100 protein-coding genes and 1 pseudogene (2 of these 101 running past the window's edge) are annotated in these 115,109 nt (G+C 73.5%); 57 read left to right on the forward strand and 44 right to left on the reverse strand.

Annotated features, from left to right (window positions below):
- The 13 genes from ACFYZY_RS14570 to leuA form a co-directional block, all read right to left on the reverse strand.
- Positions 1-237: the 5' portion of an amino acid adenylation domain-containing protein gene (locus ACFYZY_RS14570; protein WP_388693413.1), read on the reverse strand. 8,082 nt of this gene lie to the left of the window's left edge; 237 of the gene's 8,319 nt are visible here — the first part of the coding sequence; its start codon is at positions 235-237; the stop codon falls past the left edge of the window.
- Positions 234-464, reverse strand: coding sequence for an MbtH family protein (locus ACFYZY_RS14575; RefSeq protein WP_388693414.1), 231 nt, complete (start codon positions 462-464; stop codon positions 234-236). The genes ACFYZY_RS14570 and ACFYZY_RS14575 overlap by 4 nt, the downstream gene beginning before the upstream one ends.
- 5 nt (positions 465-469) lie before the next feature.
- On the reverse strand, positions 470-1,546 hold the full coding sequence (locus tag ACFYZY_RS14580) for a phosphopantetheine-binding protein (RefSeq protein ID WP_388693416.1): 1,077 nt from the start codon (positions 1,544-1,546) through the stop codon (positions 470-472).
- A 149-nt stretch (positions 1,547-1,695) separates the two neighbouring features.
- Positions 1,696-2,694, reverse strand: a complete 999-nt coding sequence (locus ACFYZY_RS14585) for a TauD/TfdA family dioxygenase (RefSeq protein WP_388693418.1) — start codon at positions 2,692-2,694, stop codon at positions 1,696-1,698.
- A gap of 94 nt (positions 2,695-2,788) precedes the next feature.
- Complete coding sequence (locus ACFYZY_RS14590) at positions 2,789-3,526, reverse strand: thioesterase II family protein (protein ID WP_388693420.1); 738 nt, start codon at positions 3,524-3,526, stop codon at positions 2,789-2,791.
- Positions 3,523-4,752: a cytochrome P450 gene (locus tag ACFYZY_RS14595; protein ID WP_388693422.1), complete on the reverse strand. Its 1,230-nt coding sequence runs from the start codon at positions 4,750-4,752 to the stop codon at positions 3,523-3,525. Before ACFYZY_RS14595 ends, ACFYZY_RS14590 begins: the two co-directional genes overlap by 4 nt.
- A complete protein-coding gene (locus ACFYZY_RS14600; protein ID WP_388693424.1) occupies positions 4,749-6,569 on the reverse strand; it encodes a non-ribosomal peptide synthetase in 1,821 nt (606 codons plus the stop codon). The genes ACFYZY_RS14595 and ACFYZY_RS14600 overlap by 4 nt, the downstream gene beginning before the upstream one ends.
- 32 nt (positions 6,570-6,601) lie before the next feature.
- Positions 6,602-7,381 (reverse strand): thioesterase II family protein, encoded by a 780-nt coding sequence (locus tag ACFYZY_RS14605; protein WP_388693426.1) that lies wholly within the window; start codon positions 7,379-7,381, stop codon positions 6,602-6,604.
- Entirely contained in the window at positions 7,378-7,590 is a 213-nt protein-coding gene (locus ACFYZY_RS14610) for an MbtH family NRPS accessory protein (RefSeq protein ID WP_388693428.1), read from the reverse strand. The genes ACFYZY_RS14605 and ACFYZY_RS14610 overlap by 4 nt, the downstream gene beginning before the upstream one ends.
- A 74-nt stretch (positions 7,591-7,664) precedes the next feature.
- Positions 7,665-9,065: a cytochrome P450 gene (locus ACFYZY_RS14615; RefSeq protein WP_388693430.1), complete on the reverse strand. Its 1,401-nt coding sequence runs from the start codon at positions 9,063-9,065 to the stop codon at positions 7,665-7,667.
- Positions 9,062-9,376 (reverse strand): phosphopantetheine-binding protein, encoded by a 315-nt coding sequence (locus ACFYZY_RS14620; protein WP_388693432.1) that lies wholly within the window; start codon positions 9,374-9,376, stop codon positions 9,062-9,064. The genes ACFYZY_RS14615 and ACFYZY_RS14620 overlap by 4 nt, the downstream gene beginning before the upstream one ends.
- A gap of 54 nt (positions 9,377-9,430) precedes the next feature.
- Positions 9,431-10,201, reverse strand: coding sequence for a thioesterase II family protein (locus tag ACFYZY_RS14625; protein ID WP_388693434.1), 771 nt, complete (start codon positions 10,199-10,201; stop codon positions 9,431-9,433).
- A gap of 86 nt (positions 10,202-10,287) precedes the next feature.
- Positions 10,288-12,033 carry a 2-isopropylmalate synthase gene (gene leuA, locus ACFYZY_RS14630; protein ID WP_388693436.1) on the reverse strand — a complete coding sequence of 582 codons (1,746 nt, stop codon included), beginning with the start codon at positions 12,031-12,033 and terminating at the stop codon, positions 10,288-10,290.
- A gap of 406 nt (positions 12,034-12,439) precedes the next feature.
- On the opposite strand from leuA, the gene ACFYZY_RS14635 reads away from it, so the two are divergent.
- A complete protein-coding gene (locus tag ACFYZY_RS14635) occupies positions 12,440-12,769 on the forward strand; it encodes a hypothetical protein (protein ID WP_388693438.1) in 330 nt (109 codons plus the stop codon).
- Here ACFYZY_RS14635 and ACFYZY_RS14640 read toward each other — a convergent pair.
- The 4 genes from ACFYZY_RS14640 to ACFYZY_RS14655 all read right to left on the reverse strand — a co-directional run bounded on the left by ACFYZY_RS14640 (position 12,733) and on the right by ACFYZY_RS14655 (position 16,548).
- Entirely contained in the window at positions 12,733-13,554 is an 822-nt protein-coding gene (locus ACFYZY_RS14640; protein ID WP_388693439.1) for a 4'-phosphopantetheinyl transferase, read from the reverse strand. The genes ACFYZY_RS14635 and ACFYZY_RS14640 overlap by 37 nt on opposite strands.
- 42 nt (positions 13,555-13,596) lie before the next feature.
- Positions 13,597-14,994, reverse strand: coding sequence for a helix-turn-helix domain-containing protein (locus ACFYZY_RS14645; protein ID WP_388693441.1), 1,398 nt, complete (start codon positions 14,992-14,994; stop codon positions 13,597-13,599).
- A gap of 157 nt (positions 14,995-15,151) precedes the next feature.
- A complete protein-coding gene (locus ACFYZY_RS14650) occupies positions 15,152-15,757 on the reverse strand; it encodes a hypothetical protein (RefSeq protein ID WP_388693443.1) in 606 nt (201 codons plus the stop codon).
- 620 nt (positions 15,758-16,377) lie between these two features.
- On the reverse strand, positions 16,378-16,548 hold the full coding sequence (locus ACFYZY_RS14655) for a hypothetical protein (protein ID WP_388693445.1): 171 nt from the start codon (positions 16,546-16,548) through the stop codon (positions 16,378-16,380).
- Positions 16,549-16,705: 157 nt separating this feature from the next.
- Between ACFYZY_RS14655 and ACFYZY_RS14660 the strand changes: the two genes are divergently transcribed.
- Complete coding sequence (locus ACFYZY_RS14660) at positions 16,706-17,704, forward strand: LuxR C-terminal-related transcriptional regulator (RefSeq protein WP_388693447.1); 999 nt, start codon at positions 16,706-16,708, stop codon at positions 17,702-17,704.
- An 82-nt stretch (positions 17,705-17,786) separates the two neighbouring features.
- On the opposite strand, the gene ACFYZY_RS14665 is transcribed toward ACFYZY_RS14660, so the two are convergent.
- Positions 17,787-18,293, reverse strand: a complete 507-nt coding sequence (locus tag ACFYZY_RS14665; protein ID WP_388693449.1) for a DinB family protein — start codon at positions 18,291-18,293, stop codon at positions 17,787-17,789.
- Positions 18,294-18,446: 153 nt separating this feature from the next.
- On the opposite strand from ACFYZY_RS14665, the pseudogene ACFYZY_RS14670 reads away from it, so the two are divergent.
- Positions 18,447-18,885 (forward strand): annotated as a pseudogene (locus tag ACFYZY_RS14670) (SNF2-related protein); the annotation flags it as partial.
- A gap of 225 nt (positions 18,886-19,110) precedes the next feature.
- Here the strand turns inward: ACFYZY_RS14670 and ACFYZY_RS14675 are convergent.
- The 4 genes from ACFYZY_RS14675 to ACFYZY_RS14690 all read right to left on the reverse strand — a co-directional run bounded on the left by ACFYZY_RS14675 (position 19,111) and on the right by ACFYZY_RS14690 (position 24,817).
- Positions 19,111-20,463, reverse strand: coding sequence for a hypothetical protein (locus ACFYZY_RS14675; RefSeq protein WP_388693450.1), 1,353 nt, complete (start codon positions 20,461-20,463; stop codon positions 19,111-19,113).
- Entirely contained in the window at positions 20,460-22,451 is a 1,992-nt protein-coding gene (locus ACFYZY_RS14680) for a hypothetical protein (RefSeq protein ID WP_388693452.1), read from the reverse strand. The genes ACFYZY_RS14675 and ACFYZY_RS14680 overlap by 4 nt, the downstream gene beginning before the upstream one ends.
- On the reverse strand, positions 22,448-23,242 hold the full coding sequence (locus ACFYZY_RS14685; protein WP_388693454.1) for a toll/interleukin-1 receptor domain-containing protein: 795 nt from the start codon (positions 23,240-23,242) through the stop codon (positions 22,448-22,450). The genes ACFYZY_RS14680 and ACFYZY_RS14685 overlap by 4 nt, the downstream gene beginning before the upstream one ends.
- A 330-nt stretch (positions 23,243-23,572) precedes the next feature.
- Positions 23,573-24,817 carry a helix-turn-helix domain-containing protein gene (locus ACFYZY_RS14690; RefSeq protein ID WP_388693456.1) on the reverse strand — a complete coding sequence of 415 codons (1,245 nt, stop codon included), beginning with the start codon at positions 24,815-24,817 and terminating at the stop codon, positions 23,573-23,575.
- Positions 24,818-25,364: 547 nt separating this feature from the next.
- Here ACFYZY_RS14690 and ACFYZY_RS14695 point away from each other — a divergent pair.
- The 8 genes from ACFYZY_RS14695 (at position 25,365) to ACFYZY_RS14730 (ending at position 36,627) form a co-directional block, all read left to right on the forward strand.
- Positions 25,365-28,010: a BTAD domain-containing putative transcriptional regulator gene (locus ACFYZY_RS14695; RefSeq protein WP_388693607.1), complete on the forward strand. Its 2,646-nt coding sequence runs from the start codon at positions 25,365-25,367 to the stop codon at positions 28,008-28,010.
- 144 nt (positions 28,011-28,154) lie between these two features.
- On the forward strand, positions 28,155-28,946 hold the full coding sequence (locus ACFYZY_RS14700) for a DUF4232 domain-containing protein (protein WP_388693458.1): 792 nt from the start codon (positions 28,155-28,157) through the stop codon (positions 28,944-28,946).
- Positions 28,947-29,690: 744 nt separating this feature from the next.
- On the forward strand, positions 29,691-31,268 hold the full coding sequence (locus ACFYZY_RS14705; RefSeq protein ID WP_388693460.1) for a S8 family serine peptidase: 1,578 nt from the start codon (positions 29,691-29,693) through the stop codon (positions 31,266-31,268).
- Positions 31,269-31,496: 228 nt separating this feature from the next.
- Positions 31,497-32,249 (forward strand): GntR family transcriptional regulator, encoded by a 753-nt coding sequence (locus ACFYZY_RS14710; protein WP_388693462.1) that lies wholly within the window; start codon positions 31,497-31,499, stop codon positions 32,247-32,249.
- A 380-nt stretch (positions 32,250-32,629) separates the two neighbouring features.
- A complete protein-coding gene (locus tag ACFYZY_RS14715) occupies positions 32,630-32,809 on the forward strand; it encodes an SPOR domain-containing protein (RefSeq protein WP_388693464.1) in 180 nt (59 codons plus the stop codon).
- A 57-nt stretch (positions 32,810-32,866) separates the two neighbouring features.
- Positions 32,867-33,352, forward strand: a complete 486-nt coding sequence (locus tag ACFYZY_RS14720) for a (deoxy)nucleoside triphosphate pyrophosphohydrolase (RefSeq protein ID WP_388693466.1) — start codon at positions 32,867-32,869, stop codon at positions 33,350-33,352.
- 143 nt (positions 33,353-33,495) lie between these two features.
- The gene (locus ACFYZY_RS14725; protein WP_388693467.1) at positions 33,496-33,918 is read left to right on the forward strand and encodes an ATP-binding protein; all 423 of its coding nucleotides are present in this window, start codon (positions 33,496-33,498) and stop codon (positions 33,916-33,918) included.
- 144 nt (positions 33,919-34,062) lie between these two features.
- Positions 34,063-36,627 carry a SpoIIE family protein phosphatase gene (locus tag ACFYZY_RS14730; protein ID WP_388693469.1) on the forward strand — a complete coding sequence of 855 codons (2,565 nt, stop codon included), beginning with the start codon at positions 34,063-34,065 and terminating at the stop codon, positions 36,625-36,627.
- Positions 36,628-36,752: 125 nt separating this feature from the next.
- Here ACFYZY_RS14730 and ACFYZY_RS14735 read toward each other — a convergent pair whose 3' ends face one another.
- Positions 36,753-37,457 carry a hypothetical protein gene (locus ACFYZY_RS14735; protein ID WP_388693471.1) on the reverse strand — a complete coding sequence of 235 codons (705 nt, stop codon included), beginning with the start codon at positions 37,455-37,457 and terminating at the stop codon, positions 36,753-36,755.
- A 345-nt stretch (positions 37,458-37,802) separates the two neighbouring features.
- Here ACFYZY_RS14735 and ACFYZY_RS14740 point away from each other — a divergent pair, with 345 nt between their 5' ends.
- From ACFYZY_RS14740 to ACFYZY_RS14820, 17 genes are all read left to right on the forward strand, one after another.
- On the forward strand, positions 37,803-40,247 hold the full coding sequence (locus ACFYZY_RS14740; RefSeq protein ID WP_388693472.1) for an ABC transporter family substrate-binding protein: 2,445 nt from the start codon (positions 37,803-37,805) through the stop codon (positions 40,245-40,247).
- Between the two features lie 294 nt (positions 40,248-40,541).
- Entirely contained in the window at positions 40,542-42,443 is a 1,902-nt protein-coding gene (typA, locus tag ACFYZY_RS14745) for a translational GTPase TypA (protein WP_388693474.1), read from the forward strand.
- 514 nt (positions 42,444-42,957) lie between these two features.
- Positions 42,958-44,598 (forward strand): ABC transporter substrate-binding protein, encoded by a 1,641-nt coding sequence (locus ACFYZY_RS14750; protein WP_388693476.1) that lies wholly within the window; start codon positions 42,958-42,960, stop codon positions 44,596-44,598.
- A 170-nt stretch (positions 44,599-44,768) separates the two neighbouring features.
- Positions 44,769-45,701 carry an ABC transporter permease gene (locus ACFYZY_RS14755; RefSeq protein WP_388693609.1) on the forward strand — a complete coding sequence of 311 codons (933 nt, stop codon included), beginning with the start codon at positions 44,769-44,771 and terminating at the stop codon, positions 45,699-45,701.
- Positions 45,694-46,650, forward strand: a complete 957-nt coding sequence (locus tag ACFYZY_RS14760; RefSeq protein ID WP_388693478.1) for an ABC transporter permease — start codon at positions 45,694-45,696, stop codon at positions 46,648-46,650. Before ACFYZY_RS14755 ends, ACFYZY_RS14760 begins: the two co-directional genes overlap by 8 nt.
- 14 nt (positions 46,651-46,664) lie before the next feature.
- Complete coding sequence (locus ACFYZY_RS14765; protein ID WP_388693480.1) at positions 46,665-47,723, forward strand: ABC transporter ATP-binding protein; 1,059 nt, start codon at positions 46,665-46,667, stop codon at positions 47,721-47,723.
- Positions 47,716-48,828 carry an ABC transporter ATP-binding protein gene (locus tag ACFYZY_RS14770; protein ID WP_388693482.1) on the forward strand — a complete coding sequence of 371 codons (1,113 nt, stop codon included), beginning with the start codon at positions 47,716-47,718 and terminating at the stop codon, positions 48,826-48,828. Before ACFYZY_RS14765 ends, ACFYZY_RS14770 begins: the two co-directional genes overlap by 8 nt.
- Positions 48,829-49,024: 196 nt before the next feature.
- Positions 49,025-50,650 (forward strand): ABC transporter substrate-binding protein, encoded by a 1,626-nt coding sequence (locus tag ACFYZY_RS14775; protein ID WP_388693484.1) that lies wholly within the window; start codon positions 49,025-49,027, stop codon positions 50,648-50,650.
- Positions 50,651-50,773: 123 nt separating this feature from the next.
- Positions 50,774-51,697 carry an ABC transporter permease gene (locus ACFYZY_RS14780; RefSeq protein ID WP_388693486.1) on the forward strand — a complete coding sequence of 308 codons (924 nt, stop codon included), beginning with the start codon at positions 50,774-50,776 and terminating at the stop codon, positions 51,695-51,697.
- The gene (locus ACFYZY_RS14785) at positions 51,690-52,676 is read left to right on the forward strand and encodes an ABC transporter permease (protein ID WP_388693488.1); all 987 of its coding nucleotides are present in this window, start codon (positions 51,690-51,692) and stop codon (positions 52,674-52,676) included. Before ACFYZY_RS14780 ends, ACFYZY_RS14785 begins: the two co-directional genes overlap by 8 nt.
- Before the next feature lie 6 nt (positions 52,677-52,682).
- Positions 52,683-53,666 (forward strand): ABC transporter ATP-binding protein, encoded by a 984-nt coding sequence (locus ACFYZY_RS14790; protein ID WP_388693490.1) that lies wholly within the window; start codon positions 52,683-52,685, stop codon positions 53,664-53,666.
- Positions 53,659-55,083 (forward strand): dipeptide ABC transporter ATP-binding protein, encoded by a 1,425-nt coding sequence (locus ACFYZY_RS14795; protein WP_388693492.1) that lies wholly within the window; start codon positions 53,659-53,661, stop codon positions 55,081-55,083. Before ACFYZY_RS14790 ends, ACFYZY_RS14795 begins: the two co-directional genes overlap by 8 nt.
- 319 nt (positions 55,084-55,402) lie before the next feature.
- The gene (locus ACFYZY_RS14800; RefSeq protein ID WP_388693493.1) at positions 55,403-56,335 is read left to right on the forward strand and encodes a hypothetical protein; all 933 of its coding nucleotides are present in this window, start codon (positions 55,403-55,405) and stop codon (positions 56,333-56,335) included.
- Between the two features lie 470 nt (positions 56,336-56,805).
- Positions 56,806-57,000 (forward strand): hypothetical protein, encoded by a 195-nt coding sequence (locus ACFYZY_RS14805; protein WP_053640878.1) that lies wholly within the window; start codon positions 56,806-56,808, stop codon positions 56,998-57,000.
- An 83-nt stretch (positions 57,001-57,083) separates the two neighbouring features.
- Positions 57,084-57,974 carry an N-acetyl-1-D-myo-inositol-2-amino-2-deoxy-alpha-D-glucopyranoside deacetylase gene (gene mshB / locus ACFYZY_RS14810; protein ID WP_388693495.1) on the forward strand — a complete coding sequence of 297 codons (891 nt, stop codon included), beginning with the start codon at positions 57,084-57,086 and terminating at the stop codon, positions 57,972-57,974.
- Positions 57,971-58,402 (forward strand): DUF6113 family protein, encoded by a 432-nt coding sequence (locus ACFYZY_RS14815; protein WP_388693497.1) that lies wholly within the window; start codon positions 57,971-57,973, stop codon positions 58,400-58,402. The genes mshB and ACFYZY_RS14815 overlap by 4 nt, the downstream gene beginning before the upstream one ends.
- A 176-nt stretch (positions 58,403-58,578) precedes the next feature.
- Positions 58,579-60,867, forward strand: coding sequence for a hypothetical protein (locus ACFYZY_RS14820; protein WP_388693499.1), 2,289 nt, complete (start codon positions 58,579-58,581; stop codon positions 60,865-60,867).
- 118 nt (positions 60,868-60,985) lie between these two features.
- On the opposite strand, the gene ACFYZY_RS14825 is transcribed toward ACFYZY_RS14820, so the two are convergent.
- Positions 60,986-61,897, reverse strand: a complete 912-nt coding sequence (locus ACFYZY_RS14825) for a tetratricopeptide repeat protein (RefSeq protein ID WP_388693500.1) — start codon at positions 61,895-61,897, stop codon at positions 60,986-60,988.
- Complete coding sequence (locus tag ACFYZY_RS14830) at positions 61,894-62,895, reverse strand: GNAT family N-acetyltransferase (RefSeq protein WP_388693502.1); 1,002 nt, start codon at positions 62,893-62,895, stop codon at positions 61,894-61,896. Before ACFYZY_RS14830 ends, ACFYZY_RS14825 begins: the two co-directional genes overlap by 4 nt.
- Positions 62,896-63,007: 112 nt before the next feature.
- On the opposite strand from ACFYZY_RS14830, the gene fdxA reads away from it, so the two are divergent.
- Together fdxA and dapC are read left to right on the forward strand one after the other, a co-directional pair.
- Positions 63,008-63,328 carry a ferredoxin gene (gene fdxA / locus ACFYZY_RS14835; RefSeq protein WP_366308635.1) on the forward strand — a complete coding sequence of 107 codons (321 nt, stop codon included), beginning with the start codon at positions 63,008-63,010 and terminating at the stop codon, positions 63,326-63,328.
- A gap of 117 nt (positions 63,329-63,445) precedes the next feature.
- On the forward strand, positions 63,446-64,540 hold the full coding sequence (dapC, locus tag ACFYZY_RS14840) for a succinyldiaminopimelate transaminase (protein ID WP_388693504.1): 1,095 nt from the start codon (positions 63,446-63,448) through the stop codon (positions 64,538-64,540).
- Positions 64,541-64,605: 65 nt separating this feature from the next.
- Here dapC and ACFYZY_RS14845 read toward each other — a convergent pair whose 3' ends face one another.
- The gene (locus tag ACFYZY_RS14845; RefSeq protein WP_388693506.1) at positions 64,606-64,989 is read right to left on the reverse strand and encodes an ATP-binding protein; all 384 of its coding nucleotides are present in this window, start codon (positions 64,987-64,989) and stop codon (positions 64,606-64,608) included.
- A gap of 572 nt (positions 64,990-65,561) precedes the next feature.
- Positions 65,562-66,488, reverse strand: coding sequence for a hypothetical protein (locus ACFYZY_RS14850; protein WP_388693508.1), 927 nt, complete (start codon positions 66,486-66,488; stop codon positions 65,562-65,564).
- A gap of 37 nt (positions 66,489-66,525) precedes the next feature.
- Here ACFYZY_RS14850 and dapE point away from each other — a divergent pair, with 37 nt between their 5' ends.
- Both dapE and ACFYZY_RS14860 read left to right on the forward strand, forming a co-directional pair.
- The gene (gene dapE / locus ACFYZY_RS14855) at positions 66,526-67,629 is read left to right on the forward strand and encodes a succinyl-diaminopimelate desuccinylase (protein WP_388693510.1); all 1,104 of its coding nucleotides are present in this window, start codon (positions 66,526-66,528) and stop codon (positions 67,627-67,629) included.
- A 95-nt stretch (positions 67,630-67,724) separates the two neighbouring features.
- Positions 67,725-68,474 (forward strand): TIGR00730 family Rossman fold protein, encoded by a 750-nt coding sequence (locus ACFYZY_RS14860; protein ID WP_388693512.1) that lies wholly within the window; start codon positions 67,725-67,727, stop codon positions 68,472-68,474.
- A 48-nt stretch (positions 68,475-68,522) separates the two neighbouring features.
- On the opposite strand, the gene folP is transcribed toward ACFYZY_RS14860, so the two are convergent.
- Positions 68,523-69,383: a dihydropteroate synthase gene (gene folP / locus ACFYZY_RS14865; RefSeq protein WP_388693514.1), complete on the reverse strand. Its 861-nt coding sequence runs from the start codon at positions 69,381-69,383 to the stop codon at positions 68,523-68,525.
- Positions 69,384-69,486: 103 nt separating this feature from the next.
- Here folP and ACFYZY_RS14870 point away from each other — a divergent pair, with 103 nt between their 5' ends.
- Complete coding sequence (locus ACFYZY_RS14870) at positions 69,487-69,900, forward strand: hypothetical protein (protein ID WP_388693515.1); 414 nt, start codon at positions 69,487-69,489, stop codon at positions 69,898-69,900.
- Entirely contained in the window at positions 69,897-70,517 is a 621-nt protein-coding gene (locus tag ACFYZY_RS14875; protein ID WP_388693516.1) for a DNA-3-methyladenine glycosylase I, read from the forward strand. The genes ACFYZY_RS14870 and ACFYZY_RS14875 overlap by 4 nt, the downstream gene beginning before the upstream one ends.
- Here ACFYZY_RS14875 and ACFYZY_RS14880 read toward each other — a convergent pair.
- Complete coding sequence (locus tag ACFYZY_RS14880; protein WP_388693518.1) at positions 70,502-71,305, reverse strand: enoyl-CoA hydratase/isomerase family protein; 804 nt, start codon at positions 71,303-71,305, stop codon at positions 70,502-70,504. The two genes, ACFYZY_RS14875 and ACFYZY_RS14880, sit on opposite strands and share 16 nt — an antisense overlap.
- Before the next feature lie 321 nt (positions 71,306-71,626).
- On the opposite strand from ACFYZY_RS14880, the gene ACFYZY_RS14885 reads away from it, so the two are divergent.
- Positions 71,627-71,794, forward strand: coding sequence for a DUF3117 domain-containing protein (locus ACFYZY_RS14885; RefSeq protein WP_009997451.1), 168 nt, complete (start codon positions 71,627-71,629; stop codon positions 71,792-71,794).
- 166 nt (positions 71,795-71,960) lie between these two features.
- Here ACFYZY_RS14885 and ACFYZY_RS14890 read toward each other — a convergent pair whose 3' ends face one another.
- Positions 71,961-72,626 (reverse strand): O-methyltransferase, encoded by a 666-nt coding sequence (locus ACFYZY_RS14890; protein WP_388693520.1) that lies wholly within the window; start codon positions 72,624-72,626, stop codon positions 71,961-71,963.
- 141 nt (positions 72,627-72,767) lie between these two features.
- Here ACFYZY_RS14890 and sigE point away from each other — a divergent pair, with 141 nt between their 5' ends.
- The 5 genes from sigE (at position 72,768) to ACFYZY_RS14915 (ending at position 77,739) form a co-directional block, all read left to right on the forward strand.
- Positions 72,768-73,526, forward strand: coding sequence for an RNA polymerase sigma factor SigE (sigE, locus tag ACFYZY_RS14895; RefSeq protein ID WP_388693522.1), 759 nt, complete (start codon positions 72,768-72,770; stop codon positions 73,524-73,526).
- Positions 73,523-74,470 (forward strand): anti-sigma factor family protein, encoded by a 948-nt coding sequence (locus ACFYZY_RS14900; RefSeq protein WP_388693523.1) that lies wholly within the window; start codon positions 73,523-73,525, stop codon positions 74,468-74,470. Before sigE ends, ACFYZY_RS14900 begins: the two co-directional genes overlap by 4 nt.
- A 240-nt stretch (positions 74,471-74,710) precedes the next feature.
- The gene (locus ACFYZY_RS14905; RefSeq protein ID WP_388693611.1) at positions 74,711-76,501 is read left to right on the forward strand and encodes a trypsin-like peptidase domain-containing protein; all 1,791 of its coding nucleotides are present in this window, start codon (positions 74,711-74,713) and stop codon (positions 76,499-76,501) included.
- Positions 76,502-76,591: 90 nt separating this feature from the next.
- On the forward strand, positions 76,592-77,038 hold the full coding sequence (locus ACFYZY_RS14910) for a sec-independent translocase (protein ID WP_388693525.1): 447 nt from the start codon (positions 76,592-76,594) through the stop codon (positions 77,036-77,038).
- A 74-nt stretch (positions 77,039-77,112) separates the two neighbouring features.
- Positions 77,113-77,739 carry a hypothetical protein gene (locus ACFYZY_RS14915; protein WP_388693526.1) on the forward strand — a complete coding sequence of 209 codons (627 nt, stop codon included), beginning with the start codon at positions 77,113-77,115 and terminating at the stop codon, positions 77,737-77,739.
- 63 nt (positions 77,740-77,802) lie between these two features.
- Here ACFYZY_RS14915 and ACFYZY_RS14920 read toward each other — a convergent pair whose 3' ends face one another.
- From ACFYZY_RS14920 to ACFYZY_RS14930, 3 genes are read right to left on the reverse strand one after another with little or no spacing between them, the layout of a single operon-like run.
- Positions 77,803-78,936, reverse strand: coding sequence for an Mrp/NBP35 family ATP-binding protein (locus tag ACFYZY_RS14920; RefSeq protein ID WP_388693528.1), 1,134 nt, complete (start codon positions 78,934-78,936; stop codon positions 77,803-77,805).
- 44 nt (positions 78,937-78,980) lie between these two features.
- On the reverse strand, positions 78,981-79,538 hold the full coding sequence (locus ACFYZY_RS14925) for a DUF1003 domain-containing protein (protein WP_388693529.1): 558 nt from the start codon (positions 79,536-79,538) through the stop codon (positions 78,981-78,983).
- Positions 79,528-80,814: a magnesium transporter MgtE N-terminal domain-containing protein gene (locus ACFYZY_RS14930; RefSeq protein ID WP_388693531.1), complete on the reverse strand. Its 1,287-nt coding sequence runs from the start codon at positions 80,812-80,814 to the stop codon at positions 79,528-79,530. The genes ACFYZY_RS14925 and ACFYZY_RS14930 overlap by 11 nt, the downstream gene beginning before the upstream one ends.
- 303 nt (positions 80,815-81,117) lie before the next feature.
- Between ACFYZY_RS14930 and ACFYZY_RS14935 the strand changes: the two genes are divergently transcribed.
- The gene (locus ACFYZY_RS14935) at positions 81,118-81,879 is read left to right on the forward strand and encodes a hypothetical protein (RefSeq protein WP_388693533.1); all 762 of its coding nucleotides are present in this window, start codon (positions 81,118-81,120) and stop codon (positions 81,877-81,879) included.
- Positions 81,880-81,893: 14 nt separating this feature from the next.
- Here the strand turns inward: ACFYZY_RS14935 and ACFYZY_RS14940 are convergent, their stop codons facing one another.
- Both ACFYZY_RS14940 and ACFYZY_RS14945 read right to left on the reverse strand, forming a co-directional pair.
- A complete protein-coding gene (locus ACFYZY_RS14940; protein ID WP_388693534.1) occupies positions 81,894-82,403 on the reverse strand; it encodes a hypothetical protein in 510 nt (169 codons plus the stop codon).
- Positions 82,404-82,431: 28 nt separating this feature from the next.
- Positions 82,432-83,559 (reverse strand): magnesium and cobalt transport protein CorA, encoded by a 1,128-nt coding sequence (locus ACFYZY_RS14945; RefSeq protein ID WP_388693536.1) that lies wholly within the window; start codon positions 83,557-83,559, stop codon positions 82,432-82,434.
- A gap of 483 nt (positions 83,560-84,042) precedes the next feature.
- Here ACFYZY_RS14945 and ACFYZY_RS14950 point away from each other — a divergent pair, with 483 nt between their 5' ends.
- From ACFYZY_RS14950 to ACFYZY_RS14965, 4 genes are all read left to right on the forward strand, one after another.
- Positions 84,043-84,627, forward strand: a complete 585-nt coding sequence (locus tag ACFYZY_RS14950; protein WP_388693537.1) for a suppressor of fused domain protein — start codon at positions 84,043-84,045, stop codon at positions 84,625-84,627.
- Positions 84,628-84,807: 180 nt separating this feature from the next.
- Positions 84,808-85,446 (forward strand): DUF6758 family protein, encoded by a 639-nt coding sequence (locus tag ACFYZY_RS14955; protein WP_388693539.1) that lies wholly within the window; start codon positions 84,808-84,810, stop codon positions 85,444-85,446.
- A gap of 148 nt (positions 85,447-85,594) precedes the next feature.
- Entirely contained in the window at positions 85,595-86,461 is an 867-nt protein-coding gene (locus tag ACFYZY_RS14960) for a PHP domain-containing protein (RefSeq protein ID WP_388693541.1), read from the forward strand.
- A 338-nt stretch (positions 86,462-86,799) separates the two neighbouring features.
- Positions 86,800-87,405 carry a MarC family protein gene (locus ACFYZY_RS14965; RefSeq protein ID WP_388693543.1) on the forward strand — a complete coding sequence of 202 codons (606 nt, stop codon included), beginning with the start codon at positions 86,800-86,802 and terminating at the stop codon, positions 87,403-87,405.
- Positions 87,406-87,525: 120 nt separating this feature from the next.
- Here the strand turns inward: ACFYZY_RS14965 and ACFYZY_RS14970 are convergent, their stop codons facing one another.
- A complete protein-coding gene (locus ACFYZY_RS14970; RefSeq protein ID WP_388693545.1) occupies positions 87,526-87,678 on the reverse strand; it encodes a hypothetical protein in 153 nt (50 codons plus the stop codon).
- Positions 87,679-87,852: 174 nt separating this feature from the next.
- Between ACFYZY_RS14970 and ACFYZY_RS14975 the strand changes: the two genes are divergently transcribed.
- Entirely contained in the window at positions 87,853-88,782 is a 930-nt protein-coding gene (locus ACFYZY_RS14975; RefSeq protein WP_388693547.1) for an NYN domain-containing protein, read from the forward strand.
- On the opposite strand, the gene ACFYZY_RS14980 is transcribed toward ACFYZY_RS14975, so the two are convergent.
- Complete coding sequence (locus tag ACFYZY_RS14980; RefSeq protein ID WP_388693549.1) at positions 88,766-89,653, reverse strand: alpha/beta hydrolase; 888 nt, start codon at positions 89,651-89,653, stop codon at positions 88,766-88,768. The genes ACFYZY_RS14975 and ACFYZY_RS14980 overlap by 17 nt on opposite strands.
- A gap of 172 nt (positions 89,654-89,825) precedes the next feature.
- A complete protein-coding gene (locus ACFYZY_RS14985) occupies positions 89,826-92,678 on the reverse strand; it encodes a DEAD/DEAH box helicase (protein WP_388693613.1) in 2,853 nt (950 codons plus the stop codon).
- Positions 92,679-93,165: 487 nt separating this feature from the next.
- On the opposite strand from ACFYZY_RS14985, the gene ACFYZY_RS14990 reads away from it, so the two are divergent.
- On the forward strand, positions 93,166-93,888 hold the full coding sequence (locus ACFYZY_RS14990) for a ferritin-like fold-containing protein (RefSeq protein WP_388693550.1): 723 nt from the start codon (positions 93,166-93,168) through the stop codon (positions 93,886-93,888).
- Positions 93,889-94,013: 125 nt separating this feature from the next.
- On the opposite strand, the gene ACFYZY_RS14995 is transcribed toward ACFYZY_RS14990, so the two are convergent.
- The 4 genes from ACFYZY_RS14995 to ACFYZY_RS15010 all read right to left on the reverse strand — a co-directional run bounded on the left by ACFYZY_RS14995 (position 94,014) and on the right by ACFYZY_RS15010 (position 95,866).
- On the reverse strand, positions 94,014-94,283 hold the full coding sequence (locus tag ACFYZY_RS14995; protein ID WP_388693552.1) for a hypothetical protein: 270 nt from the start codon (positions 94,281-94,283) through the stop codon (positions 94,014-94,016).
- A gap of 172 nt (positions 94,284-94,455) precedes the next feature.
- A complete protein-coding gene (locus tag ACFYZY_RS15000) occupies positions 94,456-94,683 on the reverse strand; it encodes a DUF3107 domain-containing protein (RefSeq protein WP_388693553.1) in 228 nt (75 codons plus the stop codon).
- Positions 94,684-94,822: 139 nt separating this feature from the next.
- A complete protein-coding gene (locus tag ACFYZY_RS15005) occupies positions 94,823-95,482 on the reverse strand; it encodes a TetR/AcrR family transcriptional regulator (protein ID WP_388693555.1) in 660 nt (219 codons plus the stop codon).
- Positions 95,483-95,647: 165 nt separating this feature from the next.
- On the reverse strand, positions 95,648-95,866 hold the full coding sequence (locus ACFYZY_RS15010; protein WP_388693557.1) for a hypothetical protein: 219 nt from the start codon (positions 95,864-95,866) through the stop codon (positions 95,648-95,650).
- A gap of 152 nt (positions 95,867-96,018) precedes the next feature.
- Between ACFYZY_RS15010 and ACFYZY_RS15015 the strand changes: the two genes are divergently transcribed.
- The 7 genes from ACFYZY_RS15015 to moeZ all read left to right on the forward strand — a co-directional run bounded on the left by ACFYZY_RS15015 (position 96,019) and on the right by moeZ (position 105,153).
- The gene (locus tag ACFYZY_RS15015; protein WP_388693559.1) at positions 96,019-96,984 is read left to right on the forward strand and encodes an alpha/beta fold hydrolase; all 966 of its coding nucleotides are present in this window, start codon (positions 96,019-96,021) and stop codon (positions 96,982-96,984) included.
- An 8-nt stretch (positions 96,985-96,992) separates the two neighbouring features.
- Positions 96,993-98,369 carry a DUF3152 domain-containing protein gene (locus ACFYZY_RS15020; RefSeq protein ID WP_388693561.1) on the forward strand — a complete coding sequence of 459 codons (1,377 nt, stop codon included), beginning with the start codon at positions 96,993-96,995 and terminating at the stop codon, positions 98,367-98,369.
- A 429-nt stretch (positions 98,370-98,798) separates the two neighbouring features.
- On the forward strand, positions 98,799-100,523 hold the full coding sequence (locus ACFYZY_RS15025; RefSeq protein WP_388693563.1) for a glycosyltransferase: 1,725 nt from the start codon (positions 98,799-98,801) through the stop codon (positions 100,521-100,523).
- Positions 100,516-102,078: a hypothetical protein gene (locus ACFYZY_RS15030; RefSeq protein WP_388693565.1), complete on the forward strand. Its 1,563-nt coding sequence runs from the start codon at positions 100,516-100,518 to the stop codon at positions 102,076-102,078. Before ACFYZY_RS15025 ends, ACFYZY_RS15030 begins: the two co-directional genes overlap by 8 nt.
- A gap of 130 nt (positions 102,079-102,208) precedes the next feature.
- Positions 102,209-103,180, forward strand: coding sequence for an NAD-dependent epimerase/dehydratase family protein (locus ACFYZY_RS15035; protein WP_388693567.1), 972 nt, complete (start codon positions 102,209-102,211; stop codon positions 103,178-103,180).
- Positions 103,168-103,911, forward strand: coding sequence for a spherulation-specific family 4 protein (locus tag ACFYZY_RS15040; RefSeq protein ID WP_388693569.1), 744 nt, complete (start codon positions 103,168-103,170; stop codon positions 103,909-103,911). Before ACFYZY_RS15035 ends, ACFYZY_RS15040 begins: the two co-directional genes overlap by 13 nt.
- 63 nt (positions 103,912-103,974) lie before the next feature.
- Entirely contained in the window at positions 103,975-105,153 is a 1,179-nt protein-coding gene (gene moeZ / locus ACFYZY_RS15045) for an adenylyltransferase/sulfurtransferase MoeZ (protein WP_388693571.1), read from the forward strand.
- A 48-nt stretch (positions 105,154-105,201) separates the two neighbouring features.
- On the opposite strand, the gene ACFYZY_RS15050 is transcribed toward moeZ, so the two are convergent.
- A complete protein-coding gene (locus ACFYZY_RS15050; protein WP_388693573.1) occupies positions 105,202-106,779 on the reverse strand; it encodes an alpha/beta hydrolase in 1,578 nt (525 codons plus the stop codon).
- Between the two features lie 97 nt (positions 106,780-106,876).
- Entirely contained in the window at positions 106,877-109,528 is a 2,652-nt protein-coding gene (locus ACFYZY_RS15055) for a YbhN family protein (RefSeq protein WP_388693575.1), read from the reverse strand.
- 183 nt (positions 109,529-109,711) lie between these two features.
- On the opposite strand from ACFYZY_RS15055, the gene ACFYZY_RS15060 reads away from it, so the two are divergent.
- The 3 genes from ACFYZY_RS15060 to ACFYZY_RS15070 all read left to right on the forward strand — a co-directional run.
- Positions 109,712-110,167, forward strand: coding sequence for an MGMT family protein (locus tag ACFYZY_RS15060; RefSeq protein ID WP_388693577.1), 456 nt, complete (start codon positions 109,712-109,714; stop codon positions 110,165-110,167).
- A gap of 185 nt (positions 110,168-110,352) precedes the next feature.
- Positions 110,353-113,766 (forward strand): ATP-dependent helicase, encoded by a 3,414-nt coding sequence (locus ACFYZY_RS15065; RefSeq protein ID WP_388693579.1) that lies wholly within the window; start codon positions 110,353-110,355, stop codon positions 113,764-113,766.
- A 293-nt stretch (positions 113,767-114,059) separates the two neighbouring features.
- On the forward strand, positions 114,060-115,109 hold the start of the coding sequence (locus ACFYZY_RS15070) for an ATP-dependent helicase (RefSeq protein WP_388693580.1). The gene runs 2,493 nt beyond the window's last position; 1,050 of the gene's 3,543 nt are visible here — the first part of the coding sequence; the start codon lies at positions 114,060-114,062; its stop codon lies off the right edge, out of view.

The following is a 115,109-nucleotide window of genomic DNA, read 5'->3' on the forward strand; positions in this document are numbered from 1 at the left end:
GGAGGTGGGCAGGAGGATCCCGACGATGTCCTCCGCCCCGATGCCCCGGTCGGTCAGCCGGCGCGCCACCCCGTCGGCCCGGGCGTCGAGCTCGCCGTACGTCACGACGGTGTCCCCGGCGACCAGCGCCGGTGCCCCGGGGGCACGGGCGACCTGCTCCGCGAACCGGCCGAGGAGACCGGTCGCCGGTGCCGCTCCCCGGACGAGGGCGTCGAAGCGTTCGAGTTGTTCGGTCATGAGGCCAGTTCTCCCGCCACGGCGCCCGGGTGAACGGGGCCCAGGTCTGTCCAGTTCTTCTCGATGTGCTCGGCGCAGGCCGTCCGTGCTCCGGGGCCGAAGTCGGTGTGCCATCCGGCGGGCACGGCGGCGGACGCCGGCCACAGGGAGTACTGACCGGCGGCGTTGCGCAGCACGAGGTACACGCCGGTGGCGTCCTCGAACGGGTTGGTGGCTGTGCTGTCCATGCTGATCAGTTCTCGCCCAGGTAGTTGAGGGTGCGGGCCACGAGGTACGGGGCCTCTTCGATGCAGAGCCGCTGGCCGTAGAAGTCGGAATCCAGCACTTCCGCGGTCAGCTCGCCCTTGACGACCGAACTCCAGTCCTCGAGCGTGTGGTTGTCGCGCGCGAGGAGCAGGAGCAGATCGACGTCGGCGGGCTCGGGGCGGTACGACTCCCACGCCCGCGCGGTGCTGACGAAGGAGGTGTAGAGGCGGCGGCAGAACGCCTCGGCCCGCTCGTCGAAGCCCAGGCCCGTGCCGAACATGGCGGCGGCCGAGTTGCGCAACGCCAGTTCGAGGTCGGCGTCCCGCGGGTCCATCGCCGGAAACTGTTCCGTGGTGCCCGACATGCGCAGGAGGCCCTCGTAGAAGTCCACGATCAGCTCGTCCTCGGTCATCACACCGGCGGAATCCCGCTCGATGTAACCGTCGACCACGATCGTCCGGCCGACGGCGAGCCCGCGGTCGGCGGCGATGCGGTTGATCTCCAGGCAGAGCGCTCCGCCCGCGCAGGAGCCGAAGAGGTGGAACTCGTCCTCGCCGAACTCGTCCTGCAGCGCGTCCGCGTAGAGCCCGGCGAGCCCCTGGATGTCGTCCGGCACGCTCCCGGCGCCCTCGACCAGCAGGGGCGACTGCAGCCCGTAGCAGGCCCGGTCCGTGCCCAGCTCCCGGACGAGCCGGCCGTAGCCGTCGACCATGCCGTGCCCGGCGTGGACGAAGACGATCGGGGTGCGCGCACCCTGGTTGCTCATCCGGATCAGCGCGATCTCGGCGTTGGCGGCCTGCGGCTGCGCCTTCTCCGCGCTCAGTTCGGCGATGGTCTGGAACCGCATCAGGTCGCCCATGTTGAGCCGCCAGCCGAGGCGCTGGTTGATCTGCTCGATGGTGACGAGGGCCGTCAGCGAATCGCCGCCGGCCTGGAAGAAGTTGTCGTGCACGGTCACGTCGTGCTTGAGCGTGGTGCTCCAGATGTCCAGGAGCATCTGTCGCACCAGGCTCGGTGCCACCGGTTCGGCCGGCGGGATGACAGCCGTCTGGGCTGCGGTCATGTGCTGTGTCCTTTTCGGGAATCTCGCGGGCGGTCGGCCGGGAACTGTCCGCCGGATCGGGCCGTGGGCCGGATCCGGCCCCGGTGCAGTGCGGCTCCTGGGGCGTGTGTGCCGGGCTCCGTCGGCAGACGGGACCTTCGGCACACGCCCTAGGCCAGAACGGGCCCCGGGCCGGTCCGGTGCGACAGGCCGGGCCGCCCGTCCAGGTGGACGTAGACCCGGTGCAGCCAGCGGTCGTTGCCGTCGTAGCGGGGGGTGAACTCGGTACGGCCGTGCACCACGAGGCGGTTGTCCAGGAACGCCATGTCGCCCGGCCGCAGCACCAGCTCCGACGCCACCTCGGCCAGGGCGGCGCCGAGCCGGCGCAGCGCCTCGCCGGCCTCGCCGTCGAGCGCCCTGGTCGCGTTGAAGTCGACCTGGATGTCCGGGTCGTCGAACGATCCGTTCAGGACGCCGTGCGCGGTGGCCGCGTCGCCCGCGTGGAACGACGGCGGCGCCTCGGTGACGAAGCGGGGCTGGCGCAGGATCGCCACGTCGCCGTCGTCGAGCAGCACCCGCGCCCGCCGTATGGAGGAGAACAGGGTGCCCGCCGTGCCCTCGTGGTCGCTGCGCAGGCACAGCAGTCCGATGAGGTCCGGCCGGTGCGGGTGGAAGGCGTTCTCGTTGTGCAGTTCGAGCTCGACGGAACCGCCGTTGCTCTGCGAGGCCGCCAGCACCGGGACCGGTACGACGTTGTGCACCAGCGCGCCGTGCTTCTCGTCGCGGAAGGCGAACACGTCGCCGAGCTGCTGGCCGAGGAGCATGGCCGTCGAGGCGGGCACCGTGGCTCCGCGCTCCACCGAGTCCGGCACCGACGGAGTGGCGGGCAGCCTCTCCGCGTCGACGGGGAGGTTCCTGACCAGCAGGGTTCCGCCGGGGCCGGGCGCGGAGCGGAAGTCGCGCAGGGCTTCGAGCAGCCGGACCGGCAGCCGGCAGCTGTGCCGCCGCGCCTGCGCCAGCCAGCGGGGATCGTCGATCCGCCCGGCGGCCGGGAACCGGTGCAGTTCCTCCGCCAGGGCGCGCACCTCGGTGCGCTCCCGGTCGGTCAGCGTCACGCCCGACCGGTCGGTGTCCTCGGGGATTCGATGGCTCAACACGTGCAGGGGCATGTCTGGTCCTCTGAGCGTCTGCGCAGCCTTGATGCTGCATGGCACGCCGCGTCCGTTCGCGCGGTGTCTGGCAGTCACGAGCCGCATCGGCCGTCTACGCGCCGATCGCGGCGGTCATCTCGCGCTCGACGAGGTCGCGCAGTTCCCGGGGGAAGCGGAGGAATTCCCAGTGGTCCCCTTCGAGGACGTGGTACGTGGCCGAGGCGCACTCGTCCCACCCGGGCCACACCTCCGACTGGGGGACGACGGCGTCCTCGGTCCAGCCGATCACCGAGACGGGGACGTTCCGGCTGGGCAGCGCCTCGGCCCGGTAGCCGCGCTGCAGCCGCACGTCGGCGAGCAGGATCTCCGCGGCCATCTCGAGGTATTCCGGGGGCAGCCGGTAGCCCAGGGCCGCGCACCGCTCCTCGATCTCGGCGACCATGTCGACCTCGTCGAGGTCGACGAAGTTCAGCTTGCCGTAGAGCCCCTTGTGCGGAGCGCCCCACCCGGAGGCGAACAGCCGCCGGGGAGCCGGCAGGCCCCGCTCCTCCAGGTGCGCCGCGATCTGCAGCAGGAAGGGCACCGCACCGCAGTGCCCGATCAGCGCGTACGGCCGGTCCAGCCGGTCGGCGATCTCCGCCACCAGGCCCTCCGCGAACTCCTGGTGGCTGCTGACGTGGGCTTCGCCGAACCGGTTCTCGCGGCCCGGCGGCTGCACGGCGCAGAACCGGCCCGCGCCGAGCTCTCGCGGCCACGCCTTGAACGAGGCGGCTCCGGTGCCCGCGTACGGCACGCCGAAGACCAGGTAGTCGCCGTCGGCCGGAACGGGCTGCAGGGTCCAGACGGTCATACCGCGGTCACCTCGACGGGAACGCTCTTGTACTCGAGCATGAAGTTCGACCGGAGCCGGACGGCCGGGCCGGCCGGGACCAGCCGGCCGGGCCGCTCGCGCAGGCCCTGGAGCAGGGCGGCGAGCGCGGTGCGGCCCATCGCGGCGCCGATGCAGTGGTGCGGTCCGCTGGCGAAGCCGACGTGGCGGTTGGGGGTGCGGCCGAGGTCGAACCGGTCCGGGTCGGGGAACTGGTCCTCGTCGCGGTTGGCGGACGCCGTCCACAGCGTGACCGAGTCGCCCTCGGCCAGTGGCACGCCGCGCACCACGACGGGCCTGGTGACCTGCCGCTGCACGTACGAGGCGGTGGACGTCCAGCGGACGAACTCCTCGAGGCCGGTGCCGACCAGCTTCGGGTCCGCCCGCAGCCCCTCCCACTGCGCCGGGTCGTCCATCAGCGCGAGCAGACCGCCACTGGCGCTGTGCTGGGTCGTCTCGTTGCCGCCGATGGCCAGGTTCATGAGGTTGAACAGGAGCGTGTCCTCGTCGAGTTCGCGCTCGCCCGGCTCGGGCCGGAGCAGGATGCTCACCGCGTCGTCGCCCGGCGTGGCCCGGCGCTCGGCGATCAGGTCCAGGAAGAAGTCGAAGACGTCCGCCTGGGCGGTCGCGAGCCGCAGCCCCTCGTGCGCGATGCCGAGGGTGTGGTCCTCGTCCCGGTACCCGATCATGGCCTGGGTGAGGCGCAGCAGGTGCAGGGCGTCGGCGTGCCCGATGTTCAGCTGGGCCATCAGGCCCCCCGCCGGCAGCTCGCGGGCCACGTCGGTGGCGAAGTCGCCGCCGCCGTCGGCCCACATCCTGTCCAGCACGACGGCGACCCGCTCGCGGACCGTCTCCGTCACCCGCTCGATCATCTTCGCGGAGAACACCCGGTGCATCCGGCGGCGCAGCTGCCGGTGGCGCTGTGCGTCGGAGGTGACGAGCATGCGTCCGGAGGCGGTGTCGACCTCGTTGCGGAACGAGCCGCCGATGACGGTCCCGTGTTCCGAGCTGAACGTCTCGGTGTCCCGGAAGGCCATCAGCACGTCGTCGAACTTGGTCAGGGCCCAGAACCCGCCCTCGGGCGTGGGGTTCCAGTGGACCGGGTCCTCCGCGCGCAGCCGCGACCACAACGCGTGGGGGTCGCCGGTGACGAACGCCTCGGTGTCGTTGAGGTCGATGTCGGCGGCCGACATCAGGAGCTGTGTCATTCGTCCTCTCCCTTGCTCCGCGACGCGTCGAGGGCGAGCGCCATGTCGGACAGCACGGTGTTGCCGAGGACCTCTTCCAGGCCGAGGCCCGCCGCCTGGTCCCGGTTGATCCGGCGGCTCATGCGGAAGGCCAGCATCGAGTTGCCGCCGAGCTCGAAGAAGTCGTCGTCGACGCTGATCCGCTCGGTGCCGAGCAGCTCCTCCCAGACCTTGACGAGGTAGCGCTCGCTGTCCGTGCGCGGAGCCACGTAGTCGCTGCGGCGCCGGTCCCGGTCGCCCAGGAACTGCAGGAGCGCCGCCGTGTCGCGCTTGCCGTGCGGGGTGGACTGGATCTCCGGCACCTGGAGGAACTCGGAGGGCACCTGGTAGTCGGGGACGGTCGCCTCGGCGTACGCGCGCACCTCGGGCATGGTGGTCCGGCCCTGGGGCACGACGAACGCGACGAGCCGCTTGTCCTGGCCCTCGCCCCGCGCCAGCACGGCGACGTCGAGGACGCCGGAGCAGGCCAGCAGCGAACGCTCCACCTCGCGCGGCTCGACCCGGTAGCCGCGGATCTTCACCTGGTCGTCGTTCCGGCCGAGGTAGTCCAGTACGCCGTCGGGGCGCTCGCTGACGAGGTCGCCGGTCGCGTACATCACGGACCCGGGGGTGCCGAACGGGTCGGGCAGGAACCGCTCCGCCGTTCGCGCGGGGTCCCGCAGATAGCCGCGGGTCACGCCGGCTCCGCCGATGTGCAGCTCGCCCGGCGTGCCCTTCGGGACCGGGCGCAGCCGCGCGTCGAGGACGTGCAGTCGCACGCCCGCGAGACCGGCGCCGATGGGCACGCTCGTCGCGTCCGGCGCGACGTCGGTGATGGTGAACGCGGTGGCCGCGGTGGTTCCCTCGGTGGGCCCGTACAGGTTGACCAGTTGGCCCGAGAACTTGCTCGCGAGCACGTCGCGGCAGGCGGCGGGACGGACCACGTCGCCACCGGTCTGCAGCACGCGGAGCGAGGAGAACACGTCGGCGTCCTCGGCCGCGATGTGGTTGAAGGCCATGGTCGGCGAGAGCAGCGCGGTGATCCGGCGGCGGCGCAGCTCGCGGCCGGGGTCGCCCTTCACCAGGTCGGGCACCGAGGGCATCATGACGATCTCGGCGCCGGCCCAGAACGAACTCCACAGCTCCCAGTGGAAGGTGTCGAAGGAGATGTTCGCGATCTGGGCCACGCGGTCGGCGGGGCTGAGCTCCGGCAGCAGCGGATTCACCGCGAAGTGCACGAGGTTGTGGTGCTCGACCACGACGCCCTTGGGGGTACCGGTGGAACCGGAGGTGAACAGCACGCACGCGGCGTCCCGCGGGGCGGGCTCGGGCAGGGCGTCCTTCGGCGCGTCGGTCCGGGCGCGTTCGGCGTCGTACTCCCAGACCAGGGTGCGCACCTGCTCGCCGAGCTGTTCCCGCTCGCCCGGACCGACCAGGGTCAGGCGGCCGTCGGCCGCGCGGAGCATGAGCTCGCGCCGGGCCTTCGGGTACCGCAGGTCCACGGCCACGTAGGCCGCGCCGGCCCGCAGGACGCCGAGGATGCTGATGACGAGGTCGACGTCGCGCTCGCGGTGGATGCCCACCCGGTCCTCGCGGCGTACGCCCTCCTCGACGAGGCGCTGGGCCAGCTCCGCCGACGCGCGGTCGAGCTCGGCGTAGGTGAGCCGGCGGCCGGAGTCGTCCGACACCGCCGGGGAGTCGCCGTGCGCGGCGGCCGACCGGGCGAAGAGTTCGGTGAGGGTGGGGGGCGCGTCCGGGCCGGTGCGGCCGTCGGTGTGCACGTCAATCACGTCAATCACGTCATTCACGGTGTTCACGGTGTTCACGGTGTTCACGGTGTGAGCACTCCTGTTCCTTCGGGGAGACCGTCCGCGATGACCTGGAGCAGGTCCGCCGGTGCCGATCGGTGGGTGAAGTCGTCTCCGGTCAGCAGGACGTGCCGCACGTTTCCGTAGGCCGACCACTCGTCCATCTCCTCGGGACGCATGTGCGTGTCCCCGGTCCAGGAGATGGTGGTGACGTCCAAGGGGGTGCCGCCCGGACCCGAGGGCTGGTAGGCGCAGGTCAGCGCGATGTCGGCGCGCAGCACCTGGATGGACAGGGCGAGCAGTTCGTCCGGGGGCGTGGGCTCGCCGCGCTGCTCGCAGCCGTGGCGCAGCTCCTCCCTGTACTCCTCGTCCGTGGTCTCCGGCGTGAAGGGGCCGGAGCGCCCGCCGCCGAAGTAGCCGCCGCGGTGGGGAGCCAGGCAGGAGGAGGCGAAGATCTGCCGGGGCACCGGACCGCCACGGTCGGCGAGCTCGACCGAGAGGCCGTAGGCCAGGCGCGCTCCGAAGCAGTGGCCGAAGAAGGCGAAGGGCTTGTCCAGGTAGGGCTGGAGCGCGTCGGCCGCGTCCTTGGCGAACACGTCCATGGACGTGTGGGCGGGGGACCTGAACCGGTTCTCGCGGCCCGGGAGCTGGACGGGGCAGATCTCGATGTCACCTGTTCGCACGGGCCAGCCGCGGTAGGCGGAAGCGCCCATCCCGGCCACCGGGAAGCAGAACACCCGGGCCCGCGCGTCGGGATCGGTATCGCGGACGAGCCATTGCCGGCCGCCTTCTCGTGAGCTCACGTCCGCACCCGCCCCACACCGGCCGGACGCGAATCCGTCCAGTTCTCGGATATCCATTCCAGGCAACCGGGCTTGTCGCCGCGGTAGCCGGCCTCGCTCCATCCGGGGGGTACGGAAAGGCCGACGGGCCAGATGCTGTGCCGTCCTTCCTCGTTGCGCACGGCCAGCCATGCGGCATTTTCCGCTGCTTCCCATGAGGTGTTGCTCATCATTGCTCCGGTCGGGATGTGGGTGGGTGATTTCAAAGACGGTGGCCCTGCCAAATGAAGCTCGGAAAACCAGGCTAGAACCCGGAATCGACCGTCACCGGCACCTGCTGAGGCAGAACGGAGGCGACTGCCGGGCACCCGGCTTCCGGTGTTTCGGCAGGTCGTACGGAGGAATCGGATCCGGCTGGTGCCGCACCGGCATCCCGCTGCCCCTCGCAGGGGCGGCCGGCGTGCCGCCTCTTCCGAATGGTGACGGGAAAATGGGTCATTCCCGCGATGAAGATCGACCGCAGATGCTGCGGCTCTCCATCGGGTTCGATCGACGCGCACCGCTGGAGGAGTTCCTCGAAGAAGATGCGCAGGGTCATCCGGGCCAGTGGTGCCCCGATGCAGAAGTGCGGCCCGAAGCCGAAGGCGACCTGGCGCTTCGCATTGCCGCGCGTGATGTCGAACCGGTGCGGGTCGGGGAATTGGGACTCGTCCCGGTTGGCCGATCCGATCCACGCGACGACCGCTCCACCGGCGGGGATCGTGCCCCCGCCGATCTCGACGTCGTGCACCGCGTACCGCATGAAGTTGCACGCGGACGACGTCCAGCGCAGCCCTTCCTCGACGAGGTTGGGCACCAGGGACAGGTCGGCGGCGGCCCGCGCGTACTGCTCGGGGTGTTCGACGAGCGCCTGCACCGTGCCCGAGATGGTGTACGGAGTCGTGATGTTGGCGCCCAGGAGGATGCTGTAGCCGTCGAGGGCGATCTCCTCGTCGGTCAGCGGCGCGTCCCCCGCGCGGACGCTCATCAGGTGGTCGAGCAGACTGCCGTCCTCGCCGCCGTCCGACCGCCGCCGTTTGACCCACTGGGTCACGTAGTCGACGAGTTCGTGGTGGGCGATGGCCAGGGTCGCCGCTTCGCTGCCGAGCTTGAAGTGCGGGTCCGAGGGGGCCATCACCATCGACGTCAGCTGGACGAGTTCGTTCCAGTCCTTCTCCGGGATGCCCAGGAGCGGACCCGTGACGATCGCGGGCAGGCGCTGCACCTGCTCGCCCAGGTCGAAGGGGGAGCCGTCGAGGGCCGGTTCGAGGAACCGCACGACCGCCCGCCGGATGCCGTCCTCCCAGGACCTCACCGCCCGTGCGGTGAGCTTGGGGGCGATCGGCCTGCGGACCTCGGTGTGCCGGGGCGGGTCGGTGGACGTCAGCAGCACGCCGGCCGCGACGTCGTCCTCCCCGAGGTGCGTGATCACCGTGCCGCGTTCCGAGGTGAATTCCCGGTGGTCGCCGAGCACGCGGCAGACGTCGTCGTAGCGGGTCACCGACCAGAACTCCCGGCCGTCCGCGAGGGTCTGGTGGTGCAGGGGCGCCTCCGCCCGCATCACGTCCCAGACGCGGTGGGGATCGCCCGACGTGTAGAGGTCCAGGTCGAGCAGATCGACGTCGGCGAGGTCGATGCCGCGGCCGGCGCCCGGTGTCAGCCTCACGCCCGGACCCTGCCCGGTTCGATCAGCTCGGCGACCCGGGCCGGGGTCTGCGCCAGGTAGAAGTCACGTACGGACAGCTGGACTCCGTAATCCTGCGACAGCCGTTCGAGGATCCGGATGCCGATCAGCGAATTCCCGCCGATCTCGAAGAAGTTGTCGTCCGCCCCGACCTCGCGGTCGTCGAGGAACGATGCCCACAGCGCCGCGACCTCCCGCACGAGGGGGGCGGGCGGGCCGGGGTGTGTGGGGGGCTGTTCCGCTGTCCCGTCCTGTTCGTCCTGCTGACGGACGGCCTTCGATGACGATTCCATTGCCTGTCGTTCCTTCTCGGTCGGGGTCGATCTCGTACTTCGGGTGGACGGGGGTCACAGCGGTGCCGTCTGCCGGACCCTCGTGATGTCCTCGGCCATGTGCCGAGCCAGGTTCTCCGCCTGCTCGAACAGGTAGAAGTGGCCGCCGGGCAGGTGGTGGAACCGCACGGGCCGGGCGCAGTACGACTGCCAGTCGTCGATCAGCTCGGGCGTGGACAGCTCGTCCTCGACGCCCATGAAGACCGACATCGGCACCGTGACGGGCGGTCCCGCCGCGTACGCGTAGGTGTCCACCAGGTGCAGGTCGCCCCGCAGGACGCCGACCATCCAGTCCGCCGTGTCGGGGTCGCTCAGCAGCTCCTCCGGGGTGCCGCCCAGCCTCCGCATGAAGCTGATCAATCGCTCCGACGACCACAGGTCGCGGCGTTCCGAGAAGCGGGCGCACGCCAGTTCGGGCGCGGGCATCGAGGACACCCCGAGCCAGACCGGCGGGAGGCCGGCCCGCTCCAGCTCCCGGACGAGCTCGTATCCGATCAGGGCGCCCATGCTGTGCCCGAACACGGCGTACGGGCCGTTCGCCTCGGCCAGGAAGGCCGGCTTGAGCAGCTCCACGGCCTCCGCCGCGTCACGGCAGTGCGGCCGGTGGGAGGCCGCGCCACGGCCCGGGAGGTCGACGGCGCGCAGTCGCCAGCCGGGCGGGAAAGCCTGGGCCAGCGGCATGTAACCAGCGGCGGAACCGCCCGCGTGGTGAAGGAAATAGCAGGTCAGCTCCTCGGCGGACCCGTCGGATGACGTCCTGGGACGCTTCCGGAGATCTCTGAACATCGTTGTCTCGCCTCTCTCATGGGCCCGGTCACCGAGCCGGCGGTGCCGTGGCGGGGTGCCCCGGTCCGAAGCGGCGTGCCGCGGTGTTACCGGGCGGCCCGGTTGACCGCGGAGGCTATGGCGCGCACGGCCGCGCCGGCCTCGTCGGAGTGGAGGCCGACGCCCCAGACGCTCTCCCCGCCGACCGCGCACTCGGCGTAGACGACCACCGAGGAGTTCCCGGCGCCGGGCGGCTGGACGGTGAGGGACTGCGCCACCACGTCCGCCCCGGCATCCCGCAGCGCCTCGGCGAACGCCTCGCCGCCGTCGGCCCGGAAGGAACGGGTGGTTCCGTCGAGTTCCGCCTCGACCGCGCCGTCCGCCGTGCCGGCCACCCGCAGCCGCGGACCCCCGGCCAGGAACTCCCGGGTGAAGAGCTGCCACACCTGCGCGGCCCCGACCTCGGTGGCGCATTCCTCGCTGTGTCGCTGGACCAGGCGGGAGAACTCCACCTGGAGGCGGCGCGGGAGGTCGAAGCCGTGCCCCGTCTTGAGCAGGTAGGCGACCCCGCCCTTGCCCGACTGGCTGTTGACGCGAATGATCGCCTCGTACGAACGGCCGACGTCCATCGGGTCGATCGGCAGGTAGGGAACGCCCCAGGGGGTCTCGCCGACGAGGGTCCCGGCGCTCCGCGCCGTTCGCTCCATCGAGTCGAACCCCTTCTTGATCGCGTCCTGGTGGGAACCGGAGAACGCGGTGTACACCAGATCGCCCGCGTACGGGTGACGCGGATGGGTCGGCAGCTGCGTGCACTCCTCGGCGACCCGCCGGATCGTGGCGATGTCCGAGAAGTCGATCATCGGGTCGACGCCCTGGGAGAAGAGGTTCATGCCGAGCGTCAGCAGGTCCACGTTGCCGGTGCGCTCGCCGTTGCCGAAGAGGCAGCCCTCCACGCGGTCGGCCCCGGCCAGGACCGCGAGTTCGGCCGCGGCCACTCCCGTGCCCCGGTCGTTGTGCGGGTGCACGGACAGGCTGATGTGCTCGCGACGGCTCAGGTTGCGGTCCATCCACTCGACCTGATCGGCGTACTCGTTGGGCAGGGTGCACTCGACGGTCGCGGGCAGGTTGATGATGATCGGACGCCCCGGACCCGGCTGCCAGACGTCCATGACGGCCTCGCAGATTTCCAGCGCGTAGTCGGACTCGGTCGCGGTGAACGACTCCGGCGAGTACTCGAACAGGATCTCGCCGCCGACGTGCCGCGCCGCGAGCTCGGTGATCAGCCGGACCGCCCGCACCGTCATGCGGAGGATGTCCTCGCGGTCCGCGTCGAACACCACCCGGCGCTGGAGCGGAGAGACGGAGTTGTACAGGTGGACCACGGCGCGCGGGGCGCCCCGCAGCGCCTCGAAGGTGCGCTCGATCAGTTCGGGGCGCGCCTGCATGATGACCTGGATCGTCACGTCGCGCGGGATCAGGTCCTGCTCGATCAGCTCGCGCACGAAGTCGAAGTCGACCTGGCTCGCCGACGGGAAACCGACCTCGATCTCCTTGAAGCCCATGGCGACGAGCTGCCGGAACAGCCGGTGCTTGCGCGCCAGGTCCATGGGCTCGGGCAGCGCCTGGTTGCCGTCGCGGAGGTCCACCGAACACCACAGGGGAGCCTTGCGGAGCTTGCGCGCCGGCCACCGGCGGTCCGGCAGGTCCGGGGCGTCGAAGGGCTTGTAGCGGTGCACCGGCATGCCGCTCGGCTGCTGGACGCTACCGGTCAGGGAGGTGCCGGCCGGGGAGGTGGCGGTCACGGAGGTGGCGGCCCCGGAGACGGGCCGTTCCACGAGGGTGCTTGACATCATTGGTCCTCTGCTCGAATCGGAAAGGAATGTCCGTGTACTGAGGGGCGCGCTCACCCCGGGAACCGGCCGGTACGGGCGCCTGCCGCGCCGAAGGCCCGCCCGATGGGGAGGCGCACGGCGGGAAGCGGCGGTCACGGGCCCGGTGCGCCTTCGGGAAAGGACGCCCGCCGATTCCCCGGCCCGCTTGCACGGCGAACCGGTCGCCGTGCGCGATGGGTCAAGACCTTAGGAGCGCCGACGCCCCGGAACCGGAAACAACAGAGGCGACCGGGCGGCGACTTCGGCCCCGTACCGCCGGTCGGATCCGCCTCCGGTTCCCGAGGCGAGGACCAGGACGCCGAATCGCCTCTCCGAAGGTGGTGCGCGCCATTCCCGGGGACTCCGGGCTGCACGTAACCTGAGCCGCATGACAGCCCGTTTGGACGATGACGACGACGGCGACCGTGAGGGCGTCCCCTCTCCCGGGGAGGAGGTGGCCGGCCAGGAGCGCGACTACTGGGAGAACCGGCGACTCACCCAGGAACTGGACGACGACGAGGCCGGACGGCGGGAACGGCGCCGGCTGAGGGTGCGGGAACGGAAGATGCACCTGCGGGTCCGCATGCACCGCTACGCGCGTCAGCAGGACCAGGGACCGCTGCCAGGAGCCCTGGTGTTCCCGCCGTCGCCCGGGGACGACGACCCCTACCCCTACGACCGTCACGACGACACGAGGTCCGACGACGACCGGTACTGACGGCCTGCTCCCTCGGCCCCCGCCTCCCGGCTCCGGAGCGGGGGGAGACCGGACCGGATCCCGGGTGAGGCCCGCGACTCGTCGCCGGCGCCCCCTTCACCCGTACGCCGCAGCGGCACGGCGATGGCGGTCAGGAGGAGGCCGTCCCGGTGCAGCCAGGTGCCGCTGAAGCCGTCCAGGACTTCCCCGTCCAGCGTGGGCCCCTCGACGAGCAGTCGTGCTTCGAAGGTTCCCGCGGGGTCGATCCTCACGATCGCCTCTTCGAATCCGAGCCAGCGCCCGGTCAGGGGGAACCAGGTTTTGTAGACGCATTCCTTCGCGCTGAACAGCAACCGGTCCCACGCGGTTCCGCAGGCGGGCAGGATCGCCAGGAGGTCGGTCTCCTCGCGGCGCGCGAGCACGCTCAGCAGGCTGTCGCCGTCGGGCAGCGGGGCGTTCGGTTCCGCGTCGATGCCCAGCGCGGCGATGTCGCGGTCGTGCGCGACCGCCGCACCCCGGTAACCCGTGCAGTGGGTCATGCTCCCCACGATCCCGGCCGGCCAGCGGGGTTCCCGGTTCGCACCGGGAACCAGGGCCACGGGAGGCTGCCCGAGCTCGGTGAGCGCGTCACGCGCGCAGGCACGTACGGTCGCGTACTCCGCCCGGCGGGAGGCGACGGCCGCGGCGACGGCGGGCCGCTCCTCGGGGAACAGCACGGCCTCGGCGCCGGCACGGTCGCTCAGCGAGTGAGCGGTCCGGACCGTGGGGGGAAGGATGTGCTCCAGCACGTGCTCTCGATTCTCCATCTGTTCCGTGGACCCGCTCGGCGATCGGGCCCGTGCACGGACTCAAGCCGCGTAGGACGGGGACTCCACGCCCGCGGGGGACTGCCAGCGCAGGGACCCCCTGGATTCGAGCGCGGGAACCGCCGGCGCGGCGCTCTCCGCCAGCAGGTGGCGGACCAGATTCAGCACGGTGAACCTGGGGGTGCCGCCCGCGTCCCAGCCGGCCGGGCGCACCAGGCCCCGGGTGCACAGCAGGTGGACGGCGCCCAGCGCCGGGTCGCCGACCTGCTCCGGCGAGGCGAAGGCCTGGGCCATGGTCCAGGGGAGCGCATGGGCGGCGAGCCGGCGCAGGACGTCGGCGTCGCGCGGGCGCAGTGACGTGACGGACGCCCCGAGCACCGCCCGCAGACCGGCGGTGTCGTTGCCGGGCGGGGTGGCGAGCTTGAACGGGTCGCGTCCGGCCAGGCTCAGGAGCTGGTCCGGGCTGTAGAGGAGGAGCCAGGCGGCGGCGGCCTCGATCGCTCGGGGGATGCCGTCGAGGCTCCGGCAGATGCCGGCGAGCGCGGCCATGACCCGGCTGTCGGCCAGCGCCTCGCGTTCGAGGGAACCGCAGCGCGACAGCATCAGCCGCAGAGCGGGGCTGACGGCCGATTCACGGCCTGCGGGACCGGCCGAACGGTCTGCCGCGGACAGCGGGAAGACGGGGTAGTCGGTGCCCGCGCCCCCCTTCGAGCCCTCGCGGGCCTCGTACAGGACGTGCAGTCCCCGGCACTGCACCAGCAGGCGGCGGAGCGCCGCCTCCGCGCCGGGGCCCATGGTGGCGTCGGGCACCACCAGCAGGATGTGGTGGGAGCCGAAGGCGGTGGCCAGACGGTCGGGTTCGGCATCGGCGTCGCCGCGGAGCAGGGCGGCGACATGGGCCTGCAGGCGGTCCGCGGGCCTGCCGGCGGGCTCGCCCTCCGGCTCCGCCCAGACGACCGGCATCTGGGCGGAGGCGTCCATCGCCCCGGCGACCTCCTGGATCAGCCGGGACTTGCCGACTCCGGCCATGCCGACCACCCGGATCAGGCGATGTCCGCCGAACTTGATCAGGCTCATGAGGGCTTCGATGTCGCGCTCGCGGCCGATGGTCGGTTCGAGGACGGCGGGCGGCGGGGTGAGGGAGTCGGCCGGTATGCCGCGGGTGGACGGCCCGGCGGCCGCTTCCTCGATCCTCGCCCGCTGGACTCCGGTCAGCCGCAGACCGTCCAGCAGCAGTCGGAGGGTTTCCCGCCGGGGGTTCTGGGTGAGGTCGAGTTCGAGATCGCGAATCGTCCGGACGCTGACGGACGACAGGTCGGCGAGCTGGGTCTGGGTGACGCCGATGCGTCTGCGCGCCGCCTTGAGCTCGGCCCCGAGGCTCGGAGACGCCTGAGGGTCCGGCGTCACGGTGTGCTCGTCGCGGTTCTGGGTCGAATTCACAACATCCTCGCCACTGTGTCTCGTGCTGCGGACAGCAAACTGGTTCTGGTCGCGCTCCGTCGCCGCGTCCCTCCCGAAAGCGGTGCCGGTCCGGTCACCGGCACGCGTGATGTCCCACCCCCGGCGCCGTCCGGAAGGAGCCGCGGTCAGGGAGCGTTCAGCCGGCTGACGCCCACGGCTCTTCCCCGTACCGCTCCACCGAGGACAAGGCCGCGGCGTAGTCGCGCTCCACGGTCCGTTCGTCGGCGTGGAGGAGCTGGACCCGGGTCAGCGGCGGAGCTCCGCCCACCACCGCGCCGCGGTAACTCTCCAGTGCCTCCAGTTCCCGCACGAGGCTGCCGAACCTCGCGGAACCGGACGGCGGGGTGGGCAGGGCGACCCAGGCCGCGTGCCGCAGCCGCCGGTAGGGCCTGGCGGCACGCAGCCGGAACCATTCCGGGGCGAGATAGGCGAAGACGGTCCAGTCGGCCTGTCCTTCGCCGATCGCCGTGCGCGTGAGCAGCGGCTCGTCGGTCGCGCAGATGCCCGGGCTCGGGGCGATCCGGACCGGACCGTGCGCGGTGTGCTCGAACTCCGTGCAGGCCGGGCCGTTGCGCAGCCCCGCCGCGTCGAGTCCTGTCAGGGTCAGGTCCACCAAGCGGTCCTGCCGCGCGCCCCGGCGGGCGAGCAGCCTCGCACCGTGCGGCCGTCCGTCCGCTCGCGGCGAGCCGGTCTGCCGCGTCTCCCAGATGTCGCAGATGTAGTGGACCCCGTCCAGGCTCACGGAATGCACCTTGAACCCCGTCGGCCCGGCTGTTTCCGCGGCGTTCCGCCGGGCCGCGCTCCGTCGCACGCCACTGCTGCGCAGGCCCAGGCCCGCGCTCAGAGCCGCGGCGAGCCCGACGCCCGTGCCGAGTCCGGGCAGTACGGCCACCGGTCGGTAGGAGGAGACGCGGTCCAGCGTGTCCGTGAATTGATCGCAGTGCACCACGAGGTCACGGAAGTCATCGCGGTGCGAGGACGACGCGCACCCTTCGGGTATCGCCGCGGTGCTCTTCACATGGACAATTTCATAACCTCGTTCCCGGATCGGGGAAACGAGCAGTCGCGCGCTGGAGTAAGCATCGACCAGGGCCACCACGGGCCGATCGGCCATCCCGGCTCCTCCTTCTTTGTGCCAGGCATTTCATTCGGACACCGCCACATCTTTCGGGGATCCGCGGAAGGGCTCGACCCTCGGTGGCGTGTGCCACGTGCGGCTCCGGTCGCGGGACGGCGCTCGAGGGGAGTCGCGAAGGCGAATCCCGGCGCTCGCCCCGGGGTACCCGGTGCCGTGACCGGCCCGCGTTTCCGCATCCGTTCGGACCGTGTCCCGTCCGGACGGCTGCGGGAGCGTGGTGGGAATTAACCCCACGCGGAGTCGGACGGCGTGGCGGTTTCGGAGCCCTGCGAAGCGGATGCCGCGTATTCGACATTCGCCGGCGTCGCGCTGCCCACAAGGAGATTGACGGCGCCGAAGGCCAGCAGGGCGGCCGTTCCGTGCGCGACAAGGATGATGCGAATGCGGTTAATCATGATTCCCCCTCGACTCAAAAACTGAGTTCACCGTTGCGGTGTTAAGAATCATCCACCGCCGTTCGCCACGAGTGAAGGCTCGAATGGCATCATGAGTGGGCAGTGCAAGAACGTGAAGGGTGGACAAATGTGTACAGAACATGATCAGGTGGGGGTGATGAAGCTCCCTGAGCTGTGCGAGGCAGGCCTGAAGCGCTACCGCGAGGCGCTGGCGGCGGATGGTGCCACGGCGGACCGGATACCCGACTGCCTGATCGAGCTGGGGTTGCTCCGGTTCCTGCCGGACAACCCGGACTCCCTCACTCCGGTCCCCCCGGACCTTGCCGCTGCCTCACTTTCCCGGCCGATCAAGCGGGCCATCGCGGAGCACCAGGACACCCTGATGGCGATCCGCGCCACGATGGCCCGGGCGGAGGCCGTCTACACGGAGGTTCAGCAGGACGGCGACACCTCGATCCAGGTGCTCTCCGGCGAAAGCGTGATCGCGGCCGTCCTGGAAGAGGCGGTGCAGTCCTGCCGCGAGGAGCTGCTGACAGCCCAGCCCAACGGCGGCCGTTCGCCCGAACTCCTCGCCGAGGCCCTGCCGCGCGATCTCGCCCTGGCCGCCCGCGGCGTCAAACAGCGCACGTTGTACCAGCACACGGTACGGGGACACGGCCCCACGCTCTCCTACATCGAGCGGGTGGTGGCCGCGGGCGCGGAGGTCAGGACGATCGACGAGGTGTTCGAGCGGCTGATCGTGTGCGACGGCAAGACGGCCTTCATGCCCGGCCCGCACGACCGCCGCCAGTCCGCGCTGGTCATCCGGCACCCCAGCATCATCGACTATCTGGTGAAGGGCTTCGAGCTGGCCTGGAGCCGTGCGGCGGTCGTGGGCGAGGCCCCTTCCCGGCTGCGCCCGCCGCCCCTCACCAACGAGACCCGAAGGGCCGTGCTGAGGCTCATGGTCGAGGGCTACACCGACGAGGCGATCGCGGGACGCCTGGGCATCAGCAGGCGGACGGTGGGCACCCACGTCCAGAAGACCTCGGAAGTCCTCGGCAGCCGCAGCCGCGCGCAGCTCGCCTACCTCATCGCGCAGACCGACCTCCTGGACCACTCCGACCTGGGCGTCGTGGAGGAGGGAGAGGAGGCTTCGGCCGAGACGGCGATGTGAGGAGCGCCGGCGGCCGGGGCGTCGCCCGCCGGAGGCCGTGACCGCCCCGCCCGGACGTCGGACCGGGCGGCTTCCGCGCCCGTCAGTAGCCGGTCGTGCCGTCGAGCATCTCGCGCAGGATGTCCAGGTGGCCGTTGTGGCGGGCGGTCTCCTCCACGAGGTGGAGCAGGATCCAGCGCAGATCGACGCGGAGACCGTCGCGGATGGTTCGCTCGGCCCGCTCGTCCAGGTCGGTCCCGGCGACCAGTTCGCGGTGGCGGGCGCTCTGTTCGGCGTACTCGTCGAGCAACCGCGCGAGCGGGAAGTCGACGGCGATCCGCATCTCGCGGTCCGGGTCCTCGTCCGTCATCGGGGCCCGGTCCTCCTCGCCGAGGAAGACCACCTGGAACCAGTAGTACTCGACCCAGCGGAGGTGGTTGATCACTCCGCTCACGGTCATCAGCGGTGAGCCCGGCAGGAGCGCCCTGCGGGCGTTCTCCGCGGAGACGCCCTCGCACTTGGCGCGGGCGGTGTCCCGCGCGTAGTCGAGGAACGTGGTGAGCTGGGTGCGCTCGTCCCACGCGGGCGGTGTGTCGTCGATTCTTGTCATCGCGCGAAGCGTCCCCGATCACCGCGTCCGATGTCGAGGCATTTACGAAGATCCTCACTCGCTCCCCTCCGCTCCTTCTCCGGCGGACGCCGACGGCACGCCGAAACGCCCCCCCCGCACTCGCCGGGGCACCCCTCCGCCTCGACCGGGCCGGCGGCCGGCGTCCTCGCCCCCCCGGCCGCCGGGGGACGGAGCCACTTCGTGGTCGTCCGCCCGGCGAGCGTCCTCGTGAACTGGACACGGGAGATCGAGGCCCCCAGCACCTTGCGCGTCATGGGTGCTCCACGGTCCCGACAGGCACGACGCGTTCGCCGACTGGAAGGAGCGGGGCGGCGTCGGGGTGACCACGCTCGACGCGCTGCGCGGCTTCCCCGCGCCGGGCGACGGGGAGGTCGGGCTGCTGGTGGTCGACGAAGCGCACTTCGTGAAGAACCCGAAGACCAAGCGGTCCTGGGCGGTCGGATCGGTCGCCTTCCGCAAGGCCGTGGCCCCGGTCTATCTGCGGCGCCATCAGGAGGACGTGCTGACGGAACTCCCGAACCCCCAGCAGACCGACGAGTGGGGGGAGCCGAGCGCCTCGTACGGGGAGGCGTAAGCCGGATCATTGCGGACTCCCTCGTACGGGGAAGGCGCCGGGGCTCGTCCGTCCACCCGCGGGCCGAAGAGGCTGCGCGGGGATGCCACCGGCACACCGGTGGTTTCCGTGCCGGTCCGTGGCGGACGACAGCGTCGCGGAAGGGGAGCGGGGCCCGGGAGCGGAAGGGCTCCCCGCCGCGGCGTGCGGTGAAGGGGAGCCCGGGACCGGTCGCCTGCCGGATCAGGCCTCGTCCTCGCCGTACTCGTCCCCCGCGCAGGATGCGGCGGGCCGGTGCCGGGTGTGTGAGGCGTGCCAGTGGTACGGGGACGCCGGGCCGTCCTCGCTCGCCCCGTACCCGTCCCGGTGCCACTCGTCCGTGCCGTTCTCCGCCGCTCCGGACGTGAACGCGCCCGCCCCGGCGCCCGGGGCCGTGGCCGCGTCGGCGAACGGGAAGCCTCCGGAGTCCGGGAAGCGCGGTGACCGGGGGCCCGTGGGGTCCCCGTCGTCCGAGGGGCCGCCCTCCGGCCTTTCGCCCCCGTCCTCGTCCGGTGCCGGGAGGAGGTTCCGCCTGATCTCCTCGGCGGCCTCGTCCAGCCCCTCCGCCTCCAGGCTCCGCACCACACGGTGCACGAACACCGTGTAGCCCTCCATGTCCGGCTTCAGCCCCACGGCCGTCAGGAGCAGCACCAACCGGTCCGAGACCCCCAGTTCCTCCTCACGGGTGAACGTCCCTTCCCTTTGGCCGTGCCCGTCCCACGGAGACCCTCCGACGGTCGCTTCCGTGCGCGTGTCCACGGGTGGGACGAGGAGGTGCCGGAAGAGCTCGGGTACTTCCTCGTCGTTGGCCGCCGCCGTGATCCGGGCGAGCGGACCGATCATGTCGACCGCCCTCTCGATCTCGTCCTCGTGGCGGGCCAGCCACCACACCACCGCGCTGCCCGTGCTCTTGAGCACGTCGTCACCGAGGTAACGCCGTTTGTTGCGCTCGTGCTGGCGTTCGTGCTCCCAGAGCTCCTCGTCCTTGCGGAGGTCGCTCAGCTTCCGCAGGCGTTCCCGGTCGGCGGGAGCGAGGGTCAGCGTCACGTCGGCCGCCAGCGCTTCCACCCGTCCGCTCCGGTCCCGGAGCGGGACGCCCAGCTCTCCTTCCAGGAGGTACCGCGCGAAGCTCGCCCGTCCGGGCTCCTCGCGGCAGACGACCTCCACGGCCCGGTTGACGATCGAGGACACGGCGAGAGCCGGAGAGGCCCCGTCGGACCGGTCGGCCTGGTCCGGGCACGGCCTCCACCACACGGTGGCGGAGAAGAGGAAGTCGTAGTCCCCCGCCGCGCTCGGCAGCGTCGCGTCGACCACCCGCGTCTCCTGGTAGGGCGGCTCCGCCGGCTCCGAGGGCGACTCGGGTTCCCCGGACGCGTACGGGTCGGTCGTCGCGCGGTCACCGCCGGAGAGGGCCATCGCGAGCAATAGGGAACCCGAGACCGCGACCATGGACATGAAGCCCCACAGCCACGCCGACCAGTGCAGGAGGTTTCCGAGCACGGCCGGTGCGGTGCCGCAGAGAGCGACGGCCAGCAGGCCGGGAAAGCGGTGTCTCATCGTGCCTCTTCCGTAGTCCGTGGTCCGGCGCCCGCACGCTCAGTGCTCTCCGTGCGGGCGTACTGCGCGTGGTCGATGTGCTGCCAGAAGCGGGTGGCGACGGCCGTCCGGTACGGATGGCGTGCGGACTCCTCCCAGGTGCGGGCGATGGTGTAGAGGCGGCGGAGAGCGGGCACGCGGCCGTGCGTCGCCCCGACCATCACCTCCAGCGCCATCTCCCGCGTACCGTCGGCCGCCACGGCGTTCAGCCAACTCCTCACCAAGGGGTTCCAGAGTTCCGTCGGCGGCTGCGAGAAGACCGCCGCCCAGCCCCGGAACAGGTCCGGCCACAGCGGTGGATCGGGTACCCGGTCGCTCGTCAACAGTTCGGTGAGCAGGCGGAGATGGGGCTCCGCTTCTCGTGACTCCCGTCCCGTCCGGTTCAGCAGGCGGACGACCAGCAGCCGGTAGAGCCGGGGGTCGCGGCCCACGAGGCCGAGGAGCTCCGTGCCGGCCTCGCGCGCCGCCCCACCGCCCCGTACGGCGAGATGATGGAGCCGCACCACCGCCTGGTCCGGGTGCGTCGCTCCGATGCTCTGGACGCAGGCGGCGGTCAGAACGCGGACAAGGCCCTCCGACAGGAAACCGGACGTCGCGCACTTGTACGTCCGTCTGCGGAACCATTCCCCGGACTCCTGGTGGTTGAGGCCGAGTTCGAGGGCCGCCAGCGCCCGCTGGTCGCAGGACGCCCCGGGCGCTTTGTCCGCCCAGCGGACCACCAGGTCGAAAAGATGGTCGGGCCGTCCGGCGGCCAGGGCCTGCTCGCCGAAGCGGACGACGACGTTCATCCGGTCGTCGGCGGTCAGACCGGGGAGTTCCACGCCCTCGCCGACCCAGTTCCTGAGGTCGTGGCGCAGCCCGGGGAAGTTCGTCCAGAAGTACGTTCGTACCGCGTCGGCGTGGGCCAGGTTCCCGAAGCGGAGCCGCCCGCCGGGGCTCCGGTCGATCCCGAGCGCCGCCAGCCGTTCCCCGAAGTCCGTCCGGGCGAGCTCGGTGGTCGCCTCCTCGGCATGTCCCACCGTCCTCATCAGGCCTTGCCACGCCTCGTAGACGGTGTCGGCGGTGGCCTCCTCGAACACCGCCGCAGCGAGCAGCAGGGCCCGTTCGGGCGCGGTGCGCACGTCGGTCATCTGCCGGCGCACGTCATCGGCGCGGTCGGTCACCGCATGCATCGCCTGGTCGAGCCACCCCGCGAAGTCGGCGCCGAACCGTCCGCTGTCGCGGGCGCTCCTCACCAGCATCGCGAGACGCGCCAGTTCCCGGACGGGAGCGCGGTCGAGCAGGGGGCGGAGGTCGGCGCTCCCCAGGTCCGCAGGGCGGAAGGGCATCCGGTCCATGCGGAGATGGCGGGTGACGACCGCGATGCCCCGGGGACGCTCCAGGGTCACCACGTGCGGTTCGAGGTCCGGGGGGTGGGCGTGCTCCATGCCCGACGGCAGGACGACGACCATGTGGGCCCCCGCCTCCTGGACCTGCGAACGGTGTGCGGCCAGGCGGCGCTGGGCCCCGGCGTACGTCCCCGCGTCGGTGATTCCGGAGAGGTCGAGCAGGAAGCGGTCCCCCTCACCGGGGGCGAGGGGTTCCTCCCCCCTCTCCGGTTCCGTGGCGGGAAGCTCCTCGAACCGGGCCTCCTCCTCGTCGGTGCCCCCGTCCTCACCGATTCCGTGCAGCAGCATGATCGCCGCGGCACGGCGGCCGGTGCCGGGCGATGCCTTCAGGAGCACCACCGATCCGGGCTTCTCCAGGTGGTCGGCGGCGATGCGGTAACCCCGTGGCGGAGCGAAGCGGTCGGCCAGCCGCAGCCGGTCCTCGCGGGTGATCCGCAGGGTTTCGGCCCCTCTGCGGATCATCCAGTCCGGGGCGACGCCGTAGTAGATGGTCTGGGGTCCCGCACCGTTGTTCACCGGGCCACGCGGATCGTTGACGGTGACGTGGTCCCGCTCGGTCATCGTCCGTCGTCCGCGCGCCGGCGCTCGCGCTCGAAGCGCTGGTGGACCGTGCCGCTGTTGTCGCCCGCGGTGAACTGGACCCCGGTGTTGTCACCCTCGAAGTGCGGGGCGTTGTACTGACTGCCCCGGCCGGTGTGCACGGGGCCCCGCGGCTCGTTGACGAAGGTGCCGGACAGCTCTCCGTTGAGATTTCCGATGCCACCACGCACGCGCTGTTCGACATCGCGTGTCCGCATCCTGGCGTGCCCGGCGTCCCGGGCCGGCTTCTCGCGGGTCTTCGCCTCTCCCCGCTCCCGTGCCGCGCGGGCGTCGCGGTCCTCCGCGCCCAGCTCGGGCAGCAGCCGGGCGAGGGCGTCGCCGAGCGCCGCCAGGTCCGCCGCGGCGTTGCGGTGGTCGAACCGCCTGTACTGGCAGTCCGCCAACTCCCGGAGGTCCTCCGGGAGGACGGCGGGGTCGATTCTCGTGGCCCTCCCGACGAGCACGGGGACCACCAGGTCTCCGCGGTCGAGGGCGGTACGGATCTCACGACGCGTCCAGTCCTGTTCGGCTTCGAGAGCGGGGCGGCCGTCGGCCCCCCGTACCTCCGCCCAGCGCGGGCCGATCACGGCGAGGAGCGCTTCGCACTCCTCCAGCGCCCTGGCCAGTTCCGCCGGGAAGCGGCGTCCGGCCTCGATCGAGTCGCTGGCGAAGAAGATCCGCTCGGGTCCGAACCGGCGGGAGAGCTCCCGCGCGATCATGGCCGCAGCGGTTTCCTCGTCACCCGTGCGGTAGTTGACGAAGACATCGGGCATGGAAATTCCCTTCGTGGGAGGAGGACGGGGGAGAGGTGCGGACGCGGCGGCCGCGGGCCGGGGCTCCTGGAAGCCCGGCCCGTCCGGGCCATGAGGTTCCGGCCGCGTGACGGCACGGCCCGGCGCGTCCATGGGAGGGCGTGCGGACGGAGGTGCGCCGCTCGGCACGTCACCGCGCGTGGGCGGCCCCGAAGAGGCCGGGGCGCGGTGCGACGTGTCGGGCGGGGAGGAGGGACCCCGGCGAAGGCCGTGGGGGCCGAGGAGACCGGGCGGTCCGGACGGCCCGGCGCGCCGGACGGCTCGGACCGGTGCCGGTCGCGGGGGACGGCGTCAGCCGTGCGCGGGGGCGAGTACCCGTGCCAGCGCCGGTTGCAGATCGCGTACGGCCCGGCTGGTCCGGAACCGGTGGAGCTCCCGCGCGAGACGCCGGACGTCGCTGTTCACCGTCGCCGAGGGCACCGCCGGCATCACTTCCAGGAACTCCCTCGCGATCGCGCACGCGTGCTCGACCTCCCCGGAGGCGGCGTGGGCCAGTGACCTGCGGAAGCCGTACCGGGCGCGGGTCCGCAGCGCGTGCGGCGGGAGGCGGCGGCACTCCCGGTCGAGGACCTCGGCGGCGGCCTTGGGGCGGCCGAGGTCGTACAGGCACCAGCCGGTCGTCATCGCCGCCGGATCGCTCACGTGGGTGGTGCCGATCACCGGCCCGGTGCCGCTGCGGGCGTCGTCGCCGTCGAGCAGCTCGCGTGCCCTGTCGAGACTGCGCAGGCAGTCGCGTTCGTCACCGACGAGCGCGTGGCCCTGTGCCTCCCGCTGGGCCGCGAGCCCCCGGATGCGCGGCGGGAGCTCCCCGCTCTGGGCACGACGGGCCAGGGCGACGGTGCTCGCGGAGTCCCCGCTGTAGAGCGTGACCAGGGCGCGCCGCACGAGCGCGTAGGAACCGAGGTGCGGATCGCCGCCGGCACGCGCCAGTTCGGCGGCCTCTCCGGTCCAGCCGAACGCCGCGTCGCCGTCTCCGGCCTCCTGGGCCATCCAGCCGGTGAACTCCGCGAACCGCGACGCGAGCAGGAGCACGGAGGCCCGGGTGGCGGGCGCAGCGTCGACGGCCAGCCCCGCGACCGTGCGGGTCTGCGTCTCCAGCAGGGGGAGTAGGACCCTCGGCGCGGTGGACTGGCCGAGCAGGCGCAGTTGATCGAACTGCGCGCGGAAAGAGGGAAGGAGGGGATCGGCGGTGGAGGACGCCCGATCACCGAGTTTCAGGCCGAGGTCGATCAGCGCCCCCGTGCCCGCGGAGAGGACCGCCCGGCGCCCGATGAGCCAGGGACCCGGAGCGGCGGGGGCCCCGGCGGTGTCCGGGCCGGCCTCGGGACGGACGGCCAGGCGCTGCAGATCGCCGTTCGCGCCGAGGAAGGCGTCGCACCGGCGGGCCAGTTCTGGGGACGCGGAGCGCTCCCCGCGCTCGACCTTGCTCAGGTGCCCCTTGTCGTAGTTGAGCGCCGCGGAGAACTCGGTGAGAGTAAGCCCCGCTTCCTGTCGTAAGCGGCGCAGTTCCGGGCCGAAACGTAAATCTGTGCTCATCGTCAACCTCCTCTTGGACGGCAGCCGTGAGAGCTGTGCACTCGCACGGGGGACTTTCGTTCGGTGTCCGTCGACCGGCATGGCGACGGACGGGGAACACGCGTGGTGACGGAGCCGTTTCTTTCTGCATCCGGGAGTGAGTTTGGCACGGGGCACGCCTCGGGAATCGGGGTTCGGCGGGGTTGCCCGTTGCCTCTTCTGTTCTCCGCCGTCCTCCGACCGCTCTCCATGGTGACCGGAGTGGACCGGGACGGGAGCAAAGTGATCGAAAACGACAAAGGGTGAAGGCGTGCCGGTCGAGTCGCGGCAGGAAGGGGAGCCGCCGTCCGGCGGTCCCCGCCGTCCCCCGCCCGGCCCCCTCCCGAAGGCGCCGGGGGCCGCACGTCATGCGGTACCGCCTGCGGGGAGGCCCCGCCCCCGGCGCCCCCGCGTCGTGGTTTCGGTCACCTTGGTCCCGGAGGGCCCCGCTCCGTGCGATCGGCCCCCGTCCCCCACGTATCCTCGACTGCCGGGGAAAACGGGGAGAGTGACAGCGGAGGTACGCAAGGTGGAGTTCCGGCTGCTCGGCTCCGTCGCGATGGTGACGGAGGACGGGGAGGTAGCCCTGGGACCCGCCAAGCGGTCCAGTCTCCTCGCCATGCTCCTCCTGCGGCCCAACAGTGCCGTGAACGTCGGTCAGTTGATCGACGCCCTGTGGGAGGAGGAGCCGCCCGTCCACGCCAAGACCGTCCTCCAGGGGCACGTCTCGCGGCTGCGGGCCCTGCTCGCCGAGCACGGGGCCGAGGCGTACGGGGTCGAGCTGGCCACCCAGGGTTCGGCGTACGTGCTGCGGATGCCGGAGTCGCTGGTGGACGTGCACCGGTTCGAGGAGCTGGTGGGGCTCGCCGGGGTGCAGCGGCAGCCCGCCGACGCGGTGCGGATGCTGCGGGAGGCGCTGTCGTACTGGCAGGGCCCGGCGCTCACCGGCACCGTCCACAGCCGCACCCTGGAAGCGGCCGCCAGTGGGCTGGAGGAGCTGCGGCTCGCCTCCGTGGAGGCGCTGGCGCAGGCGTACGGGCAGCTCGGCGAGCACGCCAGGGCCGCCGCGGTGCTCCGTACCGAGGCCGTCGCCCACCCCCTGCGCGAGTCCCTGGCGGCCGCCCTGATGCTGGCCCTCGGCCGTTCCGGGCGCCAGTCGGACGCCATCGACTGGTACCACAGGACCCGCCGGCTGCTCGCCGAGGAGCTGGGCGTCGATCCCGGTGAGGCGCTCTGCGCGGCGTACGCCACCCTGCTCCGCTCCGCCGAGCCCGCCACCGCGCCGCGTCCCGTCGCGGCCGTCCGGGTCCCGGCGCCGGAGGGCCTGCCGCGGGCGCCGCGCGGCTTCACCGGACGCGGCGCCGAGCTGGCCGCCCTCGACCGGGCGGTGCGCGGCGGGGACGGGCCGGTCTGCCTCGTCACCGGTCCCGCCGGCGTCGGCAAGACCTCCTTCGCGGTCCACTGGGCGTACGAGCGGCGCGCGGACTTCCCGGACGGGCGGCTCTTCGCCGACCTGAAGGGGTTCAGCGAGACCCCCGCGCCCGAGACCGCCGCCGTCCTGCGCGACTTCCTGCTCGCGCTCGGCGTCCCGCCGCAGCGGATGCCGGAGGGCGTCGAGGCGCGCGGCGCGCTGTTCCGCTCCCTGACCGCCGAGCGCAGGCTGCTCGTCGTCCTCGACAACGCGCGCTCCTCCGAGCAGGTCCGGCCGCTGCTGCCCGGCGGCGACCACTGCGCGACGCTCGTCACCAGCCGCGACCGGCTCGGCGGCCTCATCGCCTCCGACGCCGCCCGCCCGATGCCGCTCGGCCACCTGCCGGAGGCCGACGGCGCCGCCCTGCTGGCCACCGTCCTCGGCGCGGACCGGATCGCCGCCGAGCCCGCCGCCGCCGCGCGGCTCGCCGGGCTCTGCGACGGGCTGCCGCTCGCGCTGCGGGTGACGGCGGCCCGGCTCGCCGAGCGGCCGGCCTGGACCCTCGGCGCGATGGTCGGCGAACTCGCCGACGAGCAGAGCAGGTTGAGCCTGCTCGACGTGGAGGACCGGGGTGTCTCCGCCGCGCTGCGCCTCACCGTGCAGCAACTGCCCGACTCCGCCGCCCGCATGTTCCGCGCGATCGGCCTGCACACCGGGGCCGACCTGGACCGGTTCGCGGCGGGCGCGCTCGCCGGGACCTCGCCGGTCCAGGCGTCCGCCGACCTGGACCGGCTCGCGGCCGCGCACCTGCTCACCGAGTCCGTTCCCGGCCGCTGGACCCCGCACGACCTGGTGCGCCTCTACGCCCGCCACCTCGCCCCGCAGGCCGACCCCGAGGGGCTGATCCGCCTCCTCGACCACTACCTCTACACGGGCCTGGCGGCCGACGCCGCCGCGGAGCCGGGCTCCCAGCCCTGCTACGCGCTGCCCGCCGACGCCCGGCGGCCCGCCGGGGTCCGGGAGTTCGAGGACCGTACGGCGGCCCTGGAGTGGTACGCGGCGGAGCGCGCCGCGCTGGAGGGCGCGGTCACCACCGCGGCGGCCCTCGGTCTGCACGACCGGGCCTGGCGGCTCGCCCTGGTGCAGTGGCCGCTGATGCTCTCGCGCATCGGGGACGGCTGGACGCCGGTCCTGGAGGCCGGGCTCGCCTCCGCCGAGCAGGTGGGCGACGTCGACGCGCAGTCCCGGGCCCGGGCGCTGCTCGGCTGGGTGCTGCACGCGGAGGGCCGGAACGCCGAGGCGCTCGTCCACCTGGAGAAGGCCCCCGGCCTGGCCGCCCGGGCGGGCGACGCGATCAGCGAGGCGATCGCCTACGTCAACCACGCCGCCGTCCTGGACGCGACCGGCGAGCACGAGCGGGCCGGGCTGCTCATGCTGCACGCGGTCTCCCTCGCCGACCGCACCGGCCACCCCTCCACCCAGGTGCTGACCCTCCAGCACCTGGCGGCCCACTGCCTGAAGGCGGAGGAGTACGAGGCGGCGCTCGCCCACGCCCTCCGCGCGGAGGAGCTCGCCGCACCCGACGCGGTCGTCGTACGGGCCAACCTCCAGATCGTCCGGGGCGAGGCACTGGCCGGGATCGGGCGCCTCGAAGAGGCCGCCGACCAGCTGGAACGCGCCATCGTGGCGTCCGACGCGGCCGGTTTCACCGAGGGCTCGGCACGGGCGGCCGCCCGTCTCTCGCGCCTGTCAGCGGATCGTTAGCGGCGCGTAAGCGGGACGGCAGTACGAGGCGGAAAGCTGGATGCAGCACCGAACGACGAACCGGTGCGAAGGCACCGGAAGGGTGCCCCGGCGCGCGAGTACCGAGCGCCCGCCGTCCGACCGCGTTTACGGGGGAGAACCACTATGCGCAACCACCGCAAGAACACCGTCCTGGCCGCCGCCGCCATCGCCGCCCTCTCGCTGGGCCTGACCGCCTGCGGGGGCTCCGACACCGGGGCCAAGGACGCGGGCAGCGCCAACGCCGCCGCCCAGCCGTCGGCCGCGGCCGCCGGGACCGCCGCCGGCCAGACCACCGCCACGGGCGGTTCCGCCGCCACCCCGGACGCCGGTTCCGCCGGCGGCTCGGCCGGTGGCTCCTCGGCCGGTGGCTCCTCGGCCGGTGGCTCCTCGACCGGTGGCTCCTCGACCGGCGGCTCCACGGGCGGGGGCAAGACCACCACCGCCTCGACCGGTTCCACCGGCGGCGGCACGTCCTCCACCAAGGCCCCGGCCTGCGCCCGCGGCGACATCAGGATCACGGCGGCGAAGGCGGACGAGGTCCCGACCGAGCACATCGTCCTCACGGCCACCAACACCTCCGGCCGCACCTGCACCCTCCTGAAGTACCCGCTGCTCGCCTTCGGCCCGATCCAGACGGCCAAGGACATCCCGGCCGTCGCGAAGAGCAAGCCGGCCGCCCCGGTCGTCCTGAAGGCCGGCCAGCCCGCGTACGCCAACGTGCGCGTCGCCCTCGGCGGTGTCCACGAGGACAACAAGGTCGTGACGGAGTTCAACGTGAACCTCTTCGCCACCGACGGTCCGGCCGAGGGCAGCATCGTCGTCAAGGCCCCGGCCGGCGGCCTCGCGGTCGACGAGGCCGCCGCGAAGACGGGCTACTGGACGCACGAGCTGCGCAACGGCGCCGACGAGTTCTGACCGGTACGGGGCGGGGGCCCGGAGCACGGGCCCCGCGTCTTCGCCCCGTCCTGTCCCCTTCCGTCCCTTCCCGTCCCCTCCTGTCCTGTCCCGTCCCGCACGGCGGCACCACGGTGGGGCGGGGCAGGCCCGTCGCCGCCCGCCCCCTCCCGACCACCCCGAAGAGACCGCGCCGCGCCAGGACCCCCTGGGCGGCGCGGACCTGTTCCCCGGTGCCGCCGGGGGCGCGTCGCCCGCCCCGGTGGCGTACGGCGCGCGGCGGCGAGGGCAACTCCCCTCTCGTGTCGGCACGATGAATTCCTTCGTGGCGCGAGGGGCGGGAGGGCGGCCGGCGCACCCGCGCGGCCGGGACCCCCGGAGGCCCCGGCGCTTCGGACCGTCCCAGGTGAGCGCGGTCGCGGGCGGGTCGGCCCGGCGGCGAAGGGGGCGCGCGGGTGGAGCCGGGGCCGGGGCGACGGCCGTGTGGCGCGCGTGTTGCGGGAAGTCGGGCACCCTTGTGCGATTCCTGTGGATCAGCCAATCTTTCGCTCGACGGCCGGACGTTCGAAACGGCGTGTACGCCTCACGCTGTCTTGTCATGTCCATGTCGCAACCGCCGTGACGGCACGCTCCCGCGGCGACGCACCCCCCACGGAAACCCGCCCCCCACAACCCCCCACACCCCCCACACAGGCACCCCCCACGACAACCCCCCACAGAAGCGCGCCGCCACGGAAGCGCGCCCCGATGAGGAGGACCCCTCGCATGTCAGTGATGCGTGACTCGCGTCGCAGAATCGCCACCGCCTCGGCCATCGCCGTCGCCGCCCTCGCCCTCGGCTCCCTCTCCGCCCTGCCCGCCACCGCCGCCCCGGCCGCCCCGGAAGGCGTCATCGAGAACGCCGGGGCCGAGGGCACCGTCCCCGGCAGCTACATCGTCACCCTCGACGAGTCGGCACCGGCCGAGACGGCCGCGGGCCGCGCGGTCGCCGCCAGGTTCGGCGCGAAGATCAAGCGGACGTACACCTCGGCGGTCAACGGCTACTCCGTGCAGCTCTCCGAGGCGCAGGCGAGGAAGCTCGCGGCCGACCCGGCCGTGAAGTCCGTCGTCCAGAACCGGGTCTTCACGATCGACGCCACGCAACCCTCCCCGCCGTCCTGGGGCCTCGACCGGATCGACCAGAAGGCCCTTCCGCTCAACCAGAACTACACCTACCCGGACGCCGGGGGGCAGGGCGTCACCGCGTACGTCATCGACACCGGCGTGCGCATCAGCCACGGCGACTTCGGCGGGCGCGCCGCCAACGGCTACGACGCCATCGACAACGACAACGTCGCCCAGGACGGCCACGGCCACGGCACCCACGTCGCGGGCACCGTCGCGGGCAGCTCCTACGGCGTCGCCAAGAAGGCGAAGGTCGTCGGCGTCCGCGTCCTCGACAACTCCGGTTCCGGCACGACCGAGCAGGTCGTCGCGGGCATCGACTGGGTGACGAAGAACGCCGTGAAGCCGGCCGTCGCCAACATGAGCCTCGGCGGCGGCGTGGACAGCGTCCTCGACGAGGCCGTCCGCACCTCCATCGCCTCCGGGATCACCTACGCGGTCGCGGCGGGCAACGACGGCGCCAACGCCTCCAACTACTCGCCGGCGCGGGTCGCGGAGGCCATTACGGTCGGCGCCACCACGAGCTCCGACGCCCGGGCGAGCTACTCCAACTACGGTTCGATACTGGACCTCTTCGCCCCGGGCTCCTCCATCACCTCGGCCTGGAACTCCGGCGACTCCGCCACCAACACCATCTCCGGCACGTCCATGGCGTCCCCCCACGTCGCCGGTGCCGCCGCGCTGTACCTCGCCGCCAACCCGACGGCGACCCCGGCCCAGGTCTCGGCGGCCCTGGCGGCCGCGGCCACCCCGAACGTCGTGACCAACCCGGGCTCCGGCTCCCCGAACAAGCTCCTGTACGTCGGTGACGGCGGCACCACCCCGCCGCCCACCGGCAAGAACTTCGAGAACACCACGGACTACGCCGTCCCCGACCGGGCGACCGTCGAGTCCCCGATCACCGTCACCGGCGTCACCGGCAACGCCCCCGCCGCCCTCAAGGTGCCGGTGAACATCGTCCACACCTACATCGGTGACCTCCAGGTCCAGCTCGTCGCCCCCGACGGTTCGGCGTACACGCTGAAGGCGTTCGGCACCGGCGGCAGCGCGGACAACATCAACACCACGTACACCGTGGACGCCTCCTCGGAGGTCGCCAACGGCACGTGGAAGCTGCGGGTCACGGACAACGCGACCTACGACACCGGAAGGATCGACTCCTGGGGACTGCAGTTCTGACCCGGACCGATCCCGCTCCGCGCCGGACGCGCGGGGCATGAGTCCCGAGGGGGCGGCCGCCGGCGGGCGGCCGCCCCCTTCGCGTCGCGCGTCCGGCCCGGCGGCGGGCCGTCGGACCGGGGCGACCGCCCAGCTTCATCACTTCGAGTGAAACTCTGGCCCATGCTTGCGGTTCGCGACCCTCGGTTGTCAGTCTGTAGCTGACAGTCAACCTGAGGGGAGTGTCCAGTGACGTTCGGTGAGCAGCCCGCCTACCTGCGCGTGGCGAGCGATCTGAGGGAGAAGATCGCCAACGGCTCGCTTCCGCCTCATACCCGCCTCCCCTCGCAGGCACGCATCCGCGAGGAGTACGGGGTGTCGGACACCGTCGCACTGGAAGCCCGCAAGGTACTGATGGCCGAGGGGCTCGTGGAGGGCCGCTCGGGCTCGGGGACGTACGTGCGGGAGCGCCCGGTGCCGCGCCGGATCGCCCGCTCCGGCTACCGTCCCGCCACCGGCGCCAGCCCCTTCCGCCAGGAGCAGGCGGCCGAAGGGGCCCGGGGCACCTGGGAGTCGAACAGCGAGCAGGAGCCCGCGAGCGCCGAGGTGGCCGAGCGGCTCGGCATCGAGCGGGGGGAGCGGGTGATGCGCACGCGGTACGTGTACCGGGACGGCGGCGAGCCCATGATGGTCTCCACCTCGTGGGAGCCCCTGGCCGTCACCGGCCGGACCCCGGTCATGCTGCCGGAGGAGGGCCCCCTGGGCGGCTGCGGCGTCGTCGAGCGGATGGCCGCCATCGACGTCGTCGTGGACAACGTGGTGGAGGAGGTCGGCGCCCGGCCGGGCCTCGCGGAGGAACTCCTGGCGCTCGGCGGGGTCCCGGGCCACGTGGTGATGGTCGTGGAGCGGACCTACTACGCGTCGGGGCGCGCCGTCGAGACGGCGGACGTCGTGGTCCCGGCCGACCGCTACCGGATCGCGTACCACTTGCCGGTGAAGTGAAGTGAAGTGAAGTGAAGTGAAGTGACGCGACGCGACGCGACGTGAAGGGGGCGGTGGAGCGGTGAGAGGGGCCGGCTTCCCCCGCCCGAGCGGGCGCCGGACCGCCACGCCCCGCTCCTTCCGCCCGCGCAGGCCCGCGACGCCCCGTTCCCTCCGCCCGCGCCGGACGGTCGCGCCCCCTTCCTTCCGCCCCCGCCCGCCGTCCCGGAGCCGGTCCGTGGCACGGCTTCGGCCTCCCTCCGTCAGTAACCGGCCGATCCGTGCCTCTTCGTGAAAACTCATATCCGCTGTGTGAAGGTCAGGCGTAAGCTTCGGCATATGCGGATCGCGGTTTCCCGGAGATCCTCGGCGACGCCCGGAGCGGCGGAGGGAGAAGCCTGATGACCGACAGCGGCCCTGTCCTCCCCTGGCACGTCATACGGCAGGACGAGAACGGCAACCGTTACCGGGTGGGGCGGTACGCGACCCGGGACGAGGCGCAGAAGGTCGCGGACAGCCTCGACGACCGCGGCCACCAGCGGCTCTACTGCATCGAGCGCGTCGGCAGCCCCGCCCTCTGAGCGCGGCGGTCCCCGGGCCCCGTGGGACGCCGTCCGCACCCGGCTACGCTCGCGTCCATGACGGAACGCGCCACCGGCCCCGCCGCGCCCCACGAGTCCCGCCGCGCCCCCGGTCCCGACCGGGACGCCGGGGTCGTGGTCGTCGTCGCGGGCGCCCTGTACGACCGGGGACGTCTGCTCGCCGCGCGGCGCAGCGCCCCCGCCGACCTGGCCGGCCGCTGGGAACTGCCCGGCGGCAAGGTCGAACCGGGCGAGTCCCCGGAGGAGGCCCTGGTCCGGGAGCTCCGGGAGGAGCTGGGCGTGGAGGCCGAACCGGGGGAGCGCATCCCCGGCGAGTGGCCGCTGAAGCCCGGGTACGTGCTGCGCGTGTGGACCGCCCGCCTGCTCTCCGGCGAGCCGCGCCCCCTGGAGGACCACGACGAACTGCGCTGGCTCGCCCGGCCCGAGGTGGACTCGGTCGACTGGCTCGATCAGGACCGTCCCGCCGTCGCGGAAGCCGCGCTGAGGCTCCCGGCCGTGCCCTCCCGAGGAGCACGGAACTGAGCCCCTACGCCGTTCGTGCCACCGTGCGCCCGCAGCCGCCCCCCGGTGGGATAACGTGCACTGAATGGTGGGTATGTACCCATTGATCCCTCGCAAGAGGACGTGGGCCCTCCGCTGCCGTACGGCTGGGGAAGTGATCGGGTGTGATCGGCACCGACGGCCATCGGGCCGAGTGGAACTTCCCGGCGGAGGCGGACGCCGTGCGCACGGCCCGCCACGCGGTGCGCGAGACCCTGCGGGCCTGGGAACTCGACGCCGTCCTCGGCGACGTGACCGTCCTGCTGGTCAGCGAGCTGGTGACCAACTCCCTGCGGTACGCCTGCGGTCCCATCGGGGTCCGGCTGGCCCGGCTCCCCCCGGGCGGCACCGACGCGACGCGCGCACCGGCGCTCCTCGTGGAAGTCTCCGATCCGCTTCCGGAACCGCCGACCACCCGGGCCCCGGGACCCGACGACGAGGGGGGACGGGGCCTCGGCCTCGTGGCGTGCACCGCGCGCCGCTGGGGTACCCGCAAGGGAACGACCGGCAAAACCGTATGGTTCGAGCTGGCTCTCCCTGGTGAGTAAAGAGGGAGGGACGACGATCACCGGTACTCGGAGCGGGACCACCGGGACCACCCTGTGATCGTGGACGTCGCGCCACCGGGACTCGCCGCATCGCACACCGCGGGGACGGCCGGTCCGGTGCGGTGAGCTGGAGGGGACGGTCGCGTGAGCGAAATACCTGGGACGGCGGGCGGCGTCGTGTGGCAGAGCGGCACGCCCGGCTCTCTCTACGACTACATCCGCGTGGCCTCCTTCTCGATCGGTCCGGACGGACGGGTCGAGCAGTGGAGCCGGAGGGCCGCGGAGCTCTTCGGGGTCACCGCGGAAGAGGCCGTGGGCAAGGACCCCGTGGAGGCGTTCATGCCCGCCGACCTGCATGAACGCGGCTACCAGCAGGTCAAGGAGATCCTCGACGGCGAGGAGTGGACGGGCCTCGTCCCCTTCCGGGCGCCCGGTGAGGAAGAGCCCCACGGCATGGCCGAGATGTACGTCATGCCGAGCGAGACCCGGACCGGGGAGCGGGCCGCGCTGTGCGTCGTCGTCGACGTGCGCGCCCTCCGCCGCATCGAGACCGACCTCGCCGCCTCCCAGGCGATATTCGGCCAGTCCCCCTTCGGTTTCCTCCTCTTCGACACCGATCTCACCGTGAAGCGGGCCAACCGGCGCTTCGCCACCGTCTTCGGCGGCGAGGCCGACGACCACCGGGGCCGTACCGTCCGCGACTACCTCGGCCGGTCCGAGGCCGAACGGATGACCGCCGCCCTCCGGCGGGTCCTGGAGACCGGGGAATCCGTCACCGACCTGCGCGTCGTCGGCGCCGCCCCCGGCGCCAGGGACCGCCGCCACTGGTCCGTCAACCTCTACCGGGTGCACAGCGGATCCGGCCGCCCGATCGGCGTCGCGGGCCTCGGCATCGACATCACCCGCCGCCACAACGCGGCCAGGGAAGCCGCCAGCGCCCGGCGCAACCTGGCCCTCCTCAACCAGGCGGGCGCCCGCATCGGCAACTCCCTCGACCTGGAGGCCACCGCCCGTGAACTCCTCGACGTCGCCGTGCCCGGCTTCTGCGACCTCGCGTCCGTCGACCTCTACCAGACCCTGCTGACCGGTGACGAGGCACCGCCCGGCCGGTGGGGGAGCCCCCACGACGCCGGCCACGGGGCCGGCAGCGCCGAACTCCGCCGGGTCGCCTTCGCCAGCGCCGTCTCCGACACCCCCCTCCGGAGCGACGGGGGGCACGCGCCGGACGGCCGGCCCGGGACCGTGCCCGTCGAGGTCGGGTCCGTCCACCGCTACCCCTTCAACTCCCCGTACGCCGGGGCCCTCCGCACGGGCCGGATCCGTACGGTGCCGGGCGCCGACGGCGATCTCGCGCAGTCCACCCTCGTCGTCCCGATGACCGCCCACGAGACGGTCATCGGCCTCGTCCAGTTCTCCCGCGCCAAGGGCAGCGAACCCTTCGGCCAGCGCGACCGGGCCCTCGCCGCCGAACTCGCCGCCCGCGCCGCCGTCTGCATCGACAACGCCCGCCTCTACCGCCGCGAGCACGAGCGGGCCCTGATCCTCCAGCGCAGCCTGCTCCCGCCCGGCGACCCCGAGGCCGCGGGGCTCGACATCGCCTGTCGCTACCTCCCCGGCACCGACGCCACCGAGGTCGGCGGCGACTGGTTCGACGTCATCGAACTCCCCGGCCACCGCACCGCCCTCGTCATCGGGGACGTCATGGGCCGCGGCCTGCGCGCCGCCGTCGCCATGGGCGAACTGCGCACCGCCGTCCGGACCCTCGCCCAACTCGACCTGGAACCGGCCGAGGTCCTCTCCCACCTGGACGAGATCGCCTGCGGCCTCGGCGCGCCGATCGGCGCCCAGCAGTCCCGCGCGCACAAGTCGCGCGGCCCCGAACTCTCCGAGGTCTACCTCGCCACCTGCGTCTACGCCGTCTACGACCCGGTCACCCGCCGCTGCACCTTCGCCAACGCCGGGCACCTGCCGCCGGTCCTGGTGGAGCCCGGCAAGGCGGCCGCCCTGGTCGACGTGCCCCCCGGGGTACCGCTCGGGGTCGGCGGCGAGCCCTTCGAGGAGGTCGAGGTCGAGCTGCCGGAGGGCGCCCTCCTCGCCCTCTACACCGACGGTCTCGTCGAATCCCGCGACCACCCCCTGGACGAGGGCCTCGGCGCCTTCCGGCGCGTCCTCACCGATCCCGCCCGCCCCCTGGAGGACGTCTGCGACCGGGTCCTCACCAGCCTGAACACCGGACACGGCGAGGACGACATCGCCCTTCTCATGGCGAGGGTCCAGGGGCTGCCCGGCGAGGCGGTCGGCGACTGGCGGCTGCCCAGGGAGCCCCGTTCGGTCGGCCGGGCCCGCGAACTCGCCCGCGCCCAGCTCGCGGCCTGGGGCCTCGAACCGCTCGTCGACACCGTCGAACTCCTCGTCAGCGAACTCGTCACCAACGCGCTGCGCTACGGCGAGGGGGAGATCCGGCTGCGTCTGCTGCGCGACCGCACCCTGGTCTGCGAGGTCTGGGACGCGGGGCTGGTCCAGCCCCGCCGCCGCCGGGCCCGGGACACCGACGAGGGCGGCCGGGGCCTCCAGCTCGTCGGACTGCTCAGCTCCTCCTGGGGCGCGCGCCGCACCCCGCGCGGCAAGACCGTCTGGTTCGAACTGGCCCTGCCGGACGGCGAGGGGGACCGGGAGCCCACGGTGGAACAGCTCCTCAGCATGTTCTGAGCGCCCCGGCGGAGCGACCGCCGGGACGCGTACGTGCGCCCCCGCGCGTACGGCCCCGGGTCACTCCTCGGGCGCCGCCGGGCGGCCCCCGCTCCCGGCGCGCCTCGCCCCGGGAGCGGTTCGGCTCACTGCCAGGGCCGGGTGCGTCGAGGTTCTTCAGGGCGTCCGCCCTGCGGTTCCGCGCCGTCGCGGTCCACGCCCGACCCGCGCTCCCGCGCGTCCGCCGGGGCCTCGCCGGCGGTCCGCCCCGGGGCCCGCAGCCGGTCGAAGGGCCCGGCCTGGGAGTCGAGCCGCTCGTTCGCCTCCGCGCAGCACCGGAGGATCTCCTCCAGCAGGGCCCGGCGGGTCGCGTCGTCCCCGGGGGAGGCGCCGTCCAGTCCCCGCCGCAGCCGGAACGAGGCCGCCAGCCGCTCCCCGGCGAAGTCGACGGCCTCGGCGAACGGCCGGACCGCCTCCTCGCCGAACCGGGCCGACGCGGGACCCAGCTCCTCCCGGCCGGCGCGGACGGCTTCGCCGGTGGCGGCCAGGGCCCGGCGGGCCCGTCCGTCCAGCTCGTCCAGGGACGGCGGCGCGGGCCCCTTCGGCGGCCCCCAGCCCTGTCCGTCCCGAGGGGTGGTGCGGGTCCGGATCCGCCGGCGCCGCTCGGCGTACGTGTACGCGCCCACGGCACCGGCGCCGACGACCAGCACCACGGGCAGGATCAGGTCGGAGGCGGAGGTGCCGTCCGTGCCGCCGGGGCCGGCGGCGCGGGCGCCGGGCGCGGCGGGGACGACGAGCCACCACACCGCCACCAGTACCGCGAAGAGGGCTCGGGGGGCTGTTCGCGTCACAAGAGTGAGGTTATGTCCGGGTATGTCGGCCCGCGATCGGGCTATCCGCCCGGAGCCGGTGCCGGGCGGGCACCCTCCGGTGGCGGCACCCGGGAGCCGGACCCGCACGGCCGGGGTGCCCGTCCCCCCTCCCGCCGCCCGCCCGTCCTCGCCGACCGGCCACCCTCCCCGCCCCCGTCGACCGGCCACCCCCGCCCGTCCCGCCTCCCGTTCCGCCGCACGAGTGGCGTTTTCCGGCCACCCGGCCCCGCCTTCCTGGCTGGATTCCTTCCTTCCTTTTCAGTGGATGAGCAGGAGGTGTGATCATCTCCAAATGGAATGAATCTGGACGAAGGGGTACAAGTCATGTCCCAGATCGGCGCCCCTCGCGGGGGGACATGCCCCAGGAGCCCCCGCTCCCGCACGCTCCGCACCGTCGCCGCCCTCACCAGCGCCGTCCTCGGCGTCAGCGTCCTCGCCGGATGCAGCTCCGACGACGAGGACGGCGGGGCCCCGGCCGCCGCCCAGGACAACGCGCCCGCCGCCCGCGACCGGGTCGCCGACGGCGGCACCCTGCGCTGGGCCGTCGACGCGGCCCCCGCCACCCTCAACGCCTTCCAGGCCGACGCCGACGGCGCCACCTCCCGCATCGCCGGGGCCGTGCTCCCCGCCCTCTACACCCTCGACCAGCGGGGCAGGCCGCAGCGGAACCCCGACTACCTGGAGTCCGCGCAGGTCATCGAGGTCGAGCCCAAGCAGGTCGTCCTCTACAAGCTCAACCAGCAGGCGGTGTGGAGCGACGGCCGCGAGATCGGGGCGCCCGACTTCGTCGCCCAGTGGCGGGCCCTGAGCGGTCGCGACACCGCGTACTGGACCGCCCGGAACTCCGGCTACGAGCGGATCGAGAAGATCGAGCGCGGCAAGAACGACCTGGAGGTCCGGGTCACCTTCTCCAAGCCGTACGCCGACTGGCAGTCCCTCTTCACCCCCCTCTACCCGAAGCAGGTGATGGGGTCCCCGGCCTCCTTCAACGACGGGGCGCGCACCGCCCTGAAGGCCACCGCCGGACCGTTCCTGCTGAAGTCGGTCGACCGCGAGACCGGTGACGTGACCCTCGCCCGCAACCCCCGCTGGTGGGGGCAGCCCGCCAAGCTCGACAGCGTCGTCCTCAGGGCCGTCCCCCGCTCCGAGCGGGCCGACGCCCTCGCGGCCGGCGCGCTCGACCTGGCCGACATCGACGGCTCCACGGCCGGGCGGATCGCCCTCGCGCTCCGGGACGCGCGCGCCGGGCGGAACGGCGCGCAGGCCGCCCTCGCCCACGGCCCCGGCTCCTCGATCACCCCCTCCCAGGCCCTGAAGTCCTGGGCCCTCGCCCACGGCTCCGACGAGGAGCGGGCCGCGGAGGTCAGGGCGGCCCGCGCGAAGAACCAGGAGGCGATCGCCCGGTACGCGAGCGCGCAGGACGGCCTGGCGAAGTACGTGGTCCGCAAGTCCCTGGAGCCCGCCTACACCCAGCTCTCCCTGAACGGCGAGTCCGGGCCGCTCTCCGACGAACGGGTGCGGCGCGCGGTGGCCCGCGCCATCGACCGCCGGGAGCTGGCCGAGTCCGTGCTCAAGCCCCTCGGTCTCCCGGCGGAGCCCCCCGGCAGCCACCTGGCCCTCGCCGGGCAGGCGGCGTACGCGGACGGCAGCGACGCCCTCGGCGGCCAGGACGTCCAGGAGGCACGGGCGCTCCTCGCCGACGCGGGCTGGGTCCCGGGCGGGGCGGCCAGGAAGCAGGCCGGCACGAAGGCGGGCAGCGAGGCCGAGAAGGACGCGGCGGAGAAGGCCCGCAAGGACGCGGAGAAGGCCGACGGGGGCGCGGGGGAGGAGACCGGCGGGGACAGGGCCGCCGGCACCGTCACCGCCACCCCCACCGGTGCCGGGAAGAAGAGCGGCGACGTCCCCTCCGACGAGGGCCTCTACATCGTCGGCGACGACAAGCCGGGCGACCGCCCGGCCGCCCCCGTCCCCGCCGTCCCCGCCGATGACGTTCCCGGGAGCGGCACCCACGTCCTCGCCCCCGCGCCCGCCGCCGCCCGCCAGAGCGCCGCCCTCTACGCCCGCGCCGAGGCCCTCGACACCGGTACGGGCTCCGCCGCGCGGGCCGGGGCCCGGCCCGTCGCCGGGTCCGACCGGGGGATGGCAGGGGCCTACGCCCCGCGCGGCACCGCCGCTCCCGTGGCCGTGCCCGGAGCCGGCCAGGCCCTCGGCAAGGACGGCAAGGCGCTCAGCCTCCGCTTCGTCCTGCCGTCCGGGCCGGGCTCCGAGTCGCTGCGGGCGGTCGGGGACCGGGTCGTGCGGATGCTCGACGCGGTCGGCATCCGGACCGAGGTCACCAAGGTCTCCGACGAGAGCTTCTTCAAGGACCACATCGCCTCGGGCGACTACGACCTCGCCCTCTACTCCTGGCCCGCCTCCGCCTTCCCGGCGACCGACGCCCGGCCGATCTTCGCCAAGCCCGAGCCGGCCTCGGACGGCTCGCTCGTGGTCGAGCAGAACTACTCCCGCGTCGGCACCGACCGCATCGACCAGCTCTTCGACCAGGCGGCGGGCACGCTCGACGAGGAGGAGGCCCGCGAACTCGTGCGCCAGGCCGACGCCCGGATCTGGGCCGCGGCCGGCTCCCTCCCCCTCTACCAGCGCCCGCAGCTCGTGGCCGCCAGGGCCGACCTGGTGAACGCGGGGGCCTGGGGGTTCGCCGCCCCGCGCTACCAGGACATCGGCTTCAGGAAGAAGGAGACCCCCAAGGGCGCCGAACGAAACCGCTGAAACCGCTGAAAGCGCTGGAACCGCAGGTCAGAACCTCAGAATCCGCTCAACTTCCTTGCCCGCCGGCGACCCCGGCGGGCACGATCGCGACGGCCCCTTTGACCCGGTCGCACGGCCTTTCCCGCTCCTGCGGACCCCCCAGCGAAACCCCCCGTGAAACCCTCTCGGATTCCGGTCGGGGAAGCCCCTTGCGCGGCAGCCCCGTACCATGGACAGAGCCGTGGCGCGTCCGCCCGGCGGGCGTAAGAGGAACTGACGCCGATTCCCCCGAGCTGAGAGAAGCGCAAGCCACCCATGCCCACGCGCCACGACATCCGTAACGTCGCCATCGTCGCCCACGTCGACCACGGCAAGACGACCATCGTCGACGCCATGCTCAAGCAGGCCGGTGCCTTCGCCGCCCACCAGCAGCTCGACGACCGCATGATGGACTCGAACGACCTGGAGCGTGAGAAGGGCATCACGATCCTCGCCAAGAACACGGCGGTGAAGTACCACCCCAAGGACGGCGGGGCCCCGATCACGATCAACATCATCGACACCCCCGGCCACGCCGACTTCGGCGGCGAGGTCGAGCGCGGCCTGTCGATGGTGGACGCGGTCGTCCTCCTCGTGGACGCCTCCGAGGGCCCCCTCCCGCAGACCCGCTTCGTGCTGCGCAAGGCCCTCCAGCAGCGCCTGCCCGTCATCCTCTGCATCAACAAGACGGACCGCCCGGACTCCCGGATCGACGAGGTCGTCAACGAGACCTACGACCTCTTCCTCGACCTGGACGCGGACGAGGACCAGATCGAGTTCCCGATCGTCTACGCCTGCGGCCGTGACGGCGTCGCCTCGCTGACCAAGCCGGAGGACGGCACCGTCCCCGCCGACAGCGACAACCTGGAGCCGTTCTTCTCCACCATCCTGGAGCACGTCCCGGCCCCGACGTACGAGGAGGACGCGCCGCTCCAGGCCCACGTCACCAACCTCGACGCCGACAACTTCCTCGGCCGCATCGCGCTGCTCCGCGTCGAGCAGGGCGAGCTGCGCAAGGGCCAGACGGTCGCGTGGATCAAGCGGGACGGCACGATCTCCAACGTCCGCATCACCGAACTGATGATGACCGAGGCGCTCACCCGCAAGCCGGCCGAGGTGGCGGGCCCCGGTGACATCTGCGCCGTCGCCGGCATCCCCGACATCATGATCGGCGAGACCCTGGCCGACCCGGAGAACCCGGTCGCGCTGCCGCTGATCACGGTCGACCAGCCGGCCATCTCCATGACCATCGGCACCAACACCTCGCCGCTCGTCGGCCGCGGCGGCACCGGCAAGGGCGCGGACGCCAAGTCCGCCGTCAAGGACCGCAAGGTCACCGCCCGCCAGGTGAAGGACCGCCTGGACCGCGAGCTCATCGGCAACGTCTCGCTCCGCGTCCTGGAGACCGAGCGTCCCGACGCCTGGGAGGTCCAGGGCCGCGGCGAGCTGGCGCTCGCCATCCTGGTCGAGCAGATGCGCCGCGAGGGCTTCGAGCTGACCATCGGCAAGCCGCAGGTCGTCACCAAGATGGTCGACGGCAAGGTCCACGAGCCCGTCGAGCGCCTCACGGTCGACGTCCCCGAGGAGCACATGGGCGCGGTCACGCAGCTCATGGGCGTCCGCAAGGGCCGCATGGACAACATGTCGAACCACGGCTCCGGCTGGGTCCGCATGGAGTTCGTCGTCCCGTCGCGCGGCCTCATCGGCTTCCGTACGGAGTTCCTGACGCAGACCCGCGGCACGGGCATCGCCCACTCCATCCACGAGGGCCACGAGCCCTGGTTCGGCACGCTGACGACCCGCAACAACGGTTCGCTGGTCGCCGACCGGGCCGGCGCGGTCACCGGTTTCGCGATGACCAACCTCCAGGAGCGCGGCGTCCTGTTCGTCGAGCCCGGCACCGAGGTGTACGAGGGCATGATCGTCGGCGAGAACTCCCGCTCCGACGACATGGACGTCAACATCACCAAGGAGAAGAAGCTCACCAACATGCGCTCCTCCTCGGCCGACTCCTTCGAGGCGATCGTGCCGCCGCGCAAGCTCTCCCTGGAGCAGTCGCTGGAGTTCTGCCGCGACGACGAGTGCGTGGAGGTCACCCCGGAGGCCGTGCGCATCCGCAAGGTCGTCCTGGACCAGAAGGAGCGCGGCCGCTCGGCCTCGCGCGCCAAGAACGCCTGAACCGGGCCGGTTCCGCGTACCGGAGACGGACGGGAACGGACGAGCGCGGCCGGTGACGGCGGGGCGGATCACGCGAGCCCGTGACCCCCGCCGATCCCGGCCGGTACGACGCCGGTGACGAAGCCCGGGCCCCCACGGAAGCCGTGGGGGCCCGGGCTTTTCGGCGTCTTCCGTCAAGCTCATTTCGGCGGCCCGGTGTCCGGATACCGGTCATCGCTCTCCGGTACGTGCGTTAACGGTCCGTTTCGGGGGTGTCTGTCTGTGCTCAGTTTGTCCGGATTTCGGTATCCGGACAGATGGTGATGTTGTCAAACCGAGACCACTTAAGTGTGGTTTACGGCCCGGACGTACTTAATAGTTGGCTCCATTGAGCTCGGGTCAATGGGTCACGCACTGTGGGGAGTGCCGACTCACGAGCACACTCGGGGTACTTGGGTGCGAAGCCGTCAGGGGTGTCGGCGAAACCTGGAGTGCCCCCCTTGTAGTGACAAAGTGGACTCATGAGGAGGAACCCATGCGCGGTGCCAAGAGCGCCAAGTGGGTAACGGGCGCGATCATCGTTGCCCTTGCTGCGACCGCCTGTGGCGGGGGGAAGAGCGACGGCGGCAGTGACGCCAAGGGCGCTGTTGACCCGAACGGAATCTTCTCGGTGGAGCTGGGCGAGCCCGAGAAGCCGCTGTACACCGGTGACACGATGGAGTCCAACGGCTCCGCCGTCATGGCCGGCCTGTTCTCGACCCTGGTCGACTACAAGGCCGACGGCTCGCTGGAGATGATCAACGCCGAGTCCGTCACCACGCAGGACTCGAAGACCTGGACCGTCAAGCTCAAGCCGGGCTGGACCTTCCACGACGGCACCCCGGTGACCGCGAAGTCCTACGTGGACGCGTGGAACTGGAACGCCAACATCAAGAACGCCATGGGTCTGAACTCGTGGTTCGCCGACATCAAGGGCTTCGAGAAGCTCAGCCCGGCCGAGGAGGGCGCCAAGCCCACGGCCGACAAGCTGGACGGTCTGAAGGTCGTCGACGAGAACACCTTCACCATCGAGCTGTCGAAGCCGGTCCCGTACTTCTCGCACAAGCTCGCCTACATCGTCTTCGCGCCGCTCTCGGAGTCCTTCTACAAGGACCCCAAGGCCGCGGGTCAGAAGCCGGTCGGCAACGGTCCCTACAAGTTCAAGAGCTGGGACCACAAGAAGAAGATCGAGATCGTCCGCTTCGACGGCTACAAGGGCCCGAACAAGGCGAAGAACGGCGGTGTGGTCTTCAAGAACTACACCACCCTCGAGGCCGCGTACGAGGACCTGAAGTCGGGCAACGTCGACGTCCTGCGCCAGCTGGCCCCGAAGGACCTGCCGGTCTACCGCCAGGACCTCGGCGACCGCGCCGTGGACCAGGCGTACTCCGCCGTCCAGACCATGGCCGTCGCGTTCTACGCCGACCAGTGGAGCAAGCCCAAGCCGATCGACCCCAAGGTCATCCAGGGCCTCTCCATGGGCATCGACCGCGCCACGATCACCAAGACGGTGCTCCAGGGCACGCGTGAGCCCGCGTCGGGCTGGGTCGCGAAGGGCGTCCTGGGCTTCCAGGAGAACGCCGCGGGCGACGTCACCAAGTTCAACCCGGCGAAGGCCAAGGAGCTCATCGCGGCCGGCGGCGGCGTCCCCGGCAACAAGATCTCCATCCAGTTCAACGCCGACGGCGGCCACAAGGAGTGGGTGGACGCGGTCTGCAACTCCATCACCCAGTCCACGGGCGTCGCCTGTGTCGGTGACGGCAAGCCGGACTTCCAGGCCGACCTGACCGCTCGCAAGACGAAGCAGGTCAAGTCGTTCTACCGCTCCGGCTGGGTGCTCGACTACCCGGTGAACGCCAACTTCATCTCGGACCTGTTCCGTACGGGTGCGGCGGGCAACCAGGGCGGCTTCTCCAACAAGGACCTGGACGCCAAGATCGCCAAGGCGGACTCCGCTCCGACCCTGGACCAGTCGGTCAAGGAGTTCCAGGCCATCGAGAAGGACCTGGTCAACTACATGCCGTCCATCCCGCTCTGGTACTACAAGGTCAACGCGGGCTACTCCGAGAAGGTTTCGGGCGTGGCTTACGGTCAGGACGGCGACCCGATCCTGACCGGCGTCGAGGTCAAGAAGTAACCGTCCGAGCGTAGTCCGCACGCCGTCACGGGACTGACCGTCCGTCAGTCCCGTTCCGGCGCCTTACGCAGCGGCTGGGGGGCCCTTCCACGGCACCGTGCTGCCCGAATCCGGGTGGTACGTCGCGGGAGGGCCCTCGGCTGCGGCCGTCACATCTCAACGGAGGCATGATGGGGCGCTATGTCGCACGACGACTGCTCCAGATGATCCCGGTCTTCTTCGGGACAACCCTGCTGATCTTCCTCATGGTCTACAGCCTGCCCGGCGACCCCGTGGCCGGTCTGTTCGGCGACAAGGGGGCGTCCCCCGCGACCATCGCGGAGATCAGACACAAGCTCGGTCTCGACCAGCCGCTCCTGAAGCAGTACTGGGACTACATCAGTGGAATCATCTTCCACTTCGACTTCGGTACGCAGATCCGCAACGACCGGCCTGTGACCGAGGTGCTGGGGGACGCGTTCCCCGTCACCATCCAGCTGGCGGCCCTCGCCTTCGCCTTCGAGCTCGTCTTCGGTCTCGGCCTCGGCGTCATCTCCGGCCTCCGGGCCGGCCGCATGACCGACAACGCCGTCCTGATCTTCACCCTGCTGATCATGTCGATCCCGGTCTTCGTGCTGGGCTTCCTCATCAAGCTGGTGTTCGCCTTCCAGCTCGGTTGGATCGAACCGCTCGTCAGCAACGACCAGCTCCTGTCGGAGATGATCGCTCCCGCCGTCGTCCTCGGCGGTCTCTCCCTCGCCTACGTGGCGCGGCTCACCCGCACCTCCATGGCGGAGAACCTGAGGGCCGACTACATGCGGACCGCCGTCGCCAAGGGCCTGCCGCGGCGCCGCGTCATCGGTGTCCACCTCATGCGCAACTCGATGATCCCGGTCGTCACCTTCCTCGGCACGGACATCGGCGCCCTGATGGGCGGTGCGGTCGTGACCGAGAGCATCTTCAACGTCAAGGGTGTCGGTGGTCTGATCGCCGAGTCGATCACCCGTCGCGAGGGCAGCACGCTCGTCGGCCTCGTCACCGTCCTGGTGGTCGTCTACCTCGTCACCAGCCTGCTCATCGACCTGCTGTACGCGGTCCTGGACCCGAGGATCCGGTATGCCTGACGCGACCAAGACCACAGCCGCGACGGCGGTGGACGCCGTCACCACCCCTCCGGTGGAAGCGTCCGCCCCCCAGGGCAAGCCGGACAAGCCCCGCTCGCTCTGGGGCGACGCCTGGCGGGACCTGCGCCGCAACCCGTACTTCCTCGTGTCGTCGGTGCTGATCTTCTTCCTGCTGTTCATCGCCGCGTTCCCCAGTGTGTTCACCAGCGCCTCGCCCACGGCCGGCGACCTCGTCAAGCACTACGTCGGCAAGCCCGAACTCGGCAACATCGGTTCCCCCGGCTGGCTCGGCTACGACATCCAGGGCCGCTCCGTCTATGCCCGCCTGATCTACGGCACCCGCGCCTCGATCATCGTCGGCATCTGCGTCACCCTGATCGTCACCGTGATCGGCGGCGCCATGGGCATGATCGCCGGTTACTTCGGCGGCTGGGTGGACGCGGTCCTCTCCCGGGTCACCGACGTCTTCTTCGGCATCCCCTTCCTGCTCGGCGCGATGGTCATCCTGCAGGCGTTCGTCGAGCGGACCGTCTGGGTCGTCGTCTTCGCCCTCGCCTTCCTCGGCTGGACGCAGATGACCCGCGTCATGCGCGGCGCCGTGATCACGGTCAAGCAGGCCGACTACGTGCACGCCGCCAAGGCCCTCGGCGCCGGCACCGGCCGGATCCTCTTCCGGCACATCCTGCCCAACGCCATGGCGCCCGTGATCGTCGTCGCCACCATCGCGCTCGGCGGGTACATCTCGGCCGAGGCCACCCTGTCCTACCTGGGCCTGGGCCTCGCCGCCCCGACCATCTCGTGGGGCGTCGACATCTCCGCCGGTGTCCAGCAGATCCGTACGGCGCAGCACATCCTGCTGTACCCGTCGATCATGCTGAGCCTCACCGTTCTGGCGTTCATCATGCTCGGCGAAGCCGTCCGCAACGCCCTCGACCCCAAGCTGCGCTGAGGAGGGCGTAAAAGATGAGCATCATCGACAAGACCGCGGCCGTCCCCGCGCCACGCGACGGCGGCGACCACAACGGTCCGCTGCTCGAAGTGAAGGACCTCCACGTCGAGTTCCACACCCGCGACGGTGTGGCCAAGGCGGTCAACGGCGTCAACTACTCGGTGAACGCCGGCGAGACCCTCGCCGTCCTCGGCGAGTCCGGCTCCGGCAAGTCCGTCACGGCCCAGGCCGTCATGGGCATCCTGGACATGCCGCCCGGCAGGATCCCGCAGGGCGAGATCCTCTTCCGCGGCCAGGACATGCTGAAGATGTCCGAGGAGGAGCGCCGGAAGATCCGCGGCCAGAAGATCGCCATGATCTTCCAGGACGCGCTGTCCTCCCTCAACCCGGTCCTCAGCGTCGGCTACCAGCTCGGCGAGATGTTCCGGGTGCACCAGGGCCTGTCCAAGAAGGACGCCAAGGTCAAGGCCATCGAGCTGATGGACAAGGTCAAGATCCCCGCCGCCAAGGCGCGGGTCGGCGACTACCCCCACCAGTTCTCCGGCGGCATGCGCCAGCGCATCATGATCGCGATGGCGCTCGCCCTGGAGCCGGACCTGATCATCGCCGACGAGCCCACCACGGCCCTCGACGTGACCGTCCAGGCCCAGGTCATGGACCTCCTCGCGGAGCTCCAGCGCGAATACAACATGGGTCTGATCCTGATCACCCACGACCTCGGCGTCGTCGCCGACGTCGCGGACAAGATCGCCGTGATGTACGCGGGCCGGATCGTCGAGCAGGCGCCCGTGCACGAGCTGTACGGCCGCCCCGCGCACCCGTACACCCGAGGTCTCCTCGACTCGATCCCGCGCCTGGACCAGAAGGGCCAGGAGCTGTACGCGATCAAGGGCCTGCCGCCCAACCTGCTCCGCGTTCCCACCGGGTGCGCCTTCAACCCGCGCTGCCCCAGGGCCGAGGACATCTGCCGCACGGAGGTCCCGCCCCTGGCCCCGGTCACCGAGCAGGACGGCGCGGACCTCCCGGGCCGCAAGAGCGCCTGCCACTTCTGGAAGGAGACGATCCATGGCTGACATCGGCAAGAACGAAGAGGCCGTGGCCGCCGCCAACGAAGAGGCCGTGGTCGCCGCCATCGAGGCGCCCGTCGAGCGCGGCGAGCCCATCCTCCAGGTGCGCGGCCTGAAGAAGCACTTCCCGCTGACGCAGGGCATCCTGTTCAAGAAGAACGTCGGCGCGGTCAAGGCCGTGGACGGGGTCTCCTTCGACCTCTACCAGGGCGAGACCCTCGGCATCGTGGGCGAGTCCGGCTGCGGCAAGTCCACGGTCGCCAAGCTCCTGATGAACCTGGAGCGGGCCACCGCCGGCGAGGTCTTCTACAAGGGCCAGGACATCACCAAGCTGTCCGGGCGCGCCCTGAAGGCCGTCCGCCGCAACATCCAGATGGTGTTCCAGGACCCGTACACGTCGCTCAACCCGCGCATGACGGTCGGCGACATCATCGGCGAGCCCTTCGACATCCACCCCGAGACGGCCCCGAAGGGCGACCGGCGCCGCAAGGTGCAGGAGCTGCTCGACGTCGTCGGCCTGAACCCCGAGTACATCAACCGCTACCCGCACCAGTTCTCCGGCGGCCAGCGCCAGCGCATCGGCATCGCCCGCGGCCTCGCGCTCAACCCGGAGATCATCATCTGCGACGAGCCGGTCTCGGCCCTGGACGTCTCCGTCCAGGCGCAGGTCATCAACCTGATGGAGAAGCTCCAGGACGAGTTCAACCTCTCCTACCTCTTCATCGCGCACGACCTGTCGATCGTCCGGCACATCTCGGACCGCGTGGGCGTCATGTACCTCGGCAAGATGGCCGAGATCGGTACGGACGAGGAGATCTACGACCACCCGACGCACCCGTACACCCAGGCGCTGCTCTCCGCGGTGCCGGTGCCGGACCCGGAGGCCCGCGCGCACCGCGAGCGGATCATCCTCACCGGTGACGTCCCCTCGCCGGCGAACCCGCCGTCGGGCTGCAGTTTCCGCACCCGCTGCTGGAAGGCGCAGGAGAAGTGCGCCCAGGAGGTTCCCCTCCTCGCGGTTCCGGAGCGTTTCCAGGGCCAGGACACTCCCGCCGCCCACTCCTCGGCGTGCCACTTCGCCGAGGAGAAGCAGGTCGTCCCGGTGCACTGACACCCCCACTCGCTCCTCACGGCCGGCCCCCGGCGCCCCCCCGGCGCCGGGGGCCGGCCGTTTCGCGTGCCCTTCCCGCTCCCCGGCGGCGGTCCGAGCCGCCGTCGCACCGATGGACGCCGACAACATGCAGCCGTACGGCCCTGGGGTGATATTGGGTTCCTCGGTGCGAATCTGGACATACGGGAGGCACTTCATGCGCGGAGCCACGCACGCCAAGTGGGCCGCTCTGGCCACCGCGGTCGCCCTCGCGGCAACGGCCTGCGGCGGCGGCGACAGCGGCGGCGGCAGCGGGGCCGACGGCATCGTGTCCTCCTCGTGGGGCGACCCGCAGAACCCGCTGGAGCCCGCCAACACCAACGAGGTCCAGGGCGGCAAGGTCCTGTCGATGATCTTCCGGGGGCTCAAGCAGTACGACCCCAAGACCGGCGAGGCCAAGGACATGCTCGCCGAGAAGATCGAGACCACCGACTCGACCACCTTCGCCATCACCGTCAAGGACGGCTGGACCTTCTCCAACGGCGAGAAGGTCACCGCCAAGTCCTTCGTGGACGCCTGGAACTACGGCGCCCACCTGAAGAACAACCAGAAGAACGCCTACTTCTTCGGCCAGATCGAGGGCTACGACAAGGTCCACCCCGACAAGGGCGAACCCACCGCCGCGACCCTGTCCGGCCTCAAGATCACCGGCGAGCGCACCTTCACGGTCAAGCTCACCCAGAAGTTCTCCACCTGGCCCGTCACCCTCGGCTACGCGGCCTTCGCGCCCCTGCCGAAGGCGTTCTTCGACGACCGCTCCGGCTGGCTCGCGAAGCCGGTCGGCAACGGCCCGTACACCGTCGACTCCTACACCAAGGGCTCCCAGATGGCCCTGAAGAGGTGGGACGGCTACCCCGGCGACGACAAGGCGCAGAACGGCGGCGTGACCCTCAAGGTCTACACCGACAACAACACCGCCTACACCGACCTGATCGCCGGCAACCTCGACCTGGTGGACGACGTGCCCGCCGCCCAGCTCAAGAACGTCAAGGCCGACCTCGGCGACCGGTACATCAACGTCCCCGCCGGCATCATCCAGACCCTCGCCTTCCCGTTCTACGACCCGAACTGGAACAAGCCCGGCCAGGAGAAGCTGCGCCAGGGACTGTCACGGGCGATCGACCGCGACCAGATCACGCGGACGATCTTCCAGCAGACCCGCACCCCCGCCGTCGACTGGACCTCGCCCGTCCTCGGCGCGGACGGCGGCTACAAGAACGTCTGCGGCGACCTCTGCGCGTACGACGCGGCCGAGGCGAAGAAGCTCGTCGCCGAGGGCGGCGGCATCCCCGGCGGCACCCTGCGGATCACGTACAACGCCGACACCGGCAGCCACAAGGAGTGGGTGGACGCCGTCTGCAACTCCATCAACCGCGCCCTCGGCAACGACCGCGCCTGCGTCGGCAACCCCGTCGGCACCTTCGCCGACTACCGCGGCCAGGTCACCACGCAGAAGCTCAACGGCCCCTTCCGGGCCGGCTGGCAGATGGACTACCCGCTCATCCAGAACTTCCTCCAGCCGCTGTACTACACCAACGCCTCCTCCAACGACGGCAAGTACACGGACCCCGAGTTCGACAAGCTGGTGAACCAGGCCAACGCCGAGACCGACACCGCCAAGGCCGTCGGACTCTTCCAGAAGGCGGAGGAGGTCCTGCGCGACGACATGGGCGCCATCCCGCTCTGGTACCAGAACGGCAGCGCCGGCTACTCGGAGCGCCTGAGCAACGTGGCCCTGAACCCCTTCAGCGTCCCGGTCTACGACCGGATCAAGGTCGACTGACACCCGGGCATTCGTCCCACCCCCCCAGCAGGCCGGCGGCGCACGGCCCGGCCCGCGGACCCCCGCGCCGGGCCGTACGCCTTCCCGGACCCCTCTTCCCGGAGCCAACCCCCGGAGTCCCCCATGGGTCGTTATGTGATCCGGCGGCTGCTGCAGATGATCCCGGTCTTCTTCGGCGCCACGCTGCTGATCTTCCTGATGGTGAACGTGATGGGCGACCCCGTCGCCGGACTGTGCGGCGACCGCCAGTGCGACCCGGCGACCGCCGCCCAGCTCAAGAAGGAGTTCGGCCTCGACAAGCCGGTCTGGCAGCAATACCTGACCTACATGGGCAACGTCTTCACCGGCGACTTCGGCACGGCCTTCAACGGCCAGGAGGTCACCGAGCTGATGGCCGACGCCTTCCCGGTCACCATCCGCCTCACCGTCGTCGCCATCGTCTTCGAGATCGTCATCGGCATCAGCCTCGGCGTCCTCACCGGCCTCAAGCGCGGCCGCCCCGTCGACACCGGCGTACTGCTGCTCACCCTGGTCGTCATCTCCGTCCCGACCTTCGTCACCGGCCTGCTCGTCCAGCTCCTCCTCGGCGTCAAGTGGAACTGGATCGACCCCTCGGTCTCCGGCGGGGCCCCCTTCGACGAACTGATCGTCCCCGGCCTGGTCCTCGCCTCCGCGTCGCTCGCCTACGTCACCCGGCTCACCCGGACCTCGATCGCCGAGAACAAGCGCGCCGACTACGTCCGCACCGCCGTGGCCAAGGGCCTGCCCCGCCGCCGGGTCATCACCCGGCACCTGCTGCGCAACAGCCTCATCCCCGTGGTCACCTTCATCGGCACCGACATCGGCGCGCTCATGGGCGGCGCCATCGTCACCGAGCGGATCTTCAACATCCACGGCGTCGGCTACCAGCTCTACCAGGGCATCCTGCGCCAGAACACCCAGACCGTGGTCGGCTTCGTGACCGTCCTGGTGCTGGTCTTCCTGGTGGCCAACCTGCTCGTCGACCTCCTGTACGCCGTCCTTGACCCGAGGATCCGCTATGCCTGAGCTGCCCGAGCACCACGACGACGGTTCGGCCATCGCCTCGACCGGCGCCGGAAGCGCGACCGACCTCGCCATGTCCGAGGCCGAGACCCTGGAGAGGGCCCCCGGCGGCCCCGACGGCACCGGCCCCGACAGGAAACCCCGCTCCCTCTGGTCCGACGCCTGGCACGACCTGTGCCGGAACCCGGTCTTCATCGTCTCCGGCCTGATCATCCTCTTCCTGGTGGTCATCGCCGTCTGGCCGCAGCTCATCGCCGACGGCAACCCGCTGGACTGCGACCTCGCCAAGGCCCAGGAGGGCTCCCAGCCCGGCCACCCCTTCGGCTTCAACGGCCAGGGCTGCGACGTCTACACCCGTACGGTCTACGGGGCCAGGGCCTCCATCGAGGTCGGCGTCCTCTCCACCCTCGGCGTGACGCTCCTCGGCTCGGTCCTCGGCGGTCTCGCCGGCTTCTACGGCGGGGCCTGGGACGGCTTCCTCTCCCGGATCACCGACATCTTCTTCGCCATCCCCGTCGTCCTCGGCGGCCTGGTCCTCCTCTCCGTCATCAGCAACAACACCGTCTGGCCCGTCATCGGCTTCATGGTGCTGCTCGGCTGGCCGCAGATCTCCCGCATCGCCCGCGGCTCCGTCATCACCGCCAAGCAGAACGACTACGTCCAGGCCGCCCGCGCGCTCGGTGCCTCCAACTCCCGGATGCTGCTCCGGCACATCACGCCCAACGCCGTGGCCCCCGTCATCGTCGTCGCCACCATCGCCCTCGGCACGTACATCGCCCTGGAGGCGACGCTCTCCTTCCTCGGCGTCGGCCTCAAACCCCCCACCGTCTCCTGGGGCATCGACATCTCCGCGGCCTCGCCGTACATCCGCAACGCCCCGCACATGCTGCTCTGGCCGGCCGGCGCGCTGGCCGTCACGGTGCTCGCCTTCATCATGCTCGGCGACGCCGTCCGCGACGCCCTCGACCCCAAGCTGAGGTAGGGACCCATGCTGCTCGAAGTGCGCGACCTGCACGTGGAGTTCCACACCCGGGACGGGGTGGCCAAGGCGGTCAACGGCGTCGACTACTCGGTGAACGCCGGCGAGACCCTCGCCGTCCTCGGCGAGTCCGGCTCCGGCAAGTCCGTCACCGCCCAGGCCGTCATGGGCATCCTGGACATGCCGCCCGGCAGGATCACGCGGGGCGAGATCCTCTTCCGGGGCCAGGACCTCCTGAAGCTCAAGGAGGAGGAGCGGCGCAAGATCCGGGGCGCCGGAATGGCGATGATCTTCCAGGACGCGCTGTCCTCCCTCAACCCGGTCCTCAGCGTCGGCGACCAGCTCGGCGAGATGTTCCAGGCCCACCGGGGGATGTCGCGGAAGGACTCCCGGGCCAAGGCCGTCGAGCTGATGGACCGGGTCCGCATCCCCGCCGCGAAGGAACGCGTCGGCCAGTACCCCCACCAGTTCTCCGGCGGCATGCGCCAGCGCATCATGATCGCGATGGCGCTCGCCCTGGAGCCGGACCTGATCATCGCCGACGAGCCCACCACGGCTCTCGACGTGACCGTCCAGGCCCAGGTCATGGACCTCCTCGCGGAGCTCCAGCGCGAACTCGACATGGGGCTGATCCTGATCACCCACGACCTCGGCGTCGTCGCCGACGTCGCGGACAAGATCGCCGTGATGTACGCGGGCCGGATCGTCGAACAGGCCCCCGTCCACGAGATCTACAAGGCCCCCGCCCACCCCTACACCAAGGGCCTCCTCGAATCGATCCCGCGCCTGGACCAGAAGGGCCGGGAGCTGTACGCGATCAAGGGCCTGCCGCCCAACCTGCTGCACATCCCGTCGGGCTGCGCCTTCAACCCGCGCTGCCCGATGGCCCGGGACGTCTGCCGGACCGACGTGCCCCCGCTGTACGCGGTGACCGACTCCCCGGTGCCGCGCACCAGCGCCTGCCACTTCTGGAAGGAGTGCCTCCATGGCTGAGACGGCCGGAACGACCGCGACGGCCGGGACCGCCGGAAGGGGCGAGGCGATCCTGGAGGTCCGGGACCTCCACAAGCACTATCCGCTGACGCGGGGCATCCTCCTCAAGAAGCAGGTCGGCGCCGTCAGGGCGGTGGACGGGGTCGACTTCGACCTCGCCGCCGGCGAGACCCTCGGCATCGTCGGCGAGTCCGGGTGCGGCAAGTCGACCGTCGCGAAGATGCTGGTCAACCTGGAACGGCCCACGTCGGGAACCATCCGCTACAAGGGCGAGGACATCTCCAAGCTGTCCGGGCGCGCCCTGAAGGCCGTCCGCCGCAACATCCAGATGGTGTTCCAGGACCCGTACACGTCGCTCAACCCGCGCATGACGGTCGGCGACATCATCGGGGAACCGTACGAGATCCACCCCGAGGTCGCCCCCAAGGGCTCCCGCCGCAAGAAGGTCCAGGACCTCCTGGACGTCGTCGGCCTGAACCCCGAGTACATCAACCGCTACCCGCACCAGTTCTCCGGCGGCCAGCGCCAGCGCATCGGCATCGCCCGCGGCCTCGCCCTCCAGCCCGAGATCATCGTCGCGGACGAACCGGTCTCGGCCCTCGACGTCTCCGTCCAGGCCCAGGTCATCAACCTCCTGGACCAGCTCCAGTCCGAGTTCTCCCTGTCGTACGTCTTCATCGCCCACGACCTGTCCATCGTGCGGCACATCTCCGACCGGGTCGGCGTCATGTACCTCGGCCGGATCGTCGAGATCGGCTCCGACGCCCAGATCTACGACCACCCCACCCACCCGTACACCCAGGCGCTGCTCTCCGCCGTCCCCGTCCCGGACCCCGAGGCGCGCGCCCACCGCGAGCGGATCATCCTCACCGGCGACGTGCCCTCACCGGCGAACATCCCCTCCGGCTGCCGCTTCCGCACCCGCTGCTGGAAGGCCCAAGAACGCTGCGCCCTGGAGGTCCCGCTGCTGGCCGTTCCGGCCGTCTTCCGCCTCGTCGACTCCCCGGCCCACCACGACTCCGCCTGCCACTTCGCGGAGGAGAAGCACGTGGTGCCCGAGGAGAACCGGGTGGTCCCCGGCGGGAAGCCGGGGGACGGGGCCCCGGAGGCGGGGGCGGGGGCGGGGGCGGGGGCCGGGGGGAGCCACGAGGTCTCGCCGGAGGGCGGCGCCCCGGCCTCCGGAACGGACCGGGACGGGCCGCGCGCCGGGGAGGGCGGAGAGGCCCCGCGCGCCGGGGACGGCGGGGACACCTCGCGGGCCGAGGACGTCCCGCGCACCGGGGGCGAGGGGGAACACCCGCGCACCGGGAGCGAGGGGGAACACCCGCGCACCGGGGGCGAGGGGGAACACCCGCGCACCGGGGGCAGCCACATGATCTCGCCGGAGGACGACGCCCCGCACCGCGAAGCCCCCTGACCTCTTGCGACGCCTCTCGCCGGCCCGGCCCGGCCCGGCCCGGCCCGGCCCGATTCGATTCGATCCGGCCCGGCTCACTCCGCCCGACCCGACCCGACCCGATTCGGCCGACCTGGCCCGCTCCGCCCGGCTCGACCCGACTCGGCCGACCTCGATCGACCCGGCTCGCTCCGTCCGGTCCGCTCCGACCCGGCCCGGCGCACCCGCCGGGGCCCCGGCCCCCGCGCGCAGGCGCGGCCGGACGCGCGCCGCCGGGCCGGGCCGCCGGGATATGCGGAACCGCTTGTTTCGGCGGGGCGCGACCGTGAGTATCGGGGCCGTGACTGTGACACGCCCGGCACGTCTCACCGGCGCCGCGCTCTGCGCCGCGCTCGCCCTCGTCACCACCGTGTGGGTCCTCGAGGACCTCGCCGCGCTCGGCTCGCCCGCCGCTCTGGCGCGGTACTGGACCGGCGACGCCCCCGCCCTCCTCCGGGGCCGGCCCGCCACCTCCCCGCTGGACCCGGCGCTCCTCGCCGTCTCGGCGGCCACCGCCGTCGCCGCCCTCCGCGCGCGGCACGCCGCCGCCGCGCTCGCCGCCACCGGGGGCGTCACCCTCGCCCTGCGCCTGCCCGGCCTCTGGGCGCCCGGGAACGAGGCCCTCGTCACCACCCTCCTCGACCTGGCCCTCGCCACCGGCCTGGTCGCCGTCGCCCTCACCGGCCGCCCGGCGGACACCCCGTACGCGCCGCTCCCCACCCGCCCCCGGACCGCCGCCGCCGTCACCGCCGGGCTCCTGCTCCTGGCCGCCGGTCTCGCGACGGTCCTCCGGGAGCTGTACCGGGCCGTCGAACTGCCCCCGGAGGCCACCGTCGACCGGTTCACCGGCGGCCGGTCCGTCATCGGACCGGTCTTCGCGCCGCCTCCCGGCTGGCTGTCGGCGGTCCTCGCCGCGCTGTACGCCACGGCCGCCGTCTCCGCCCTCGCGCGGGCCCGCCACAGCCGCCCCCTCGGGCTGCTCGCCGGTGTGCTCCTGGCCGCCGGCGGCCTCGGCGGCACCGTACGGGCCGTCCGGTACGGGACGCTCGCCCACCTCGCGGACCTCCCCGCCGCGCACCGGGCGGACGTCCTGGCCTCCGTCCTCGGGCTGCTCGCCGGTCTCGCGGTGCTCGTCCTCCTCGCCGGGCGCGGCGTCCCCGACGCCCCCGGCCCGCGGCCGCGGGCCGGGACGCCGCACCCGGCCCCGCCGCGTCCGCCGCCGCCCGGCTGGTGACCCGCCCCGCCGGGCGCCCTCCGCCGCTTCCCTCCCGGGCGCGGGCACCGATACCGCCCGATCTCCCCGCAGGCGAGGAATTCGGCCAATCCGCAACGGTCGCGAACGGCACCCGCCGGGGGCGAGTCCGGCGCCCGCCGGACGCTCCCCGCCCGAGAACGCCCGGAAACGCCGGAAAACCGCCCCGGGCTCGGGGCGGACCGCCGGGGCCGTACGGTCCCCCGGGCGGGCTAAACCTTCCCCGGGGCGGCGGCGAGCCGTCACCGGGGCGCGGGGACGCGGCCGAAACCAGCACCGTGCGCCCCCCTCGTGCCTCCGTCCGCCGATCGATGCGATGGCACGGATAGTTATGATCCGTAGCGCTGGGTGGGTATGCATCCGACCGGCATGTGCTTCCTGCTCCTTGCCCGAACCGCTCCGGGCAATCCGACCGAAGAAGTCCGACCGAAGAAGTGTGGAGGTGAACCGCCGTGGCACTCTCGATCTCCGTGGTGGTGCTGCTGGCGATCGTCGTCTTCCTTCTGATCCGGAAATCCGGTCTGAAGGCGGGACACGCGGCGATCTGTGCGCTCCTGGGCTTCTACCTGGCGAGCTCGTCCATCGCCCCGTCCATCAGCACCCTCACGACGAACGTGGCGGGCATGATCGGCGGCCTCAAGTTCTGAGCCCGGCGCCCGCCGGTCCCGGCGCGCACCGGTCCTCCGTACGTGACGGCCCTCCTCCCGGTCCGACCTCGTAGGGTGGGGACATGTCCGATCTCCCCGCCCGCCGTCTGCTGCTGGTGCACGCGCACCCGGACGACGAGTCGATCAACAACGGCGTCACCATGGCCAGGTACGCGGCCGAGGGCGCCCTCGTCACCCTCGTCACCTGCACGCTCGGCGAGGAGGGCGAGGTCATCCCGCCCGGCCTCGCCCACCTGGCCCCCGACCGGGAGGACCGGCTCGGCCCGCACCGCGTCGGCGAACTCGCCGCCGCCATGGCCGAGCTGGGCGTCACCGACCACCGCTTCCTCGGCGGCCCCGGGCGCTTCCGCGACTCCGGGATGATGGGCGCCGAGCAGAACGGGCGGGACGGCGCCTTCTGGAGCACGGACGTCGACACCGCCGCCCCGTACCTCGTGGAAGTGATCCGCGAGACCCGCCCCCAGGTCCTGGTCACCTACGACCCCGACGGCGGCTACGGACACCCCGACCACATCCAGGCCCACCGGGTCGCCACCCGCGCCGCCGAGCTGGCCGCGGACCCCGCGTACCGCCCCGATCTCGGGCCGGCCCACCCGATCGCCAAGGTCTACTGGAACCGCGCCCCGCGCCCCGTCGTCGAGGCCGGTTTCGCCCGGCTCCGGGCCGAGGGTTCCGTCTTCCCGGCCGTCGCCGCCGTCGAGGACGTCCCCGGCGTGGTCGGCGAGGACCGGATCACCGCCGAGATCGCCGGGACCCCGGAGCACGCGGCCCGCAAACGTGCCGCGATGGCCGCGCACGCCACCCAAGTCGTGGTCGACGGACCCTTCTTCGCCCTCTCCAACGACCTGGGGCAGCCCCTCCTCACCACCGAGTACTACGAGCTGGTCCGGGGCGCCTCCGGTGCCCCCGCCGGCGAGCGCGAGACGGACCTCTTCGCGGGGGTGGCGGAATGAGCGCCTCCGCGAGGGGCCGCGCGGCGTCGTCCGGCGGGCCCGCCGCTCCCGCCGCCCCTCCGGACGCCGGTCTCCCGGTCCCCCGGACCGCCCGGTACGCCTGGTACGGCCTCCTCCTCGTCCTCGGCCTCCTCGTCGGAACCGCCGGGGCCCTCGTCCAGGCCGCCTGGCTCCCCGGCGGCCTGCTCCTCGCGCTCCTCGCCGCCACAGGCCTCTTCTACGGGGGACTGCGCGCCACCGGCACCCAGGCCGGCGTGGTCTGCGCGGGCGCCGGCTGGCTCCTCGCCGTCGTCCTGCTCGGCTTCGGACGGCCCGAGGGCGACGGGGTGTTCGGCGGAGGCGTCGGCGAGCTGCTCTTCCTCTTCGGAGGCATGGGCATCGCTGTGATGTGTGCCACGCTGCCCCGATTGCCGCGACCTCCCCGGTGAAAAGGAGGAGTTGAGGGCAGGGACGTCCCGACTTCGCCCGGATTGACCGTCGTCGGCAGCCCGGGGGTCGGGTGGGAGACGACGGCGGCCAGTATGGTGGTGCGCGCCGCCGAACCGCCCGGGACAACACGAGCATCAGCAAGAGCGGGCGGTGGAGCCAACCGGGAGATCCTGCTTTGAGTCGTGAAACTGGTCGAGAGACTGACAGTTCGTCCTCCGGCGCCCAGGGGCGCGGTGGAGCCGCGTACCCCTCGGGCACCCCGCCGTACGGAGCCCGCCAGTATCCGTCGCTCCACCCCTCCCAGGACGCCCCGGAGGAGACCGCCGCGTCCGTTCCTCCGGAGGAGCCCAGGACCGAGACGACCCTGACGACCCGGATCCGGATCAACATCCCGGGGTCGCGCCCGATCCCGCCGGTCGTGGTCCGCAAGACGGTCAACGAGACGTCCGCCCCGGCCGCCGAGCCGGAGTCCGCCCCCGCCCCGGAACCGGAGCCCGCGCCGACGGCGCCCCCGGAGCCGCCGAGGGCCGAGGAGGCCCCGCAGGCCCCGAAGGCTCCCAAGGCGAAGGAGACGAGCGACTGGTTCGCTCCCCGCAAGTCCCCGGCACCGGCTCCCGCGCCGTCCCCCGCACCGGCCCCCGCACCGGCCCCGGCCCCCGCCCCGAAGCAGACGGCGCCCGGTCCGGACGCCCCGGGCACGGGTTTCGCGGGCTCCGCGACCTCGGGCGTCCCCACGGTCGGCAACGCCCCGTCGAGCCGCCCGGTCGCCCCGGCCCCGTCCGCCCCGGGCAACCCGCTGTACGAGACCGGCACCCCCGCGGGCGGTACCCCGGTGCACGAGGGCACGCCTGCGGGCGGTACTCCGGTGTACGACGGCACGCCTGCGGGCGGTACTCCGGTGTACGACGGCACGCCTGCGGGCGGCACTCCGGTGTACGACGGCACGCCTGCGGGCGGTACTCCGGTGTACGACGGCACGCCTGCGGGCGGCACTCCGGTGTACGACGGCACCCCTGCGGGCGGCACTCCCGCGTACCGGGGCCCGGCCGCACCCAGCGGTCCGACCACCGGCCCGGTCAGCGGCATCGCCTCGCTCGGCGCCCCCGGCGCCGGTGCCGGCCAGGCCCCCTTCCCGGGACAGCCGGGGCAGCCGGGTCGGGGCGGGCCGGGACAGCCGGGTCAGGCGAACCGGCCGGGCCAGGGCCGACCGGGCCAGGGCCAGGGTGCGGGCTCCCCGTTCCCCGGCGCCGCCCCCCGCATGTCCGACGACACCGCGATCCTGACGCCCCAGCAGCCCGCCCCGGCCCCCGGGCGCGGTCCCGGCCGGGACGCCCCGGCAGGCGGTCACGTCTCCGGTGCCACCCTCACCAGCGGCGTTCCCGTGGCCCCGCCGGCGGCGGCCCGCCCGAACCCCGCCCCGCGCCCCGAGGAGCGCGAGGCCCCGGCCCCCGCCGAGCGCGAGGCCCCGGCCCCCGCCGAGCGCGAGGCCCCCGCCGCCGGCCGGGCCCCGGCGAAGAAGGGCCGCTCGAAGCTGGTCCTCGTCGCCGCCGGGATCGTCGGCCTCCTCGGCGTCGCCTACGGCGCGGGACTGCTCCTCAACCACTCCGACGTCCCCAAGGGCACCACCGTGCTCGGCGTGGACATCGGCGGCGGGACGAAGGAGGAGGGCGTCAACAAGCTGGAGAGGGCCCTCGGCAAGCGCGCCCACACCCCGCTCCAGCTCGGCGTCGGCGGCAAGAAGGTCCAGCTGTCCCCGGACAAGGCCGGCCTGTCCCTCGACAGCCAGGAGACCGTCCGCGCCGCCGCCGGCAGCGACTACAACCCCGTCTCGGTCATCGGCTCCCTCTTCGGCGGCGAGCGGGTCGCCAAGCCGGTCTTCCCGGTGGACAGGGAGAAGCTGGCCGTCGCCCTGACGGACCTGGCCGGTGCCTCCGCCTCCGCGACCGAGGGCACGATCCTCTTCGCCCCGAACAAGGTGACCCCGGTCGAGGGCAGGCCCGGCAAGGGCCTGGACGTCCAGCGCTCGATGATCTCGGTCCAGGACGCGTTCCGCGCCCAGGTCGAGACGGGTCTGCCCAAGCTCGTCGAACTGCCGGTCACCACGCTCCGGCCCTCGGTCACCAAGGCCGAACTGAACCGGGCGATGAAGGAGTTCGCCGAGCCCGCCATGTCCGAACGGATCACGATCAAGGCGGGCGGGAAGCAGATCCAGTTCGGCCCGGCGCGGTCGCTGCCGCAGATCCTCTCCATGAAGGCCGTCGGCGGCCGCCTGGTCGAGGTCTACGACAAGAAGGCGATCGAGCGGCTCCTGGACGGGGCCTTCGACGGCATCATGATCACCAAGCCCGACGGCACCAGGCACCAGGTGTCCGCCGACGACGTGGCCCGCGTGATGGGCGAGGCACTGAAGGGCAGGACCCCCGCCGAACGCACCAGGACGATCGACCTGAACGGCAAGGGCTGACCGCGCCCCGCCCGCCCCGGGCCCCCGTCCGGCACTCCGCCGGCCGGGGGCCCGGCGCGTGCTCCGGACGTCCCGCCGCCCGGAGCACGCGAGCCGGACGCCGCTTCCCCCGCACGCCCTAGTTGAGCCGGGCCCGCGCCGCCAGCGCCCGGCGGCGGATCACGGTCGCCGACTCCGGGTCCACCGCGTCCATCACCCGGGCGTACGCCTCCATCTCCGCCGCTCCCGTCAGGAAGTCCCCGCGTCCGACCAGCAGCTCGGCGCGCTCGTAGCGGAGCTTCGCCGGGTGCGAGGGGAGCAGCAGGGCGAGTTCCACCGCCCACAGGGCGACGTCGGAGCGTTCGGGGCGGAGGGCCGCCCAGGCGCGGATGTTGTTGAGGACGCGCAGCACGATCGCGCCGGGCTCGGCCGGCCGGAGCATCGAGCGGTCGAGCGCCTCGCCGGTCGCGCTCGCCACCAGGAGTTCGGCGTCCGCGCCCGTCATGGCGCGCCCGCCCGAGAACGGGTCCGCGAGGTTCAGGTCGGCCGGGTCGCCGAAGCCGACGACGAAGTGGCCGGGCAGGCCGAGCCCGTACACCGGGGCGCCGGCCCGCCGGGCGACCTCCATCCAGACGACCGACAGCAGGATGGGCAGGCCCCGGCGGCGCCGGAGCACCTCGTGGAGGAGCGAGGACTCCAGGCGCTGGTAGTCGGCGGGCACCCCTTCGAAGCCCTCCCGGCGGCCGAGGAGCGCGGCGAGCGCCCCGGCCCAGTCGCCGGTGCTCCGGGCCGCGTACGGGACGAGCCCGGCGAGGCGGTCGAGTTCGATCTCGGCTCCGTCGAGGTCGTGCCGGGTGACGGCGGGATCGGCCACCGCCCCGATGAGCAGGCAGAGCCGCGCCAGGTCGGGCCGCCCGGCCCGCGCCTCCTCCGCGAACTCCCGCCGCCAGTCGGGCGCGTCGCCGGCCCCGTGCTCCGGGTCTCCGCGACCGTGGTGACCGCCGTGGTTCCCGTGGTCGTCGTGGGGGCCGCGGGGTGCTTCCTCCGTCACGCCTCCGCCCATCGGTAGTGGTGGTAGTGGTGATGGACCGCGAAGCCCATCCCGTCGTACAGCGCCCGCGCGCCGTCGTTGTCCGTCTCCACCTGGAGCCAGGCCGCCGACGCGCCCTCGTCGAGGGCCCGGCGGGCGAGCGCGGTCATGACGGACGTGGCCAGGCCCCGGCGCCGGTGGGCCGGGTCGACCTCGACGGCCATGAAGCCGGCCCAGCGGCCGTCCACGACGCAGCGGCCGACGGCCTCCGGTACCCCACCCGTGCCCGCCACGGACGCGAACCACACGCCCGGGCCGGAGGCGAGGACCTTCCGCGCCGCCGGTCCGGGCTCGCCGGTGCGTCCGTAGCGGCGCAGCCAGGGCTCGTCCACGGCGCGGGAGAGGCGTACGGCGGAGACGTCGGCGTCCAGGTCCCCGACCGGGGCGAGCGCCCCGGTCCGCAGCTCGGCCGACACCTCGCGCCGCCAGCCGAGCCGTTCGAGAGCGGCGCACAGCAGCTCCTGGGTGCCCTCGGCGCCGGTCGCGGCCTGCACGTACGCGGGGAGCCCCCGGTCCGCGTACCACTCCCGCACGCGGGTCAGCGCCTCGGGGACCGGGAGTCCCGGATCGCCCAGGGGGAGCGCGGAGTTGGCGCGGCGGGTGAAGCCGCCGGCGGCCCGCAGGGTCCACTCGCCGAGCCGCTCGCTCTCGACCGGCGGCCACGCGCGGGCGGTGACCCGGGCCAGTTCGGGGAAGGTGGCCGCGGGGCCCCGCCGCCGGGCCGGGGCGGCCGGCACGACCTTCCCGGCGGCCAGCGAGGATTCCGCGATCCGGACGGACTCACCACTCTTCCGTGTGATCAGCAGCACACCGGCGTCCCATGATGTGAGCACCCCGACCGCGTCGGTGAACCGCGCGTCCGTCGCGGCCGAGTCCGTCACGTACCGAACGGAGACACGTTTTCCCACGTCAGCGCCGGTGATTCGGACCTCAAGGCGCCCACCGCCGGTGAATTCCACAGCTTCTCCGCCCCTCCTGTTCGGATCGCCCCCGAGAACGGAGATACTAGGGGCGGGCATCGACGACGCCGCGCTCCCGCGCAGACCAGCCCTATCGAGGAGGAACGACAGCGTGACCTACGTCATCGCGCAGCCTTGTGTCGACGTCAAGGACAAGGCGTGCATCGAGGAGTGCCCCGTCGACTGCATCTACGAGGGCAAGCGGTCCTTGTACATCCACCCGGACGAATGCGTCGACTGCGGGGCCTGTGAGCCGGTCTGCCCGGTCGAGGCGATCTTCTACGAGGACGACACCCCGGAGGAGTGGAAGGAGTACTACAAGGCGAACGTCGAGTTCTTCGACGACCTCGGTTCGCCCGGTGGTGCCTCCAAGCTCGGCGAGATCGAGCGCGACCACCCCTTCATCGCCGCCCTGCCGCCGCAGAACGGCTGATCGACCGCGTCCGGTCCCGTACGGCTTCGCCCGCCGTGCGGGGCCGACGCGTTTTCCCGATACGTTTCCCCGACGCCTTCCCGCGTCCGACCGCTCGTACGAGGAAGTGAGACAACCGTGAGCGCAGTCTCTTCGCGCCTTCCCGTCTTTCCCTGGGACAAGCTGGAGCCGTACAAGAAGACGGCCCTGGCGCACCCGGACGGGATGGTGGACCTGTCCGTCGGCACGCCCGTCGACCCGGTTCCCGCGCTGATCCAGAAGGCCCTGGTGGCGGCGGCGGACTCGCCGGGCTATCCCACGGTGTGGGGGACGCCGGAGCTGCGGGACGCGATCACCGGCTGGTGCGAGCGGCGCCTGGGCGCGGTCGGCCTCACCCACGGGAACGTGCTGCCGGTGGTCGGCTCCAAGGAGCTGGTGGCCTGGCTGCCGACGCAGCTGGGCCTCGGGGCGGGGGACAGGGTGGCGTACCCCCGGCTCGCGTACCCGACGTACGAGGTCGGCGCGCGGCTCTGCGGCGCCGAGCCCGTCGTGTACGACGACCCCACGGAGCTGGACCCGGCCGGCCTGCGGCTGCTCTGGCTCAACTCGCCGTCCAACCCGACCGGCAAGGTCCTCGCGAAGGAGGAGCTGACCCGGATCGTGGCCTGGGCGCGCGAGCACGGCGTCCTGGTCTTCGCCGACGAGTGCTACCTGGAGCTGGGCTGGGAGGCCGACCCGGTCTCCGTGCTGCACCCGGACGTCAACGGCGGTTCGTACGAGGGGGTCGTCGCCGTCCACTCCCTCTCCAAGCGCTCCAACCTGGCCGGTTACCGGGCCGCGTTCGCGGCGGGCGACCCGGGCGTGCTCCACGAGCTGCTCCAGATCCGCAAGCACGGCGGCATGATGACCGCGGCCCCGGTGCAGGCGGCGGCGGTCGCGGCGCTCGGCGACGACGCCCACGTGGCCGAGCAGCGCGAGCGGTACGCGGCCCGGCGGGCGGCGCTGCGGGCGGCCCTGGAGGCGCACGGCTTCCGGATCGAGCACAGCGAGGCGAGCCTGTACCTGTGGGCGACCCGGGACGAGCCGTGCTGGGAGACGGTGGCGTACCTGGCGGAGAAGGGCGTCCTGGTGGCGCCGGGCGACTTCTACGGCGAGGCCGGGGCGCGGTTCGTGCGGGTGGCGTTCACGGCCACGGACGAAGGGGTCGCGGCGGCCGTCAAGCGGCTGGGCTGAGGGCGTACGACGGGAGGGCCCCGGAGAGCGGATGCTCTCCGGGGCCCTCCCGCGTACCGCGCGCGTCAGCCGAGGGGCAGGTTGCCGAGGCCGCCGGCCAGGGCGTCGCCCGCCCGGCCGGCGGTGGCGGTGCCGGCGGTCCTGCCGAGGGCCTCGCCCGCGCTGTCGGCCGTCTTCCGGGCCACCGGGGCGGCGGTCCCGCCGGCCGCGCCCACGGACTCGCCGGCGGCGGGGAGGGTCGTGCCGACGGCTTCGGCGGTGGTCCGGGTGGCGCCGTCGACGGTGGCGTCCGCGTCGGCGACGTCCAGGGCGGTCAGACCGCCGAGGGCGCCGGCCGGCGCGAGGTGGTCGAGGGCGCTCGCGGAGCCGGCCGCACCGACCACGGGGGCTGCGCCGGCCGCGAGGAGAAGGGCGGCGCGGGCGATCCGGCGGGTCAGGGGGAGGGACATGGTGCTCCTTCGGCGAGGTGCGACGAGTGGGTTCGGACGCAGTGACAACCGGCCCCGGGGCGGGGGAGGTTGCGGAGTCGGAAGGTAAAGAATGGGCAATGCGTCGTATTGTCGGCCGGGAGGAAAGCGGACGAAGGCCCCCTCGCGCGGACGCCTGCCGAACCGTCACTTCTCTTGCCCCGCAAGGGGACGGGAGGGGCGGGCCGGAGCCCCGGGGGAGCGCGTCGAAGACATCCGGAATCCTCCGGGGCGCGGGCCGGGACCGTGCCCCGGACGGGCGAGGGGGAGAACGGGCGTACGGGGGCGTTCGGCCGTCGCGCGGGCGGAGCCGACCGCCGGGGAAGGCGTGTGAACGGCCCGGAGGGGTTCGGTTCGCGGCGCGGAAACGGGGAACGGGCCCGCCGGTCACCGCGCGCCGCGTGCTACGGGCCCGCCGGTCACCGTGCCCTGCGTGTCGTGGGTTCGCCGGTCGCCGTGCGCCCGCGCGTCACGGGCCCGGTCGCCGTGCGCCCGCGCGTCACGGGCCCGGTCACCGCGTGCCACCGGCCCGCCGGTCGCCGCGTCCCGTCCGGCTACCGCGCCAGCCGTACGCGTACCGCGTCGCCGCCCGCCGCCGGTCCGCCCGGGTTCCTCGACCAGCCCCCGCCGTGGTCGTCCGCGCGCCACACCCGGTCCCGGTAGGAGACCTCCGCGACGCGCAGGTCGTCCGCCCGCGCCACCGCCCACTGCGCCAGCTCCCAGCCGTGCCGCTCGGCCGCACCGGCCCCCGGACCGCCCGCCTGCCGCACCGGCACCACGAGCACCGGGGAACCCGGCGCCGACCGGCCCGTGCCCGGACGGCCCGTCGCCACCGTCGGAGCCGCCTCCCGGCCGAACGCCCGCACCAGCTCCGTGCGCACCCGCTCCGGCTCGCCCGGCCGGCCCTCCGCCGTGCTCGCCGTGCAGGACAGACCCGCCGGCGTCCGGCCCGTCAGGGCGGCGGCGAGCAGCGCGGCGTCGGGCTCGTGCTTCGCGTACGCCTGCGGGAAACCGCTCCGCTGCACCTTCTGGGCCGCCGCCGTCAGCGGCATCCGCGAGTACCCCGGAACCTCCTCCAGGCCCTCGTAGAACCTCCCCGCCGCGTGGAACGGGTCCATGATCTGCGCGGGCGTCCCCCAGCCCTGTGACGGCCGCTGCTGGAAGAGGCCGAGCGAGTCCCGGTCGCCGTGGTCCAGGTTCCGCAGCCCCGACTCCTGGAGCGCCGTCGCCAGCGCGATCGTCACCGCCCGCTCCGGCAGCCCCCGGGAGGTGCCCACGGCCGAGATCGTCGCCGCGTTGGACGCCTGCTCCGGAGTGAACTCGTACCGCTGGTCACCGCTGCCCACGCTGCACCGGGGCGTGCCCATGCTGCCCGTCAACTGGTGGAAGGTCAGGTACGAGGCGACACCGAGGAGAGCGGCGAGGGAGGCCGCGGAACGGGCCAGGAGGCCACGGCGGACGGGACGGCTGGGCTGGGACACGGGCCCACCGTACTGGAGGCCGGGTTAGGGTCGGCACATGGCTGACATCACCCCGCCCGAAGCCCTTCTCGACCTCTCCCGGGACGGGGCGGCGCTCACCGCCGACCTCGTCGACCTGCCGTCCGTCAGCGGGACCGAGAAGCCGCTCGCGGACGCGATCGAGCGGGCCCTGCGCGCGCTGCCGCACCTCACCGTGGACCGGTACGGCAACAACGTCGTCGCCCGCACCCGCCTCGGCCGTGCGGAGCGGGTCGTCCTCGCCGGCCACATCGACACCGTGCCGATCGCCGACAACGTGCCCTCGCGGCTCGACGCGGACGGCGTCCTGTGGGGCTGCGGCACCTCCGACATGAAGTCCGGCGTCGCCGTGCAGCTCCGGATCGCCGCGACCGTCCCCGAGCCCAACCGCGACCTCACCTTCGTCTTCTACGACAACGAGGAGGTCGCCGCCGACCTGAACGGCCTCGGCAAGATCGCCGCCGCGCACCCCGACTGGCTGGAGGGCGACTTCGCGGTCCTCCTCGAACCCTCCGACGGCCAGGTCGAGGGCGGCTGCCAGGGCACCCTGCGCGTCGTCCTGCGCACCGCCGGCGAGCGCGCCCACTCCGCCCGCTCCTGGATGGGCTCCAACGCCGTCCACGCCGCCGCCCCGATCCTCGCCCGCCTCGCCGCGTACGAGCCGCGCAGGCCGGTCATCGACGGCCTGGAGTACCACGAGGGCCTCAACGCCGTGGCGATCGAGGGCGGCGTCGCCACCAACGTCATCCCCGACGCCTGCTCCGTCACCGTCAACTACCGCTACGCGCCCGACCGCTCCCCGGCCGAGGCCCTGGCCCACGTCCGGGAGGTCTTCGCGGACTGCGGCGTCGCCGAACTCGTCGTGGACGACGAGAGCCCCGGCGCCCTGCCCGGCCTCTCCCACCCGGCGGCCGAGGCGTTCATGAAGGCCGTCGGCGGCAGCGCGCACCCCAAGTTCGGCTGGACCGACGTCTCCCGCTTCAGCGCCCTCGGCGTCCCCGCCGTCAACTACGGGCCCGGCGATCCCATGTACGCGCACAAGCGGGACGAGCACGTCGCCGTGGAGCGGATCCACCACTGCGAGGCGCGGCTCCGCGACTGGCTGACCGCCCGACTCCCGTAATTTCGCGTTTCGTCACCTCCGTCGTCCTACCCTGACCGGACCAGAAGATCAGTGGGCGGTCCCGGTGGACCGCCGGTCGGCGGAGGGAGCAGGTCATGGGCATTCCCGAGGGAGTGGCGAGGCCCGAGGAGCAGCGTCAGGGCCCGGTGCTCAGGCGCGGGGACCAGATCCAGCCGGGCACGGCGGACCAGCGGCTGCTCGACACCGAGGGCGACTCGGAGTGGGTGCACACCGACCCCTGGCGGGTCATGCGCATCCAGTCCGAGTTCGTCGAGGGCTTCGGCGCCCTCGCCGAGCTGCCGAGCGCGATCAGCGTCTTCGGCTCGGCCCGCACGAAGCCCGACTCGCCCGAGTACGAGGCGGGCGTACGGCTCGGCCGGGCGCTCGTGGAGGCCGGCTTCGCGGTCATCACGGGCGGCGGTCCGGGCGCCATGGAGGCGGCCAACAAGGGGGCCAGCGAGGCCAGGGGCGTCTCGGTGGGACTGGGCATCGAACTCCCCTTCGAGCAGGGGCTCAACCCGTACGTCGACATCGGCATGAACTTCCGGTACTTCTTCGTCCGGAAGACGATGTTCGTGAAGTACGCCCAGGGGTTCGTCGTCCTGCCCGGCGGCCTCGGCACCCTCGACGAGCTCTTCGAGGCGCTCACCCTGGTGCAGACCCGCAAGGTCACCCGCTTCCCGATCGTCCTGTTCGGGACGGAGTACTGGAAGGGCCTCGTGGACTGGCTGCGGGACTCGGTCGTCGCGGGCGGCAAGGCGGCGGAGCAGGACCTGCTGCTCTTCCACGTCACGGACGACGTGGACGAGGCGGTGGCGCTGGTGTCGAAGGAGACCGGCAAGTAGGGCCGGGCGCGGGGGGCGCCGGACGCGGCGCCCCCTCCCGGGCGACCCCTACGCCAGCCCGCGCCGGGCCGCCGCCGGGGGCCGGTGGCCCGCGATGGACGCCACCATGTCCAGGACCTGCTTCGTCTCCGCGACCTCGTGCACCCGGTACACCCGCGCGCCCAGCCACGCCGAGACGGCCGTCGTCGCGAGGGTGCCGAGCAGCCGTTCCCGCACCGGGAGGTCCAGCGTCTCGCCCACGAAGTCCTTGTTGGACAGGGACACGAGCACCGGCCAGCCCGTCTCCGTCATCTCCCCGAGCCGCCGGGTCGCCTCCAGGCCGTGCCGGGTGTTCTTCCCGAAGTCGTGGCCCGGGTCGATCATGATGCCGTCCCGGCGCACCCCCAGCTCCACCGCCCGCTCCGCGAGGCCCACGGTCACCCGCAGGACGTCGGCCATCACGTCCTCGTACTCCACCCGGTGCGGCCGGGTCCGCGGCTCCGCGCCCCCCGCGTGCGTGCAGACCAACCCCGCCCCGTACTTCGCGGCCACCTCCGCGAGCCGTGGATCGACCCCGCCCCACGCGTCGTTCAGGACGTCCGCGCCCGCCTCGCACACCGCCTCGCCGACCTCCGCCCGCCAGGTGTCCACGCTGATCACCACGTCCGGGTGGCGCCTGCGGACCTCCGCGACGAAACCGACCGTGCGCCGCGCCTCCTCCTCGGCCGACACCTCCTCGCCGGGGCCCGCCTTCACCCCGCCGATGTCGACGATCGCCGCCCCCTCGGCCACGGCCCGCTCGACCCGGGCGAGCGCCGGCTCGTCCAGGAAGGTCGCGCCCCGGTCGTAGAAGGAGTCCGGGGTCCGGTTCACGATCGCCATGACCACCGGTTCGTGCGGCCCGAATTCACGCCGTCCCAAGCGCAGCATCCCTTTTGTCCTCCCTCGCGTCCGTTCGCCTGCGACCCTAACCGTCGGTGACGCATGGCACGATCGGCACGGGACGGTTTCCACTCCGGGAAGAGGCGCGCAGGTGTTCTGGTTTCTGCTCATCACGATGGTCGTGGTCGTGGCCGCGGTGACCCTGGCCGTGGTCGGCGGCGGCGACAGCGAGGTGCTGCCCGAGGTGGCGCCCGAGCAGCTCGTCGACCCCCTGCCGGCCGCCCGGCCGGTCGACCGCGCCGACGTCGAGGCGCTGCGCCTCCCGGTGGCCGCCCGGGGCTACCGGATGGTGGACGTGGACGACGTGCTGGTCCGCCTGGGCGCCGAACTCGCCGAGCGGGACGCCCGGATCGCGGAGCTGGAGGAGGCGCTCGCGGGGGTGGGCGCGGGGCCCGGCACCGGCCGCGGCTCCGCCCCCGGCTTCGTCTCCGACCCCGGCCCCGGCACTGACACCGGCCCCGGTCCCGACGCCGGTTCCGGTGGTGCGGAAGGCGGCCGCCCGTGACGGCCGGCGGAACGGTCACCGGCCCGGACGGGCTGCCCCGCTGCCCCTGGGGGCTGTCGGCCGAGGACTACGTGGCGTACCACGACGGGGAGTGGGGCCGCCCGGTCCACGGCGACGACGCCCTCTTCGAACGGCTCTCCCTGGAGGCGTTCCAGTCGGGCCTCTCCTGGATCACGATCCTGCGCCGCCGCGAGGGCTTCCGGCGGGCGTTCGCCGGCTTCGGCATCGCCGCCGTCGCCGCCTTCGGCGAGGCGGACCGGGAACGGCTGCTCGCCGACCCGGGCATCATCCGCAACCGCGCCAAGATCGACGCCACCCTCGCCAACGCGAAGCTGCTCGCGGGCTGGGAGCCGGGCGAACTCGACGCCCTGATCTGGTCCCACGCCCCCGACCCGGAGGGCCGCCCGGCCCCGCGCACGCCCTCCGACGTCCCGGCGGTCACCGACGAGTCCGCGGCCCTCTCCAAGGCCCTCAAGAAGCGCGGGATCCGCTTCGTCGGCCCCACCACCGCCTACGCCCTGATGCAGGCGTGCGGCCTGGTCGACGACCACCTGGCGGAGTGCGCGGCCCGGGGCGGCCGGCGGACCGCCCCGGCGGAGGCTCAGCGGCCCAGGTAGCGGGGCTTCTCCTTGGCGACGAAGGCGCGGACCGCGATCGTGTGGTCCTCCGACGCGCCCGCCAGGGCCTGGAGCTCCTCCTCCTTGTCCAGGGCCTCGGACAGCGAGCGGTCCGCGCCGTACGCCAGGGACTCCTTCAGGGCCGCGTACGCCAGCGTCGGGCCGTCCGCGAGGGCGCGGGCCACCTTCGCGGCCTCGGCGGCGAGGTCGGCGGACGGCACCACGCGGTTCGCGATGCCCAGCTCGTACGCCTCCTGCGCGCGGACCGAGCGCGGGAAGAGCAGCAGGTCGGAGGCGCGGCTCGCGCCGATCAGCCGGGGGAGCGTCCACGACACGCCCGAGTCGGCGGTGAGCGCGACCCCCGCGAAGGAGGTGTTGAAGGAGGCCGTGTCCGCGACCACCCGGTAGTCCGCCGCGAGCGCGAAACCGAAGCCGGCCCCCGCCGCGACGCCGTTCACGCCCGCCACGACCGGCTTGCGCATGCCGGCCAGCGCCCGGGTGATCGGGTTGTAGTGGTCCCGGACCGTGTTCATGGTCTCGTGCGTGCCGGACTCCTCGTCCGCCCGCAGCAGCTCCACGTGCTCCTTCAGGTCCTGGCCGACGCAGAAGGCCCGGCCGCCGGCCGCCGTGAGCAGCACGGCCCGTACGGCGGGGTCCGAGGCGGCCGTCTCCGCCGCGTCCCGGAGGGCCACCTTGGTCGCGATGTTCAGCGCGTTCATGGCCTCGGGCCGGTTGAGTGTGATGGTGGCGAGTCCGTCGCCCACTTCGTACAGCACCGTGTCGGCCATCGGGTTTCCTCCGCCTCGTCGCGTGATTGACCAGCACAGCATGGCGGAAATCACCCCCGGCACACATGTGAGCTGCGTCAAAGACGCCGGAGGTCCGGGGCGGTGCGCCGAACGCCGGGCGGCGAAGTATCGCAGGCAGACCACCGAAATGTGGGGTTATGAGAGAGCGCGTTGCGCAAGCGATGCCATGCGATGTTGGTCATCGGGTCCTGCCATGCGGGATAATGACCTGGAAGCAATGTGTTCGAAGCCGGTGACGCGTGCTCCGCATCAAGGAGCTGCCCGGTTGTTGATGGGCTGGTTTCAGGAAGGGGAACAAGCATGGCGGCCATGAAGCCGCGGACGGGTGACGGCCCGCTCGAGGTGACCAAGGAGGGGCGGGGCATCGTCATGCGCGTTCCGCTCGAAGGCGGCGGTCGGCTTGTCGTCGAGCTGACCCCGGACGAGGCCGAGGCACTGGGCGACGCCCTCAAGAAGGTCGTCGGCTGACCCTCTCTCCAGATTTTCCACCGCTGCCCCGGTCACGGTCCGCCGTACCGGGGCAGCGGTGTTTCCGGCCCCCGGGCGCTCCCGGTCCGTACGGTGCTCCCGGCGCGTACGGCGTTCCCGGTCCGTGCGGCGTTGCCGGCGCGTACGGCGGGGGAGCGGGTCCGGGTCAGCCCCGGCGCACCGCGCACAGCAGGCCGTCGCCCACCGGCAGCAGCGAGGGGACCATCTCCGGGGACTCCCGCACGGTCCGCAGCAGCTCGCGGACCCGCTGGACCTCCGCCGGCTGTGCCGACGAGTCGATCGTGCGCCCGTCCGCGAAGACGCCCTCGAAACAGACCAGCCCCCCGGGCCGCAGCAGACGCAACGATTCGGCGAGGTAGTCCAGGTACTCCAGCCGGTCGCCGTCGCAGAACACGAGGTCGTACCCGCCGTCCGCGAGCCGGGGCAGCACGTCCAGGGCGCGGCCGGGGATGAACCGGGCCCGGTTTCCCGCGAAGCCCGCCGCCCGGAAGGCCGTCTTCGCCAGCTGCTGGCGCTCCGGCTGGAGGTCCACCGTCGTCAGGACCCCGTCCGGCCGCATGCCGAGCAGCAGGTAGATGCCCGACACGCCCGTGCCGGTCCCGATCTCCGCCACCGCCTTGGCGTCCGCCGTCGCGGCGAGCAGGCGCAGCGCCCCGCCGGTGCCCGGCGACACCGAGGGGAGCCCTGCCTCCCGGGCCCGCTCCCGGGCCCAGCGCAACGCTTCGTCCTCGGCGACAAAGGCGTCGGCGAACGCCCAGCTCGTCTGCCGGTTGGCGGTAATGGCCCTCTCCTGTCCCCGTAGTTGACGCAACGGTGACTGTATCCGCTGCCGACAGGAACCCGCAGATGGGACCGGGCGTTCACCAGGGGAGGGACGCGACGGCGACAGCCGGGCGACCCGGTCCCAAATTCGCGTAAAGATTCTTATCCGGAACTAACGGGCGAGGTGGTTATGGTAGGGGCTCCGCTGGACACCACCAGAGCCGACAGGGGAGGTGCGGCTGCGCCTGTGGATCGGGGAGGAGTGCTTCGGCGTCTTCTCGGGTCGGCGGGTGAGCCGAAATCCGTGACCGACACCGCTGACCGTTCCCGCACCGCCGACTCCGCTCCCGCCACCGCGACCTTCGCCCCGGATGCGGAATCGCAGGCGTGGACTCCTCCCACGTGGGAGGAGATCGTCAGCACGCACAGTGGCCGGGTCTACCGCCTCGCCTACCGCCTCACCGGCAACCAGCACGACGCCGAAGACCTCACCCAGGAGGTCTTCGTCCGCGTCTTCCGCTCGCTGTCGACGTACACGCCGGGCACCTTCGAGGGCTGGCTGCACCGCATCACCACCAACCTCTTCCTCGACATGGTCCGGCGCAAGCAGCGGATCCGCTTCGACGCGCTCGGCGACGACGCCGCCGAACGGCTGCCCAGCCGCGAGCCCTCGCCGCAGCAGGTCTTCAACGACACGCACTTCGACGCCGACGTGCAGCAGGCCCTCGACACCCTCGCGCCCGAGTTCCGCGCCGCCGTGGTCCTCTGCGACATCGAGGGCCTGTCGTACGAGGAGATCGCCGCGACCCTCGACGTGAAGCTCGGCACGGTCCGCAGCCGCATCCACCGCGGCCGCTCCCACCTCCGCAAGGCGCTCAAGCACCGCTCGCCCGAGGCACGGGCGGAGCGTGCGCTCGCCTCCGTCGGATGGGAGGGGGGCACGGCGTGAGCGGCACATTCCCCCCCTCTCCGCCTCCCTCTCCCGCGGAGCAGCACCTCGGCGACCGCCTGGCCGCGCTCGTCGACGGCGAACTCGGCCACGACGCACGGGAGCGGGTCCTCGCCCACCTGGCGACCTGCGCGCGCTGCAAGGCGGAGGCCGACGCGCAGCGCACCGTCAAGAACCTCTTCGCCTCCGCGGCGCCCCCACCGCCCTCCGAGGGCTTCCTCGCACGCCTCCAGGGGCTTCCGGGCGGCTCCGGCGAGCCGGGAGGCGGGGGCCCCGGGGATCCCGGGGGCTTCGGGAGGTCGAAAAGCCCCCTCGAAGGGCTCCTCGGGAGCGGGATGACGTCGGACGGCTTCGCCACGGCGGCGGTCGTCACCCCGCACTCCGGGCGTCCCGGCCACGGCTTCCGGATACACGAGGTCGGTGACCGGGGCTCCGGGCGCGGGCGGCGCTTCGCCTTCGTGGCGGCCAGCGCCGTCTCGTTCGCGGCCATAGCGCTCGGCGGCACCCTGCCCATGGACAGCTCGGTGAGCGCGAGCGGACGCGGCGCGCAGGGCACGGGCAGCGCCGTCACCCCGCTCCGCACCACCGGGGGCGGCGCCGGCGGCACCGGTGTGCCGGTCACGCGCGGCGCGCGGTCCGGCGAGCGGTCCGGCGCCCAGTCGGTCACGGCGGCTCCGCTCGCCGCGACGACCCCGACGGCGTTCCCGCACGGTCCGGTGACGTCCGCGGTCCTCGGCACGGTCCCGTCGGGCGCGGTCCCGCCGGACGCGCCGCGCTCCTTCGCCGCTCCGACCGCGGCCGTGCGGCTCTCGTACCCGGCTTCGCCCTCCCTACTCGCCCTTTCCCCGTTCGTACGGCCGACCCCGGTCCTCCGGTCGGCCTTCGGCCCCGGGGCCGCCGCGGCGACGGGCGCGACGACCGGGCCGCTGGGCTCCCCCCGCTGACCCGCGACCTGATTGAATCCAGGGACAGCGGCGCCCGACCAGGGGTGCGGCCGGGTCAGCGGTTGCGGGGAGAGCATGAACAACGGGAAGCCGAACTGGTGGAGTCGGCAGTCGAACGCGCCGGAGGCGGCGCGCATACCCGCGCCGCCGTCCGGTGACGGCGACTTCCCGCTGCCCGCGCCGCAGCCGGCCACCCCGCCGGAGCCTCCGGCGGGGCACCGGGAACCGTCCCCGGAGACCGTGACCGGAACGGAGCCTCCGGCGCCGGCATCCCCGACGTCGGCGTCCCCGGCTCCGGAAGGCTCGGTACCGGGGCCGTCGGCTCCGGAGGGCCCGGTGCCGACGGGTTCGCAGCCGGACGACCGGGCGTTGACGGGTGCGGAGCCCGGCGACAGCCCGGCGCCGGCGGGCGCCCCGCCGGTGACCGCGCCTGCCGCCGGGCCGCAGGACCCCGCGCCCGCCGTCGCGCTGACCAAGACCGCGCCCCCCGTCCCGGAGGCCGCCCCGGCCGTCGCGGCGGCCGGGGCGGAGTCCCGGGACGGGGCACCCGTGCCCGTTCCCCCGGCGGAAGCACCCGCGCCCGTCCTCCCGGCGCAGGCGCCCGCCCCCGTGCCCCCGTCCGAGGTGCCCGCCCCGCAGGGGCAGGCCGCCGCCGGACCCCTGCACGCACCCGACGAGTACCGGACACCCCCCTACGGCGAGCCCGGCCCGTGGGCGCCCGCCCCGCCCGTGCAGCGGCCCCCGGCCCCCGTGCCGCCGCAGCAACCGCACCCGCAGACCCCGCCGCACCCGCAGCCCCACCCCCACCCGCACGCCCAGCCCCATCCGCAGCCGCATCCCCAGGGACCCGCGCCCTGGGTGCAGTACGACCCCTGGGGCGTCGGCGGCTCCGGGCTGCCGCCCGCACCCGCCGGGAAGAAGTCCCGCAAGGGCCTCGCCGTCGTCGGAGCGCTCCTCTTCGCCCTCGTCACAGGCGTCATCGGCGGCGGCATCGGCGCGTACGTCGAGCGCAACGGCGGGCTCACCACCGTCGAGCTGCCCCAGGCCGGGGCCGGGGACACCGGGCGCGCCCCGGAGAGCGTGGCCGGGATCGCCGCCGGCGCCCTGCCCGGCGTGGTCACCCTGCACGTCAAGGGCGGCGGTTCGTCCGGCACCGGCACCGGCTTCGTCCTGGACACCAAGGGCCGCATCCTCACCAACAACCACGTCGTCGACGGGGCCCGGTCCTCCGAGGACATCTCGGTGACCTTCGCCGGGGGCGAGACCGCCCGCGCCAAGCTCATCGGCAAGGACACCGGCTACGACCTGGCCGTCGTCCAGGTCACCGGCGTCTCCGGCCTCAGGCCGCTGCCGCTGGGCAACTCCGACAACGTCCGCGTCGGGGACCCGGTCGTCGCCATCGGCGCCCCCTTCGACCTCTCCAACACCGTCACCTCCGGCATCATCAGCGCCAAGGAGCGCCCGATCACCGCCGGCGGCGAGAAGGGCGACGGCAGCGACGTCAGCTACGTCGACGCCCTCCAGACCGACGCCCCCATCAACCCCGGCAACTCCGGCGGCCCCCTCCTCGACTCCCGGGGCCGGGTCATCGGCATCAACAGCGCGATCCGCGCGGCCGGCGGTTCCGGCGCCGGCGAGGGCGCGGGCCAGCCCGGCTCCATCGGCCTCGGCTTCGCCATACCGATCAACCAGGGCAAGCGCGTCGCCGAGGAGCTGATCAACACCGGCAAGGCGGTCCACCCGGTCATCGGGGTCAGCCTCGACATGCAGTTCAACGGCGACGGTGCCCGCGTCGGGGAGAAGGGCAAGGACGGGACCGCCTCCGTCACGCCCGGCGGCCCGGCCGCCGGGGCGGGGCTCCGGCCCGGCGACGTCATCACCAAGGTCGACGGCCAGCGGGTGCACAACGGCGAGGAGCTGATCGTGAAGATCCGCGCCCACCGCCCCGGCGACCGGCTGGAGCTCACCCTGACCCGCGACGGCAGGGAGCTGACGAAGACGTTGACGCTCGGCTCCTCGCAGGGCACCTGAGCGCCATGTGACGGACACCGCGAGGTACCCGCCCGGTGGTTCGGGCGGGTACCGTGGACCGGGCCCGGACCGGTGTGAAGGAGCTACCAGGTGTTCAGCGACATAGGCGCACTCGAGCTGGTGACGCTCGTCGTCCTCGCCGTGCTCGTCTTCGGGCCGGACAAGCTCCCGAAGGTGATCCAGGACGTCTCGCGCTTCATCCGGAAGGTCCGCGACTTCTCCGACAGCGCGAAGGCGGACATCCGCAGCGAGCTGGGTCCCGAGTTCAAGGACTTCGAGTTCGAGGACCTCAACCCCAAGACGTTCCTCCGCAAGCAGCTGGAGACCAACGAGGACCTCAAGGAGCTCAAGGAGCTGCGGGGCACCTTCGACCTCAAGAAGGAGATGAACGAGGTCGCCGACGCGGTCCACGGCCGCGAGCCCTCCGCCGTCAACGGAGCCGTCAACGGCTCTGCCGGTGCCACTCCCGACCTCCTCAGGAAGCGGGACGAGCCGGACGCCGGCGGACGCCCTTCGTACGACTCCGACGCGACCTGACGACGGGCCGTCACCGCTCCGGCGGGTCCCGGTGGCTATCCTCCCTCTGTTGACGGAACGAGGAGGCGGTCGAGATGGAGACCACGAGACGGGCGGAGCGCGTGTCCGTGGCCCGGCGCGCCGACGAGGGCTACCTGCGGGCGCCCTTCGCCTGGTACGGCCTCGACGAGGCGTTCACCGGGCCGCGCTGGCTCATGCAGGTCGGCACGGCGGCGGACGGCAGCGTGCAGCACGGCTCGACCGGGCACGGCGTGGCCCCGTCGGTGAAGACGGACGCGAGCACGGCGGAGAAGGAGCGTTTCGCCGTCGTCGTGACGGTCGCGGCGAGCCCGGTCCGGCGGACGGGTGACGGGACGGGCGTCCTCGACGCCACCACGGTCTCCTCCGCCGCCTGGCTGGCCGGCTCCGGACTGCTCGTGCACACCTGGCCCCCCTCGCTCGACCACATGACGCGGGACAACTGGCTGAACCAGCAGACCGAGACGGCCTTCGAACTCGCCGACGACCTCGACGGGCCCGCCTGGACGACCCTCTCGCTGCCCGTGGACGGGGCGCCGACGTCGTTCCACTACCGCGAGACCGAGTTCGGCTGGGTCCTGGCCGGCTCGGCGGCGGGCGTGCACCTGGGGGCGTACGGGCGGGGGATGAGCGCGTACGGACTGGGGTTCGCGCGGATCAAGGACCTGGACGCGTACGCCTGAGCCGTCCCGGCGCGCCCGGGCACGCGAAAGGGCGCCCCCCCGACGGGGAGCGCCCTTCCCGGATCAGAACTTGTTGCGCGGCGTGATGCCCAGGCTCATGCCCGACAGGCCCCGCTGCCGGCCGCCCAGCTTGCCGGCGATCGCGCGCAGCGCCGCGCCCGCGGGGGATTCCGGGGCGGACAGGACGACCGGCCGGCCGTCGTCGCCGCCCTCGCGCAGCCGCACGTCGATCGGGATCGAGCCGAGGACCGGCACCGTCGCGCCCGTGGTCCGCGTCAGGCCGTCCGCGACCCTCTGCCCGCCGCCGGTGCCGAACACGTCCACCATCTCGTCGCAGTGCGGACACGGCAGGCCCGCCATGTTCTCCACGACGCCGACGATCTTCTGGTGCGTCTGGACGGCGATCGAACCGGCCCGCTCCGCGACCTCGGCCGCCGCCTGCTGCGGGGTGGTGACGACCAGGATCTCGGCGTTCGGCACGAGCTGCGCGACCGAGATGGCGATGTCGCCGGTGCCCGGGGGCAGGTCGAGCAGGAGGACGTCCAGGTCGCCCCAGTACACGTCCGCGAGGAACTGCTGGAGCGCGCGGTGCAGCATCGGGCCGCGCCACACCACGGGCGCGTTGCCCGGGGTGAACATGCCGATGGAGATGACCTTCACGCCGTTCGCGGACGGCGGCATGATCATGTTCTCGACCTGGGTCGGACGGCCGTCCGCGCCCAGCATCCGGGGCACGCTGTGGCCGTAGATGTCGGCGTCCACGACACCGACCTTCAGCCCGTCGGCGGCCATCGCGGCCGCCAGGTTCACGGTCACGGAGGACTTGCCGACGCCGCCCTTCCCGGAGGCCACCGCGTACACCCGGGTCAGCGAGCCGGGCTTGGCGAAGGGCACCTCGCGCTCGGCGCCCGTGCCGCGCAGCGCCGCCGCCAGCTCCTTGCGCTGCTCGTCGCCCATCACGTCGAGCGTGACGTCGACGGCGGTGACGCCCTCGACCCGGGTCACGGCCTCCGTCACCCGCCGGGTGATGGTGTCGCGCATGGGGCAGCCGGCGACGGTCAGGTAGACCGTGACGGCGACCCTGCCGTCCGGTTCGATCTCCACCGACTTGACCATGCCGAGTTCGGTGATCGGTTTGTTGATCTCGGGGTCGTTCACCGTCGCCAGTGCTTCGAACACCGCGTCTTCCGTAGCCATACCGATGATGGTACGGCGCCGACCACCGGCCCATGAAAGGTCTGTCAACGGTCGGGTACGTCACTTCTCCGGGTGTCGCCGGACGGGAACAGGTCCCGGCGCTCCTCCAGCTCCTTCACCAGGTCCTGGAGTTCCGAGCGGATCCAGTCGCGCGTCGCGACCTCGCCGAGGCCCATGCGCAGCGCCGCGATCTCCCGCGTCAGGTACTCGGTGTCCGCGATCGACCGCTCGTTCTGCTTGCGGTCCTGTTCGAGGTTGACGCGGTCCCGGTCGTCCTGGCGGTTCTGGGCGAGCAGGATCAGCGGTGCCGCGTACGAAGCCTGGAGGGACAGCGCGAGCGTCAGGAAGATGAACGGGTACTCGTCGAACTTCAGCGGCGCCGGCGCGAAGATGTTCCACAGCACCCAGACCACGATCGTCAGGGTCATCCAGACCAGGAACCGGCCCGTCCCCAGGAACCGCGCGATCCGCTCCGACATGCGCCCGAACGCCTCGGGGTCGTACTGCGGCAGCAGCCTGGCCCGCCGTTCGAGCGGGACGTCGAGCCGGATGCGGGACACGGCCCGGTCGCGCTCCCGTTCCTGCGTGCGTTCAGCGGCCATGTCCCGCCCCCTCCTCCACGTGGAACTCGGTCTCCCGCCAGTCGTCCGGCAGCAGGTGGTCCAGTACGTCGTCGACGGTCACCGCGCCGAGCAGCGAGCCGCTCTCGTCCACGACGGGCGCGGCGACCATGTTGTACGCGGCGAGGTAGCTGGTGACGGCGGGCAGCGGGGTGTCCGGTCCGAGCGGCGGCAGGTCGCTGTCCACGAGCGCGCCGACCAGCGTGAACGGCGGGTCCCGCAGCAGCCGCTGGAAGTGCACCGTGCCCAGGTACTTGCCGGTCGGCGTCTCGTCCGGCGGCCGGCACACGTACACCTGCGCGGCGAGCGCGGGCGACAGGTCCTGCTGGCGGACCCGGGCCAGGGCGTCCGCGACGGTCGCGTCCGGCCGCAGCACGATCGGCTCCGTCGTCATCAGGCCGCCCGCCGTGCGCTCCTCGTACGCCAGGAGACGGCGCACGTCGGCCGCGTCGTCCGGCCGCATCAGGGTGAGCAGCCGCTCCTGGTCCTCCTCGGGCAGCTCCGAGAGCAGGTCGGCCGCGTCGTCCGGGTCCATCGCCTCCAGGACGTCGGCCGCCCGCTCCTCCTTCAGCTTGCCGATGATCTCGATCTGGTCGTCCTCCGGCAGCTCTTCGAGGACGTCGGCGAGCCGGTCGTCGTCGAGGGCCGCGGCCACCTCGGCGCGCCGCTTGGGGGAGAGGTGGTGCAGGGCGTTGGCCAGGTCGGCGGGGCGCAGCCGCTCGAAGGTGGCGAGCAGGTTCTCGGCGCCCTGCCCGTGCTCCTCCAGGGAGAAGCCGCTGACGGCCGACCACTCCACGGTCAGCGTCTCGCCCTTGCGCCGCAGCGCCCCGCCCTTGCCGCGCCGCACGAAGACCTTGTCGATCTCCCAGTCGCGGCGGGCGGGCAGCTGCTGGATGGCGATGTCGAGGACGGTGACCTCCTCGCCCTCCCGGCCGTCGGCCCCCACGAGCCGCACCCGCCGGTCGAGGAGCTCGCCGAGCACGAGCCGTTCGGTGGGGCGCTGCTCGAAGCGGCGCATGTTGACCACGCCGGTGGTGATGACCTGGCCGGACGCGACGCCGGTGATCCGGGTCATCGGGACGAAGACCCGGCGGCGGCTCAGCACCTCCACGACCATCCCGAGCAGACGCGGCGGGCGGGGACCGACCCGGAGCATGGCCACCAGGTCGCTGACCCGGCCGACCTGGTCGCCGACGGGGTCGAAGACGGGGACCCCCGCGAGGTGGGAGACGAAGATCCGGGGGGCGCCTGCCGCCATGCCACGCGCCTCCTCGGTGCCGCACGATTCGAGTCCTCAGAGCGCCCCGCCGGTGATCGCGGGGCCCACCGGTTCAGGCTAGCCCGTGCCGTTCCGGCCCGCTCCGGCAGCGCCCCCGTACGGCTGCCCGTGAGGTCCCCCGTCCGGCCCGGGTACGCTGCGGTCTGCTGTTACCCCGGTACCGGAACCGAAACCCCCGGTACCGGTCGCGCGCCGGACCCGCCCTTCCGCCCGCAGGGGCCCGGTCCCGGCACCCCGTACGGGCCCCGGCCCGTAGCCCGCACGACACGAGAGGCCGCGCAGATGACCGTCCGTACCCCGTCGTCGCGTATCCGCCGGGTCCTCGCGCCCCTGGTGCTCTGCGCCGGACTGGTGGCGGGACTCGGAGCCTGTGCCGCCGACCCCGACCCGGACGAGGGGACCAACGGGGTCGGCATGCTCCCCGCGCCCGAGATCGAGCGCGAGGCGCGGGCGGCGGCGGACACCGCGAAGTCGGTCCGCCTGGCCGGGACCCTGGTCAGCAAGGGCGGCACCTTCACGCTGAACATGCGCCTCAAGCAGGACGGCGCCTCCGGTTCGGTGACGACGAAGAACAGCACCTTCGAGCTGCTGCGGGTCGGCGACGCGCTCTACCTGAAGGCCGACGCGGGCTTCTGGGCCCACGACGGCAAGGGCGGCGAGCCGACGGAGCGGGACGCCGAGGCCGCCGACAAGCTCGGCGGCATGTACGTGAAGGTGCCGCGGGACGACCCCTCGTACAAGCAGCTGCGCGGCTTCACCGACATGGGCTCGCTCCTGGACGGCCTGATCGGCCTGCACGGCGAGAAGGTCAAGGGCGGCCGGGCCCAGATCGGCGGGGTCCGCGCGGTCGAGGTGAAGGGCGGCGCGGACGGCGGGGGCGGCGTCCTCGACGTGGCCCTGCAGGGCTCCCCGTACCCCTTGCGCTTCGCGCGGGGCGGGGGCGGGGGCATGGTGACGCTCTCCGAGTGGGACAAGGAGTTCCCGCTCTCCGAGCCCTCCAAGGAGGAGACCGTGGACTACGGGAAGCAGCTCCCCCGGACCTGAGGCGGGCCGGACGCTCAGCCCCGCCGGCGGCGCTTCAGGAGCAGGCGCGGCAGCGCGGCCGGCACGGGGCGGCGGGTCGTGGCCGGCGTCGGCAGCGGCACGGCGGCCAGGGAGCCGTCCGGAAGCTCCGCGGCGACCTCGCGCGGGTCGAGCCGCAGCACCCGGCACTCGCGCGCCCAGCGGCCCGGCATCGCCTCGCCGTCGGGCGCGTTGAGCCGCTTGCCCTTCAGCTCCGCGACGGCCGCGTCCCACTCCTCCGTGCCGGGGGCGAGTTCGCGCACGGCGGCCGTCCAGGCGACGATCCGGCCGCCCTTGTCCTTGCTGCGGACGGTCACCCCGGCCGTCCCGCCGTCCACCAGGCCCGGCAGCGGTTGCTCGCCGGGACCGTCGCCGACCACGAACGCGGCGCCGTCGTGCCAGACGTGCCACAGCGCGCGGGCGGGCCCGGTGCCGCGCACCCACACCAGGCCGGACTTCTTGGTGGCCTCCTCGACGAGGGCGGGCCCGAGCGACTGATCGGTCATGGCGGCAGCCTATCGAGCCGGTCCGGGACTACAGCCAGCCGTTGCGCTTGAGCGTGCGGTGGATGGTGAGACAGACCACGACGATGCCGGTGAGCACCATCGGGTAGCCGTACCTCCAGTGCAGCTCCGGCATGTGGTCGAAGTTCATCCCGTACACCCCGCAGACCGCCGTGGGGACGGCGACGATCGCCGCCCACGAGGTGATCTTGCGCATGTCCTCGTTCTGCGCGACGGTCGCCTGCGCCAGGTTGGCCTGGAGGATCGAGTTGAGGAGTTCGTCGAAGCCGACGACCTGCTCCTGGACGCGGGCGAGGTGGTCCGCGACGTCCCGGAAGTACTTCTGGATGTCCGGGTCCACGAGCCGCATCGGCCGCTCGCTGAGGAGCTGCAGCGGCCGCGCCAGCGGCGTGACGGCCCGCTTGAACTCCAGGACCTCGCGCTTGAGCTGGTAGATCCGGCCGGTGTCGGTGCCGCGCGTGGAGCCCTTCACGGCCGGCGAGAAGACGTCGATCTCCAGCTGGTCGATGTCCAGCTCGACGGAGTCCGCGACCGCGATGTAGCCGTCCACGACGTGGTCCGCGATGGCGTGCAGCACGGCCGAGGGGCCCTTGGCGAGGAGCTCCGGCTCGTTCTGGAGGCGGTGGCGGAGGTTGCGCAGGGAGCCCTGGCCGCCGTGCCGGACGGTGATGACGAAGTCGGGGCCGGTGAAGCACATCACCTCACCGGTCTCGACCACCTCGCTGGTCGCGGTGAGTTCGGTGTGCTCGACGTAGTGGATCGTCTTGAAGACGGTGAAGAGGGTGTCGTCGTACCGCTCCAGCTTGGGCCGCTGATGGGCGTGGACGGCGTCCTCGACGGCGAGCGGGTGCAGCCCGAACTCGGCCGCGATGCCCGCGAATTCGGCCTCGGTCGGCTCGTGCAGACCGATCCAGGCGAAGCCGCCGCTCTCCCGCACCTGATGCATCGCGCCGCGCGGCGTGAGGCACTCGCCGTCCTCGACCCGGTGCCCGTCGCGGTAGACGGCGCAGTCCACGACGGCGGTGGAGGCCGAGTGGTCGCGGGTGGGGTCGTACGCGGTGTACGTGGTGGGGGTCTTGCGCAGGGGGTGCCGCAGGCTCGGGCGGACGGCGGCGCGCAGGTCACGAATCATCGACATGGGCATGCTCCTTCACGGAGAGGCCGTCGGCGACCGTGGCGCAGCCCGGAATGGGGACGTGGAGCTGTGTCGTCCACAAAGCGGGCGGCACCGGGGGATCGCGGTGACGGCGTTCGCTACAGACAGGCAAAGGCGAAATGCTCTTCCGTCGTGCGAGATGCCGGAGAAGGAGGGTCACGCGGTCCGTGCGGATCGGGAGAACCGGAAGGACCGAAAAAACCGACGGGACCGACGGGAACGCAGACCCGGAATCACCGGAGGAAAGAACGCACCTGGCTCGGGTGCGGGGCGGAAGAGCCGTTGGTACTGCCCGACCGACTTCGGTCCATCGCAGCCCCACCTCCTCCGGCCGGTCCCTCGTGAGGGATGACGTGTGACGAGAGATCGGGCCATCCTGCACGCCCGACCAGCGGCCAAGACTATCAGCCGACAGAGGGTCAATCCCTTGTTTTGCCCGTTCCATACGCGCTTTATGCTCAACTCATGGGAGAAGTTCTTGCTCTGGTCGAGGCCCGGTTGCGGACCGCCCTCGGGGAACCGGACGCGCGCGCCGCGGTGACGTTCCTCGGCACGGACCGGATCGAGGTGCTCCGTTTCATCGACGGCGATCTCGTGCGGTACGCGACCCTCGGGATGTCCGCGCAGCCGATGGCCGACCCGACCTCCGCGCTCGCCGATCCGGTGAAGGGCCCGCGCGCGGAACTCGTCCTCACCGTCCGGGGCGGCCTCGCCGACACCGACAAGGTGCTGCGCCCGCTCGCCGTGCTCGCCGCCACCCCGCAGGTCGAGGGCCTGGTCGTGGCCCCCGGCGCCTCGCTCGACGTGGGCGGCCCGCTCTGGCCGGGCGCCCCCTTCGGCTCGGTCCTCGTGGCGGAGCCGGGCGGCCTGGTGGAGGACCTGGAGCTGGACGCCCCGAGGGACCCGGTGCGGTTCCTGCCGCTGCTGCCGATGACCTCGAACGAGGCGGCGTGGAAGCGGGTGCACGGGGCGCGGGCCCTGGAGGAGCGCTGGCTGGCGCGGGGGACGGACCTGCGCGATCCGCTGCGCAGGTCCGTGGAGCTGGACTGACCCGCGGCCCGGCGCCCCGGACCGCACGGCCGGCGGGACCCTCCGGCCCGGCCCCGGCCGCTCCCCGGGAAGGCTCCGGGGCGGCCGGAAGGGGCGCGCGGGTGGACGGCCCGTGCCGGACGGGTGATCGTTCGGGGCCGTCCTTGACTCGGGGCGGAAGCGGTAGGACCGTTGAGCCCTATGAGGGGCGAACCCAGTTGTCCTAAGTGCGGTGGCAGGGTCAGGGCGCCCGGCCTCTTCGCAGACTCCTGGCAGTGCGACGCGCACGGCTCGGTGCACCCGCTCCAGCCCGTCGTCCCGCCCAGCGTCGAGGCCCTCGGCGTCGTGGCGCACCGCTCCCGGGTGCCGGTGTGGATGCCGTGGCCCCTGCCCGTCGGCTGGCTCTTCACCGGGATCGCGTACGCCGGCGACGACCGCAGCGGCGGACGCGCGACCGCCGTCGCCTGCACGGGACCGGGCCCGCTCGGCGGCATCGGGGAACTGCTCCTGGTCGCCGAGGAGCTGGGCGTCGGCCTCGGCGCCCGGTACGCCGGCATCGAGGGCCCCGACCCCGGCTCCGGACTGGCCATCGACAAGCCGCCCCAGACGAAGGTGCTCGCCGCCGGGCGCCCCACCCCGCTCTGGCACGTCGGCGGCGCCCCGCACGACCGCGCGGTCTTCGCGGGCGAGGCGCGCGGCCTGTGGCTGTGGGCGATCGTCTGGCCGGAGCAGTCGGGCCTCCTCATGTACGACGAACTGGTCCTCACCGACCTGCGGGACGCGGGCGCGGAGGTCGAACTGCTGCCGTGCGGGGCGCTCACGCCGAGGCTCCTGGGGTAGGGCTCCGCTCCCTTCCCGGACGGCGTCCGGGGCCCGTACGGACGCCGTCGCGGGGCGGTTCCGTCCGGGCGCCTCCGTACGGGTGTGTTCGATTCGCCCGTTATGCTGAAGCGTCCCCCGTCCGTCCCGAGCCCCGGAGCACCGCGTCGTGCGCATCGACCTGCACACCCACTCCACGGCCTCCGACGGCACGGACACCCCGGCCGAACTGGTCAGGAACGCGGCCGCGGCCGGGCTCGACGTCGTCGCCCTCACGGACCACGACACCACCCGCGGCCACGCCGAGGCCGTCGCCGCGCTGCCCGCCGGACTGACCCTCGTCACCGGGGCCGAGCTGTCCTGCCGGATGGACGGGACCGGCCTGCACCTGCTCGCGTACCTCTTCGACCCCGAGGAGCCGGCGCTCCTCGCCGAGCGCGAACTCGTCCGGGACGACCGGGTGCCGCGCGCCCGAGCCATGGTGGACAAGCTCCGGGAGCTGGGCGTCCCCGTCACCTGGGAGCAGGTGGCCCGGATCGCCGGCGACGGCTCCGTGGGCCGCCCGCACGTCGCCGAGGCCCTGGTCGAGCTCGGGGTCGTACCGGACGTGTCCGCCGCCTTCACGCCCGACTGGCTCGCCGACGGCGGCCGGGCGCACGTCGGCAAGCACGAGCTGGACCCGGTCGAGGCGATCCGTCTCGTCAAGGCGGCCGGAGGCGTCACCGTCTTCGCCCACCCGCTCGCCGCCAAGCGCGGCCGGGTGCTGCCGGAAGCCTCGATAGCCCGGCTCGCCGAGGCCGGGCTCGACGGCGTCGAGGTCGACCACATGGACCACGACGAGGCGACGCGGGCGCGGCTGCGCGGGCTCGCGAAGGAGCTGGGCCTGCTGACCACCGGCTCCAGCGACTACCACGGCAGCCGCAAGACCTGCCGCCTCGGCGAGTACACCACCGACCCCGAGATCTACGGCGAGATCACCCGCCGGGCGGCGGGGGCCTTCCCGGTCCCCGGCGCCGGGGGACCGGCCGCCTCCTAGGGCGCACTCCGCAAGGCCCCGTCCGCCCTCGGGCGGACGGCGGCGCTTCCCCGGCGCGCTCCGGGCCGGCGGTTCCGGCCGGTCCGGGTCCCGCGGGACCGTCTCCCCCGTGAGCCGGTCCCGGGGGAGGGCGGTCCGCCGCCCCGTTCCGTGCCCGGCCGTGCCGGTGGACCGCCGCCCCGGCCCGTACGGAGGCTCCCGCCCCTTCTCCCGGTCCGTCCCCCGCGCGGTCACGCGCCGCACGGGGACGGCACCGCCCCTGCCCCGGAGCCGGAATCCAGCATTCCGTCCCCGGGGCCACACCCCACCGTTCCACCTCTCCCGCAAGGCACCCCACCGTGTTCGACGTCGCCGTCTTCGGCTCGCTGTTCCTCACCCTCTTCGTGATCATGGACCCTCCCGGGATCACCCCGATCTTCCTCGCCCTCACCTCCGGCCGCCCGGCCAAGGTGCAGCGCCGGATGGCCTGGCAGGCCGTCGCCGTCGCCTTCGGCGTCATCGCCGTCTTCGGCGTCATGGGCCAGCAGATCCTGGCGTACCTGCACGTCTCCGTCCCCGCGCTGATGATCGCGGGCGGGCTGCTCCTGCTGCTCATCGCGCTCGACCTGCTCACCGGGAAGACCGACGAGCCCCAGCAGACCAAGGACGTCAACGTCGCCCTCGTGCCGCTCGGCATGCCCCTGCTCGCCGGGCCCGGCGCGATCGTCTCGGTCATCCTCGCCGTGCAGCACGCCGACGGCGCGGCCGCGCAGCTCTCCGTCTGGACCGCCATCGCCGCCATGCACGTCGTCCTCTGGCTGACCATGCGGTACTCGCTGGTGATCATCCGGATCATCAAGGACGGCGGCGTGGTCCTGGTGACCCGGCTCGCGGGCATGATGCTCTCCGCCATCGCCGTCCAGCAGATCATCAACGGCGTCACCCAGGTGATCCGGGGCTCCTGACCCCGGAGGGGCCCGGTCGCGCACCGGGAGCCCCGGGCCCGGACACCACTGCGCCCCCGTACGGATTCCGTCGTCGCGGAGTTCGTGCGGGGGCGCGGTGCGTGGGGTGGACCGGGCCTGTTACGAGGCCGAGGTCTCGGCGGGGCGGATCCAGATGCGCTGGCCGACAGAGGCGGCCTGCTGCACGATCCGGTTGACGGAGGCGGCGTCCACGACCGTCCGGTCGACGGGCGTGCCGTCGACGTCGTCGAGTCGCAGGATTTCGAAGCGCACGGGCTTCTCCCTTCGTCTGAGTTGATCCTCCTGGTGGAGAACTGCGTTACTGATCTGTACAACGACGTGCACCCTGCAAACATTCCTTACGCTAAGGAAAAATTTCGGATGTCTAACTACCGGTGGGTAGAGGGTGTGGCGACCGCTCCGTCCGCAGCGGACAATGAGCCGCGTATGAACGACGCAGACACCACCCAGGTGACCGAGACCGACGCCCGCCTGCGCGCACTCGACGCACGTCTGGAGCGCACCAACGAGCTCCTCCGACGGATGCTGGCCGAGGTCGCCAAGACCCCCTCCACCCACGCCATCTTCGTCGACGCGGGTTACGTCCATGCTGCGGCCGGGTTGCTGGTGACGGGCACCGAGGACCGGCGCTCCTTCGACCTCGACGCGGAAGGACTCATCGACGCGTTCATCGACAAGGCCCGCACGATCTTCGCGGACAGCAGGCTGCTGCGCGTCTACTGGTACGACGGCGCCCGGCGCCGCATCCACACCCCCGACCAGCAGGCCATCGCCGAACTCCCCGACGTCAAGGTCCGCCTCGGCAACCTCAACGCCAACAACCAGCAGAAGGGCGTCGACTCCCTCATCCGCACGGACCTGGAGTCCCTCGCCCGCCACCGCGCCATCAGCGACGCCGCCCTCGTCGGCGGCGACGAGGACCTGGTCTCCGCCGTCGAGGCCGCCCAGGGCTACGGCGCCCGCGTCCACCTCTGGGGCATCGAGGCCGCCGAGGGCCGCAACCAGGCCGAGGCGCTGCTCTGGGAGGTCGACAGCCAGCGCACCTTCGACCTGGACTTCTGCCGCCCTTACGTCACCCGCCGCCCCGTCACCACGTACGAGAACGAGGGCGAGCCGCCGCCCTCCCGCGAGGAGGTGCGCTTCGTCGGCGCCCGGATCGCGGCGACCTGGATCGCGGAGCGGGGCCGCGACCGGCTCGCCGAACTCCTCCCCGGCGCGCCCTACCTGCCCGGCACGATCGACCAGGACCTCCTGGTCGAGGCGGAGCGGCTGCTCAGCCGCTCCCTGCGGGGCCACCCCCCGCTCCGGCGCGCCCTGCGGGACGGCTTCTGGCAGCACCTCAAGGCGCAGTACTGACCCCGGCGGGCGCGGCCGTCCGCTCCCAGAAGCCGACGAGGCGGTCCGCCAGCTCGCGGGGGTGCGACACGTTGGGGGAGTGGCCCGCGCCCGCGATCACCGTGTGGTGCGCGCCGGTACGGGCCGCCGCCGCCGCGAGGTCCGCCGTCGACCAGACCATCTCGTCCGTCCCGTACGCGAAGTGCAGCGGCGCCGGCAGCGCGACCAGCTCCTCCGTGCCGTCCCGGCGGTCGAGCAGCAGCCGTCCGGCGCCCCTGAGCTGGGCGATCCGGGTCCGCGCCCACCGCCGCCGCAGGAAGTCCGCGACCTCCGGCACGTCGACGGTGTCCGGTTCCTCGCCCCGGCCGTCCAGCCGGCACATCGCCCGCCAGACCCGGTCCTTCGGCAGCAGCGCGAGCGCGGTCCGCAGCGCCCGCACCCGGACCCGCTGCGGCCGGGACACCCGGCCGACGCCCGAGGAGAGCAGGGTGAGGGAGCGGAAGGCGTCCGGCGCGAGCGCCACCGTCGCACGGGCCACCAGGCCGCCGAACGAGTGGCCGAGCAGATGGACGGGCCCGTCGCCCAGGGCGGCGGCCTGCGCCACCGCGTCGAGCGCGAGCGCCCTGCGGCGGTAGGCGGCCCGGCCCCGGGGGCCCGGGGTGTCGTTCTGCCCCCGGCCGTCCACGGCCACGGCCCGGTACCCGGCCTCGCCCAGCGGCTCCAGGAGGGCCAGGAAGTCCTCCTTGCTGCCCGTGTACCCGGGCAGCAGCAGCACCGTCCCGCGCCGCTCGCCGGCCGGCTCCGCGTCGAGCACGGCGAACGGCCCGCGCGCGGTCTCCAGACGGCGGACACGGGTACGGGGAGGCAACACCAGCGACCGGGGCTTGCTCATACAGGGACTGTAACCGCCGGGGCGCGGGACGGTCCGGCCCGGCGGGAGGCGCCTCGCGACCGGGGCGTTCCCGGCCGTGCCGCCGCGCGCCGCCCGGTCGGCGGGACCCCGGACGCCACCGCGGCCCGGCCCCCGGGGGGGGGCCGGGCCGCGGTGGCGGGACGGGACGGGCTCAGCTCTCGGCCGGGGCCGCCGTCTTCTTGGTGGTGCGGCGGCGCGGAGCCGCCTTCGGCGCCTCTTCGGCGACCGGCTCGGCGGCCGCCTTCTTCGTCGTGCGACGACGGGTCGGCGCCTTCGGCTCGGAGGCGTCCGGAGCCTCGGCGGCGACCGTCTTCCTGGTCGTGCGGCGGCGAGGAGCCTTCGGGGCCTCCTCGGCGGCCTCGGCCGTCTCGACGGGTTCGGCCACGGCCTTCTTCGTCGTGCGACGACGCGGGGCCTTGGGGGCTTCCTCGGCGACCTCGGCCGTTCCGGCGGCTTCCGCGACGGGTTCGGCCACGGCCTTCTTCGTCGTACGGCGGCGGGGAGCCTTCGGAGCTTCCTCGGCGACCTCGGCCGTTCCGGCGGCCTCGGCCGTCTCGACGGGTTCGGCCACGGCCTTCTTCGTCGTGCGACGGCGGGGAGCCTTGGGGGCTTCCTCGACGGCCTGGGCCGTCCCGGTGGCCTCGGCGGTCACCGGTGCGTCGGCGGTCCCGGTGGCCGGGGCCCCGGCCACCGGCGAACCGGCGGCCTTCCGGACGGCGCGGCGGCGCGGGGCGGCCTCGGGGGCCTCCTCGACGGCGGCCGGCGGGGTCACGGCGGGGACCACGATGACGGCCGCGGCCCCGGCGGACGCCGGGGAACCGGCGGCCCTCGTGGCCGCGCGCCGACGGCGCGGAGCGGGCGCGGGGGCCTCCTCCACGGCCGGAGCGGCGACCGGCTCGGCGACGGCCTCGGCGGCCGGGGACCCGGCGGTCACCGGCGAACCGGCGGGCCTGCGGGCCGCGCGGCGGCGGCGCGGAGCCGGCACCTCGGCGGAGGTCCCGGCCGGGTCCTCGGTGACGGCCACGACGGGCTCGGCCACCGGAGCGGGGGGCGCGACGGCCGCGACGGTCTCCACGACCGGCTCGGCGGCGGGCTTCCCGGCGGTGCGGCGGCGCGAGGTCCTCTTCGGCTCCTCGCTCCTGCCCGGCTCCCCGGCCTTCGGCTCCGTCACGACGGCCGGGGTCCCGGCCACGGGGTTCGCCCGGAGGGCCGCCGCGGCGGTCTCGGGCGTCTGGAAGGAGACGGCGTCCTCGACCTGACGCGCCACACGGGCGCGACGGCGGCGCGCCGCGAGGGACGGCGTCCGGTCGGCGGGAGCCGCCGGAGCCGCGGGGGTCCGAACGGCCGGAGCGGGCTCCGGGCGGGCGGCGCGGGCACGGCGGCGGGGGGCCTTCGGCTCCTCGCTCCGCCGCTCCTCGGTCCTCGCCGGCTGCTCGGTCCCGCGCTCCTCGACGACCGCCGGGGCCTCGGCGACGGCGACCGGAGCGGTCCGCGTCGCCGGGGCCGCCTGGGCCGTCCGGTCGGCGGAGGCGGGGACGGTCTGCGCGACCGGTGCGGAGCCCTGGACGCCGACGCGGGTGCGACGGCGGCGGCGCGGAGTGCGCGGACCGGACTCGGCGGGGGCCTCGTCGGCGGACGTCTCGACGGCCGGGGCGGACGGCGCCTCGGCGGCCGGGGTACGGGTGGCCGGTGCCGCCGGGGCGTCACCGGACTCGCCGCCACGGGTGCGCCGGCGCTGGCGCGGGGTCCGGGTGCGCTCCGGGCCCTCCTCGGCCTTCTCCGCCGTCTTCGGGCCGCGCCCGCGACGGCCGCCGGGCTCGCCCAGGTCCTCCAGCTCCTCCGCGCCCAGACCCGCGCGGGTCCGCTCGGCGCGGGGCAGGACGCCCTTGGTGCCGGCCGGGATGTCCAGCTCCTCGAAGAGGTGCGGGGAGCTGGAGTACGTCTCGACCGGGTCGTGGAAGTCCAGGCCGAGCGCCTTGTTGATGAGCTGCCAGCGCGGGATGTCGTCCCAGTCGACCAGCGTCACCGCCGTGCCCTTCGCCCCCGCGCGGCCGGTGCGGCCCACGCGGTGGAGGAACGTCTTCTCGTCCTCCGGCGTCTGGTAGTTGATGACATGGGTGACGCCCTCGACGTCGATGCCGCGCGCGGCGACGTCGGTGCAGACGAGCACGTCGACCTTGCCGTTGCGGAAGGCGCGCAGCGCCTGCTCGCGGGCGCCCTGGCCGAGGTCGCCGTGGACGGCGCCGGAGGCGAAGCCGCGGCGCTCCAGCTGCTCGGCGATGTCGGCCGCCGTGCGCTTCGTACGGCAGAAGATCATCGCGAGCCCGCGGCCGTTGGCCTGGAGGATGCGGGAGACCAGCTCCGGCTTGTCCATGTTGTGGGCGCGGTAGACGTGCTGCTTGATGTTGGCGACGGTCACGCCCTCGCCGTCGGGCGAGGTGGCGCGGATGTGCGTCGGCTGCGACATGTAGCGACGGGCCAGGCCGATGACCGCGCCCGGCATGGTGGCCGAGAAGAGCATCGTCTGGCGCTTCGCCGGAAGCATGTTCATGATCTTCTCGACGTCGGGCAGGAAGCCCAGGTCGAGCATCTCGTCGGCCTCGTCCAGGACGAGGACCCTGACGTGGGAGAGGTCGAGCTTGCGCTGGCCGGCCAGGTCGAGCAGGCGGCCGGGGGTGCCGACGACGACGTCGACGCCCTTCTGCAGCGCCTCGACCTGCGGCTCGTACGCCCGGCCGCCGTAGATGGCGAGCACGCGGACGTTGCGCACCTTGCCGGCGGTCAGCAGGTCGTTGGTGACCTGCTGGCACAGCTCGCGGGTGGGGACGACGACGAGCGCCTGCGGGGCGTCGGTGAGCTGCTCGGGCTTCGCCCGGCCGGCCTCGACGTCCAGGGGGACCGTCACGCGCTGCAGGATCGGCAGGCCGAAGCCGAGGGTCTTGCCCGTGCCGGTCTTGGCCTGGCCGATGACGTCGGTGCCGGTGAGGGCGACCGGGAGGGTCATCTCCTGGATGGGGAAGGGGTTCACGATGCCGACGGCCTCAAGGGCCTCGGCCGTCTCGGGAAGGATTCCGAGCTCTCGGAAAGTCGTAGTCAGGGTGCTGCCTCTTCTGTGAGACGCGGTGCGAGGCGAACGAAGGGGGTCGTACCGTGCCGGTACACTGCCGGCCCGGTCGGAAAGACCGCCGCCGGGTGGCACGGGACCACTGCCGTCGCTCGAGCGTCGTACCGCTGAGGGTGACCCTTCCGCGGGGTCCGCCGGAAGGGCTGTCGGGCCGGAGCCGATCGGGCCACCGACCGGGCATCCTCATTCATGCGTCGGCCCACCGGGTACGTCCGAACGTGCGAAAGCATGTCCGCATACTCGGCAGGCGCCTTATCACTGTACCCCGGAATCGCGCATGTGTGTCGGGTGGAAACGGGATGAGGGCGCGGTCACACTGACTGACCAGGACCTTCCACGGGTACGCGGGCGGGCTATTGTGCGCTGCATGGAGACGCCTGACAACGCCACACCCACCGGGATCGCCGCCAAGGACTGGGCGACGGCATCCGCCGAGCCGCAGTACCGCGCCGCCGTCGTCGACCTCCTCGGCGCCCTGGCCTACGGAGAGCTGGCGGCCTTCGAGCGGCTCGCCGAGGACGCCAAGCTGGCGCCCACCCTCGCGGACAAGGCGGAGCTGGCGAAGATGGCCTCGGCCGAGTTCCACCACTTCGAGCAGTTGCGGAACCGGCTCGCGGCCGTCGACGCGGAGCCGACGGAGGCCATGGAGCCCTTCGCGAAGGCGCTCGACGACTTCCACCGCCAGACCGCGCCGTCGGACTGGCTGGAGGGCCTGGTCAAGGCGTACGTGGGCGACTCGATCGCCAGCGACTTCTACCGCGAGGTCGCGGCCCGGCTCGACTCCGACACCCGGGGCCTGGTCCTCTCCGTGCTCGACGACACCGGCCACGGGAACTTCGCCGTGGAGAAGGTCCGCGCCGCGATCGACGCCGACCCGCGCGTCGGCGGCCGGCTCGCGCTCTGGGCGCGCCGCCTGATGGGCGAGGCGCTCTCCCAGGCCCAGCGCGTGGTCGCCGAGCGGGACGCCCTCTCGACCATGCTGGTCGGCGGCGTCGCGGACGGCTTCGACCTCGCGGAGGTCGGGCGCATGTTCTCCCGGATCACCGAGGCGCACACCAAGCGGATGGCCGCGCTGGGCCTCGCCGCCTGATCACGCGCCGTACGGAACCACCCGCCCCGTCTCCCGTACGGAGCCACCCGCCCCGCGCCGCACGGAACCGTCCGCCCCGCGCCGCACGGCCGGACGGCTCCGTACGGAGGGCGGGGCGGCGCCGTTCACACCGCGGCTGATCGGCGCAGGCGCCGCGAGGCCGGGCGGATCAGGAGCGAGAGGACGACCGCCGCCACCGCGGCGGCGCCCACCAGGGTGGCGAGGGAGTGGCCGGGGCCGAGCGCCCCGTGGGTGACGAACGCGCCGAACACCCCGCCCAGGCCGCCGGTGACGAGGACGGGCCCCCGGCCGGGAAGACGGCCGGGCAGCCGGTGCAGGGCGGCCCAGGCCAGAACGAGACCGAGCAGGGCGGAACCGAGGGCTTCCAGATACACGGGGGGATCACCTCGCGAGGGGTGCGGGGCGGACGGTGCGGTCGAGGTCCTTCCTACCCGTGGCCCCCGGCGCACAATCCTTCCGTACCCCCCGACGTGCGCGTACGGACATGCGGCAGGGGCCCGGCGGACCGAGACGGTCCGGCCGGGCCCCTGCCGTGTGTCCGGGGTTTCAGAGCGCGCCGAAACCCACGCGGCGGACGGTGGGCTCACCGAGCTCCACGTACGCGATCCTGTCGGCCGGGATGAGGACCTTGCGGCCCTTCTCGTCCGCGAGGCTGAGCAGCTGCGCCTTGCCGGCCAGCGCGTCGGCAACCGCGCGCTCGACCTCCTCGGCGGACTGCCCGCTCTCCAGAACGATCTCCCGGGGCGCGTGCTGCACGCCGATCTTGACCTCCACGGCTATGTCCCTCCGAACGGTCAGCGTTGCGCGATCTACCCGCGCCGTACGCTGCACACATTAGCCCGGCGAGGGGACGCGTACGGCTCGACGGCCGCACGCCAGGAGCGAACAACCGGGGGCACGGGCCCCTCCGGGATCAGTGCCCCTCGGCGCTGAGCTGCCCGTCGGCCGGGTGCAGCGGGAAGCCCGCGATGCCGCGCCAGGCCAGCGAGGTCAGCAGCTCCACCGCCTTGTCGCGCGGGATGGGGGACTCGCTCGACAGCCAGTAGCGGGCGACGACCTGGGAGACGCCGCCGAGTCCCACGGCGAGCAGCATCGACTCGTCCTCGGACAGGCCGGTGTCCTCGGCGATCACCTCGGAGATCGCCTCGGCGCACTGGAGGCTGACCCGGTCCACGCGCTCGCGCACGGCCGGCTCGTTCGTCAGGTCGGACTCGAAGACCAGGCGGAACGCGCCGCCCTCGTCCTCGACGTAGGCGAAGTACGCGTCCATCGTCGCCGCCACCCGGAGCTTGTTGTCCGTGGTCGACGCCAGGGCCGTGCGCACCGCGAGGAGGAGGGACTCGCAGTGCTGGTCGAGCAGGGCGAGGTAGAGCTCCAGCTTCCCCGGGAAGTGCTGGTAGAGCACCGGCTTGCTGACCCCCGCCCGCTCGGCGATGTCGTCCATCGCGGCGGAGTGGTACCCCTGGGCGACGAAGACCTCCTGGGCCGCGCCGAGGAGCTGGTTCCGCCGGGCACGTCGCGGCAGGCGCGTGCCCCGGGGGCGTGCTGCCTCTGTCTGCTCGATGGCGCTCACGCGGCCTCCCAAATGTCGATCCATGCGCGCGGTGGCGACGCGCCGCCATCGTACTTTCGGGTAACCCGGCTGTGCGCGGTGCGGACGCAGGATTTCACGGAGCGGACGCCCCGGTCGACACGCGGTGCGGGAAACGGAACGGGGGACCGGTGGCGGACGCGGACGTCAGCGGTAGTCGTCCTCGTCCAGGGCGACCACCCGCGCCTGCTCGGCGGCGTCCGCCTCGTTCGCCGATTCGCGCTCGACGTGGGTCAGCGGCTCGTCCTCCTCGGGGCGCAGCTCCGTGTGCTGTTCGGCGGCGTCCGCCTCCGGCGTCTCCTCGTGCAGCACGACGACCTCTTCTTCCTCGGTGAACGTGTCCGGCTCGGTCGGATCGACAGTCATGCGGTTCCTTTCCGCGCGGGGCGAAGGGGGTCCTCTCCGACGGCTTCCCTTCGAGCGTAGGAGCACACGTGCCCCGGCGCACACGCACTTCGTACGCACTTGTGACCGCACCCACACACGGGCGCGCGTGATCGTCTCGTAATATTGCGCCCATGTCCTCGACCGAGCCGCCCGAAACCCGGACCGCCGCCGCACCGTCCGCGCCCCGGTCCCGTGCCGTACGGGTCGCCGAAGGCGAGGAGCTCCGCTCCGTCACGCTGCCCGGCCTCCGCCTCACCGTGCGCTCCCGGCCCGGCGACCGGCCCGGCCTGCCGCCCGCCCTGTACGTCCACGGCCTCGGCGGCTCCTCGCAGAACTGGTCCGCCCTGATGCCGCTGCTCGCGGACGTCGTGGACGGCGAGGCCGTCGACCTGCCCGGCTTCGGCGTCTCCCCGCCGCCCGGCGACGGCGACTACTCGGTCACCGGGCACGCCCGCGCCGTCATCCGCCTCCTCGACTCCGGGGCGCGCGGTCCGGTCCACCTGATCGGCAACTCGCTGGGCGGCGCCGTCGCCACCCGCGTCGCCGCCGTCCGGCCCGACCTGGTCCGCACCCTGACCCTGGTCTCCCCGGCCCTGCCCGAGCTGCGGGCCCAGCGCACCGCCTGGCCCACCGCGCTGCTCGCGCTGCCCGGCGTCCCCTCCTTCTTCGCGAAGCTCACCAGGGACTGGACGGCCGAACAGCGGGTACGCGGTGTCATGGCACTCTGCTACGGCGACCCCGGCCGGGTGACCGACGAGGGCTTCCTGCACGCGGTCGAGGAGATGGAGCGGCGCCTGCGGCTGCCGTACTTCTGGGACGCGATGGCCCGCTCCTCGCGCGGCATCGTCGACGCGTACACCCTCGGCGGGCAGCACGGGCTGTGGCGCCAGGCCGAACGGGTCCTCGCGCCGACGCTGCTCGTCTACGGCAGGCGCGACCGGCTCGTCTCGTACCGCACGGCGCTGAAGGCGGCCGCCGCCTTCGGCGGCTCGCGCCTGCTCACCCTCCCCGACGCGGGGCACGTGGCGATGATGGAGTACCCCGAGACGGTCGCCCAGGCCGTCCGGGAACTGATCGCCGATCACGGCGGGAGCTGATCCGGGGCGTGGGACGACACAGTCGCAAGGGCTCCGCGTCCCCGGTGGCCGACACCGGGCGGCGGGAGACGGACGCACGGCCGGGGACGGAGCCGGAACCGGCCGCCGGGCAGGCCCCCGGGACGGGGCGCCGCCGCAGGCCCGCGACCGGCGACGGCCGGGACCGGACGGGCACGCCGGCGCACGGGACACCGGATGGGGGGAGCGGGGCGCCGGGGACTCCCGCGCACGGTACGCCGGTCCACGGGGGGCCCGGTTCGGCTCCCGGTTCCGGGGGCCCGCGCCACGGCACCCCCGCGCACGGCACCCCCGCCTTCGGCCGCGCCCCCGCGCGCGGCGATTCCGGCCGGGGGACGGCGACCGTGCGGGGCGGGCATCCGCAGCACGACGAGGAGGGCGGCCCGCGTCCCGCGCCGTACGCGGGCCGGCGCGGTGCCGCCCGGCCCCCCGCGCCCGAAGGGACCGACGGCCGGGAGTCGTTCGTCCCCGGGCCCCGTCCCGGGGACGGGGCCGAACCGGACCCCGGGACCGGCTCCGCACCCGGTCCCGGGACCCCGGCGGGCCGGAACGGACTCGGCCGCACCCTCGCGGGCGTCGCCGCCGCCGCCGTCGCCACCGTCCTCGCCGTCGTCGTCGCCGGACAGGTCACCGACCGGGGCGCGGCCCCGTCCGCCGCCCGCGCCGCCGGGGGACCGGCCGAGCGGGCCGCGGACGACGCCTCCGCCTCCCGTTCCGACGACCGCTCCACCCCGGCGCTCCCGACCCCCGCGCAGACCCCGGCGCCGACGTACGAACAGCTGATGACCCGGCAGTTCCCGATCGACCCGAAGCTGAAGGGGAGCGGCGTCTTCGAGGTCGTGCCCGGCTTCCAGAAGGCGCCGGGCAGGGGAAGGCTCATCCGGTACCGGGTCGACGTGGAGAAGGGGCTCGGCCTCGATCCGCGGCTCTTCGCCGACGCCGTGCAGAAGACCCTCAACGACCGGCGGAGCTGGGCCGGCGACGGCGCGATGACGTTCGAGCGGGTCTCCAGCGGCGAGGCGCGGTTCGTGATCACGCTCGCCAGCCCCGGCACCACCGGCGACTGGTGCCGGAAGTCCGGACTCGACACGACCGTCGACAACGTGTCCTGCGACTCCGCCTCCACCGAGCGCGTGATGATCAACGCGTTCCGCTGGGCCCAGGGCGCCGTCACCTTCGGGCCCAAGGCCATGTACGCCTACCGGCAGATGCTCATCAACCACGAGGTGGGGCACCGGCTCGGCCACGGTCACGAACTCTGCCGCACCCCGGGCGCGCTCGCCCCCGTGATGCAGCAGCAGACCAAGTCCCTGGACATCGACGGCATTTCGTGCCGTCCCAACCCCTGGGTGCATCCCGGGAGTTGAGGCCCGGGGCGCCCCGCGGCCGAGGGCGTCCGCCCCGGTCGCCCCGTCGCGGCCCCCTCGCCCGGCCGGGCCCCGCCCGCCCGGCCCCCGCCCGACGCCGCGCCGCTTAGCGCGGCGGAACGCGATCGGGGCGGGAAAGTTACGAGCATTCACCCCTTCCGGTGGCGGGGGGGGGCCCCCCCCCCGGCGCCCCCCCCCGCCCCCGCCCCGGAACCCCCCCCGGGGACCCCCGCCCCCCCCCGGGGGCCCCCCCCCGGGGGGGGGGGGGGCGGCCGCGGGGTCGCCGGCCCCCCCCGCCGCCCCCCCCCGGCGCGGGGCCCCCCCCCCCCCCCCCCCCCCCCCCGCCACCGGCTTCTCCGCTTACGTTCTTCCCGCTGCGAGCCGCCGGACCGACGGGGGCCGCCGTCAAGGGAGATCGGGGGTGCACACGTGCGGATCGCACTGCTCACGGAGGGTGGCCACCCGTACGCCACCGGTGAGGCGGACCTCTGGTGCGAACGGCTCGTGCGCGGGCTCGCACAGCACCGGTTCGACCTCTACGCGACCGGCCTCCCGTCCTCCGTCGGGGCCCTTCCGCCGCTGCCCGCCCACGCCCGCCTCGTCCGGTCGGCGGACCCGGCGGGGAGCGACACGGCCCCCACCGGCAACCGCTTCGAACGGGCCGTGTTCGGCGAACCCCGCGCGGCCCGCCGTGCCTACGGCCGCCGCGACCGCCGCCGCTTCGTCGAGGCGTACGGCCTGCTCGTCACGGGGGTCTGCGCCGAGGACGCGGAGGAGGCCGGGGGGCCCTCGACCACCGGGACTCCCGCGACCACCGGGGAACACCCGGCCGCCGGGGACTCCGCCGCCGCCTTCGCCGAAGGGCTCTACGCGCTCGCCGGACTCGCCCGCGAGCGCGGCGGACTCCCCGGCGCGCTCCGCTCCGACGACGCCGTGCGCACCCTCGAAGCCGCCTGTCGCGCGCCCGGCGCACGCCGGGGCGCGGCCGCCGCCGGCCTCCCCGACCACCTGGCCTTCGCCGGGCACCTGGAGCGCGCCCTGCGCCCCCTCTCCTACGACTGGTACGAGGAGGACGCCCTCGGTGCGGCCGACCTCTGCCACGCCACCGCCGGAGGCACCGCGGCCCTTCCCGGACTGCTGGCCAAACGCTTCTTCGGAACCCCGCTGCTCGTCACCGAGTACGGCGTCCGGCTCCGCTCCCACTACCTCTCGGCCGCCGGCGCCGACCGCTCCGCGCCCCTGCGCACCCTGCTGGCCGCCCTCCACGGACGGCTCACCGGCGAGGTCTACCGGCAGGCCGCCCTGCTCACCCCCGACAACGCCCACACCCGCCGCTGGCAGGAGAGGTGCGGCGCCGACCGGGACCGCATCCGCACCGTCCACCCCGGCATGGCGACCGACCGCTTCGACGCGGTGGGGGAGGACGAGGAGAGCGGCGACCCCGCCACCCTGCTCTGGGTCGGCCGCCCCGATCCCGCCAAGGACCTCGTCGCCCTGCTGCACGCCTTCGCGGAGCTCCGCTCCCGGCAGCCCGACGCCCGGCTGCGCGTCGTCACCGTGCCCGTACGGGACCCGGGCGCCGACGCGTACCTCGCCCACTGCCGGGGGCTCGCCGCGCAGCTCTTCCCCGACGAGGCCACCGGGGCGTACGCCGTCGGGGAGAACCCCGTCGCCTTCGAAGAGCTGGGAAGCCCGGAGGCGCCCACCCTGGAGGACACGTACGCCTCCGGTGCGGTCGTCGTCCTCTCCAGCGTGGTCGAGGGCTTCCCGGCGGGTCTGGTGGAGGCCATGTTCTGCGCGCGGGCCACCGTCTCGACCGACGTCGGCGCGGTCGTGGAGATCGTCGGCGGCACCGGGCTCGTCGTGCCGCCGCGCAACCCCCGGGCGCTCTCCGACGCGTGCCTCGCGCTGCTCCGCGACCCCGGGCGCCGGCACCGGCTCGGCGCCGCCGCCCGCGCCCGCGCGCTCGAACTCTTCACCGTCGAGCAGAACCTCGCCGCGTTCCGCTCCCTCTACCTCGAACTCCTCTCCCACGCGCCGGTGCGCCACCGGCCCGGGGACGGGGCCCTCTTCGCCCACCCCGCCGAGGCCCACGTGCCGGGCAGCTGGGCCCACAAGAACGTGACGGCGGGGACAGGAGCCCCCGATGCCTGAAGGAGGCACCCCCATGCGCGGCCCCGCCGCCCCGACCGGTCCCGGAACCCGGGACGCCCGCTCCGAGGTCCTCCTCGGCACGCCCGCCGTCGACGCCCCGCCGGCCGGGATAGCCCCGGCCCCGGGGGCGGTCACGGCGACGTCCCCGCGGCCCGACACGACCCGGACGCCGACCCGTTCCGGAGGCGGGGACGACAGCGCCCCGGAACCCGCGGCCGGCACCGCGCCGGCGGAGAGCGGCACCGGCACCGCCCCGGCCGGGGTCGGCGCGGAGGGAGCGCGGGACGACCGGAGCGGGCCCGGAACCGCCCGGCGGCCCGGGGAACCCGACGGACCGGGACCGGCCTCCGCCCCCGCCCGCGCCCCGCACGGCCCCACCGCGGAGGCCGCCGCCGTCCCCGGACCCCCGCTCCCGGCCGCGACCGCCCCCGGAGCCGTACCCGTCCCCGCGGTCCCGGGCACGGACGGACCCGCCGCCGGAACGCCGGCCCCGGTCCCGGCGGCCCCCGCCGCCCCCCGCCCCCGCCGGGGCACCGCCGACCCCGTCAGGGTGCTCATGCACCGGCACCGGGAGCTGTGCGAACGGGCCGTCGACCCGCTGGAGATCGCCGCCGGGCTCGAAGCGCGGGGGTTCACCGACCGGACCGCCGCGCGCTACCGGCACCGGGACGTGTTCTCGCTCGCCGAGGAGCTGTACGCGCGCGTGCCGCGCGGCCGGGAGGAGACCGTGCCCCCCGCGCCCCGGCGGGAGGCCGTCGCCCCCTGGGCGCTCGCCGTGCTCGCGCCCGGCGCCGCCGCCGCGCTCACCGGGCTCGGGCTCGGCACCACCCACGGGACCGTACGCCTCGCCGTCGGAGCCGCCGGGGCCCTCGGCCTCGGCGGCGCGCTCCTCCTCGCCGTCCGGCGCGGCCCCCTCGGCGCCCCCGGCGGCCGGACCGTGCCCGCCGCCGGCCTCTGGACCCTCTGGCTCCTGGCGTACGCGGCCGGCGGCGACGGATTCCTGGCCGAGGTGCTCAGCGGCGGCCCCGACGACCTCTGGGAGCTGACCCCCGGGCCCCTCCTCGGCCTCGCCCTCGCGGTGGCCCCGGCCGCCTGGTGCGCCCACCTCTTCACCCTCCGGGTCCGCCGCCGGATCGCCGCCAGCCGGGGCCTCGCCGACTTCGCCGCCTCCGCCCGGAGGCTGCTCCTGGGCACCGTGGCGCTCCACCTCCTGGCCCTCGCCGCCCTGCTGGGCCCCACCGGGTTCAGCCCCGGGGCCTTCGCCCTCGGCGCGCTCCTCCTGCTCGCCCGGCTCCTGACCGCGCACGGCTTCCCCGAGACGGCCACCGCCGCCCTCGCCGCCGCCTGCGCCGCCGAGGCCCTCGCCCCCGCGAGCGTCCTCTCCTCCCGCCTCCCCCTCCCCGGTTTCGACGCGCTCGCCGTCCCGGTGCGCGCCGTCGTCGGCGCCTGGGGCCTCGGGGCCGTACCCACCCTCGTCTGCGGCGCCGCCGCGCTCGGCCTCCTGGCCCACGCGACCGGCGTCCTCACCCGGGCCTCCGCCCACACCGCCCCGTGAATCCCCCGCGCACCCGAGGAGCCGACGCCGCGGGCGCGCCCCACCCCCCCTTCCCTCACCCCGCAAGGAGAACGAAGACCATGACCCCTCGACCCACAGCACCGGCCGGTCGGCACGAAGGGGCCGCGCGATGAGGGTGCTACTGCTCGGAGCCAACGGCTTCATCGGCCGCTTCGTCGCCGACCGGCTGCTCGCCGACCCGGCCGTCCACCTCACCGCCCTCGGCCGGGGCGACGACGCCGACGTGCGCTTCGACCTCGCGTCCGGCAGCCCCGGCGCGCTCACCCGGTTCCTGGACGCCGTCCATCCCGGCGTCGTCGTCAACTGCGCGGGCGCCACCCGGGGCGGCGCCCGCGAGCTGACCCGGCACAACACCGTCGCCGTCGCCACCGTCTGCGAGGCCCTGCGCCGCAGCGGCTGCGGCGCCCGGCTCGTCCAGGTCGGCTGCGCCTCGGAGTACGGGCCCAGCCAGCCCGGCTCCTCCACCGCCGAGGACGCCGTGCCCCGCCCCGGCGGCCCGTACGGCGTGTCCAAGCTGGCCGCGACCGAACTCGTCCTCGGCTCGGCGCTCGACGCCGTCGTCCTGCGGGTCTTCTCGCCGGTCGGCCCCGGCACCCCCGCCGGCTCCCCGCTCGGCCGCCTCGCCGAGGCGATGCGCCGGGCGATGCAGGCCGGGGACGGCGAGCTGAAGCTCAGCGGCCTCGGCGTGCAGCGGGACTTCGTGGACGTGCGGGACGTGGCGCGGGCCGTCCACGCCGCCTCGCTCTCCGCCGCCCAGGGCGTCGTCAACATCGGCACCGGCCGCGCGGTCCGGCTCCGCGACGCCGCCGCCGTCCTGGCCCGGGTCGCCGGCTACGCGGGCAACCTGAACGAGCTGGACGTCCCGCACGGCGGCCCGCAGCGCCCCGTGATCGGCGCCCCCCGCACCGAGGGGACCGTCGCCGACCAGCTGGCCTCCGCCCCCTACCCGTACCCCGACGGCTGCGGTCCCTGGCAGCAGGCCGACGTGCGCACCGCCCGCGACCGGCTCGGCTGGCGGCCCCGGATCAACCTGGAGGAGTCGCTCGCGGACATCTGGATGGAGGCGGCGTGTCGCATCTGACGGCCACCGCCGCGGGGTCGGTCCGGGCGCTCGGCGTGGGCGTCCCCGGCTATGCCCACCCGCTGCTCGCCCCCGTCGAGTGGGGCGAACTGACCCGCCCCGGCACCCCGTTGCACTGGGCGGTGCTCAACGTGGCGGAGGGACCGGGCAGCCGCCCCGACCCGCACTGCCTGGAAGCGGCCGGGCGGCTCCGCGAGGCCGGGGTCAGGGTCCTCGGGCACCTCGACGCCGCGTACGGCACCCGGCCCTTCGGGGAGCTGATGTCGGACGCCCACCGCTTCCTCGACTGGTACCGGGTGGACGGTCACTACCTGGACCGCTGTCCCGCCGACCGGGCCGACCTGGCCGGGGTCCGGCGGGTCGCCACCGCCCTGGGGGCGGGTCCCGGCGGCGAGTCCCACCTCGTCCTCGGCCACGGCACCCACCCCCATCCCGGGTACGCCGAGACCGCCGACCAGCTGGTGACGTTCTCCGGCGCCTGGGCGGACTACCGCTGGTCGCAGGTGGCCGAGTGGACCGCCGCGTACACGGAGGCGAAGTTCGTCCACCTCGTGCACGGCGTCCCGCGCACCCACCTGGAGGAGGCCCTGCGGATCGCCCGCTGGCAGGGCGCCGGGACGATCTTCTTCACCGACCGCACGGGGGCACCGGGACAAACCGCCGCGTTTCACTCCCTGCCCGGCTACTGGGACGAAATCGTCTCGCGGATCGGAACGGGTGTCTCGGAATGAGAAGGGGCGTGGCAGTGTTACGGGGAGAACAACCGTACTGACATACCGACAACCGGAGTCCCCGTGTCGCTGCCACCCCTGGTCGAGCCGGCCGCCGAGCTCACCGTAGACGAGGTCCGCAGGTACTCCCGCCACCTGATCATCCCGGACGTCGGGATGGACGGGCAGAAGCGGCTCAAGAACGCCAAGGTGCTGTGCGTCGGTGCCGGCGGCCTCGGTTCGCCGGCGCTGATGTACCTGGCCGCCGCCGGCGTGGGCACGCTCGGCATCGTGGAGTTCGACGAGGTCGACGAGTCGAACCTCCAGCGTCAGATCATCCACAGCCAGGCCGACATCGGCCGCTCCAAGGCCGAGTCGGCCCGCGACAGCGTCCTGGGCATCAACCCGTACGTGAACGTGGTCCTGCACCAGGAGCGCCTGGAGGCCGACAACGTCCTCGAGATCTTCGGCCAGTACGACCTGATCGTGGACGGCACCGACAACTTCGCCACCCGCTACCTGGTGAACGACGCCTGCGTGCTGCTCGACAAGCCGTACGTGTGGGGCTCGATCTACCGGTTCGACGGCCAGGCGTCGGTCTTCTGGTCCGAGCACGGTCCCTGCTACCGCTGCCTCTACCCGGAGCCCCCGCCGCCGGGCATGGTCCCGTCGTGCGCCGAGGGCGGCGTCCTCGGCGTGCTCTGCGCGTCCGTCGGCTCCATCCAGGTCACCGAGGCCATCAAGCTCCTCGCCGGCGTGGGCGACCCGCTGGTCGGCCGTCTGATGATCTACGACGCCCTGGAGATGCAGTACCGCCAGGTCAAGGTCCGCAAGGACCCGAACTGCGCGGTCTGCGGCGAGAACCCGACCGTCACCGAACTCATCGACTACGAGGCGTTCTGCGGCGTCGTGTCCGAGGAGGCCCAGGAGGCGGCGGCCGGCGCGACGATCACTCCCAAGCAGCTCAAGGAGTGGATCGACGAGGGCGAGGACATCGACATCATCGACGTCCGCGAGCCGAACGAGTACGAGATCGTCTCGATCCCCGGCGCGCGCCTGATCCCCAAGAACGAGTTCCTGATGGGCACCGCCCTCCAGGACCTCCCGCAGGACAAGCGGATCGTCCTGCACTGCAAGACGGGTGTCCGCAGTGCGGAAGTCCTCGCCGTGCTCAAGTCCGCGGGCTTCGCGGACGCGGTGCACGTCGGCGGCGGCGTGATCGGCTGGGTCCACCAGATCGAGCCCGGGAAGCCGGTCTACTAGGGCATGTGCCGGAGGGCCCGGCCCCCGCCGGGGCCGGGCCCTCCGGCGTCACTTCTTGCAGACGGTTCCGGACTTCGGCACCCGGCCGTCCAGGAGGTACGCGTCCACGGCCTTCTTCACGCACGCGCTGCCGCCGTTGTAGGCGCCGTGGCCCTCGCCCTCGAACGTCAGCTCCACGCCGACCCCGCCGCCGAGCCCCTTCACCATGGCCCGCGCGCCCTCGTACGGCGTGGCCGGGTCGCCGGTGTTGCCCACCACCAGGATCGGCGCCGCGCCGGGCGCGGAGACGTCCGGGTGCTCCCAGGTCCCGGCCACCGGCCACTGCGAGCAGCTCGCGAGCGACCAGCCCATGAAGTCGCCGAAGACGGGGGACGCCTCGCGGAACCGGCCGAGCCGTTCCTTCGCCTGCCCGAGGGTGTAGCGCTCCTCGTAGTCCACGCAGTTGACGGCGGCGTTGGCGGCCTGGATGTTGCTGTACGAGCCGTCCTGGTTCCGCCCGTTCATCGAGTCCGAGAGGGAGAGGAGCAGCGCGCCGTCGCCGCCCTCGGCCGCTTCGAGGCCCTGCTCCAGGTAGGTCCAGAACTCCTTCGAGTACAGGGCCTGCGCGATGCCGTTGGTGGCCTGCGTCTGGGTGAGCCGGCGGTCCCCGATGCCGGTGATCGGCTTCTTGTCGAGGGACGCCAGCAGGTCCGTGACGAAGGTCTCGATCTCGGCGACGCTCGTGCCGGGCAGCGCGCACTCGTCGCCGCGCTCCACGCAGTCCCGGGCGAAGTTGTCCAGGGCCAGCTGGAAGCCCCTCGCCTGGCCGAGGGCCCCCTCCTCGACGCCCGCCTCCGGGTCCACCACGGCGTCGAAGACGGCCCGGCCGACGTTCTTCGGGAACAGGTGGGCGTAGACCCCGCCGAGTTCCGTGCCGTACGAGATGCCGAAGTAGTGCAGCTTCTCGTCGCCGAGGACCCGGCGCATCAGGTCCATGTCCCGGGCGGCGTTCTCGGTGCCGACGTGCGGCAGGACGGTGCCCGCCTCCTCCTCGCAGCCGGCCGCGTACTTCTTCTGCGCGTCCGACAGCGTCCGCTCCTCGGCCGCGTCCTCGGGCGTGAAGTCCAGCGCGTAGTAGGCGTCCAGCTCCTTGTCGCCCGCGCACTCCACGGGGACGCTGCGGCCCACCCCGCGCGGGTCGAAGGAGACCAGGTCGTAGCGGCTCCGCAGGGTCTCGTAGTCCTCGGCGAAGCCGGGCAGGCCGGTGACGCCGGAGCCGCCGGGCCCGCCGAAGTTGAAGACGAGCGAGCCGATCCGCCGGGCGCCGTCCCGGGCCCGGGCCCGGATGAGGGCCAGCTCGACGGTCTCGCCCTCCGGCTTCGACCAGTCGAGCGGGGCCCGCAGGAAGGAGCACTCCCAGGCGCCGCCGCCGGGCGGCGGGGACGGCGCGGGCCCGCCGCCCTCGGCGGGGGACGGCGGCGGGCACGGGTTCCAGGACAGCTTCTGCGCCGCCAGCGCCGGGAGCCCGCCCGAGACGGACGGCTCCGGCGGGTCGCCGGCGTCGTTCCCGCCGCCCGAGCACCCGGCGGCGAGCAGCACGGTGGTGGCGGTGAGCAGGGCGACGCGCTGGGCTGCGGAGATCGGCATGGACCCATGGTGGTCCCCCGCCCCCGCCGTCGCGCGGGACGGGGGTCCATGCGGGTGGCCCCGGGCGGGCCGGGACCCGGACGGGTCCCGGCCCCCGTCACAGCGCCTCGCGCCTCGTCAGCCAGTTGAAGCAGAGCCAGCCCGGCAGGACCGGCAGCCACAGGGTGAGGAGACGGTAGAGGAGCACCGCCGGGGTCGCGACCTCCAGCGGGAGGCCCCCCACCGTCACCAGGCCGAAGGTCAGCGCGCCCTCGACCGCGCCGACACCGCCCGGCGTCGGCGCCGCCGAGCCGAGCGCGTTGCCCGCGAGGAAGACGACGGCCACGCTCGCGTAGCTCAGGGACTGGTTGTCGTGGCCGAAGGCCCGGATCGAGGCGTCCAGACAGAGCACGAACGCGCCGGTGAGCAGCAGCATCCCGCCGATGCCGGTCAGCAGCTTCATCGGCCGCTGCAGCACGTCCAGCATGCGCGGCACCACGCCCGCGAAGAGCGAGCGCAGCCGGGTCGACACGAACTTGCGCAGGAACGGGATGGCCGTCACCACCAGGACGAGCACCGCGACCGTGAGCAGTCCCGCGATGACCGTCCTCGACGGGGTGAAGGACTGCGACTTCTCCGTCCCCGTCAGGTAGCCGAAGGAGAGCAGCAGCAGGACGTGCGCCCCGAGGCCGAAGAGCTGCGAGGCGCCGACGCTCGCCACCGCGAGGCCGGGCCGCACCCCCGAGCGCTGGAGGAAACGGGTGTTCAGGGCGACGCCGCCGACCGCCGCCGGAGCGACGATCTTCACGAACGAGCCGGCGACCTGCGCCACCACCGTCCGCCAGAACCCGACCCGCTCGGGGACGAACCCCAGCAGGCTCATCGCCGCCGCGACGTAGCTCAGCGCCGAGAACAGCACCGCGGCCGCCACCCACCGCCAGTCCGCCTGGCTGATCGTCGAGAGCGGGGTGCGGGCGATCTGCGAGAGCAGGAAGTACGCGGCGACCGCGCCCGCGATCAGACTGACCAGGGTCCGCGGCTTGATCCGCTCCAGGCGCACCGGCTCCACCGGGGCCTGCGGGCGGATCAGCAGCACCTGCTGCCGGATCTGGACGAGCAGGTCCTCCTCGCGGGCCTCGTCGAGCGCCGTGTCCAGGGCCTGCTTCTCGGCCTTCTTGTCCGCCTTCCGCTCGGCCTTCTTCTCCGCCCGCGCGGCCTTCTTGTCCGCGGCGGCCTCGGCCTTGGCCAGCTCCCGCTCGCGCTTGGCCGCCTCGGAGGCGGCGAGGGCGGCCTCCCGCTCCCGCGCCGAGCGCTCCCGCGCCAGCTTCCGCAGCGTCGCGCGCGTGGAGCGGCTCAGCGCGATCGGCTGGAGCAGCGGCAGGCAGTCCGCGACGGTGTCCGGGCCGAGGACCTCCACGGCCGCCGCGACCGCCCGCTCGGCCCCGATCCGCAGCCCCAGGGTGGTGAGCAGCTGCGCGATGTCCATCCGCAGGACCAGGTCGCCGGCCGCGATCTCGCCGCCCCGCAGCTCGGTCAGGATCACCTTGCCGGAACGATCCACCAGGATGGCGTCCCCGGTGAGGCGGCGGTGCGCGATCCGGCGCGACTGGAGCGCCTTCACCTGCCGCCAGGCGCTGCGGGCCAGCTCGCCGGTGATCTCGTGGTCGTCCAGCGAGTCCAGGCTGCGGCCGCCGGTGTGCTCGTACACCAGCATCACGGCGTCCGGGCCGAGTTCCGAGGTGGCGATCAGCTTCGGCGCGTTCGCGCCGGCGGCGATCGCCGCGTACGCGAGGAGCGCCTCCTGCTCCAGGGCCTGGCGCAGCGAGACGATGGAGCGGCGGGTGGTGATCGTCCGCAGGGTGATCCGCCGCCACACGCGGTAGAAGAAGCCGTGCGCCTGTTGCTCCCGGTCGACCACGGTCACGTCGAGCGGCGGTCCGGCCTCCAGGGTCACGATGTAGCGGCGGCCCCGGTCCCCGTTGTCCGCCGAGTCGGGCACGCCCTCCGAGCGCAGCGCCGTCACCGGCCGGAAGCCGACCCGGCGCAGTCCGGCGAGGAGGGTCTGCCCGGTGGGCCGGACGTTCGGGGAGCCGACCGCGTACAGCGTGCCGTACGCCACCGACCAGCCGATGAGCACGGTCAGGACGATCGAGAGCGCCGTGGTGTACCCGGCCACCAGCATCGTGAACGCGTCGAGCAGCAGCACCGCCCAGAGCGCGATCCGCCAGCGGGGACGGCGGGCCATGCCCACGGCGGTCATGTACGCGATGACCGGGGCGAGGTAGTTGTGCACCGGGTCGGTCAGCCCGCCGCCGGACTGCGGCTGGGTCAGCGCGTCCCGGATCGTGCCCCGGACGGTGCCGGGCACGGCCTGGGCGACCCAGAGGTCGGTGGCGAGGGTCACGCCGTGGGCGAGGACGGCGGCGAGGACGCCGTCCGCGATGCGCAGCCCGTCCCGCTTGACCAGCCGCTCGACGGCGAAGGCGACCGGGACGAGGAGGACGGCGATGGAGGAGACGAGACCGGCGATCCTGACGAAGACGTCCGGGGCGCCGAGGGCCCCCGCGTTGATGTCCTTCTCCAGGCCGGAGGTCGTCGCGTGGGCGAACGCGGCGACGGCCAGGACGAGCCCGATCGCGAGCAGACCGGCGAGCAGCCGCATCAGGTCGGAGGGCCGGTGGACGCGGGCGGCGAGCAGCGGTTCGTCGCCGGAGACCCGCTCGGGCACGTCGGCCTCGCCTCCCCCGGGAGGCTGCGTGTCCTGCCCCATCACCCTGTCCGTCTCCGCATGCGCGCCGTCTCGTTCCCGCTCTTGTTCCCGTGCGTGTCGCTCTTGCGTTTCTTGTCGCTCTTGTCGCTCTTGATCTCGTATCACCAGTCACCGCCCGCACGATGGTGGCACGAAGAGCAGCCGCGCGGAGGCAGCAGGGCCATGTCGGTGGGATGGGGGAGGATGGGACGGACGAGTCTGGAGGAGCCCGTGGGGGAGGCCGGAGAAGTGACCGAGCACGGCGGAGGGACGCCCGGGCCCGGCGGGGAGCCGCCCGCGTACCCCGCGTACGCGGAGCGGGTGCTCGACGTCGCCGACGCGATCCCGCCCGGCCGCGTGATGACCTACGGCGACGTCGCCGAGTGGCTGGGCGAGGGAGGACCGCGCCAGGTGGGCCGGGTGATGGCCCTGTACGGCGCGGCCGCGCCGTGGTGGCGCGTGGTCCGCGCGGACGGCACCCTGCTCCCCGGCCACGAGCCGCGGGCCCTCGCGCACTACCGCGAGGAGGGCACCCCGCTGCGCCCCGCGGGCCCCGCCGCCGGGGGGCACGTGCCCAGGATCGACATGCGGCGGGCGCGCTGGGACGGCGCCGGGGCCCCGGAGGGGGACGCCGGCGGGGGTGCCGGAACTCACACGTGAGGACATCGGCCCAGGAGGCGCGGCCGGGGCGGGGCGGACGGGCCCGGCCCGGCCCGTCGCGCGGCGCCGCGCACGGCTCGCCGCCGCCCCGCTTCGCGTAACGTCGTCGTTCGCGTCTTCCGGGACGGCCGCTCCGCACGGCCGCCTCACCCGCACCACCACACCCACCAGGACCGGCGAACCACGTGAGCTCCTCCTCCACCACCCGGCGTACGCCGCCGCACCAGGGACAGCCGCACCCGGGCCCGGGACGGCAGCGGACCCCGGGCGCGTACCGGCTGGTGCGCACCGCACCGGCCCCGCCGGGTCCCCCTCAGCTGGACGCGGCGCAGCGGGAAGTGGTTGAGCACACCGGCGGACCGCTCCTCGTCCTCGCCGGCCCCGGCACCGGCAAGACGACGACGCTGGTCGAGTCGGTCGCGGCCCGCGTGGAGAAGGGCGCCGACCCCGAACGCCTCCTCGTCCTCACCTTCAGCCGCAGGGCCGCCGTCGAACTCCGCGACCGCATGGCGGTCCGGCTCGGCGGCCGCCGCCCGCCGCAGGCCACCACCTTCCACTCGTACTGCTACGCCCTGATCCGCGCCCACCAGGACGCCGACCTCTTCTCCGAACCGCTGCGGCTGCTCTCCGGACCCGAGCAGGACCTCGCGGTGCGCGAGCTGCTCGCCGGCCAGATCGACCTGGAGAGGAACGGCCTCGGCGGCATCCGCTGGCCCGACGACCTGCGCGCCTGCCTCACCACCCGGGGCTTCGCCGACGAGGTGCGGGCCGTCCTCGCCCGCTCGCGGGAGCTCGGCCTCGGACCGGACGAGCTGGCCCGCTTCGCGGAGCGGGTCGGCCGCCCCGACTGGAAGGCGGCGGCCGGCTTCCTCGCCGAGTACCTCGACGTCCTCGACCTCCAGGGCGTCCTGGACTACACGGAGCTGGTGCACCGGGCCGTGCTGCTCGCCGGGAGCGTCACGCTGCCCGCGTACGACGCGGTGTACGTGGACGAGTACCAGGACACCGACCCGGCCCAGGTCCGGCTGCTGCGCGCGCTCGCGGGCGGCGGCCGGAGCACGGTCGTCGCCTTCGGCGACCCGGACCAGTCCATCTACGCGTTCCGGGGCGCCGACGTGAACGGCATCCTCGACTTCCCCGACTCCTTCGGCGGCGCGCCGGTCCGCGTCCTGCGCACCTCCCGCCGCTCCGGGGCCCGGCTCCTCTCCGCGACCCGGCTGCTGGCGCAGCGGATGCCGGTGCCCCGGCTGCCCGCCGAGAAGGTCCGCGCCCACCGGGAGCTGACGGCGGTACGGGACGGGGGCCGGGCGGAGGCGTACACGTACCCCACGGCCTCGGCGGAGGCCGAGAACATCGCGGACCTGCTGCGGCGCGCGCACCTGGAGGACGGCGTCCCCTGGCAGGACATGGCCGTCCTCACCCGCGCCGCCGCCTCCCTCCCCTCCCTCCGCCGCGCCCTCACCTCGGCGGGCGTCCCGGTGGAGACGGACGCCGCGGACACCCCGCTCCGCCACGAACCGGCGGTGGCCCCGCTGCTGCTCGCCCTGCGCGCGGTGTCGGGGGCGGGGGCGGCTTCCGGGGCGGCCGGGGCGGAGAGCGGGGCAGAGGCGGAGAGCGGGGCCGGAACCGAAGCCGGGACGGAGAGCGGGACCGAAGCCGAAGCCGGGACGGAGAGCGGGACCGGAACCGAAGCCGAAGCCGGTCCCGGCGGCCACGGCGACGGCGGTTGGCTCGACACCGAGACCGCCCTCGCGCTGCTCGCCTCCCCGCTCGCCGGCGTGGACCCGGCCGACCTGCGACGGCTCGGGCGGGCGCTGCGGGACGAGGAGCGGGCCGCGGGCAACAAGGTCCCGCCCCCCTCCGACGTGCTCCTCGCCCGCGCCCTCGCCGAACCCGAACGCCTCGTCGCGCACGACCCCGCCCACGCCCACGGCGTCCAGCGGCTCGGCCGGCTCCTCCGGACGACCCGGGCGCTGCTCGCCGCCGGCGGCACTGCCGAGGAAGCCCTCTGGGAGCTGTGGCAGGGCACCCCCTGGCCCGGCCGCCTGGAGCGCGCCGCCCTGCGCGGCGGCCCCGCCGGGCGCAACGCCGACCGCGACCTCGACGCGATCTGCGCCCTCTTCGAGACCGCGGCCCGCGCCGAGGAGCGCGTCGGCGGCCGGGGCGTCCTCAACTTCCTCGAAGAGCTCGACGCCCAGGACATCGCCGCCGACACCCTCACCCGCCGCCACGCCCGCCCGGACGCCGTCCGGCTCATGACCGCCCACCGGTCCAAGGGCCTCGAATGGGGCCTCGTCGTCGTCGCCGGGGTCCAGGAGGGCCTCTGGCCCGACCTGCGCCGCCGCGGCTCCCTCCTCGAAGCCGACCGCATCGGCCGCGACGGCCTCGCCGAACCCCTCACCCCCGGCGCCCTCCTCGCCGAGGAGCGCCGCCTCTTCTACGTCGCCGCCACCCGCGCCCGCGACCGGCTCGTCGTCACCGCCGTGAAGGCCGCCGCCGAGGACGGCGACCAGCCGTCGCGCTTCCTCGGCGAACTGGGCGCCGAGCCCAAGGACGTCCCCGGCCGCCCCCGCCGGCCCCTCGCCGTCTCCGCCCTGGTCGCGGAGCTGCGCGCCACCACCGTCGACCCGGCCGCCCCGCCCGCCCTGCGCGACGCCGCCGCCCACCGGCTGGCCCGGCTGGCCGCGCTCACCGACGACGAGGGCCAGCCGCTGGTGCCGGCCGCGCACCCGGACCGCTGGTGGGGCCTGTTCGAACCGACGCGCAGCACGGTCCCCCTCCGCGACCGCGACCGGCCCGTGGCGCTCTCGCCCAGCTCCCTCGACAACCTCGTCAGCACCTGCTCCCTCCAGTGGTTCCTGGGCCGCGAGGTCAAGGCCGACGCCCCCGCCACCGCCGCCCAGGGCTTCGGCAACGTCGTCCACGTCCTCGCCGACGAGGTCGCCTCCGGCCGCACCCCCGCCGACCTCGACGTCCTCATGGCCCGGCTGGACTCCGTCTGGGACGCCCTCTCCTTCGACGCCCCCTGGAAGTCGGCCCAGGAGAAGCGGAACGCGCGCGCGGCCCTCGAACGCTTCCTGAACTGGCACGTCATGGACCGGGGCGGCCGCGCCCCCGCCGCCTCCGAGCAGGACTTCGACGTGACCCTGGAGGCGGGGGAGTACGAGGTCCGCGTCCGGGGCTCCATGGACCGCGTCGAGACCGACGAACAGGGCCGCGCCTACGTGGTCGACTTCAAGACCGGGAAGTCGTCCCCCACCCGGGACGAGGTCGCCCGCCACCCGCAGCTCGCCGTCTACCAGCTCGCCGTCCGCGAGGGCGCCCTGGACGAGGTCTTCGGCGGACGGCGGCCGGAACCGGGCGGCGCCGAACTCGTCCAGCTCCGGCAGCCCGCCCCGAAGAAGGAGGGCGGCGACACCCTGCCGAAGGTCCAGGCCCAGGAGGCCCTGACCGGGGAGTGGGTCGGGGAACTGCTCGCCCACGCCGCCGGCCGGGTCCTGGACGAGCGCTTCACCCCCACCGCCGGCCAGCACTGCGCGACCTGCTCCTTCCGGTCCGCGTGCAGCGCCCGGCCGGAGGGCCGCCACGTCGTCGAGTAGCGGGACGCGGCCGGAGAGGGACCGCCCGCGCCGGCCGCGCCGCCCCGTGCCGGGAACCCCGCGCCTCGACGGAGCCCCCGCCCGGAACGCCGTGCTCCGCCCCGGCCCGCCCCGCGCCCGGCGCCCCGCCGGCACCGGGCACCGGCCCGCGCGTGACGCCCCGTCGGAAAGAGAGGTCGGTCACGCGCGCGGGGGCCCCGCGCCCGGAACTCCCGCGCGCGGGACGCCCGGAACCCCGGCGGCGGGGCCCCGCGCCGGGCCGCGCTGTCGGACGGCCCGGCTAGCCTCTTCCGGTGACCGCACGCATCAGCGACCCCGAGGAGCTCAAGGAGCTGCTCGGCATCCCGTTCACCCCGGAGCAGACGGCCTGCATCACCGCGCCGCTCGCCCCGCAGGTCGTCGTGGCCGGCGCCGGCTCCGGCAAGACGACGGTGATGGCCGCCCGCGTGGTCTGGCTCGTCGGCACCGGCCAGGTCGCCCCCGAGCAGGTCCTCGGCCTCACCTTCACCAACAAGGCCGCCGGCGAACTCGCCGAACGCGTCCGCACCGCCCTCGTCCGCGCCGGCGTCACCGACCCGGACGCGATCGACCCCGACGACCCCCCGGGCGAACCCCGCATCTCCACCTACCACGCCTTCGCCGGACAGCTCCTCACCGACCACGGCCTCCGCATCGGCCTGGAGCCCACCTCCCGGCTCCTCGCCGACGCCACCCGCTACCAGCTCGCCGCCCGCGTGCTCCGCGAGGCCCCCGGCCCGTACCCGGCGCTCACCCGGTCCTTCCCGACCCTCATCACCGACCTGCTCGCCCTCGACGCCGAGCTGGCCGAACACCTCGTCCCGCCCGAGCGGCTCCGCGCGTACGACTCCGAGCTGCTCACCGCCCTCGCCGGCGCCAGGCTGAGCAACGCCGAGCTGCGCAAGGTCCCCGAAGCCGCCACCGCCCGCCGCGAACTCCTCGACCTCGTCGTCCGCTACCGCGCCGCCAAGCGCTCCCGCGACCTGCTCGACTTCGGCGACCAGATCGCCCGCTCCGCCGAACTCGCCACCACCCGGCCCGAGGTCGGCGCGATCCTGCGCGACGAGTTCCGGGTCGTCCTCCTCGACGAGTACCAGGACACCTCCGTCGCCCAGCGGCTGCTGCTCTCCGGCCTGTTCGGCCGGGGCACCGGACACGCCGTGACCGCCGTCGGCGACCCCTGCCAGGCCATCTACGGCTGGCGCGGCGCCTCCGTCGCCAACCTGGACGACTTCCCCGAGCACTTCCCGCACCGCGACGGCAGCCCCGCCGACCGTTACGCGCTCTCCGAGAACCGGCGCAGCGGCGGCCGCCTCCTCGACCTC

It is taken from the genome of Streptomyces sp. NPDC001744 (genome assembly GCF_042892575.1).
In the GTDB taxonomy this organism is placed as follows: domain Bacteria; phylum Actinomycetota; class Actinomycetes; order Streptomycetales; family Streptomycetaceae; genus Streptomyces.

Coding starts and splice junctions, on each gene's coding strand:
- ACFYZY_RS14940 (WP_388693534.1), bottom strand. CDS start 82,403: ATGACCGATCAGTCGCTCGGGCCCGCCCTCGTCGAGGAGGCCACCAAG.
- ACFYZY_RS15060 (WP_388693577.1), top strand. CDS start 109,712: ATGGGACGGACGAGTCTGGAGGAGCCCGTGGGGGAGGCCGGAGAAGTG.
- ACFYZY_RS14750 (WP_388693476.1), top strand. CDS start 42,958: ATGCGCGGTGCCAAGAGCGCCAAGTGGGTAACGGGCGCGATCATCGTT.
- ACFYZY_RS14660 (WP_388693447.1), top strand. CDS start 16,706: ATGAAGCTCCCTGAGCTGTGCGAGGCAGGCCTGAAGCGCTACCGCGAG.
- ACFYZY_RS14590 (WP_388693420.1), bottom strand. CDS start 3,526: ATGACCGTCTGGACCCTGCAGCCCGTTCCGGCCGACGGCGACTACCTG.
- ACFYZY_RS14700 (WP_388693458.1), top strand. CDS start 28,155: ATGCGCAACCACCGCAAGAACACCGTCCTGGCCGCCGCCGCCATCGCC.
- ACFYZY_RS14920 (WP_388693528.1), bottom strand. CDS start 78,936: ATGGCTACGGAAGACGCGGTGTTCGAAGCACTGGCGACGGTGAACGAC.
- ACFYZY_RS14795 (WP_388693492.1), top strand. CDS start 53,659: ATGGCTGAGACGGCCGGAACGACCGCGACGGCCGGGACCGCCGGAAGG.
- ACFYZY_RS14585 (WP_388693418.1), bottom strand. CDS start 2,694: ATGCCCCTGCACGTGTTGAGCCATCGAATCCCCGAGGACACCGACCGG.
- ACFYZY_RS14655 (WP_388693445.1), bottom strand. CDS start 16,548: ATGATTAACCGCATTCGCATCATCCTTGTCGCGCACGGAACGGCCGCC.
- folP (WP_388693514.1), bottom strand. CDS start 69,383: ATGCTGCGCTTGGGACGGCGTGAATTCGGGCCGCACGAACCGGTGGTC.
- ACFYZY_RS14665 (WP_388693449.1), bottom strand. CDS start 18,293: ATGACAAGAATCGACGACACACCGCCCGCGTGGGACGAGCGCACCCAG.
- ACFYZY_RS14955 (WP_388693539.1), top strand. CDS start 84,808: ATGAGGGGCGAACCCAGTTGTCCTAAGTGCGGTGGCAGGGTCAGGGCG.
- ACFYZY_RS14595 (WP_388693422.1), bottom strand. CDS start 4,752: ATGACACAGCTCCTGATGTCGGCCGCCGACATCGACCTCAACGACACC.
- ACFYZY_RS14620 (WP_388693432.1), bottom strand. CDS start 9,376: ATGGAATCGTCATCGAAGGCCGTCCGTCAGCAGGACGAACAGGACGGG.
- ACFYZY_RS14780 (WP_388693486.1), top strand. CDS start 50,774: ATGGGTCGTTATGTGATCCGGCGGCTGCTGCAGATGATCCCGGTCTTC.
- ACFYZY_RS14915 (WP_388693526.1), top strand. CDS start 77,113: ATGGAGACCACGAGACGGGCGGAGCGCGTGTCCGTGGCCCGGCGCGCC.
- ACFYZY_RS14580 (WP_388693416.1), bottom strand. CDS start 1,546: ATGACCGCAGCCCAGACGGCTGTCATCCCGCCGGCCGAACCGGTGGCA.
- ACFYZY_RS14860 (WP_388693512.1), top strand. CDS start 67,725: ATGGGCATTCCCGAGGGAGTGGCGAGGCCCGAGGAGCAGCGTCAGGGC.
- ACFYZY_RS14690 (WP_388693456.1), bottom strand. CDS start 24,817: ATGAGCACAGATTTACGTTTCGGCCCGGAACTGCGCCGCTTACGACAG.
- leuA (WP_388693436.1), bottom strand. CDS start 12,033: ATGATGTCAAGCACCCTCGTGGAACGGCCCGTCTCCGGGGCCGCCACC.
- mshB (WP_388693495.1), top strand. CDS start 57,084: ATGTCCGATCTCCCCGCCCGCCGTCTGCTGCTGGTGCACGCGCACCCG.
- ACFYZY_RS14880 (WP_388693518.1), bottom strand. CDS start 71,305: ATGGCCGACACGGTGCTGTACGAAGTGGGCGACGGACTCGCCACCATC.
- ACFYZY_RS14845 (WP_388693506.1), bottom strand. CDS start 64,989: ATGTCCCTCCCCCTGACCCGCCGGATCGCCCGCGCCGCCCTTCTCCTC.
- dapE (WP_388693510.1), top strand. CDS start 66,526: ATGGCTGACATCACCCCGCCCGAAGCCCTTCTCGACCTCTCCCGGGAC.
- ACFYZY_RS14785 (WP_388693488.1), top strand. CDS start 51,690: ATGCCTGAGCTGCCCGAGCACCACGACGACGGTTCGGCCATCGCCTCG.
- ACFYZY_RS14775 (WP_388693484.1), top strand. CDS start 49,025: ATGCGCGGAGCCACGCACGCCAAGTGGGCCGCTCTGGCCACCGCGGTC.
- ACFYZY_RS14980 (WP_388693549.1), bottom strand. CDS start 89,653: ATGAGCAAGCCCCGGTCGCTGGTGTTGCCTCCCCGTACCCGTGTCCGC.
- ACFYZY_RS14715 (WP_388693464.1), top strand. CDS start 32,630: ATGACCGACAGCGGCCCTGTCCTCCCCTGGCACGTCATACGGCAGGAC.
- ACFYZY_RS14945 (WP_388693536.1), bottom strand. CDS start 83,559: ATGTCGATGATTCGTGACCTGCGCGCCGCCGTCCGCCCGAGCCTGCGG.
- sigE (WP_388693522.1), top strand. CDS start 72,768: ATGGTAGGGGCTCCGCTGGACACCACCAGAGCCGACAGGGGAGGTGCG.
- ACFYZY_RS15055 (WP_388693575.1), bottom strand. CDS start 109,528: ATGGGGCAGGACACGCAGCCTCCCGGGGGAGGCGAGGCCGACGTGCCC.
- ACFYZY_RS14755 (WP_388693609.1), top strand. CDS start 44,769: ATGGGGCGCTATGTCGCACGACGACTGCTCCAGATGATCCCGGTCTTC.
- ACFYZY_RS15030 (WP_388693565.1), top strand. CDS start 100,516: ATGCCTGAAGGAGGCACCCCCATGCGCGGCCCCGCCGCCCCGACCGGT.
- ACFYZY_RS15050 (WP_388693573.1), bottom strand. CDS start 106,779: ATGCCGATCTCCGCAGCCCAGCGCGTCGCCCTGCTCACCGCCACCACC.
- ACFYZY_RS15035 (WP_388693567.1), top strand. CDS start 102,209: ATGAGGGTGCTACTGCTCGGAGCCAACGGCTTCATCGGCCGCTTCGTC.
- ACFYZY_RS14790 (WP_388693490.1), top strand. CDS start 52,683: ATGCTGCTCGAAGTGCGCGACCTGCACGTGGAGTTCCACACCCGGGAC.
- ACFYZY_RS14990 (WP_388693550.1), top strand. CDS start 93,166: ATGGAGACGCCTGACAACGCCACACCCACCGGGATCGCCGCCAAGGAC.
- ACFYZY_RS14765 (WP_388693480.1), top strand. CDS start 46,665: ATGAGCATCATCGACAAGACCGCGGCCGTCCCCGCGCCACGCGACGGC.
- ACFYZY_RS14885 (WP_009997451.1), top strand. CDS start 71,627: ATGGCGGCCATGAAGCCGCGGACGGGTGACGGCCCGCTCGAGGTGACC.
- ACFYZY_RS14685 (WP_388693454.1), bottom strand. CDS start 23,242: ATGCCCGATGTCTTCGTCAACTACCGCACGGGTGACGAGGAAACCGCT.
- ACFYZY_RS14935 (WP_388693533.1), top strand. CDS start 81,118: ATGACCGTCCGTACCCCGTCGTCGCGTATCCGCCGGGTCCTCGCGCCC.
- ACFYZY_RS14635 (WP_388693438.1), top strand. CDS start 12,440: ATGACAGCCCGTTTGGACGATGACGACGACGGCGACCGTGAGGGCGTC.
- ACFYZY_RS14925 (WP_388693529.1), bottom strand. CDS start 79,538: ATGGCCGCTGAACGCACGCAGGAACGGGAGCGCGACCGGGCCGTGTCC.
- ACFYZY_RS15015 (WP_388693559.1), top strand. CDS start 96,019: ATGTCCTCGACCGAGCCGCCCGAAACCCGGACCGCCGCCGCACCGTCC.
- ACFYZY_RS14610 (WP_388693428.1), bottom strand. CDS start 7,590: ATGAGCAACACCTCATGGGAAGCAGCGGAAAATGCCGCATGGCTGGCC.
- ACFYZY_RS14950 (WP_388693537.1), top strand. CDS start 84,043: ATGGGAGAAGTTCTTGCTCTGGTCGAGGCCCGGTTGCGGACCGCCCTC.
- ACFYZY_RS14640 (WP_388693439.1), bottom strand. CDS start 13,554: ATGGAGAATCGAGAGCACGTGCTGGAGCACATCCTTCCCCCCACGGTC.
- ACFYZY_RS14815 (WP_388693497.1), top strand. CDS start 57,971: ATGAGCGCCTCCGCGAGGGGCCGCGCGGCGTCGTCCGGCGGGCCCGCC.
- ACFYZY_RS14740 (WP_388693472.1), top strand. CDS start 37,803: ATGTCCCAGATCGGCGCCCCTCGCGGGGGGACATGCCCCAGGAGCCCC.
- ACFYZY_RS14720 (WP_388693466.1), top strand. CDS start 32,867: ATGACGGAACGCGCCACCGGCCCCGCCGCGCCCCACGAGTCCCGCCGC.
- typA (WP_388693474.1), top strand. CDS start 40,542: ATGCCCACGCGCCACGACATCCGTAACGTCGCCATCGTCGCCCACGTC.
- ACFYZY_RS14680 (WP_388693452.1), bottom strand. CDS start 22,451: ATGACCGAGCGGGACCACGTCACCGTCAACGATCCGCGTGGCCCGGTG.
- ACFYZY_RS14975 (WP_388693547.1), top strand. CDS start 87,853: ATGAACGACGCAGACACCACCCAGGTGACCGAGACCGACGCCCGCCTG.
- ACFYZY_RS14930 (WP_388693531.1), bottom strand. CDS start 80,814: ATGGCGGCAGGCGCCCCCCGGATCTTCGTCTCCCACCTCGCGGGGGTC.
- ACFYZY_RS14770 (WP_388693482.1), top strand. CDS start 47,716: ATGGCTGACATCGGCAAGAACGAAGAGGCCGTGGCCGCCGCCAACGAA.
- ACFYZY_RS15010 (WP_388693557.1), bottom strand. CDS start 95,866: ATGACTGTCGATCCGACCGAGCCGGACACGTTCACCGAGGAAGAAGAG.
- ACFYZY_RS14625 (WP_388693434.1), bottom strand. CDS start 10,201: ATGTTCAGAGATCTCCGGAAGCGTCCCAGGACGTCATCCGACGGGTCC.
- ACFYZY_RS14675 (WP_388693450.1), bottom strand. CDS start 20,463: ATGAGACACCGCTTTCCCGGCCTGCTGGCCGTCGCTCTCTGCGGCACC.
- ACFYZY_RS14760 (WP_388693478.1), top strand. CDS start 45,694: ATGCCTGACGCGACCAAGACCACAGCCGCGACGGCGGTGGACGCCGTC.
- ACFYZY_RS14985 (WP_388693613.1), bottom strand. CDS start 92,678: ATGACCCTCCCGGTCGCCCTCACCGGCACCGACGTCATCGGCCAGGCC.
- ACFYZY_RS14575 (WP_388693414.1), bottom strand. CDS start 464: ATGGACAGCACAGCCACCAACCCGTTCGAGGACGCCACCGGCGTGTAC.
- ACFYZY_RS14705 (WP_388693460.1), top strand. CDS start 29,691: ATGTCAGTGATGCGTGACTCGCGTCGCAGAATCGCCACCGCCTCGGCC.